General features: G+C 67.8%; 83 protein-coding genes and 1 pseudogene. 44 read left to right on the top strand and 40 right to left on the bottom strand.

Annotated features, from left to right (window positions below; all coding sequences use genetic code 11):
- A partial coding sequence (locus ASG40_RS21840; RefSeq protein WP_210168789.1) for a hypothetical protein occupies positions 1–241 on the top strand: 241 nt, incomplete at its 5' end.
- Positions 242–290: 49 nt separating this feature from the next.
- Here the strand turns inward: ASG40_RS21840 and ASG40_RS07240 are convergent.
- Positions 291–3,278, bottom strand: coding sequence for a TrlF family AAA-like ATPase (locus tag ASG40_RS07240; protein ID WP_055883007.1), 2,988 nt, complete (start codon positions 3,276–3,278; stop codon positions 291–293).
- A gap of 634 nt (positions 3,279–3,912) precedes the next feature.
- Between ASG40_RS07240 and ASG40_RS07235 the strand changes: the two genes are divergently transcribed.
- From ASG40_RS07235 to ASG40_RS07205, 6 genes are all read left to right on the top strand, one after another.
- Positions 3,913–5,058 carry a PGN_0703 family putative restriction endonuclease gene (locus ASG40_RS07235; protein ID WP_055883003.1) on the top strand — a complete coding sequence of 382 codons (1,146 nt, stop codon included), beginning with the start codon at positions 3,913–3,915 and terminating at the stop codon, positions 5,056–5,058.
- Between the two features lie 1,566 nt (positions 5,059–6,624).
- On the top strand, positions 6,625–7,008 hold the full coding sequence (locus ASG40_RS07225; RefSeq protein ID WP_055882999.1) for a COG4315 family predicted lipoprotein: 384 nt from the start codon (positions 6,625–6,627) through the stop codon (positions 7,006–7,008).
- A gap of 13 nt (positions 7,009–7,021) precedes the next feature.
- Entirely contained in the window at positions 7,022–7,531 is a 510-nt protein-coding gene (locus tag ASG40_RS07220; protein ID WP_055882997.1) for an RNA polymerase sigma factor, read from the top strand.
- A complete protein-coding gene (locus tag ASG40_RS07215) occupies positions 7,528–8,337 on the top strand; it encodes an anti-sigma factor family protein (protein ID WP_055882995.1) in 810 nt (269 codons plus the stop codon). Before ASG40_RS07220 ends, ASG40_RS07215 begins: the two co-directional genes overlap by 4 nt.
- A complete protein-coding gene (locus ASG40_RS07210; protein ID WP_055882992.1) occupies positions 8,334–9,224 on the top strand; it encodes a LysR family transcriptional regulator in 891 nt (296 codons plus the stop codon). The genes ASG40_RS07215 and ASG40_RS07210 overlap by 4 nt, the downstream gene beginning before the upstream one ends.
- A complete protein-coding gene (locus ASG40_RS07205) occupies positions 9,221–9,592 on the top strand; it encodes a YidH family protein (RefSeq protein ID WP_055882989.1) in 372 nt (123 codons plus the stop codon). Before ASG40_RS07210 ends, ASG40_RS07205 begins: the two co-directional genes overlap by 4 nt.
- Before the next feature lie 2 nt (positions 9,593–9,594).
- Here the strand turns inward: ASG40_RS07205 and ASG40_RS07200 are convergent, their stop codons facing one another.
- From ASG40_RS07200 to ASG40_RS07180, 6 genes are all read right to left on the bottom strand, one after another.
- Complete coding sequence (locus ASG40_RS07200) at positions 9,595–10,680, bottom strand: sulfite oxidase (RefSeq protein WP_055882987.1); 1,086 nt, start codon at positions 10,678–10,680, stop codon at positions 9,595–9,597.
- A gap of 79 nt (positions 10,681–10,759) precedes the next feature.
- Entirely contained in the window at positions 10,760–11,743 is a 984-nt protein-coding gene (locus tag ASG40_RS07195) for a beta-propeller fold lactonase family protein (protein ID WP_055882985.1), read from the bottom strand.
- A 184-nt stretch (positions 11,744–11,927) separates the two neighbouring features.
- The gene (locus ASG40_RS07190; protein ID WP_055882983.1) at positions 11,928–12,266 is read right to left on the bottom strand and encodes a c-type cytochrome; all 339 of its coding nucleotides are present in this window, start codon (positions 12,264–12,266) and stop codon (positions 11,928–11,930) included.
- A gap of 11 nt (positions 12,267–12,277) precedes the next feature.
- On the bottom strand, positions 12,278–13,501 hold the full coding sequence (locus tag ASG40_RS07185) for a molybdopterin-dependent oxidoreductase (protein ID WP_055882980.1): 1,224 nt from the start codon (positions 13,499–13,501) through the stop codon (positions 12,278–12,280).
- 278 nt (positions 13,502–13,779) lie between these two features.
- Entirely contained in the window at positions 13,780–13,914 is a 135-nt protein-coding gene (locus tag ASG40_RS22330) for a hypothetical protein (protein WP_274533822.1), read from the bottom strand.
- 78 nt (positions 13,915–13,992) lie between these two features.
- Positions 13,993–14,226: a hypothetical protein gene (locus ASG40_RS07180; RefSeq protein ID WP_055882978.1), complete on the bottom strand. Its 234-nt coding sequence runs from the start codon at positions 14,224–14,226 to the stop codon at positions 13,993–13,995.
- A 214-nt stretch (positions 14,227–14,440) separates the two neighbouring features.
- On the opposite strand from ASG40_RS07180, the gene ASG40_RS07175 reads away from it, so the two are divergent.
- Positions 14,441–15,592 (top strand): TDT family transporter, encoded by a 1,152-nt coding sequence (locus ASG40_RS07175; protein WP_055882976.1) that lies wholly within the window; start codon positions 14,441–14,443, stop codon positions 15,590–15,592.
- 26 nt (positions 15,593–15,618) lie between these two features.
- On the opposite strand, the gene ASG40_RS07170 is transcribed toward ASG40_RS07175, so the two are convergent.
- From ASG40_RS07170 to ASG40_RS07155, 4 genes are all read right to left on the bottom strand, one after another.
- Entirely contained in the window at positions 15,619–16,716 is a 1,098-nt protein-coding gene (locus ASG40_RS07170) for a YeiH family protein (RefSeq protein WP_055882974.1), read from the bottom strand.
- Between the two features lie 147 nt (positions 16,717–16,863).
- A complete protein-coding gene (locus ASG40_RS07165) occupies positions 16,864–17,502 on the bottom strand; it encodes a 2,3-bisphosphoglycerate-dependent phosphoglycerate mutase (protein WP_055882972.1) in 639 nt (212 codons plus the stop codon).
- Positions 17,503–17,764: 262 nt separating this feature from the next.
- Entirely contained in the window at positions 17,765–19,045 is a 1,281-nt protein-coding gene (gene tnpC / locus ASG40_RS07160) for an IS66 family transposase (protein ID WP_055882970.1), read from the bottom strand.
- A 208-nt stretch (positions 19,046–19,253) separates the two neighbouring features.
- Positions 19,254–19,952 carry a pentapeptide repeat-containing protein gene (locus ASG40_RS07155; protein WP_443136591.1) on the bottom strand — a complete coding sequence of 233 codons (699 nt, stop codon included), beginning with the start codon at positions 19,950–19,952 and terminating at the stop codon, positions 19,254–19,256.
- Positions 19,953–20,303: 351 nt separating this feature from the next.
- Here ASG40_RS07155 and ASG40_RS07150 point away from each other — a divergent pair, with 351 nt between their 5' ends.
- The 14 genes and pseudogenes from ASG40_RS07150 (at position 20,304) to ASG40_RS20350 (ending at position 34,194) form a co-directional block, all read left to right on the top strand.
- Positions 20,304–20,852: an RNA polymerase sigma factor gene (locus ASG40_RS07150; protein ID WP_082494692.1), complete on the top strand. Its 549-nt coding sequence runs from the start codon at positions 20,304–20,306 to the stop codon at positions 20,850–20,852.
- The gene (locus tag ASG40_RS07145; RefSeq protein ID WP_055882963.1) at positions 20,849–21,559 is read left to right on the top strand and encodes a hypothetical protein; all 711 of its coding nucleotides are present in this window, start codon (positions 20,849–20,851) and stop codon (positions 21,557–21,559) included. Before ASG40_RS07150 ends, ASG40_RS07145 begins: the two co-directional genes overlap by 4 nt.
- A 124-nt stretch (positions 21,560–21,683) precedes the next feature.
- Entirely contained in the window at positions 21,684–23,033 is a 1,350-nt protein-coding gene (locus ASG40_RS07140) for a sulfite oxidase (RefSeq protein WP_055882960.1), read from the top strand.
- Positions 23,030–23,413: a hypothetical protein gene (locus ASG40_RS07135; protein WP_055882958.1), complete on the top strand. Its 384-nt coding sequence runs from the start codon at positions 23,030–23,032 to the stop codon at positions 23,411–23,413. Before ASG40_RS07140 ends, ASG40_RS07135 begins: the two co-directional genes overlap by 4 nt.
- A gap of 86 nt (positions 23,414–23,499) precedes the next feature.
- A complete protein-coding gene (copM, locus tag ASG40_RS07130; RefSeq protein WP_443136590.1) occupies positions 23,500–23,961 on the top strand; it encodes a CopM family metallochaperone in 462 nt (153 codons plus the stop codon).
- Positions 23,958–25,397 (top strand): YncE family protein, encoded by a 1,440-nt coding sequence (locus tag ASG40_RS07125; RefSeq protein ID WP_055882954.1) that lies wholly within the window; start codon positions 23,958–23,960, stop codon positions 25,395–25,397. The genes copM (ASG40_RS07130) and ASG40_RS07125 overlap by 4 nt, the downstream gene beginning before the upstream one ends.
- 658 nt (positions 25,398–26,055) lie before the next feature.
- Positions 26,056–27,150 (top strand): annotated as a pseudogene (locus ASG40_RS07120) (acyltransferase family protein).
- A 127-nt stretch (positions 27,151–27,277) separates the two neighbouring features.
- On the top strand, positions 27,278–27,493 hold the full coding sequence (locus ASG40_RS07115; RefSeq protein WP_055882951.1) for a heavy-metal-associated domain-containing protein: 216 nt from the start codon (positions 27,278–27,280) through the stop codon (positions 27,491–27,493).
- A 93-nt stretch (positions 27,494–27,586) separates the two neighbouring features.
- The gene (locus ASG40_RS07110; RefSeq protein ID WP_055882949.1) at positions 27,587–28,069 is read left to right on the top strand and encodes a hypothetical protein; all 483 of its coding nucleotides are present in this window, start codon (positions 27,587–27,589) and stop codon (positions 28,067–28,069) included.
- A gap of 90 nt (positions 28,070–28,159) precedes the next feature.
- A complete protein-coding gene (locus ASG40_RS07105; protein ID WP_055882947.1) occupies positions 28,160–29,893 on the top strand; it encodes an HlyD family efflux transporter periplasmic adaptor subunit in 1,734 nt (577 codons plus the stop codon).
- Positions 29,894–29,896: 3 nt separating this feature from the next.
- On the top strand, positions 29,897–33,043 hold the full coding sequence (locus ASG40_RS07100) for an efflux RND transporter permease subunit (protein WP_055882945.1): 3,147 nt from the start codon (positions 29,897–29,899) through the stop codon (positions 33,041–33,043).
- 31 nt (positions 33,044–33,074) lie between these two features.
- On the top strand, positions 33,075–33,440 hold the full coding sequence (locus tag ASG40_RS07095) for a hypothetical protein (RefSeq protein WP_055883025.1): 366 nt from the start codon (positions 33,075–33,077) through the stop codon (positions 33,438–33,440).
- Positions 33,441–33,478: 38 nt separating this feature from the next.
- Positions 33,479–33,913 carry a CopM family metallochaperone gene (gene copM / locus ASG40_RS07090; RefSeq protein ID WP_082494691.1) on the top strand — a complete coding sequence of 145 codons (435 nt, stop codon included), beginning with the start codon at positions 33,479–33,481 and terminating at the stop codon, positions 33,911–33,913.
- 98 nt (positions 33,914–34,011) lie between these two features.
- On the top strand, positions 34,012–34,194 hold the full coding sequence (locus ASG40_RS20350) for a hypothetical protein (protein ID WP_082494690.1): 183 nt from the start codon (positions 34,012–34,014) through the stop codon (positions 34,192–34,194).
- Positions 34,195–34,237: 43 nt separating this feature from the next.
- On the opposite strand, the gene cueR is transcribed toward ASG40_RS20350, so the two are convergent.
- Positions 34,238–34,711, bottom strand: a complete 474-nt coding sequence (cueR, locus tag ASG40_RS07080; RefSeq protein WP_055882940.1) for a Cu(I)-responsive transcriptional regulator — start codon at positions 34,709–34,711, stop codon at positions 34,238–34,240.
- A 186-nt stretch (positions 34,712–34,897) separates the two neighbouring features.
- On the opposite strand from cueR, the gene ASG40_RS07075 reads away from it, so the two are divergent.
- On the top strand, positions 34,898–35,608 hold the full coding sequence (locus tag ASG40_RS07075) for a MauE/DoxX family redox-associated membrane protein (RefSeq protein WP_055883021.1): 711 nt from the start codon (positions 34,898–34,900) through the stop codon (positions 35,606–35,608).
- Between the two features lie 1,139 nt (positions 35,609–36,747).
- Positions 36,748–37,746: an ArdC family protein gene (locus ASG40_RS07070; RefSeq protein ID WP_055882937.1), complete on the top strand. Its 999-nt coding sequence runs from the start codon at positions 36,748–36,750 to the stop codon at positions 37,744–37,746.
- Between the two features lie 597 nt (positions 37,747–38,343).
- Here the strand turns inward: ASG40_RS07070 and ASG40_RS21095 are convergent.
- Positions 38,344–38,631: a hypothetical protein gene (locus ASG40_RS21095; RefSeq protein ID WP_156387611.1), complete on the bottom strand. Its 288-nt coding sequence runs from the start codon at positions 38,629–38,631 to the stop codon at positions 38,344–38,346.
- Between the two features lie 174 nt (positions 38,632–38,805).
- Between ASG40_RS21095 and ASG40_RS21090 the strand changes: the two genes are divergently transcribed.
- Positions 38,806–39,450 (top strand): hypothetical protein, encoded by a 645-nt coding sequence (locus ASG40_RS21090; RefSeq protein WP_156387610.1) that lies wholly within the window; start codon positions 38,806–38,808, stop codon positions 39,448–39,450.
- 673 nt (positions 39,451–40,123) lie between these two features.
- Here ASG40_RS21090 and ASG40_RS21085 read toward each other — a convergent pair.
- From ASG40_RS21085 to ASG40_RS07040, 7 genes are all read right to left on the bottom strand, one after another.
- Positions 40,124–40,927, bottom strand: coding sequence for a hypothetical protein (locus tag ASG40_RS21085; protein WP_156387609.1), 804 nt, complete (start codon positions 40,925–40,927; stop codon positions 40,124–40,126).
- Between the two features lie 131 nt (positions 40,928–41,058).
- Positions 41,059–42,231: a tyrosine-type recombinase/integrase gene (locus ASG40_RS07065; RefSeq protein WP_244472479.1), complete on the bottom strand. Its 1,173-nt coding sequence runs from the start codon at positions 42,229–42,231 to the stop codon at positions 41,059–41,061.
- A gap of 609 nt (positions 42,232–42,840) precedes the next feature.
- On the bottom strand, positions 42,841–45,003 hold the full coding sequence (locus ASG40_RS07060) for a sensor domain-containing diguanylate cyclase (RefSeq protein WP_244480551.1): 2,163 nt from the start codon (positions 45,001–45,003) through the stop codon (positions 42,841–42,843).
- Positions 45,004–45,237: 234 nt separating this feature from the next.
- Positions 45,238–45,438, bottom strand: coding sequence for a hypothetical protein (locus ASG40_RS07055; RefSeq protein ID WP_055882932.1), 201 nt, complete (start codon positions 45,436–45,438; stop codon positions 45,238–45,240).
- Positions 45,439–45,748: 310 nt separating this feature from the next.
- Positions 45,749–47,275: a tripartite tricarboxylate transporter permease gene (locus ASG40_RS07050; protein ID WP_055882929.1), complete on the bottom strand. Its 1,527-nt coding sequence runs from the start codon at positions 47,273–47,275 to the stop codon at positions 45,749–45,751.
- Positions 47,276–47,305: 30 nt separating this feature from the next.
- Positions 47,306–47,803, bottom strand: a complete 498-nt coding sequence (locus ASG40_RS07045; RefSeq protein ID WP_156387608.1) for a tripartite tricarboxylate transporter TctB family protein — start codon at positions 47,801–47,803, stop codon at positions 47,306–47,308.
- Positions 47,804–48,057: 254 nt separating this feature from the next.
- Positions 48,058–49,044: a Bug family tripartite tricarboxylate transporter substrate binding protein gene (locus ASG40_RS07040; RefSeq protein WP_055882924.1), complete on the bottom strand. Its 987-nt coding sequence runs from the start codon at positions 49,042–49,044 to the stop codon at positions 48,058–48,060.
- A 163-nt stretch (positions 49,045–49,207) separates the two neighbouring features.
- Here ASG40_RS07040 and ASG40_RS07035 point away from each other — a divergent pair, with 163 nt between their 5' ends.
- The 3 genes from ASG40_RS07035 to ASG40_RS20345 are packed head-to-tail and all read left to right on the top strand — an operon-like array spanning position 49,208 to position 51,247.
- Positions 49,208–50,434 (top strand): CaiB/BaiF CoA transferase family protein, encoded by a 1,227-nt coding sequence (locus ASG40_RS07035; RefSeq protein WP_055882922.1) that lies wholly within the window; start codon positions 49,208–49,210, stop codon positions 50,432–50,434.
- A 52-nt stretch (positions 50,435–50,486) separates the two neighbouring features.
- On the top strand, positions 50,487–50,786 hold the full coding sequence (locus ASG40_RS07030) for a hypothetical protein (RefSeq protein WP_055882919.1): 300 nt from the start codon (positions 50,487–50,489) through the stop codon (positions 50,784–50,786).
- Between the two features lie 26 nt (positions 50,787–50,812).
- Positions 50,813–51,247 carry a hypothetical protein gene (locus ASG40_RS20345; protein WP_156387607.1) on the top strand — a complete coding sequence of 145 codons (435 nt, stop codon included), beginning with the start codon at positions 50,813–50,815 and terminating at the stop codon, positions 51,245–51,247.
- A gap of 32 nt (positions 51,248–51,279) precedes the next feature.
- Here ASG40_RS20345 and ASG40_RS07025 read toward each other — a convergent pair whose 3' ends face one another.
- Entirely contained in the window at positions 51,280–54,267 is a 2,988-nt protein-coding gene (locus ASG40_RS07025) for an FAD-binding and (Fe-S)-binding domain-containing protein (RefSeq protein WP_055882917.1), read from the bottom strand.
- 160 nt (positions 54,268–54,427) lie between these two features.
- Entirely contained in the window at positions 54,428–54,682 is a 255-nt protein-coding gene (locus tag ASG40_RS07020; RefSeq protein WP_055882915.1) for a hypothetical protein, read from the bottom strand.
- A gap of 145 nt (positions 54,683–54,827) precedes the next feature.
- Between ASG40_RS07020 and ASG40_RS07015 the strand changes: the two genes are divergently transcribed.
- The 3 genes from ASG40_RS07015 (at position 54,828) to ASG40_RS07005 (ending at position 57,628) form a co-directional block, all read left to right on the top strand.
- The gene (locus tag ASG40_RS07015; protein WP_244480550.1) at positions 54,828–55,862 is read left to right on the top strand and encodes a diguanylate cyclase domain-containing protein; all 1,035 of its coding nucleotides are present in this window, start codon (positions 54,828–54,830) and stop codon (positions 55,860–55,862) included.
- Between the two features lie 84 nt (positions 55,863–55,946).
- Positions 55,947–56,768, top strand: a complete 822-nt coding sequence (locus ASG40_RS07010) for an ABC transporter ATP-binding protein (protein WP_055882911.1) — start codon at positions 55,947–55,949, stop codon at positions 56,766–56,768.
- The gene (locus ASG40_RS07005) at positions 56,768–57,628 is read left to right on the top strand and encodes an ABC transporter permease (protein ID WP_055882909.1); all 861 of its coding nucleotides are present in this window, start codon (positions 56,768–56,770) and stop codon (positions 57,626–57,628) included. The genes ASG40_RS07010 and ASG40_RS07005 overlap by 1 nt, the downstream gene beginning before the upstream one ends.
- Before the next feature lie 145 nt (positions 57,629–57,773).
- Here the strand turns inward: ASG40_RS07005 and ppx are convergent, their stop codons facing one another.
- From ppx to ASG40_RS06985, 4 genes are all read right to left on the bottom strand, one after another.
- Positions 57,774–59,288, bottom strand: a complete 1,515-nt coding sequence (gene ppx, locus ASG40_RS07000) for an exopolyphosphatase (protein WP_244475636.1) — start codon at positions 59,286–59,288, stop codon at positions 57,774–57,776.
- A 28-nt stretch (positions 59,289–59,316) separates the two neighbouring features.
- Positions 59,317–61,806, bottom strand: a complete 2,490-nt coding sequence (locus ASG40_RS06995; RefSeq protein WP_443136589.1) for an RNA degradosome polyphosphate kinase — start codon at positions 61,804–61,806, stop codon at positions 59,317–59,319.
- 93 nt (positions 61,807–61,899) lie between these two features.
- Positions 61,900–62,616, bottom strand: coding sequence for a DnaA ATPase domain-containing protein (locus ASG40_RS06990; RefSeq protein ID WP_055882903.1), 717 nt, complete (start codon positions 62,614–62,616; stop codon positions 61,900–61,902).
- Between the two features lie 7 nt (positions 62,617–62,623).
- The gene (locus ASG40_RS06985) at positions 62,624–63,718 is read right to left on the bottom strand and encodes an AI-2E family transporter (RefSeq protein ID WP_055882901.1); all 1,095 of its coding nucleotides are present in this window, start codon (positions 63,716–63,718) and stop codon (positions 62,624–62,626) included.
- Between the two features lie 196 nt (positions 63,719–63,914).
- Between ASG40_RS06985 and purM the strand changes: the two genes are divergently transcribed.
- The 3 genes from purM to ASG40_RS06970 all read left to right on the top strand — a co-directional run bounded on the left by purM (position 63,915) and on the right by ASG40_RS06970 (position 66,188).
- Positions 63,915–64,982, top strand: a complete 1,068-nt coding sequence (gene purM / locus ASG40_RS06980; RefSeq protein WP_055883016.1) for a phosphoribosylformylglycinamidine cyclo-ligase — start codon at positions 63,915–63,917, stop codon at positions 64,980–64,982.
- A 1-nt stretch (position 64,983) separates the two neighbouring features.
- Positions 64,984–65,640, top strand: a complete 657-nt coding sequence (gene purN / locus ASG40_RS06975; protein ID WP_055882899.1) for a phosphoribosylglycinamide formyltransferase — start codon at positions 64,984–64,986, stop codon at positions 65,638–65,640.
- A 296-nt stretch (positions 65,641–65,936) separates the two neighbouring features.
- The gene (locus ASG40_RS06970) at positions 65,937–66,188 is read left to right on the top strand and encodes a hypothetical protein (protein ID WP_055882897.1); all 252 of its coding nucleotides are present in this window, start codon (positions 65,937–65,939) and stop codon (positions 66,186–66,188) included.
- 630 nt (positions 66,189–66,818) lie between these two features.
- On the opposite strand, the gene ASG40_RS06965 is transcribed toward ASG40_RS06970, so the two are convergent.
- On the bottom strand, positions 66,819–67,454 hold the full coding sequence (locus tag ASG40_RS06965) for a glutathione S-transferase N-terminal domain-containing protein (RefSeq protein ID WP_055882895.1): 636 nt from the start codon (positions 67,452–67,454) through the stop codon (positions 66,819–66,821).
- Between the two features lie 239 nt (positions 67,455–67,693).
- On the opposite strand from ASG40_RS06965, the gene ASG40_RS06955 reads away from it, so the two are divergent.
- Positions 67,694–67,948, top strand: coding sequence for a hypothetical protein (locus tag ASG40_RS06955; protein WP_055882891.1), 255 nt, complete (start codon positions 67,694–67,696; stop codon positions 67,946–67,948).
- Positions 67,949–67,971: 23 nt separating this feature from the next.
- On the opposite strand, the gene ASG40_RS06950 is transcribed toward ASG40_RS06955, so the two are convergent.
- Positions 67,972–68,424, bottom strand: coding sequence for a GNAT family N-acetyltransferase (locus tag ASG40_RS06950; RefSeq protein WP_055882889.1), 453 nt, complete (start codon positions 68,422–68,424; stop codon positions 67,972–67,974).
- A gap of 172 nt (positions 68,425–68,596) precedes the next feature.
- Here ASG40_RS06950 and ASG40_RS06945 point away from each other — a divergent pair, with 172 nt between their 5' ends.
- From ASG40_RS06945 to ASG40_RS06930, 4 genes are read left to right on the top strand one after another with little or no spacing between them, the layout of a single operon-like run.
- Positions 68,597–69,004 carry a DUF4345 domain-containing protein gene (locus ASG40_RS06945; protein ID WP_055882887.1) on the top strand — a complete coding sequence of 136 codons (408 nt, stop codon included), beginning with the start codon at positions 68,597–68,599 and terminating at the stop codon, positions 69,002–69,004.
- Entirely contained in the window at positions 69,001–71,040 is a 2,040-nt protein-coding gene (locus tag ASG40_RS06940; RefSeq protein WP_055882885.1) for an FUSC family protein, read from the top strand. The genes ASG40_RS06945 and ASG40_RS06940 overlap by 4 nt, the downstream gene beginning before the upstream one ends.
- Positions 71,030–71,224: a DUF1656 domain-containing protein gene (locus ASG40_RS06935; RefSeq protein ID WP_055882883.1), complete on the top strand. Its 195-nt coding sequence runs from the start codon at positions 71,030–71,032 to the stop codon at positions 71,222–71,224. Before ASG40_RS06940 ends, ASG40_RS06935 begins: the two co-directional genes overlap by 11 nt.
- Complete coding sequence (locus ASG40_RS06930; protein WP_055882880.1) at positions 71,224–72,225, top strand: efflux RND transporter periplasmic adaptor subunit; 1,002 nt, start codon at positions 71,224–71,226, stop codon at positions 72,223–72,225. The genes ASG40_RS06935 and ASG40_RS06930 overlap by 1 nt, the downstream gene beginning before the upstream one ends.
- 1,008 nt (positions 72,226–73,233) lie before the next feature.
- Here the strand turns inward: ASG40_RS06930 and ASG40_RS06925 are convergent.
- The 6 genes from ASG40_RS06925 to ASG40_RS20340 form a co-directional block, all read right to left on the bottom strand.
- The gene (locus tag ASG40_RS06925) at positions 73,234–73,980 is read right to left on the bottom strand and encodes a YfdX family protein (protein ID WP_055882878.1); all 747 of its coding nucleotides are present in this window, start codon (positions 73,978–73,980) and stop codon (positions 73,234–73,236) included.
- A gap of 282 nt (positions 73,981–74,262) precedes the next feature.
- Positions 74,263–75,738, bottom strand: a complete 1,476-nt coding sequence (gene gatB / locus ASG40_RS06920; RefSeq protein WP_055882875.1) for an Asp-tRNA(Asn)/Glu-tRNA(Gln) amidotransferase subunit GatB — start codon at positions 75,736–75,738, stop codon at positions 74,263–74,265.
- Positions 75,739–75,961: 223 nt separating this feature from the next.
- Entirely contained in the window at positions 75,962–76,261 is a 300-nt protein-coding gene (locus ASG40_RS06915) for a hypothetical protein (protein ID WP_055882873.1), read from the bottom strand.
- Between the two features lie 24 nt (positions 76,262–76,285).
- Positions 76,286–77,767, bottom strand: a complete 1,482-nt coding sequence (gene gatA, locus ASG40_RS06910) for an Asp-tRNA(Asn)/Glu-tRNA(Gln) amidotransferase subunit GatA (RefSeq protein ID WP_055883013.1) — start codon at positions 77,765–77,767, stop codon at positions 76,286–76,288.
- Positions 77,768–77,861: 94 nt separating this feature from the next.
- Positions 77,862–78,149 carry an Asp-tRNA(Asn)/Glu-tRNA(Gln) amidotransferase subunit GatC gene (gene gatC, locus ASG40_RS06905; RefSeq protein ID WP_055882871.1) on the bottom strand — a complete coding sequence of 96 codons (288 nt, stop codon included), beginning with the start codon at positions 78,147–78,149 and terminating at the stop codon, positions 77,862–77,864.
- 149 nt (positions 78,150–78,298) lie between these two features.
- Positions 78,299–78,478: a hypothetical protein gene (locus ASG40_RS20340; RefSeq protein ID WP_082494686.1), complete on the bottom strand. Its 180-nt coding sequence runs from the start codon at positions 78,476–78,478 to the stop codon at positions 78,299–78,301.
- Between the two features lie 147 nt (positions 78,479–78,625).
- Here ASG40_RS20340 and ASG40_RS06900 point away from each other — a divergent pair, with 147 nt between their 5' ends.
- The gene (locus tag ASG40_RS06900) at positions 78,626–79,174 is read left to right on the top strand and encodes an SMI1/KNR4 family protein (protein WP_055882869.1); all 549 of its coding nucleotides are present in this window, start codon (positions 78,626–78,628) and stop codon (positions 79,172–79,174) included.
- Complete coding sequence (gene ruvX, locus ASG40_RS06895) at positions 79,171–79,686, top strand: Holliday junction resolvase RuvX (protein ID WP_055882867.1); 516 nt, start codon at positions 79,171–79,173, stop codon at positions 79,684–79,686. Before ASG40_RS06900 ends, ruvX begins: the two co-directional genes overlap by 4 nt.
- A gap of 195 nt (positions 79,687–79,881) precedes the next feature.
- Here ruvX and dprA read toward each other — a convergent pair whose 3' ends face one another.
- The 4 genes from dprA to ASG40_RS06875 are packed head-to-tail and all read right to left on the bottom strand — an operon-like array spanning position 79,882 to position 83,999.
- Positions 79,882–81,072, bottom strand: a complete 1,191-nt coding sequence (gene dprA / locus ASG40_RS06890) for a DNA-processing protein DprA (RefSeq protein ID WP_055882865.1) — start codon at positions 81,070–81,072, stop codon at positions 79,882–79,884.
- Between the two features lie 29 nt (positions 81,073–81,101).
- Complete coding sequence (gene plsY, locus ASG40_RS06885; protein ID WP_055882863.1) at positions 81,102–81,710, bottom strand: glycerol-3-phosphate 1-O-acyltransferase PlsY; 609 nt, start codon at positions 81,708–81,710, stop codon at positions 81,102–81,104.
- On the bottom strand, positions 81,707–83,050 hold the full coding sequence (locus ASG40_RS06880; protein ID WP_055882861.1) for a dihydroorotase: 1,344 nt from the start codon (positions 83,048–83,050) through the stop codon (positions 81,707–81,709). The genes plsY and ASG40_RS06880 overlap by 4 nt, the downstream gene beginning before the upstream one ends.
- A 4-nt stretch (positions 83,051–83,054) precedes the next feature.
- The gene (locus tag ASG40_RS06875) at positions 83,055–83,999 is read right to left on the bottom strand and encodes an aspartate carbamoyltransferase catalytic subunit (protein ID WP_055883010.1); all 945 of its coding nucleotides are present in this window, start codon (positions 83,997–83,999) and stop codon (positions 83,055–83,057) included.
- Positions 84,000–84,306: 307 nt separating this feature from the next.
- Here ASG40_RS06875 and topA point away from each other — a divergent pair, with 307 nt between their 5' ends.
- Positions 84,307–87,075, top strand: coding sequence for a type I DNA topoisomerase (gene topA, locus ASG40_RS06870; RefSeq protein WP_055882859.1), 2,769 nt, complete (start codon positions 84,307–84,309; stop codon positions 87,073–87,075).
- 194 nt (positions 87,076–87,269) lie between these two features.
- Here topA and ASG40_RS06865 read toward each other — a convergent pair whose 3' ends face one another.
- Positions 87,270–87,470 carry a hypothetical protein gene (locus ASG40_RS06865; protein WP_055882857.1) on the bottom strand — a complete coding sequence of 67 codons (201 nt, stop codon included), beginning with the start codon at positions 87,468–87,470 and terminating at the stop codon, positions 87,270–87,272.
- A 215-nt stretch (positions 87,471–87,685) separates the two neighbouring features.
- Between ASG40_RS06865 and ASG40_RS06860 the strand changes: the two genes are divergently transcribed.
- The gene (locus ASG40_RS06860; protein ID WP_082523946.1) at positions 87,686–89,674 is read left to right on the top strand and encodes a PhoX family protein; all 1,989 of its coding nucleotides are present in this window, start codon (positions 87,686–87,688) and stop codon (positions 89,672–89,674) included.
- A gap of 117 nt (positions 89,675–89,791) precedes the next feature.
- Positions 89,792–91,945, top strand: a complete 2,154-nt coding sequence (gene parE, locus ASG40_RS06855) for a DNA topoisomerase IV subunit B (protein ID WP_055882853.1) — start codon at positions 89,792–89,794, stop codon at positions 91,943–91,945.
- Between the two features lie 244 nt (positions 91,946–92,189).
- On the opposite strand, the gene ASG40_RS21450 is transcribed toward parE, so the two are convergent.
- A partial coding sequence (locus ASG40_RS21450; protein ID WP_055882851.1) for an outer membrane protein occupies positions 92,190–92,876 on the bottom strand: 687 nt, incomplete at its 5' end.

The following is a 92,876-nucleotide window of genomic DNA, read 5'->3' as shown; positions in this document are numbered from 1 at the left end:
GCGACGCCTGGAACAAGCTCATCGCCCAACCCTGGCGCATCATGTCCATCGGACTGCGCCGATGGGCCCATGGGTGCTGATCAATGAGAATTGGTATTACCTGCGGCAACTAAATAAGCTGGCACAAGGGGAATATAGAAACCGCTTTACGCCACAAGCCGACAGCAGATCATCGCCAAAATCCGAACGTTCAGCTTCACGCCAAAATCAAACGTCGGCAAAGTCATGGCGCTTCCTCTAATGCAGCCATTAGATGTTTGCTATCAATTGCTAATTCGCTCGACAAATCGCTACCTATCCAAAGCGACACGCAGCCGTCGCGCACGCTCCTTGAAGGCAATCTCGCCGCCTTCAAGAATACCGCACACAGCTGTGCGGATACCCAGTTCTTCGAGTCCGCCAGAGTTGTAGGTAATAGGCGGAAGATGACCACGCTTATGCGGTCCAGCTTTAGCAACTATGATTTGATCGGCGTCTGTATTTATCACAAGATTGGCGTTGTGAGTCACCATAATTACTTGACGCATATTCTTCGCTGTCATGAAAAGCTGAACCAACTCGTCGTAAATGCTTTTCGGATCAAGATTTTCTTCTGGTTGATCGATAATTAGCGGCCGCGTGTCGGTGTCGTCTAGAGCAAGGTACAGCAGCAGGAGAACGATACCGCGGGTCCCCGGCGACAAGTGCCGGATGTCGATGCCGTCATAATCGATGCTGTAGGTCAGTGTGATGTGCGAGGTCCCGTACAGCCATTTAGCGAACTGCTTGGCCCAGTGCCGGAAATTCGCCGCGTCGGCACGTGGGACGTTGGCTAGATCTAGCAGGGTCCGCTGATGTTGAGATAGGAAATCGGAGATCGCCCCGAACACGGCCTGCTCGTCGCCTTCTTCCCAAGCTGATCGCAGGGCTTTCTCGGCATACTCTCGGAGTGTGCCACGACCCTTAAAGTCTCCTCCCCTTAGATCGAAAAGTTTCTCGCCCTTAGCGGCCCAGCTATCAAGGTCAACGTTACGGTTCACGGAAAACGAGAGCTTTGCAACCGTTTTCGAGGCGGCTGAGAGACGCTCGGTCAGTGGGGCGTACAGCCCCCGGAGCGTCTCCTGTTCTTGAACGATTGACTTGAAAATCTCTCGATAGGTCTCGTTCCTGGTGTTTCGCAGTTCGCCGGCGCGGGTACTCGCCTGCAGAGCGTCCGTGATCCTGTCGTTGAGCTGGTTCAGAGCAGCTCGCTCCTCGTCAACTTTCTTTGAAACCGCCGCGTACCGCGCCGCAGTGGTCGAGTCCGTGTTGATCTGCGCTTGGATACGGCCGATCTCGGCGTCAAGGATTGCCAAACTTTCCCGCGAGAGGTCAGCGTTAGGCGCGATCAAGGCCGTCCGTAGGTCGACGACGGAGACGGCCTTACCCCGCCAACTATCCGAACTTTTCTGAGCGGCTGATGCCCGGTTGGTTAGTGTAGAATCAACATCGCCGGCGTACTCAAGCAGGAATGCAGACCAGTCGGTCTCTTCCAGAGCAGCAGCACGATGTCTCGCCTTGGATTGAGCCAGCGCCGTCAGAGCGCCAACGTTCTGAAAATGCCTGACCTCGTCCTGCAGAATTGCAACGGCACTCTTCCGAGCGTTCCACGCCCTGATCTGTCCTCGCGCGTAGTCGGCCGCTGCAGTCAGTTCGGCAAGACGCTGCACCCGATCCTCGCTGCCTGTTGTGACCAGTTTCTTGCGGTCAGCCTCCAAGGACTCGATTATTATCGCGCGCCGTTTGGCATGCCCCTGCAAGTCAGTAAGCTGCCGCTGCTTCTCCAGCTCGGTGTTAATCTCTTCGGATATATTGGCAACGGCATCCTCTGCGCGCCTCCGCGCCTGTGCAAACCGGGCCGTCGCTTCGTCTCGCATATCGTCGAAATTGATGGCGCCGTCTCGATCCACAAGCGAATGGGATGCGAAAATGACGCGTTCGATTTCTCCAACCAGCTCGTCCGTCATGCCGTCAGACGAACAAAGCTCCTCGACGAATTGCTGGGAGAGGTATCGCGCGCGGGGGAAATCGCTTGATGATGCTACCCAGGTTCCGTCAATCGGACGCTCAACAATGTCGTCGTCATCCCACTCGATCCGGACCGCAGCCCCTCCCAGTAGATTAGACCGCGCTCCGGTTCGGACATTGCGGTTCTGAGCGCGCGCCATGAAAGAGGCCGGGCTCAAGCGGTTTGGAAGCGCGTCGCAACCGGCAGCGATCATGTCAGCCAGCGCGGTCTTCCCAGACCCTCGCGCGCCGATGATTGTCACAAGTCCAGGGTTGAGTTCGATCACCGAAGTCTGCGCCCAATCTGTGTTCAGGATCTCAACCCGCCTGATGACTTCCGACCCTACACTGCCAACCGGCGCGGCCGATCCGACATAGGTGCGCCCCGCGGGATCGATGCAGGCCTGCCGCAAGGCATCAAACCGGACATCGCCCTTGATCCAGGAGTAGCGGTCCGCGTCAGGTAGGCCGACGGTTGCCAGAGCATGTGCATCGCAGCCGTGGAGACAGGGCTTCAGGCCGCGGTAACGCTGCTTCAGCTCGCCCTCACTCGCGGTCTTTCGGGCGAGCCAGAAGTCACGCTGGGCGCCGCTGCTAGCGAAGATGACATCGGCGAAGTGCTCCATCTCCTCGCGCAACGTCTGGTCGGCAGCGTTCCGCATGCCTGAAGTCCCGTCGGTCTCGGTCCCAGAAACCGCGATGAGGACATTCGTGTTCGCCCAATCGCTCTTCCCGTACGCGGTACGGAGCTGACTGAACTCAACCTTGAACTGTAGGGCGCCGTGCGACAGCGCAGCAAGCTCGGACACTTTTGATGGATCAGCAGCGCGGCCCAACCTTATTAGCTCGTCGCGCCGGCATCGATAGGTGTCACCGTGTGCCTCGAAGGTAAGCTGCTCTAAGAAACGCTTGGCCGAGGCAACGTGATCTGCGCCATCCGGCGAGATCAGCAAGTGTAGGTTGATGAACCGGCCCTTCACGGTCTGAAGGCCCAGTCGAAGCTCAACGTTTGGGAATATCAGAGCGCAGCGGGAGAGCTCGGCGCGCCGTGCGCAGATCTCTTCATAGGTGTCCAGGACGTAGTAGTCGGTAACGCCGATTGCATGGATCTCTGGCGACGCTTCGTTCAACAGGCGCACGTATTCCGAGGCGCGGTTCTCGCCCCGGAATTGGTCGTTCATGATGGTGCCGGGTGCGTGAATGTGGGGGTCCCATCGGTGCCAACGGGATCCAGAATTGAGCGTAGCGAGCAAGGGGACTTTCCGAACGTGTGCCGACAGGACGGCTCACCAATGTGCCGCATCTCATTTTCGGCGCAACTGGAGATCAAGGCAACCGGAGATTGGAATTTATGAATAAGCGAGAGGGATTTTGAGGCGTCGAGCCAAAAGCCCCTTCCTTCATTCTGAATTACGGAAGCGGTCGGTCCACTTCCGGCCAACTACCGCTGTTCGACCGAGCGTATAGAGGTGCCCGAAAGCGGACGATCCTAGCTTCTGCAAAGGGCCAACTTCGGAAATGGCTCAACCACGTAGGAATGAAAAGACACACCAGCGCATCCCTGCGAAGGCCCGCAAGGCAATCGCATGTCTCTCGGCTTTCTGAACCGCTAAATCTTCAGATAAAAAACACCCCCGGCGAGCAGGAAGAAGACGTACACACCACGACCGCCAGATGACGATGGCCACGATGCCTACGACCACCACCAACGCGTTGCACCACACGACGCCGACCACCACACTGACAGCCGGCTGGCATACCTCGCCGTTCCAAGTGCCCGGACAGGCATACGCTCAGACCCAATCCAGCCCGTGTTCATCCTGCCGGCCGACCCGGGAACCCTGACCTGACCGCAGCACCGCGGTCGCCGTCAGGACACCAACCACCATGGTCAACTACCTTCCTGTCCCCGCAGGGACCGGCGACGCTGTCCCCACACACCTTCATGACCTCATCGACCCAGGCGATCTGGGCCCGATCGAGCGCGTACCGCTCATCCCCGAGGCCGCCCGGCGCCACCACCACGTCTTCGTGCGCGCCGACCACCGGTTCAAGGCCGCCGCCCGGTTCCTCCAGGCCCTCTGGCGTGAGGACCGCGACCTGCCCATCGGCTACCACACCGATTCTTCGGGCAAGCGCCGCCGTCGCCTCGGCTCCCGCATCGGCACCGCGGCAGGCGAGCAGGGCACCAACTTCATCCACCCGGGCATCGTCCCGGTCGTGGCCCGGGCCCTGGCCTACCGTGAACCAGGCGCCGTTTATGACCTGGACCGCCTCGAGACCAACCTGCTTTCGTCGCAGCCCCTGACCTTCAACCTGTTCGGCCTGCTCGCCCGCGACCTCGTCCTGGCCACCCGCTTCATGGGGGAGTTCATCCCAGGGCTAATGAAGGAGGTCACGGACCTCGCCTTCGAGCACAGCCCGGGCCGCGGCGATGCCCGCTTCACCCAGGATGGCACCGCCTTCGACGTCGCCGTGCGTGGGCGCAGTGAGACAGGCGAGCGGCTCTTCGTCGGTATCGAAGTAAAGTACAGCGAGAGCAGCTTCGAGACGGTGCCGCGCTTCAGCCCCCGTTACGCCGCCATCGCCCCGACCACAAACCTCTTCGTGGACCCCGCCGCCGCCACGTTGCACGCCAACCCCTGCCAGCAGCTGTTCCGCCAGCACTGCCTCGCCGCCACCATCCTCGACCAGGGCTTTGCCGACCGAGCCGTGCTGGTACTCATTGCCCCCCAGCACAACACACTCACCGCGACTGCGGCCACCACCTACACCCGCCACCTTCGTGACCCGGCGAGTGGACCGATCCCATTCATCCCCCGCACGCTGGAGCAGGCGATCACGGCACTCGCGGCAACGGGCCTCACGGACCACGCCCGCGCACTGCACCGCCGCTACACCGACTGGTGGCTGGTCGATGGCGAACTGCAGCTCGATGCCGCCCCGAACGAGACCAACCTGTTCGTGCATCCCCGGAACGCCAACCGGAAACGATCCCGTCCCGAAGCACAACCGCACCGCAAGGCCGCCTGACAACCTCCGGGCGCCGCGGCCCGCACCATTACCACCCCAACATTGGGTCCCGGCAATACAGCACGCCGGGACTCACAACGCCTGAGGAATGTTTAGCCACAGTGACCACCCTCACGAGCGCTTGATGGCATCACCAGACCGCTGCAGAGCGAAGCTATATCCAGACACGCCTTCATCGATTAATTGGCCAAAGCCGGCCCAACGACCGGCGACGCCGCCCGCGATGTCAGGGCGGACGCAGCCACACTTCTCCTGCCCTACAGCCTCTACTTCATGGTAGCGGCACTTCTTATTCCCCACTACGGTTTGTCCGCCCAGCATGCGGTGCGGCGTCTTCTCTCGGACGTCACCACCGTGCTCACATCACCCAACCGCCAGACCTTTGACACCTACGTCACAAGCCAGCGCTTCCGAACGACGCCTGGCATGCTGAGCCGCGCACTCGTCGATCTGCAGGAATTCAAGCCAGCCCTCGATCTACAGNACACCTACGTCACAAGCCAGCGCTTCCGAACGACGCCTGGCATGCTGAGCCGCGCACTCGTCGATCTGCAGGAATTCAAGCCAGCCCTCGATCTACAGCAACCCAGCTTCGTCGCAGTCGAACTCGACCTACGCCCGCATGCCAACAGTGCCATGCGAGTGTGCAGCGCCGACGGCCACGTTGAAGAGCGTCGGCCGCTTCAGACAGCTCACAGATCACCCTATCACCTCACGGTCAGCACCGCGGACGAGCCGGAGCATGGAGGCCACGACAGCACGTTACTGCTAAGCTTCATCCTTGAACCCATCCACTGCAGCGGCCGGCGACTGGAGACACGGCTGACCATCGCAACCCGCCTCATTCCGGAGTTCTGGTGGTCGCCAACCATCCCCAACGAACTTGCCGCGCTCACGGAGTGGTGGCTGCATCAGCTCAACCTACACCTCGCGACTGCATAGCAAGGTACCGACAAGGACGGCCAACACGCGGTCGCCCGCCTACCTTCGTCGCCCTACCCAACTACCGATACGACCGACGACGGCCGGCCGTCCCAGGCCTGGTATCCGACAGCACCGGCACCACCCGCCGCACACCATCACCAAATGCTGGCCGCATGAGGCGAGGTCAAGTGTTTGAAACTTCAGCGGTCGCATCCGCCTACTGGTGTTCGGATGGCGCCTACACCTGCCCCCGCGACCTCCAGCACAGTCCTTGCCAGCGGCCCCATTACGTTGCGGACATCATTACCGCTTTGCGCCAACAACGGACCTCCGGCCCGCAGGGGCTGAATCGCCGCTTGCGACCCAACTACGCCGTAAGAGCAAGCCAACGTATCTCTTGAAAGCAGACGTTGCAGTCGATCTCGCCGTGCGAGGGCATGATCTCGGATCTCCGCCTTTCAGAGTGGTGACGCCGCCGCATCATTCCTCTGACTGCTCCTGGGTGACGGCCGTATGCCGTGGTTGAGGACGAGTCGGTGGTCACGCTGACGTCACCAATCTTTTTCGTGTGTCAGTGGAATAGACGCGCCCGTTCGGCATCTCTCCCGATGCGGTCATGGTCGACCGCCGGAGACCTCACTCATGCACACCATGCTGATCCGCGCTGCCTTTGCGGCCTTCGCCTTCTCCGCCGTCGCCGCCCAGGCCGCTGCGCCTGCGATGACGGCCGAGACTGCCAAGGGGCCGGCGCTCGTCGATTCCAAGAGCATGACCCTCTACACCTTCGACAAGGACATGGGCGGCAAGTCGATGTGCAACGGCCCCTGCGCCGCCAACTGGCCGGCACTGATGGCCGCCTCCGGCTCGGCTGCTAGTGGCGACTGGACGATGGTGACGCGGGACGACGGGACGATGCAGTGGGCCTACAAGGGCAAGCCGCTCTACACCTTCGCCAAGGATACGAAGCCCGGCGACATCACCGGCGACGGATTCCTCAACGGTGCATGGCACATCGCCAAGCCCTGATCGGTAAAGCCTCGTGGACGAGATCGCCGCCCTCATCGAACCGCAGATCCCAGCGTTGCGGCGCTACGCAGTCGCACTGTTGCGGGACCGCGAAGCGGCGGATGACCTCGTCCAGGACACGTTGGAGCGGGCGTTGTCCGGCTGGTCCGGACGTCGCCGCGACGGCGACCTGCGAGCCTGGCTGTTCACGATCGAGCGCAACCTGTTCCTCGGCACTGTTCGACGCCGGGGCCGGCGCGGCATCGATGTCGGCGCTGAGGCTTTGGAGCAGGTGCCCGATCCGGGTGCCGACCCTGAGGCCGTTATGGGGGCACGCGACGTGCTCACCGGACTCGACGCCCTGCCCGAGGAGCAGCGCTCAGTGCTACTGCTCGTCGCGGTCGAGGATCTGTCTTATGCGGAAGCGGCGCAGGTGCTCGGAGTACCACTGGGCACGGTGATGTCGCGGTTAAGCCGAGCCCGGGAGCGGATGCGAAGTTTTCTGGAAACGGGCCGAATCGGCTTGTTAAGGAGGGTGAAATGAGCGGGGATCCGCGCCCGGTCGGCGAGGACGACCTGCACGGCCTGATCGACGGTCATCTCGAACCGGAGCGGCAGGCGCTGGTCGAGGCATGGCTCAGGGGAAACCCCGCGCGGGCGGCCGAGGTCTCGGCGGATCGCGCCCTGCGCGAGCGCTTGCGTACCCGCCTCGCGCCGATTGCCGAGGAGGCGATCCCGGCGCGGCTCCGGGTGGCCAACATCCGCTCGCGACATCGCCCAATAACCGGGCGCTGGCTTCCGGTCGCGGCTACGGCCGTGTTCTGCCTCGCGGTCGGCGGTGCCGCCGGCTGGTTCGGCCATGCCGCGCGGCAGGTACCCACGGTCACGCTCGCGCGAACCGAGCCGGCGACCGACGACGCAGTGGCGGCCTTCCGCACCTACGTGGTCGAGGCGGTGCATCCGGTGGAGGTGCGCGCCGACGAGAAGCCGCACCTTGTGACGTGGCTCTCGAAGCGCCTCGGCCGGGCGGTGACCACCCCCGACCTCACGGCCTACGGCTTCCGCCTGATGGGCGGGCGGTTGTTGCCCGCTGGGTCCGAATCCGCAGCGATGCTGATGTACGACGACGACCACGGCACCCGGCTGACGCTCTACAGCCGCGTGGGCGATGCGGATGGCCGCACAGTGTTCCGCTTCGCCCGCGAGGGCGACGTCGCCGCTTTCTCCTGGGTCGATGGCGGCATGTCCTACGTCGTCACCGGTCGGACCGACGAGGCCCGGCTGCTCACCGTCGCGCAGGCGGTTGATGCGCAGGTCCGCGGCCTCGCGCCGGATCGGCAGCAGCCATGACCCTCGACCAGCTCCGCATCTTCGTGGCGGTGGCCGAGCGGCAGCACGTGACGCGGGCCGCCGAGGCACTGAACCTCGTCCAGTCGGCGGTCAGCGCGGCGATCGCCAATATCGAGGGGCGTCACGCCACCAAGTTGTTCCACCGGGTCGGCCGCGGGATCGAGCTGACCGAGGCGGGGCGCACGTTCCTTGTCGAGGCCCGTGCCGTGCTCGCCCGGGCGGAGGCCGCCGAACTGGTGCTCGCAGACCTCAGCGGCATGCGACGAGGGACGTTGGCGCTTTACGCCAGCCAGACCATCGCCAGCGACTGGCTGCCGCGCCATCTCGTTGCCTTCCGCCGGGCCTACCCCGAGATCGCTATCCGGCTGGCGGTGGGCAACACCACCGACGCCGCCGACGCGGTCCGCGCCGGGCAGGCCGAACTCGGCTTCGTTGAGGGAGCGCTGGACGACCCGACGCTCGCGAGCACGACCATCGCGCGAGACCAGCTTGTCCTCGTAGTCGCTCCTGGCCATCCCTTCGCCGGGGCTACTGCCCTCGAACTCAAGGAGCTCGCAACGGCCAATTGGGTGCTGCGCGAGGCGGGATCGGGAACCCGCTCGGCTTTCGAGGCGGCGCTCACGGAGGCCGGTCTGGCCGTGGCCCGGCTCCGGGTCACGCTCGAACTGCCTTCTAACGAGGCGGTCCGCGCCGCCGTCGAGGCCGGGGGCGGGGCCGCCGTGCTGTCCGAGACCGTGGTCGCCGCAGCGCTTCGAGCCGGGACCCTGGTACGGGCGGCGTTCGCCCTGCCGAGCCGGCCGTTCCGGGTACTGCGCCACAAGGAGCGCTACCGCAGCCGGGCCGCCGACGCGCTGCTCGATTTGATCGCAACGGCGGATGCCGAATGAGCGAGCCCGCGAAACCCGTGCCGCCAGACGACCCGCGGGTCAGGCTCGCTGAGGACCGGACCGTGCTGGCGGCCGAGCGCACCTTCGTCGCGTGGCTTCGCACCGGGCTCGCCTTCCTCGGCGTCGGCCTCGCCGCGCAGCGCTTCCTGCGAGAGGTGCTCGCGGTCTGGCCGCTGAAGGTGCTGTCGCTGACGCTGATCGCCTGCGCGCTCGCCTCGTTCGCCGGTGCCGTGTGGCGGGACCGGGCGATCCGGGCACGGCTCGCCCATGCCGAGATCCCGATGATGCCGCGCCTCCTCACCGTTGGGATCGCGGCCCTGCTCATCGCGATCTCGGGCCTCGCGGCTACCGCCCTGCTCTGGGCGTGAGGTCAGGCCACCGTGACCCGTACCCGGTGCCAGGCGGCGCTGAGGTAGCCCTTGTAGTTCCAGGTGTCGTCGGGCGCGGCCGGCTGGGTCTGGCCGGCGGAATCCCAGGCCCGCACCGCGAGTTCGTGCTCGCCGGTCGTCAGCTCGCGCTCGATCTCCCAGAACGTCCAGGCGTAGGGCGCGTCGGCATCGCGCTCGATCCGGGCCTGCGCCCAGCTGCGACCGCCATCCGTCGAGACATCGACGCGGGCGACCGCGCGGTCGCTGGCGATGGCGTAGCCGCGGATCGCTTGCCGGCCGGCCTTCAACGCTGCGCCGCGGGCGGGCTCGCAGATCGCGCTGTTGAGCGGCATCGCCTCGATGGTGATGCCGTGGACGGGGTCCGCGGTCTCGGCGGTCACGTCGGGCGGAAACAGCTTGTAGTCGTCGGCCTGCATCGGGTTGTCGGAGGGGTGATCCTGCACCGTGATGCGGGCGAGCCATTTCGGGCTGCGGATGCCGGCAAAGCCCGGCACCACCACTCGCAACGGATGGCCGTGCTCGGGGGCGAGAGGCTCGCCGTTCATCGCGAAGGCGAGCAGCGTCTCGGGGGCCAGCGCCTTGGCGAGCGGGATCGAGGCGCCGAAGCGCGTGTCCGTGTCCGCGATCCGGTCGTGGCTCTCGAAGGCGACGTGACGTGCGCCCCCCGCGTCGAGGCCGGCCGCGCGCAGCACGTCGGCGAGGCGCACGCCGGTCCATTCCGCGTTGCCGATGGCGCCGGCCGCCCACGGGTCACCGGAGACCGGCGCCACCGCCAACATGTCGGCCCGGCGGTTGCCGGCGCATTGCATCACCGCCGTGACGGTGACGTGCGCGAAGCGTGCCTTCAGATCGGCGACGGACAGTTCGAGCGGCGTCACGACCATCCCGTCGACGGTCAGGCGGTAGCTGTCGGCGTCGAGGTCCGGGATGTCACCGTGGCTGCGAACGTAGAAGTCGGCCTGATCGGTGAGGAAGGCCGCGCGCAGGCGATCGAGCGGCGGCTCGGCGTTGTAGGGCGCCTTGCCGTGGACGATGAGGCGGTCCTTGCGCTGGAACAGGCCGAGCATGGGGTCTTTGTCCTGCGTTCGTGAGGTGTCGACGACGAGAACGCGCCGGGAACCGACAAGGCCCCCGGCGCGCGTCGCCTCAGGGCTTCATCGTCGAGATGACCGCGTTCTTCGCCCGGTCCACCACGGCGACGCTGAGGTCGCGGTTGAGGACGTAGGCGTGGGCGTTGTCGGCCGAGAACGCGATCGCCTGGCGCGGCTCGTTCAGGCCGGTCACCGTGGCGACGACCTTGAGGGTGCCGGTGTCGATCACCGAGAGCGAGTTGTCCTTGAGGTTGCCCGAATAGACGAAGTGCCCGTCCGGGGTCAGCGCGGCGCCGTAGGGGTCCTTGCCCACTGCCACCTCGGAGGTGACCTTACGGGCGGCGACATCGATCACGCCGATGGTGTTGCGGCCGCTGTTGGCGGCAAACAGCGTCTTACCGTCCTTGGTGATCGAGATGGCGCGCAGCTTGTCGAACCCGGCGATCTCGCCGGTGATCTTGTTGGTGGCGGTATCGACCAACGTGATCTTGTCGCCGAGGAAGTTCGTCACGAACACGGTCTTGCCGTCAGGCGACAGCTTCACGCCCTGGCGCGGCTGCGAGAAGCCGGGGATCACGGCCTCGGCGAGCATGGTCCTGGTGTCGAACACGGTCAGCGTGCTCGCGGCCTCGTTGTTGACGTAGAGCTTGGCCCCATCGGCCGAGAGCACCGTGCCGAACGCGCCGGGGCCGGCGGCGAGAACGCCGGCTTCCTTGCCGGTGGCGGTCTCATAGACCGTGATCCGGCCCGTGCCGCTGTCGGAGACGTAGAAGCGGGCGCCGTCCGGCGCGAACACGATGTTGCGCGGCGTGACGAAGCCGTCGAGGCGGCGCAGCACCGTGCCCTTCGCGACGTCGTAGACGATGACGGCGCTCTCCTCGCTGTTCGACACAGCGGCCACGGTCCCAGCGGCGTTCAGCGCCAGGGCGTTGTTCTTGATCGCGCCGTCGAAGCCGGCGGCGAACCCGGGCTGGGCCTGGGCGAGGAGCAAGGCGGCTCCGGCGAGGAGGGTGCGGAGGCTGGTGCGGACGTGGGTCATGAAGCGTGTCTCTCTGGCATGCGCGCTCGTTCGGCGGCCGGGGCCTGCCGTGAGGGCTGGTTCGAAATCGGATTGCGTGATGCGAGACCGGTTTGGCCGTGCATCGCCCTGGGGAGATGCCGGAGGGCGCGGTCTATTCCCCGAGGCCGGCGAAAAAAACGCGGCGGCCTCGGGATTCGGGGGTTCAGGGCGTCGGCTTCAACGCCGTGAGGTAGTCGACGATGGTCTGCACGTCGGCCGGATCGACCGGTGCCTTGTAGACGTGAACCATCTTGTTCACGGTCTCGGTCCACTGCGCCTTCGTGAGCTTGGGCTGGGTCAGCACCATCCCGGCCGAGTGGCAGGCGAGGCAGTTGTTGTTGACGGCCTCCGCCCCCGGCCCGTCGGGGAAAATCCGGTCGGAGGTCGGAAATTCGATCGATTGCGAGGTGAAGCGCATCGGCTCGGGAGCTGGGGCGGCGAGCGCCACCAGAGGAGACAGGGCGAGCGCGGCGATCAGGGCCGCCGGATGGATCGGGTTCATGGCTGTTCTCCTCAAGCGGCCTGGAAGGACACGGTCTCGATGCCGTTCTGCATGAAGCCGGCCCCGTTCCAGACCCGGTCCAGGGGCTGCGCGACGCCGTTGGTGTTGGTGCAGCGGACCCTGACCGTGTGGCTGCCGACAGCCAATGCCGGCAAGCTGCCGTCGAAGCGGCGGAAGCTGTAGGGACCCTCGTCCGCGCCTAGCTGCGCCGGGAACCACGTCGCGCCGCCGTCGCCTGAGAAGTCCACCGCCTTCACCCCGCAATCGCCGCCGAAGGCGATGCCGCGCAACGCCACCGGCGTTCCGGCCGCCACCTTGGCGCCGTCCTGCAGGTTGGTGACGAACGAGCGCGGCACCATCCTGTTGATCGGCACCGTCTTGAAGCCGGTCTGGCCGGGCTTGATGTTAGCGCCCGGCACGTCAGGAATGCGGTAGGCGGTCTTCATCCAATACCCGTCGTCGGGTTTGTCCAGCACCTCGATGTCGGACAGCATCTTGACCCAGTAGGTCGAGTACCAGCCCGGCACTACGAGCCGGAGCGGGAAACCATTAAGCAGCGGCAATTGCTCGCCGTTCATCGCGTAGGCGATCATCACCTCACCATTGTTGGCGTGGTCGAGATCGAGCGACTTCTTGAAGTCGGGCGCGTCGTCGACCACCGGCTCGTCGAGGCCGTTGAAGCGGACCTGCACGGCACCGGCCTTCACCCCGGCCTTTTCGAGCACGTCCCTGAGGCGCACGCCGGTCCAGCGGGCGTTGCCCATCGAGCCGTTGGCCCATTGCGCGCCGGGCACCCGCGGCTCGAACAGCCCGCGCGAATTGCCCGAGCACTGGTTCACCGCGGCGATCTCGAAGCGCGGCAGGCCGGCGATGGCGTCGAGCGAGAGCGAGAGTTCCTTGTCGACGTGGCCGTGGACCTTAAGCTGGAAGGTGCCGGCGTCGACTTCGGTCGGGATCGAGGCCCAGTGCCAGCGCACGTAGAAGCGGTCGTTGGGCGTGAACACGCCCTCGTCGAACACCGAGAACGGCGTCTCCAGCAGCGGCGGATGGGTGCGTTGAAGGATCATCTCGGCCTTGCCCGGAAAGGCGGTGGTCAGCGCCCGCTCGTCCGGGCCGCCAGGCAGCGGAAGCTTCACCGAGCCCGCGGCCCAGGCCGGCATCGCGGCGGCGAGGCTGCCAACCCCTAGGCCACCCAGGACGAGGCGGCGGTTCAACGGTTCGTGCAGATGGCGCATGATGTCTCCCTGGAATCGTTTGTTGGGCCGCGTCGGCCGGTCGCTAGATCTCGGTGTCGCCGTCGGCGGACGGCATTGGCGTCGGTCGGGACGGTTCGGTCTCGCCGCCGGAAACTCGGGTCGTCGATCCATGTCATCCCGGCAAAGAGGCGTCTTCCCCGTGAAGGAGATGCTACGGCGAGACGATTATTCCATCCGATGATCGTTTGAGATTTCAACGATCTCCGATTGCGATCATCCGAAGATTTCCGATCTCCGATCAATGGCGGGCGGGCGGGTCAGATGATTGTCAGCCAGACGGTGCCGACGGCGGCGACGGTCAGGGCGACCGTCCAGAACAGGACCCAGCGCATGTGACCGCTGGTCTCGCCCTGCCGGGCCTCGTCGGTGGTCTCGAAGGTGGGTCGGGTCATGATGGATCTCCCTGCCATTCGGGTGGTCGAAGGCTTCACGCGCCGCCGGACGGATGCCCGGCGGCCAAGGGGGCGCTGTCAGCGTCCGATCAGTTCCCGCGCCGGGCCGCCGGTCTCCTGGCCGCGGCCACGGGCGTAGGCCGGGAGCGCCGGGTTCTTGGCGTTGGCGCCATCGGCATCGCCGTAGATCGGTGCGGATGGGCTGATGATGGAGTGGGCCTGCGGAGCGCGGAGGCCCTGGGCCTGCGAGAGGACCGTCATGCCGACGAGGGCGGAGGCGGCGAGGGCGACGGCGGCGATCGTACGTGTCATGGTCGATATCCTTCTGGTGGGGTCGTCACGTCGGTTCGTGATCACAAGAAGGTAGCGGCCGATAATCATTCGTTCCAATAGTTTGATTAGCTAGTTATAATCGATTGTTTTGATGATTAAGCGCCGCTTGCGAGCTGCTATCTATCGAGGCGGCGCGCGATGCGGGGTCGTGCTAGAGCCAGTGCGTTGACCCTCCGAAGCCCGAGAGCGCCCCGTGTCGGAATCCAGTCTGCTGGCGATCAGCACAGGCCTGAAGCCGCTCTCTCGCCTCCAGCATCCGCGGGACGTGATCCGGCAATTCACGCCGAACTGGTTCACCGTGGTGATGGGCACTGGCGTGGTCGCCTTGGCCCTCGACCGTCTGCCGGCGACGCATGCCCTGCTGGCCCCTGTCCCGCTCGGGCTCTGGCTCGCCTCCGTCGTGCTCTTCGCCACCTTCTGCCTAGTCTACGGCGCGCGTTGGATCTTCTACTTCGATGGCGCCCGACGGATCTTCGGACACTCGACGGTGTCGATGTTCTTCGGGGCGATCCCGATGGCACTTGCGACGCTGCTGAACGGGCTACTGATATTCGGTCCACCGTATCTCGGCGCCGAGACCGTCCGCATCGCCCTGCCTCTGTGGTGGTTCGACGTGGCGCTCGCTCTGATCTGTGCTGTCGCGATCCCCTACCTGATGTTCACCCGCCAGGAGCACCGCATCGACCAGATGACGGCCGTCTGGCTGCTGCCAGTGGTGACAGCCGAGGTCGTCGCCGTCTCCGGTGGCCTGCTCGCTCCAGCCTTGAATGGCGAGAGCCAACAACTCGCCGTCATCGTCACGAGCTTTGTGCTCTGGGGCGTCTCGGTCCCGCTGGCGCTGAGCATCCTGGCGATCCTGGTGCTGCGCATGGCGCTGCACAACTTGCCACCGCGGGAGATGGCCGCATCGAGCTGGCTCTCCCTCGGTCCGCTCGGAACCGGGGCGCTCGGCCTGCTCGTGCTGGGGCAGGCCGGTGGCCCGATCCTCGCGGCGGACGGTTTTGCCGGAGCTCCGGACATCCTCAGGATCGTGGGCCTCATCGGCGCACTGATTCTCTGGGGCTATGGGGCCTGGTGGTTCCTGCTCTCGCTCGCCGTCACCGTGCGCTACCTGCGCGCCGGCGTTCCGTTCAACCTCGGCTGGTGGGGCTACATCTTCCCGCTCGGCGTCTATGCCCTGGCAACCCTGCGGATCGGCGAAGTGACGGCACTCAGCGGGTTCGCCTGGCTCGGAGCGGGCCTCGTCGGCCTGCTGACCCTACTCTGGCTGATCGTGTCCGTGCGCACGTTGCGCGGGGCCTATCGCGGGGAGCTCTTCGTCTCGCCCTGCCTCGCCGGGGCCTGACCGGGCCTCGGGCGCATCCGATCGGTTCAAGCGAGGCCCAGCACGCGGATTAGACCGAGGCTGACGGCGCCGAGTGCGACGAGCGAGGCGACCACCGCCAGGGTCACCCGCGCCCCGGCCTTGGCGACGCTGCGCACATCGACCCCGAGGCCGAGCGCCGCCATCGAGACCACGGTGAGCAGATTGGCGGTCTCCGACATCGGCGCGAGCGCGACCTGCGGAACCAGCCCGGCCGAGCGAAGGCCCGCGAGCGCAAGAAAGGCGAGGATGAACCACGGCACCAGGCGGTGAATCGCGAGGCTGCCGCGGGCCGGGCGGTCGCCGGCGGTGACGCCGGGGGCGGCCTCGTCGGTTTCCTCGCGCAGCCGGCTCGCACCGAGCGAGAGCATCAGGACGACCGGGCCTAGCATCAGCACCCGGACGAGCTTCACCAGGGTTCCGACCTGGACGCTGAGCGCCGCGACCGGCGCGGTGGCGGCGAGGACCTGCGGAACAGCGTAGACGGTGAGGCCGGCGAGCACGCCGTACTGCATCGGCGACAGACCGAGCAGCGGCACCAGCAGCGGCAGGCCGAGCACCACCAGCACGCCCAGCACCGCGGTGAAGGCGATGGAGGCGGCGACGTCCTCGCCGTCGGCGCCGATCACCGGTGCCGTGGCCGCGATCGCCGAGTTGCCGCAGATCGAGTTTCCGCATGCGACGAGGATTGCCATGCGCGGATGCAGCCCGAGTGCCCGGCCGATGCCATAGCTCGACAGGATCGCGACCACGACGACGCCCGCGATGCCGAAAAGTAGACCCGGTCCGGCGGCGAGGATCGTCGCGAGGCTGAGCGACGCGCCGAGTAGTACGACCGCGATCTCCAGCACGGTCTTGGCCCCGAAGGCGATGCCGGGAAAGAAACGCTGCGACGGGGTCCAGGCGGTGCGGATCGCGCTCCCGAGCAGGATCGCCAGCACCAAGGCTTCAAGCCAGGCACGACCGAACAGTTGCGTCTCGACGGCCTCGAAGCCGATCGCTGCGGCGGTGACCGCCACGCAGAGGCCCAGTCCCGGAAGGATAGCTCTCGTGCCGGCCAAGGCACGCGTCGAACGAGAGTGGGAGAAAAGTCTGGGCGCGGACATGGATGGCTCCGATGTGATGCCGGAAAATCCCATGTCCCTTTCATTCAATCCAACGGAATGATTAGATGCTTCCCATCAACGGAATAGATGAAATGAGGACCCCTTCAGAGTTTGCCGAGACCCATTGTGGGGGGCCGACAGGCGGATTCACCCGTCGATCCAGCGGGCCTTGATCGTCGTGTCCGCAGCAAGCTCATAGATCCTGACGGAACCCGTCGCGAGTTCGAGGTGCTCGACCTCCGCGGGGCTCAGGTCTTCAAGCGCCATGACAAGCGCCCGCAGGCAATTGCCGTGGGCGACGACGAGCACGTCTCCGCCCATAACCGCCGGCAGGATGGTTCGGAGGTAGCATGGGACGATGCGGGCGACGGTATCGCGCAGGCTCTCACCGTTCGGCGGCGCCTCGGCGTAGGAGCGGCGCCAGGTCTCGATCCGCTCCGCCCCCCAGCGCGCATCGGCGGCGATCTTGTCGAGCCCGCTGAGGTCGCCGTAGTCTCGCTCGTCGAGCGCGGCGAAGCGTTGGGGGACCAATCCGGGTTGCCCGAGCGCATCGAGGATGAGCCGGCCGCTCACGACGGCCCGCGTCAGCGTCGAGGTGAAGGCTGCGGAAAAGCGCCAGCTGCGCTCGGCCAAACGCCGCCCGGCTGCCTCGGCTTCCATCCGGCCCTGCTCGGTCAAGGGCGAATCCAGCAATCCCGTGAACAGGCCGGATCGGTTGGCTACGCTCTGGCCATGCCGGACCAGCACGAGATGTCGCGTGACCGGGGCTTTGCAATCGTGAATCACGCTGTCTCCCGAAGCAGAGCACTTTCGCGCCGGTCGCATCGCCTCTGATGAAGTCGGCATCCGGCTTTAACGAACTTCGACCATGCGATGGGTTGGACCGTCCATCCGGAGACGGCGGGTCATCCTAGGTCCGCTTAAGAACGTCTTGCGACTGAAAGCAGCCAAGCTGCTTCCCACCCAACCCAGTCGTAAAGCGGAGGGTCAGGACACGATCCTTCCTCGCCGTAGAACCCGTAATTACCCACCCCCGCGATGATAGGGTTCAGGCGCCGACGGTCTTGAGGATGGTGCCGAACGGGCTGGCGCCGGTGAGGCGCGCGGTATCGACGACGGTGCGGATATCGGCCTCACCCTCGGCCGCCCACATCGCGCGGTAGCCGTTGGTCATCTTCCGCTGGATCACGGACGGGCGCAGCAGCCGCTCGCTGCCATTGTTTGTCGGCTCGACCGCGCCGGGATGGGCGAGGAAGACGAGCAGCTGATGGCGAGCCCGGCCGATCTTGGCTTGCAGGTCGCGGGTCAGGTCGCAGCTACTTCGTGTGCCCAGGATGGCGCCGAGTTGCCGATCCAAGGTCCGACGCTTGGCCGTCAGGGTCGAGATCGCGAAGTCGGTGACGTGCTCGGCCAGGGTGAATACGGATCGCAACCAGAGCTGCAGTCGCCAGGGTACGGGATCATCGCTGGTCTCGACGGCGTAGGCGACGTCGCGGGCGAGATGGGCAAGGCAGGTCTGGTGCGCGGCGGCATGGCCCTGCTGAGCCGTGTAGCGGTCCGAGATCCACACCGCCGGCCGATGCCCGTCCATCATCTCCCGCACCACGACGCCCCCCCGCGTTGGCGAGGTCGTGTGCACCACGGCTTGGGTCGAATGGAACACCCAGTGAAAGGCGTTGCTGCCCTCGATGCGCACGCCGGTCTCGTCCGAGGCGACCACCGTGGCTTGGCGCAGGGTCGAGACGGCCTCGTCGCGACCGGAGCGGAAGCACTTCTGCGCGCGCTGGAGCAGGTTCATCAGCCCACCCTGGCTGAGCGTGAGCCCGAACAGGTCGGAGAGCGCCGCCTGCAACCGCTCGTAGGAAAGCGCCTGGAAGGTCTTGAGATACGTCGCCACCGCATGCAGTCGCGGGCCGAAGGGCGTGCCGCGCGCCGCCGCCGGAACCGGTGCGATCACGCGCGCCCCGCAGGTCGGGCACTGCACCGCCAGCCGTTGATGCTGGGTGACGACCGGTGCGACTTCCGGCAGCTCGATCCGCTCGGACACGCTGACGACCTCGGCGGGAAGGTCCCCGTGCAGTCCGCCGCCGCAGCACGCGCAGCGATCAGGGCGATGCGCGACGACGCCATCGGGATCCTCGCTCATCACGCGGCTGTGGCCCTCGTGGCCAGGCTTCGCCCCGCCGGGTTTGGCCTGCTCGCGCCGCTCCTTGCGATCCGTCGCGGGCGGCTTCGAAGACGTGCGTGAGGTCTTCTCCGGGCGCTGCATCCGCAGCACCAGCTCGATCAGCTCCTCACGGCTCAGCCGTTCAAGATCGCTTCGGCCCATCCCACGAAGAAATCAGCGAAATCCAACCTGCGCAAGGGGGTGGGTAATTACTAGAACCCCGTTCGCACAGTCCTTAAAGGCGGATATTCGCCAGCTGGGCGTTATGGAACCGGACGAATGAGACTTTTGCCAGTTCGGCTACACCGCCAATGTTTCTTAAAGACTGATTTTCACCTACGGCCTGCATAGTGAGAGTGCTGGAACTTGATCAATTGGTCTTGTCGGTGATGGCGCGGTCGGCGTTGACCAGGGCGGACCAGCCCTTGGCGCTGTCCTGGCCCTTAAGGGACTGAAGCCGCGCACCGCTGACCTCGACGTTCTTGAAGTCAGCACCGGTCACGGTCGCGCCCGTCAGGTTCGCGCCGGAGAGGTCCGAGCCCATCAGCACCACGTCGGTCAGGTCGGCGTTTGTAAGGTTGGCGTATTCCAAGCGCGAGCGCCCGAGGTTGGCGCCCTTCAAATTAGCGCCCGACAGGTTCACGGAGACGAACACCGCCCGCATCAGGCCCATCGATTGGTTCTTGATGTCAGCGCCGCCCTTGAGGTCGACCAGCGAAGCGCCGCTCATATTGGCGCCCCTGAAATCGCCGATGGGCATGGACCGGCTGAGATCCGCCCCACTGAGGTTCGCCTCGCGGGCAGTGATGCCGAACATTTTTGCGCCGACGAGCTTGGCCCCCGAGAGGTCGGCCTTGATGAACCACGCCTGTTCGAGGTTCGTTCCGCTGAGGTCCGCTCCACGCAGGTTCGCCTTGATGAGGCGCGCTGTCCGTAGGTTTGCGCCCTTGAGGTTAAGGCCAGACAAGTCGAGGCCGGCGAGGGCCTTGTCGGAGAGGTCGATAGGTTTGCCGGCGGATTTTGCGATCAGAGCCTCGATGTCAGCCCGGGTCATTTCGGCCTGGGTCATCGCGGGCGTGTTAATGTTGGCCCCCAACAGCAGGTCCTGCTCGGCAGAGGCTGTTGCCGCCGCAACGCTCCATGCCAGCAGTGCCACAGGAAGGATGCGTATCAGTTCACTCCCGAATAGCTGGCTGAGCCTGTCAAAGATCGGGTCGTCGCCAGCCTATTTCTTGCTTCCGCCATGATAGCTGAAAGTGTGTGAAGCATGTCGGTATTTTAGGTTTCCAAAATCATTCGGTCGAGAAAACCAAGCATGCGTAGGCGGTTCTCCCTCCGACTGAGCCACATCGTGCAGACAGTGTTCCTTATATGCCTGCGGTTTGTTAGGCTGCTCGCCTGAAGGGATTATCGGGACGCAATGGCGAACAGGCGGGACACGAACGAGCCTACCGCCCCTGCTCAAGGTGCTACGGCTGGTTCGATCGCTGTTGGTGCACACGACCTTCTGCCAGCGCTTATGCCTGCACTTCGCTCTTTCGTGCGCCGCTTCATGCGCGATGCAGACGAGGCCGGCGACGTGGCTCAGGATGCAGCGGTGCGGGCGTTGACGGCAAGGCACGTCCCGACGAATAGCCAGGCTTACCGGGTATGGCTGTACAGGATCGCGCGCAACGCTGCCGTCGACGCGCATCGGCGCCGCGCTGCGACGCTTGTACCGGTCGAGGTGGAGGGGGTTGATCCCTGGCTCATTGACCACCGTCTCGTGACAGACTTATCGGTGCGCCAGAGCTTGATGCGGATCTCCCCTGACCATCGCCGCGTCCTTCTGCTCGTCGACGTTGAGGAACTCAGCTACTCCGAGGCAGGCCGTCGGCTCGGCGTTCCGACGGGGACCGTGATGAGTCGCGTCGCCCGAGCGCGGACCGCCTTGCTGCGCACCATCGAGCAAGACGAGGCCGCCCGATGATCGAGAGCGACGAGAAAGGCAGCGAGCGGGATCGAGAGGAACTCAGCGCCCTCATTGACGGGGAACTTGCGCCCGAGCGCCTCGCCGCGGTCGCGGCCTGGATCGCAGAGGACAATGAAGCGGCACGCGCCTTCGCGACGTTAGCCGCCCTCAAGGCCCGAACGACGGCGACACTGCGTACTAACGACCTCCCGTCTCCCCGCCGGTCGGGACGCGAAGTTCGAACGTTTGTGGCGCTCGCTCTGGTCGCGGTACTCGGCGCGTCTCTCGTGCTTGCGCTCTCGACCCGCGAGGCTCCGAAGGACGGCGGCTCCCGACTTCAGTCGATTGCACAGACCCAATCGGGCCTACACACGGCGGAGCTGCAGATCCCGAACCTGGATGCCGCTAACCTCAGACTGGAGCGCGTAAGCTTCGCCTCCGACACTCGACCGACCCGGGCCGACGCCTTCTACATCGGCGAACGCGGCTGCCGCGTCCGCCTTACGATTACCGAACGCGGCGCGCCGGAGGACGCCGTGCCGGCAACGTCCCAGGTCGCGCGATGGACGGTCGGGGACTTCGCCTACCGGCTCACCGGCGAGCAGCTGGACACAGAGCGGTTCGCCGCGACGGTAGCGCTTGCCGAGGCTGGCAGTCGCAGCCCCGGATCGGTGATGGTCGCCAGTGCGTCGGACCCGCTGATGGGCCGTCCTTGTCTCGGCTGAACCTTTGTTTCGCGCGGCAGGGAATAAAACGGCGGTCCCGACCTGTCTGAACATTCGACGCCACCAGAGCACGACGGCCGCCGGGCCGATCACGCCGGAGTCCTGTCGGAGAGGAACGCCAGCCATGAGCACGCAAGGCCGTATCGAACGCTCGCTCGACGAACTGTACCGGGACGATCCCGAGCGGGCGGACGCGCTAGTGCATGGCCGCCGCACCGGCGCGAGCCGCCGCGGCTTCCTGAACGGAGCGGGGCTCGCCGCCATGAGCGCTACGGTCGGCGCCGCCATCCCATTCGCGGGCAACCTGCCGGCTGGACTCGTTCCTGCGGCGCACGCGCAAGGCGCCGCACCCGCCCCTGCTGCGAAGGGTCCGCAGCCTCTGGATTTCCCCGGCAAGGACAAAGGCCTTGTTGTGCTCGGCGACCGCCCGCTGGTCGCCGAGACGCCTGAGCACTTGCTCGACGACGAAACAACGCCGACACCGAAGTTCTTCATCCGCACCAACGGCCAGATCCCGGAAGCGGCGGCCGATGCCGAGGGCTGGCGCTTCACCGTCGACGGTGAGGTGAACCAGCGACTCGATCTCTCGCTCGGCGAGCTGAAGAGCCGCTTTACGCCCAAGACCTACCGCATGGTGCTCGAATGCGGCGGCAACGGCCGCTCGTTCTTCCAGCCGCAGGCGCGTGGCAACCCCTGGACCAACGGCGGCGCCGGCTGCGCCGAGTGGACCGGCGTCCCCCTTGCTGACCTGCTGAAAGCCGCGGGCCTGAAGGACACGGCGAAATACACCGCCCATTACGGGGCGGACCCGCACCTTTCGGGCGATGCCACCAAGGAGTCGTTGTCGCGCGGCATGCCGATCGCCAAGGCGATGGAGCAGCACGGGCTCGTCGTTTTCGCCATGAACGGTGAGCCGTTGTCCAACATCCACGGCGGCCCCTTGCGACTCGTAGTGCCGGGCTGGCCGGCCTCGCTCTCGCACAAGTGGCTGAAGCGGATCACGATCCGCGACCGCGAGCACGATGGACAGGGCATGACCGGCACGGCCTACCGGGTGCCGAACAAGCCCATGGTGCCGGGCGGCAAGGCCGACGAGAAGGATTTTCGCATCCTCGAATCGATGCCGGTGCGATCGATCGTGACCGCCCCCGCCAACGGCGCCCGGCTGCCCTCCGGCAGCCGTGAGATCACCATGCGCGGTGCGGCCTGGGCCGGGGACCTCACCGTTTCACGCGTCGACGTGTCGACCGACTTTGGCGCGACCTGGATCCCGACCCAACTCGCGCCGACCCGCAACCGCTACGATTGGAGCCGGTGGAGCGTGAGTGTGCCGCTTCCGTCGGATGGCTATTACGAGCTTTGGGTGCGTGCGACCGACAGCGCGGGAAGGGCGCAGCCCCACGTAGCAGCGAACTGGAACCCGCAAGGGTACGGGGGCAATGCCCTGCACCGCGTCGCGGTGCTCGTCGGATGAGGCGCCTCGGCATCGTGCGTCTCATCTCCGGCTTTGGCGCCGTCCTGATCGGAACCACCTTTGCTCTGACAATAGGGAGCCGGGCGCAGGAACCGACCGTCCCCCTCAGGGATCAGGTGGTGGAGGACCTGCCTGCGCATCCGGGCCGCGAGGAAACCTTCGGGCTCTGCACGGCCTGCCACGCCTACCGGCTGGTCTCGAACCAGGGCATGAGCCGGGAGCGCTGGGACGAGACCCTGACTTGGATGACCGAGCGTCAGAACATGCCTGACATCCAGGGCACCGAACGGGCCTTGATCCTGGACTATCTGGCAACCGCCCATCCGCCCAAGGCGCCGTCGCGCACGGGCGGGTTCCAGAACCCGTTCGCCCCGCAATAACGACCCTCGGTTCGTGCGAATTGCGTTCCGTTGGCAGCGGGTCGCTCGCGTCGTCGTGGGCAGCATCACAAGAAACGAGAAACCATATGACTCGTCTGGCAGTGCCCTTGATAGTGGCTGGAATGTCGCTTGGCGGCATCGCTCTCGGATACGGAGCCGCACTCAGCCAAGCGGAACCGGCCCACCGTCACACCGCGCAGCCGCCCGATAGTGGCTTTGACGCTCTAATGGCGCGGTCCATGGAGCGGATGCACGCCGACATGGCGGTCCCGCCCTCGGGCGATCCAGACCGCGATTTCGCCGCGATGATGATCCCCCACCACCAGGGTGCGATCGACATGGCGAAGGCGCAGCTCATCCACGGACGCGATCCTGTCCTGCTACGCCTCGCACAAGGGATTATTGTCGAGCAGGGCCAGGAGATCGAGGTCATGCGCCGCGCGCTGGCGGATCGAGTCCCGGCCGCCGGCACCCTGCCGTCGGCACCTGTCCCTCACCCCCATCATCACGGCGCCGCGCCGATGCCGGCGCAAGGAACCATCCGATGAAGGCCGTCTTCCCGCTCGTCACCCTCGTCCTGCTCCTGTCTGGGCCAGCGCTTGCCGGCCAGGCCCCAGGGCCAGCCGCATCGCCAGACATCCCAGTCAGCGCCCGCGACCGGTTCTACAGCTCGGACCAGTTCTCCAACACCGTCTCGGTCGTGAACCCAGCCACCAACACGCTGCTCGGCGTTATCCGCCTGGGAGACATCACGCCAGCGAACCTCAGTCCACTTTATCGCGGCCAGCTGCTGGTCCACGGCATGGGCGTCTCGCCCGATTCCAAGACCTTGCTTGCTGTCTCAATCGGCTCGAACTCAGTCAGCTTCATCGACACGGCGACCAACGCGGTACGGCAGACGACCTATGTCGGCCGCTCGCCCCACGAGGCCTTCTTCACGCCTGACGGTCGAGAGGTTTGGGTCAGCATCCGCGGCGAGGATTACATCGCGGTCCTCGACGCAGCCACTGGCAAGGAGACGGCGCGGATCACAGTGCCGAACGGTCCTGGCATGACGATCTTCTCGCCTGACGGGCGTTACGGTTACGTCTGCTCCAGTTTCAGCCCCGAGACTGTCGTCATTGACGTGAAGTCCCGCACGATCGCCGGGCGGGTCAAGCAGGAGAGCCCGTTCTGTCCCGACATAGCCGCGACGCCGGATGGCGCCCAAGTCTGGCTGACCCTGAAGGACGTTGGCCGCACGATGGTTTTTGATGCCAAGCCGCCCTTCGCGTTGATCAGAACCATCGAGACCGGGCCGCTTACCAACCACGTCAACTTCGCGCGCACCAAAGCCGGCCAGTTCGCCTACGTCACTATCGGCGGGCTCAACCAAGTGAAGGTGTTCCGCACCGATGATTTCTCGCCTGTAGCCACGATCCCGACCGGCGCGTTACCGCATGGCCTCTGGCCCTCAGGTGATGGCTCGCGCATCTATGTCGGTCTGGAGAACGCCGATCAGGCGGCCGTGATCGACACTGCCTCGAACACAGTGATTGCCACCATTCCTATCGGACAAGGGCCGCAGGGCGTCGTCTACGTCCCGAATGCGGTGCCGGTTGGCGAAGGTATGCAGAACTTGCAGCCGCTAGGAGAAGCGGGCAAGTCGAACTCGCTCACGCTCAGCGGGGCTGATGGCAAACCAGAGACGCAAGTCACGCTGTTCGACCAGGGCGTGCTCCAGACGCTTCAGGCTGCCGTGACGGGACTGCCTCCGAAGAAGCCGTTCGTATTGGCGCTGTCGACCGATCCGAAAGGCTCCGGTGCCATCGAGCCTCTCGCAGCTTTCATGACGAACCCCGCTGGTGCGGCGGTCGTCAACGCGATCGGCCCGATCAGGCAAGTGACGCAAGGCGCGCCAGAGGCGGCACGGCGTTACCTCGTGATCGTCGAAGGTAGGCCGGGCGAGACCGGCTCGCCAGTTCAGCTGCAGAAAGCTCCATAATGGACGAGCGGCTTTATCAGCCGCAGTCGAGGCCTACGTCTCAACAGGGCTTGCCCTTGTGGAACGCTCCACGCCTCGCCGATAGACTACTTCGACGCGGGCGCCATCGGAGCATAAGAAAGGTATGCTGAACGTCTCAGAATTCATTGGAACGGCCGTAGCTTGCAAAAGCTGAGTAGCATCTGCTTTCCCTGCAACACGCTCATCCGCGTCTGTTCTATCAGGCTGCCTAGAAGCGGACGCTCTGAAGGTCCGACAGGGGTTGAAAGCTGTCGTACGAACTTCCCAAGTTGATGAGTTCGGACACTAAAGGCTTCCAAGGTGGCGTGAAAATGGGACGCGAAAATCCCGCAATGAGGCCTGAAAAGACCGAATCAGGCCACGTGAAACGGCCCCAAAACAGCTGCTCCCCCAGGGAAACTGACCTACCATGAAATCCGGGCGCGCCTCGGCGCAGGCCTCCTAGCTGATGGCCCATTCCCCGCGCGATGGAGGGTATTCGCGAAGCCGACGGGTTCGGCGAAAGCCGTTCCGGTTCAGGCTTCGTGCATCGCCTTTACCGGTCGTTCGGCATGTTCGGAATGGCGCAGCAGGGGCCAGGGCGGCATTAAGGACGACCAGCTACAGTTTCGCCCCACGTCAATGTGAAAGGGGGATCATGGCGGCGACCGTCACGACACGGCTCCTCGATGCCGAGGCCTCGGCGCACCTCGCCTGGGTCGACGTCGCCAAGGGCATCTGCATCCTGCTCGTCGTCATGATGCACTCGACGCTCGGCACCGGCGCGGCCATGGGGGGAGAGGGCTTCCTGCATGCGGTCGTGGCCTTCGCCACGCCCTTCCGCATCCCGGCTTTCTTCCTTCTTTCCGGGCTTTTCCTCGGTCGGGTGATCGACCGGGACTGGCGACGCTACGCCGACCTCCGCGTCGTGCACTTCGCGTACTTCTATTCGCTTTGGGTCGTCATCCAATCGGCCGCGAAATACGGCTAGGTTGTCGACGGCTCAGGACCCGGGGCGTTCCTTACCCACCTCGCCTCGGCGTTGGTCGAGCCCTATTCGACGCTCTGGTTCATCTACCTGCTGGCGGTGTTCTCGGTGGTCACGAAGCTGCTGCGTGAAGTGCCGAGGGCTCTCCTTCTTCTGGTGGCCGCCCTCATCCAGATCGTGCCGGTGGCGACCTCGTCCCTCCTCGTTGAGGAGTTCTGCGACCGCTATGTCTGGTTCGTGATCGGCTTCCTCTTCGCGGGCCAGATCCTCGCATTCGCCCATATCGCCCAGCGTCATCCCGTCCCTGCGCTCGCCGGCCTGGCGCTTTGGGCTGCCATCGACGGCGCCCTTGCCTTGATGCCATCAGGTTCCGCTTCATTCCCGACGCTCGCGGCATTGCCTGTCCTGAGGCTGGCGCTGGGCGGAGCGGGTGCCCTTGCGGTCGTCGCGACGGCCAGCCTGCTCACGCGTATCGGCGGTCCTCTCACCGATGCGCTGCGGCTATTCGGCGAGCGTTCGATGGTGATCTACCTGGCCTTCTTCTTGCCGATGGCTGCCACCCGCGCGGTTCTGGTGAAGACCGGCATCCTCCCGGATGTCGGCTGGGTCAGCCTCATGGTGACGGTCGTGGCGGCGACAACGCCCCTTGTCCTGGAACGCCTGATCCGCCCCACACCTTTCGCTTTCCTGTTCAGGCGTCCTCGCACCTTCCACATCGTGCGCCATAGCCCGACTTCATCGGGCTCGGTCCTGCGGGCCGCGTAGCGCCAAGGGCTTGGGCTCGCAGGAACCGGCTCGGAGCGAAGCTCAAACGTTTCCTACGGCGTCCCTTGACCTTCCCACGGTGGGAAGCCCCACATGCCTGTGACGCCACTCGAAACGGAGAGCCGTCATGATCCCGATCAACGTCACCAAGATGCATTGTGGAGGCTGCGCCAACGCGGTCACGCGCGCCGTCCAGGGGATTGATCCAGCGGCTCGCGTGGAGTTCGACTTGAAGTCCGGTTCGGTGTCGGTCACGCCGGGCGTGGCCATCGCGGCTGAACGCTTCGCGGATGCCATCCGCGCTGCCGGCTTCGGTGCGGAAACCGTATCCCGTGCGGTCTGATCGGTTCCGAAGGGGAAACCATATTGTCGCTCGATCATTCACGATGACGGAACGGCCGTTTCTCTCATCCCTGATCCGGTGTAAGCGAACCTCATGAGACCCGACCGGCAACTCTGGCGCCTGATGGCGGCGATGATCGTGATGATCGTCGTCTACGCCGCGCCGACTGCCGTTCAGGCCCATGAGGGCCATGCCCATCACGGTCCTCACCATGCCGTGGTGGAACAAAAGCAGGTCGCTCCGCCGGCCGTCGTAAAGGCAGCGGACGGCAAGACGTTCGCGTCCATGCCATCCACCCTTCATGAACCGACGCAGTGGGTCGCCGATCTCCAGGGTTTGACGACCGAGCGGGTTGCCTCGCTGCGAACGGCACAAGACGGCATGGGAAGCTGCCCGGGCGACGCCGGCGTTCCGTGTTGCGGGAAGAAGGCCTGCTGCTCACCGGGGATCTTGTCCGGGCCAGCCGAGCTGCCAATCATCCCTTTCCGGCAGTCCTCGGTCAGCCCTGGCGACATGAACGGTCGCCTCGGCGCGGGTCCCGGAGCCCTGCCCGAGCCCCCTCGAACCCTCGCGTAACGAACGGCGCGCCCTAGGCGCGCAACGGTCGGATTCCGTCCGCTAACCGCGGATGTGCGTCCGGTGTTCGAACGTGAGGATGCCCCTTCCATGTCAACCCGATTTGCGGCCGCCCTCGTGGCGATGCTGCTGGCTGCCGTCTCTCTGGCAGGTCCCGCTCGCGCCCATGAGGGTCACGACCACGGTGCGCCGCCCCCGCCTGTGTCGAAGTCCATCGCCCCACGCGGCGAGGCGCTCTCCGACGCCTTCGAACTGACCGCGGTCCCGCGCGACGGGAGGCTGACGTTCCATCTCGACCGTTTTCGGACGAACGAGCCGGTGCGCGGCGCGGTCATCGAGGTCGAGACGCCGGAGGGTGCACGCACCGCCTCCGTGACGGCGGAGGACGCCTACGTGCTGCCCGCGCCCTGGATGGCGAAGGCCGGGACCTACGATCTGCTCGTGACGGTGACGGCAGCGGACGTGGTGGACGTTCTCACCGTCCCGGTGAACGTGCCCGATGCGAAGGGTCCCACGCCAGGCGCCGCTCCGTCACAAGCAACGTCGACCCAGACTGCGCTGACCACCGCCTCCGCTGCCGTCACCGGCCTCAAGGACCGCCTCGTTGCGAAGGATCCCATCCTGGTGGCGACGGCGGCCGGGGCCTTCCTGTTGGGGATCCTCGTCTCCGTGGCGGCGCGCGGCCGACGCACCGTGCCGGCCGTCGCCCTCACCGCCATCGCCATCGCCCTGACCCTGGGCACGGCAGCCTTCGCCCATGGCGACGAGGACCATGGCGCGCCCGTCCAGGGCTCCGCCCTGATCGCACCCTCCCAGGCCGCGACCGATCTCGCGCAGCGGCTTCCCGATGGTTCGGTCTTCGTCCCGAAGCCGACCCAGCGCCTGCTCGTCTTGCGCACCACCATGACGGAAGCGGCCACCTTCCGGCGCACGGTCGAGCTGCCGGGTCGCGTCATTCCCGATCCGAACGCCAGCGGCGTCGTGCAGTCGTCGGTCGGCGGCCGCGTCTCGCCGCCCCCCTCGGGCCTATTCCCACGGCTCGGCACGACGGTGAAGAAGGGAGACGTGCTCGCGTACGTCACCCAGCCGGTGCAGGCCGTCGACGTCTCCGACATGCGCCAGCGCCAGGGTGAACTCGACCAGCAGATCGGCATCGTCGAGCGTCGGGTCGACCGCTTCAGGAAGCTCTCGGTCACGGGGGCGGTGGCCCAGACCCAACTTGACGACGCGCAGTCGGAGCTGACCGGCCTGCGCGACCGCAGGGCGGCCCTGGACAAGGTTCGACTCCAACCGGAAGCCCTGATCGCGCCGGTCGACGGCATCGTGGCTCAGGCCTCCGCGGTATCGGGGCAGATGGCGAGCCCCGGCGCCATGATCTTTCAGATCATCGATCCGGCCCGCCTGTGGGTCGAGGCGCTGAGCTTCGACGCCCTCACGGCCGCCCAGGACGCCACCGCCAGCCTCGCGGACGGCCGCAGCCTCAACCTCACCTATCAGGGCTCGGGCTTCGCCGACCGCAATCAGGCCATCCCCGTCCAGTTCGCGGTCCAGGGCGATACGTCCGGCCTGCGGGTCGGGCAGTTCGTGACCGTGCTTGCGGCCACCGACAGCGAGCTGACGGGACTGGCCCTGCCGCGCGCCAGCGTCGTGCGCTCCGGCAACGGGCAGGACATCGTCTACGAGCACACGACGGCGGAGCGCTTCGAGGCCCGGCCCGTCCGCATCGAGCCGCTCGACGGGACCCGGGTGCTGGTCGCCGAGGGCGTCGGGCCGGGTAAGCGCATCGTCACGCTCGGCGCCGAACTCCTCGATCAGGTGCGCTGAGCCATGTTCACCTTCCTCGTCACGCAGTCCCTGCGCAATCGCCTGCTTGTGCTCGCCATCGCGGCCGTGCTGATCCTCTACGGCGCCTTCACGGTCACGAAGCTGCCGGTCGACGTCTTCCCGGACCTGAACAAGCCGACGGTCACCATCATGACCGAGGCCGAGGGGCTGGCCCCGCCCGAGGTGGAGCAGCTCGTCACCTATCCCATCGAGACCCGCATGAACGGCCTGCCGGGCGTCTCGCGCGTGCGCTCGGTCTCGGGTGTCGGCCTGTCCATCGTCTACGTCGAGTTCGACTGGGGCACGGACATCTACCGCAACCGGCAGCAGGTCGGCGAACGCCTGTCCCTGGTCCGGGAGCAGCTCCCGCCCAACACGACCCCGCAGATGGGGCCGGTCTCCTCGATCATGGGGCAGATCCTGCTGGTGGCGATGACCAGCGACAAGGCCTCGCCGATGGAGGTGCGCGAGGCGGCGGACTTCATACTGCGACCCCGGTTGCTCACCATCCCGGGCGTCGCGCAGGTCATCCCGATGGGCGGCGAGGTCCGCCAGTTCCGGGTCAGCCCGAACCCGGCCGCGATGCGGGCGCTCGGGGTCACGAACGCCCAGTTGGAAGGGGCACTCGCGCAGTTCGGCACCAACGCCGGCGGCGGCTTCACCGACCAGTATTCCCGCGAGTACCTGATCCGGAACATCGGCCGGACCATGAGCCTCGACGACCTGCGCAGCGTCGTCGTCGCCACCGCGGGCGCGGCGCCGGTCCATCTGCGCCAGGTCGCGGAGGTGTCGTTCGCCGCAAAGGTGAAGCGAGGCGACAGCGGCTACATGGGCAAGCCGGCGGTCATCGTCTCGGTCGAGAAGCAGCCCGACGTCGACACGGTCAAACTCACCCGGGAGATCGAGCGGGCGCTGAAGGAGGTCACCGTCACCCTGCCCGGCGGCATCAAGGCCGACCAGATCCTGTTCCGCCAGGCGAACTTCATCGAATCGTCGATCCGGAACGTCCAGACGGTCTTGGTGGAAGCCATCGTCGTCGTGGCCATCGTGCTGTTCGCGTTCCTGCTGAACGTCCGCACGACGGCGATCTCGCTGACCGCGATCCCGGTCTCGATCCTGACCACGGCCGTGGTCTTCCACTTCCTCGGCCTATCCATCAACACGATGACGCTGGGCGGGCTGGCCATCGCCATCGGCGAGCTCGTCGACGACGCCGTGGTCGACGTCGAGAACATCTTCCGTCGCCTTCGGGAGAACCGGGCGGCCGGGTCCCCGCACTCGGTCTTCGATGTGGTCGTCGCCGCGTCGAACGAGGTCCGCTCCGGCATCGTCTACGCGACGCTGATCATCGTGCTGGTGTTCGTGCCGCTGTTCGCGCTGTCCGGCATCGAGGGGAGGCTCTTCGCGCCGCTCGGGCAAGCCTACATCATCTCGATTCTGGCGAGCCTCCTGGTCTCGGTCACCCTGACGCCGGTGATGGCCTACTACCTGCTGCCGGGCCTGAAGAGCCTCGACCATCGCGAAAGCTGGTTCATCCGGGGGCTCAAGCGCGGCAACGCGGCCCTGCTCGCCGTCGCCTTCCGCCATCAGCGCCTGTTGATGGGCAGTGTCGCCGTGGCGGTCATCGCCGCCGGTGTCACCGTCTGGCAGCTTCCGCGAGCCTTCCTGCCCCCGTTCAATGAGGGCTCCTTCACGGTCAACATGACCTTCAACCCGGGAATCTCGCTTTCCGAGAGCAACCGGGTCGGCCTGATCGCGGAACGCCTGCTCCTGCAGATCTCCGAGGTCTCGGCCGTCGGTCGACGTACCGGCCGGGCCGAGCTCGACGAGCATGCCGAGGGCGTCCACTCCTCCGACCTTGAGATCAACCTGAAGGATGGGGGACGTCCCAAGGAGGCGCTGGTCGCCGACATCCGGGCTCGCCTCGCCGTCCTGCCCGTTACCACCAACGTCGGTCAGCCGATCTCGCACCGCCTCGACCACATGCTCTCGGGCGTCCGCGCCGAGATCGCCCTCAAGATCTTCGGCGAGAACCTCGACGCCCTGCGCCGCATCGCCAACGATCTTCGGGACCGGATGGCCAAGATCCCAGGGCTGGCCGACCTGCAGGTCGAGAAGCAGGTTCGCATCCCCCACCTCGAGATCCGCGTCGATTACACCCGCGCCGCCCTCTACGGCGTCCAGCCGGCGGCGGTCGTCGAGCAGCTGAGCCGCCTGTCGAACGGGCGCGTCGTCTCGACGGTCGTCGACGGCTACCGCCGGTTCGACGTGGTCGTGCGCCTGTCCGAGAGGCAGCGCACCACGCAGGGCTTGGGCGACCTCCTGGTAGAGACCCCCTCGGGCTGGGTGCCGGCCCGCCAGATCGCCGACATCCGCGAGACGGACGGCCCGAACCAGATTCTGCGAGAGAACGCCCGCCGGCGCCTGGTGGTCCAGGCCAACACCAACGGCGAGAGCGACATGGCGTCCATCGTGGACGCCATCCGCGGGGTCGTGGCGGAGGCAAAGCTGCCGCCGGGCTTCTTCACGAGCCTGGAGGGCACATTCCAGGCCCAGGAGGAGGCAAGCCGCACCATCGGCGCGCTGTCGCTGCTGTCCCTCGCGATGGTCTTCGCCATCCTCTACAGCCGCTACCGCTCGGGCGTGCTGGCGCTCATCATCATGGGCAACGTGCCGCTCGCCCTCATCGGCAGCGTCGCCGCGCTCTGGTTGGTGGGGCAACCGCTGTCGGTCGCCTCCATGATCGGCTTCATCACGCTGACCGGCATCGCCGCGCGCAACGGCATCCTCAAGATCAGCCACTACCTCAACCTGTCGCTTCACGAGGGCGTACCCTTCGGGCGCGAGCTTGTCGTGCGCGGCAGCCTGGAGCGTCTGACGCCGGTGCTGACGACGGCGCTCTCGGCGGGCGTCGCGCTGGTGCCGCTGCTGATCGATGCCGACACCCCCGGCAAGGAGATCCTGCACCCGGTCGCGGTGACGATCTTCGGTGGGCTGATCAGCGCCACGCTGCTCGACACGTTCCTGACCCCCGTCCTGTTCCTTCGATACGGCGCCAAGCCGTTGGAGCACCTGCGCGCCGCGCAAGGCGAGACCCCCGACACGCCTCGTCCGGATGGCGCCAAGCCGCGTCCGGTCGAGTCGTTCTGAGCCATCCCACCCCCGAAAACGGAGAGACCCGATAATTTCCTGGAGAATGGCCCTGGTCGCGAGCGCGCTGGCCGCCCTGCCGGTCTGCGCGCACGAGGTGTCCGGCCAGCACGGTGGACGCGTGGCGGACGCGGGCAAGTTCCACGTCGAGCTCGTCGCCAAGGGCGAGACCGTCGACGTCTTCGTCTCGGACGGTAGTCAGAAGCCAGTGCCGGCGACCGGCTTCAAGGGCACGGCCATCCTGGTCGTCGGCGGCAAGCCCGCCCGGGTCCCGCTCCAACCCGCCGAGGGCAACCGCCTCTCCGGCAAGGCTTCCGTAGCGCTGGGCGAGAGCCCGAAGGGCGCCGTTCAGCTCACCGGCCCGGACGGCACGACCGCCAACGGCAAGTTCAACTGACCCCTCCGTAAACCTCCATTCGAAGAAGGACACGCACCATGACCTCCACGGCCACCAGGACCTTGTTCGCCGCCCTCGTTTCGCTCGGGCTCGCCGGATCGGCCGCCGCCCAGGGCACGCACTCCCATGGCGGACACGAGATGCCGGGCGACCCTAAGGCGTCGCATGACACCGACATGATGAAGATGATCACCGACATGAAGCCGGACCCGAAGGACCCTGCCTCGACCAAGGACTTCAAGGCCGCCGACATGGCGATGATGCACGACATGCACGTGCCCTACACAGGCAATCCCGACGTCGATTTCCGGACCCACATGATCCCGCACCACAAGGGCGCGGTCGAGATGTCCAAGGTGGCCCTGAAGCACGCCAAGGACCCGGCCACGAAGCAGATGGCCCAGAAGATCATTGACGATCAAGAGAAGGAAATCGCCGAGATGGAGGCCTGGCTGAAGAAGAACCGGAAGTAACCTTTGCTGGCTTGTTGCCGAACGCCTCCGCATTCCGCGCCCCCGAAGCCAAAGACCGGCCGCTACCTGGCCGGTCCGGCCCCCCTCAGGAGAACACCATGAAGCGCCTTGCACTCACCACCGCCACGCTCCTCGTCCTCTCCCTCACCCCGGCCCTGGCGGCTGGTTGCTGCGGCAAGGGCGGTAAGGGGATGTGCGCCAAGTCGACGTCGTCGATGTCGATGAAGAGCAACAAGAAGGGCTGCTGCTGCGATAAGATGGCCAAGAAGATGGAGATGTAGGGCTGCCCTCTCGCGCTGGGCACCGGGCTGATCCAGCCCCGTCTCAGTGCCCGGCGCGGGCTCTCCTGCGCGGTCCCGGAGGTTCCGGTGCCGCCAGGGCGGCGCCCGCATGGCTGGCCGGGACGTTCTCTCCTGTCTCCAGGCTGGCGATGATCGGGCAATCCGGTCGACCGTCCCCGTCGCAGGCATCCGCGAGGGAGCGCAGGGCCTCCGCCATCTCCTGTAGCTGGCGCGCCCGACCTTCGAGCTCCTGGATGTGGGCCTTGGCGATGGCCTTCACCTCGGCGTTGCTCCGCTCGGGGTCGCTCCAGAGCCCAAGCAGCACCTTGATGCGCTCCAGCGAGAAGCCGAGGTCGCGCGCGTGCCGGATGAACCTGAAGCGGTGCAGGTCGGCGGTCCCATAATCGCGGTAGCCGCTGTCCCGCCGGTCGGCCTGGGGGACGAGGCCGATAGCCTCGTAATGCCGGATCATCTTGGCCGAGACCCCGGAGGCCTGGGCCGCCTGACCGATGTTCATGACCGTGCGCTTTCACCTGTTGACCCTCCCATGATGGGAAGGTCCAGAACGGTTCGCAAGCTCATTTGAACGAGAGGTTCAACGATGTCTGGATACGCTCACGCCCACGGATCGGCCCAAGCCCGCGATGATGGCCAAGGCACGCCGGCCATCGCCGCCGCGGGCCGTAAGGCTGTCCTCTACCGCATGGTCATGCCGCAGCATGTCTGCCCCTATGGCACCAAGGCCAAGGACCTTCTCGAACGCCAGGGCTACTCCGTCGAGGACCGCTGGTTGCGCACGCGCGAGGAAACTGACGCCTTCAAGGCCGAGCATGGCGTGCGGACCACGCCGCAGACCTTCATCGCAGGCGAGCGCGTCGGAGGGTACGACGACCTGCGCCGCCATTTTGGCAAGCACGTCGCGGACGCGAACGCGGTGACCTACATGCCGGTCATCGCGCTCTTCGCCATGACCGCCTTGATGGCGCTGGCGGCGAGCTACGCCGTGTACGGAACGCCCCTGACGGTGCGCGCGGCCGAGTGGTTCATCGGCTTCAGCATGTGCGTGCTCGCGCTCCTGAAGCTGCAGGACGTGGAGAGCTTCTCCTCGATGTTCCTTGGCTATGACCTGCTGGCGCAGCGCTGGGTCCGGTACGCCTACGCCTACCCCTTCTGCGAGGCGTTGGCCGGAGTCCTGATGGTGGCGGGCGCGCTGAACTGGCTGTCCATTCCCGTGGCGCTCTTCATCGGCACGGTCGGCGCCGTCTCGGTGTTCAAGGCGGTCTACGTCGACGGGCGGGACATCAAGTGCGCCTGCGTCGGCGGATCGAGCAAGGTGCCGCTCGGCTTCGTCTCGTTGACCGAGAACGTGATGATGGTCGCCATGGCGCTGTGGATGCTCGTGGCGTCTCACTGATCTTTTCGCGAAACGGCTGCTTTGCTAGGTTTCCGCCCGAGAGCAGACGGGCTTAAATCCACCCACCTCGGTCGAACGGGACGGTTCTCCAAATCTCTCATAAGCGGACTCCCATAAGGGCCGCTGAAGGTCACAAGTTAGCTTTAAGACTTTCCGACTGCGTGCTGACTTGAAGCTCTGCCATCAGGCACGTAGAGGCTACCATGACTACCTTGGCGCATAACCTTTGGGCGAGCGATCAGCCCTCAACCGCTCCCTCTGATGCAACGGTATTACACAAAGCTTACCCGCCAAAGGTAAGAGTCAGCTCCCTATGAGCCCCGGACGTCACCGCTATCCAGGCGGCGGGGAGAACCCCGGGTAGAACGCCGAAGGGCATCGGCAAAAAGTGAACCTGCCGAACGGAAGGTTAACAGGACAGAGGGAATGGGTCGCCCCAAACCTCTGAAACGACCCCGACGTCCGCAGATCGAGCAGATGGGGTCCGTTTGCGTTGTCCGCCTCGCGGCGGGAAGCGGTACGTAAAGGCCGACAGCACAACCCCGGCCTCCCTCTTACCAGGTTGTACGTCGATCTGACGGTTGACCGAAGGCGTGGCTCCGAGATCCGGACCCGAGCTCTGCGGCTCAGCTAGGCTTCGCCGGTCGCCCGGCAAAGCTTTGCCTCCAGCAAGACGGCCTCCCTCCAACGTTCACCAAGATCCTGGGCAGAACAGGGCACAGGCCCGGCGCCCCCGCATAGCCGCGATCTGCAGCCCCCAGCGAGGTGGTGCGGACGCTGGCCCCGGCCCAGTGGCAGGAAGGCCGCCAAGCGCCCGCCCCATAGACCCGGAATGAAACGCCGGGAAACAGTGTGCATCGTCTCCCACTGCTCCTGCCAGCGCCTGCCACACCAGCCCAAAACCACCCACGACACCCCTTCCGCAACTGCTGGCCGGTTCGGACCAGGCTAAGTGTTTGAAACTAGAGCGGTCGGGTCGACCGAATGCTGGCCGGATGACCGCTACTCTGGCCGCCGCGAGCTGTCGCTCAGCCCCCCGCGCACCGCCGCCCACTTGCTGTGCGGTTCACCTCACCGATCCGGGAAACCTGCTCACGAGGCCGCCCCTTCGTCGCGGCCGCAACGGAGCTCACCCGGCCATGCCCGCCGATCTACACGAGCGCGTCACCGCCACCATCCTGCAGCAGCTCGACACCGCCGACCCCGCCACGTGGACCCCACCCTGGCACGGCGCCGACCCGCTCCCGCGCAACGCGCTCACGGGCAAGCGCTACCGCGGACTCAACATCCTGGCGCTTTGGTGCGCGGCGCAAGCCGACGGCTACACCGACGCCCGCTGGGCAACCTACCGCCAGTGGGCCGCCCTCGGCGCGCAGGTTCGTCGCGGCGAGCGCGGCACTCTGATCCTGTTCTACAAGGACCTGCCGACCGGCGCCCGAACAGACACAACGCACGGGACCAGCGCAGACAGCGACACGACCACAGCCCGCTTCGTCGCCCGCGCCTCGACCGTGTTCAACATCGCCCAAGTCGACGCCGCGCCCCAAGCGACCGCCCCGACAGGACTACCGCCCACCCCGCAACCCACCTACGACACCTTCGTCACGGCCACGGGCGCCATCATCCACACTGGCGGTACCCGCGCCTGTTACACCCCGGCCACCGACACGATCCGGATGCCGCCCCGTAATGCCTTCCGCACACCGGAAGGCTACGCCGGCACCCTCGCGCACGAACTCGTGCACTGGACGGGCGCTCCCCACCGCCTCGCCCGTGACCTGACGGGCCGCTTCAAACGCCGCGCCTACGCCGCCGAGGAGCTGATTGCCGAACTCGGCGCCGCCTTCGTGCTGGCCGACCTCGGGCTCGCGCGCACCCCCCACCCGGACCACGCCGCCTACCTCGCGTCCTGGCTCCCGCTGCTGACGGCCAACTCGCGCGCGCTGGCGACAGCCGCCGCGGCCGGCTCACGTGCCGCCGACTACCTCACCGCCTTGCAAACACAAGTCGAACCCATCTCGTCAACCGCTGCGAGCAGAGACGAACGCGGCCCCACCGAGTTCAAGTCCACTACCGCTGGACCACCTGGAAGCACTCCCTCCGGCGCCGGTGTCGACATGTACGTGAGCGTGGCATGAGCGCCGTGCCACCAGTCTCACGCCGCGTGCTCGCGGCACTGTGCCCGAACGCGAGCTGGGCTGGACGGGCCCGCGAGACCAGCACACCGGTGACACACGCTTTCGTGCGCCTCGACACCGCGCTCGATGCTCATCTCGCTGCACTTGCTGCCATCGATCGTATCGAGGAAGCCGTGGCAACAGCCTACGGCTATCCCCGCGTACCCCTACTAGGTGAGGATGCGCCACCCGACTACGCGGCCGACGTGACGACAATTCAGCGGCGCCTCGGCTCCAGTCCTGTCCCCCGTCACCTCATTACGGAGTTGCGCCGCCGGCAGGCGGCGTTCGCGCACGCGGCTAAATCGGCAGGTCTCGATGCGGCGCAGGCACAAGGAGCGAACACAGCGCACGACGACCTTGCACTTAAGCCCACGATATCAATCGCGTCTGGTGAGACGACTGCAGCCAACGAACGTGCTTTTTACTATCTAAGTCTCCGCAAAGTACGCATTAGACCAATGTATTGTAGAATGGAATTATTCCATGAGATAAGGCCTTCTTAATTCTAAAAAAATATTGACAATAGTCATGCCATAAAATCAGCGCACAGGCATATTAACGACGAGTAGCCAGCATCAAGCTGTCTCGATATTTCTTTTGCATGCCTCTGTGAATCTCGGTCCCAATATCGCCAACAACATCTTCGATTTCGCTTCGCGTAAAATTATCGCCAAAGTCATCTATAAGATCTTTGACTAATTCTATAATGCGCGAATCTTCTGGATTATATTCTTGATCTGGTTCAGTTAGTGGGTGAACTTTATCCAAGATCCATCCCGAAACCTTCGCTTCAATATCAATAGCCCGCGACATTTTTTGGTACACTCGATTGGTAAAAGCCAAAGCGGCTTCGGAAGCACTCTAGTTCCCATCCGTGCAGTTGAGCAACTCCAATCAGGAGTTCGCACCGTCTAATCTCTCCGTGAAGAGCTGCATCGCTCTCAAATCACGACCCCGCTCAATATCGGCAGAAGTGCGCCCCCGCGACCGGCTCACCGCACCGCAAGGAGTTCAATCATGCCGAACACGACCCACCTTAAAGGCCTTTCACCCTTCTACGGAGGCGTGGGTGGGCACTTTCGCGTTCCCCCGTACTTGCCACCCCTCCTCGACTCAGAGCTAGAACAAAGTAGAAATAGAGATATCCAGCGATCCTTCAAGTGCTCGATCGAAAAACGAAGCACTCGGCTGTTGCATAGCCTAGACCGCGATCTCGTCCAATTCGTCGAACGACTGACCTGTGACAGGGCGGCTGCTGGCGTTTTGTCTATTTCACTTCTTGCTTATCGCATCCTAGCTCGTTGCAAGCTACTCGCAGATGCGCATGTCGTATCCTCGGAACCCGATGATGACTTCGAAGCTCTTTTTCACACGATACGCTGCGGAGCAAATGAAAATCAAGACTGGATTAACTTAGAAACATGTATGGGAATTATTGTTATTGAGACTAATAACGCTATGCTGCAACAGCATTTTGCTGAAATCTGGAACGTGCTTCAGCCGTTCATGCGGGCGCAGACGCCGCAGCACTGGCTAGCACTTTTTTTCTGCGCTTGGCGGACGCCGTGCGATGACTGGCCGCCATTCAAATGCTGGAGCTACGTCAAATACGCACGCCGAATTCGCAACCAGGTAGCCGTATCGTATAAAATAGACAGATAGCAGAAGTAACATTCTAAATCGCCAATATGCGGGAAGTCCTAATATATCGTTGCCGACAAACACGAGGTGACGACAATGAGTAATGACCAGCGCGGCGCAATGTCTATCGAAGGCTTTTGTGCGTGGGCAGGGATTGGTCGATCATTAGCATACAAAGAGATCGAAGCCGGCCGCCTTCGTATTAAGAAGGTGGGCCGGCGCACTCTTGTCACTCTCGAAGCCGCCCAAAATTGGCTCGCCGCCCTCCCGGCCGGGGGCGGCGAAAACGCTGCATAGGCCGGCTGTATCAGCACCTGTTTCGACCCGCTAAATTTTCCATAACCCCCAGCCAGCCAGGATGTAGATAGCGATGCTAAATGCCGCGGTGGGCAAACGGCCGCCATCACGAGCGACGGCCAACTCATCTAGCCAGGACTAACCACGTATACCGGCGCGCAGCCTAAGGTGTGTACTTAGGTCTGCATTCACAACTCTGAGCCGAAGCAATATCAGACTCGCAAGCTGCACAACACAAGCTTGGCCGTTTCTCCGCGCGCTAGCCGGTTTCTGCTCAATAACACATTGTGATAGTGGAGGTTTTCGGGGGCGCTTTCCATTTCATGGCCCGAAACCCTCCGTTTACGAAATGGAAGACGGCACCGGCACGCATTTTTCGATAAGTTCTGACGAGGAGCTAGAAAGGTAGGACTTTATCCAGTTCCGACGTTAGCTCCGCGAGGTGACGATCCCTTACTCCCCGCAAGTACTCAAGATTGGAGTACCGCTCGTCAGTTGCGTTGTTATACAAATCGGTTTCTGGTTCGTAGCCCGCATTACACTGCGCCTTTCCCATCATCGACCGTGAGCGCCGTACCCGCTGGAAAGGGATGCAGCCACAATACTGAGATTTCTCGACGCCAAACAGGTCATGTGCGGTGAGGCCCGGCTCAAGGAAAATAGCCTCCTCCAGCTCGGTTAGGCGTGGGTCGAGACCCTTCATCAAGTACGCGAACCAATTCCACTGCGAGATGGTCGGATCTAAACGGTTCCAGGCCTGAACATTTAACGCTGTCGTTGCCGATTTGCGCGAGAGACTGCCAATATAGCCTTTGAGCCACTTGCGGAAATCTAACAGCTTGACGGCCGGCACATGCACACCAGAGTGTGAGTGGCACCCGTGAACCTGTCCGTATTCAAAAACTGTGTAAGAGAAGTAGAGCGCGCCGTAACTTAGTATCTTCTTACGCAGGTTTTCAGCAAACTTTTTGAAAACAGCATCAAGCTCTAGCCAAGTTTCATAGCCAATTATTTGCCAACTGACGGTAAAGTTGACGTTTAAGAAGCATCCTTGGTAATTCGCAAAGCAAATACCCCTATATATTTTTTCAAGGTCGATACGGCTGATGTAACAATCAGCCATGTTGCAGCTGGAAGTTAGCCGCGAGCGCAGCGCCGAGCTGCTATTAGTGAACTGGTATGGTGACGGCAGGTGGGTCAATGTGCGCTCCGCAAGGTGAGCGCTTGGATTTTCCAAGCTCCAGTATATAGCCGGCGCGAGCTCAATAACGCAGGTGAAAGCTTACAACTGTCTCGGTTTGTCAGGGATTGCTCACGCGCGATGTGCTCCCGCTAGATGCCGCTGCAATGTTCTGCCCACGCCTCCATCAGCAAACGCCGCTTCTCTAATGCGTCGCCGCGGCGGTAGGCACGCTCCACCGCATCACCTATCAAGTGAGCCAACGCCGCCTCGGCCACTTCACGCGAGAAAGGTGTCTCCTCCCCAACCCAGTCTCGGAACGTCGAACGAAAGCCGTGTGGCGTGTCGGTTAGCTTGGCCCGCCGCATCACCATCTCCAACGCCATCACCGATAACCCCTTGCCGGTCCGCTGTCCCGGGAACACAAACGGGTTGTCGGCTAGATCCAGCGACTTCATCTCTTCAAGGAGCGCGAGCGACCGCCCACTAAGCGGCACGCGATGATCTCGCCCTGCCTTCATCCGCGTGGCCGGCACTGTCCAAACACGCGCTTTCAAGTCTACTTCTGCCCACTGCGCCCCAAGCGTCTCGCCAGAGCGAGCTGCCGTGAGGATGGTGAACTCCAGTGCCCGTGCCGCGATGCCCAAAGTGCCGCGCAGGTGCCGAACGAAGGCAGGGACATCCTCATAGGCCATCGCCTTATGGTGACCACGACTGAGCTTCTGCCGTCTTGGCAGCAGTAGATCGAGATGCCCTCTCCAGCGGGCGGGGTTTTCGCCCACGCGTAATCCCTGCGCTTTCGCCGAGTCCAGAACCCGCTCGATCCGACCGCGCAAGCGTGAGGCTGTCTCGGGCTTCTCTAACCAGATCGGCTTCAGCACCCGCACAACGTCTTCGGTGCTGATCGCATCGACCGCGCGCTCGCGTAGGGGAGCCGCATATTCCCGCAAGGTCATCTGCCATTGCGCGACATGCTTTTCGTTGCGCCACTGCGTCTTCATCGCCTCCACGAAGGCGTCCGCCACCTGGCCAAAAGTCACCACGACAACCGGCGCGGCATCCCGCACGGCTAACGGGTCCGTTCCCTGTAAAACAAGATCACGGGCGCGAGCAGCGCCCTCACGTGCCTTTGCCAATGACACATCCCGCGGAATCCCAAGGCCCATCTCGCGCAGCTTGCCCTGCCACCGGAACAGGAAAACCCAACGCCGACGCTGCCCGTCCTTCGAGATCGACAGATACAATCCACCACCATCGGCATGGCGCCCCGGCACGTCCAACGTCGCAACCTTTCGGGTGCTGAGCCGATTCATCAGGCGCGTCACCGCATGCCCCTCGTCACTCACTGACAGGCCCCAACACGGGCCCCAATTCATGACGGGGATTCTAGCGGACGCCAGCGAACACAGCCAGCGAAACATGAGGCATAAGTCACTGTGAAGAATGAAAAATATTCTACATCGGCATCCGCCTACGAGCACCAGCGGACGTTAGTATGAGTGACACCCCTTCCGCCAAGTGGTTCGGCCGAATCCCCGCCGGTTCGTGATCTTTTCGATCTGGGCCGGTCGGGCGCCACTCGTCGACGCCCTTCATGTCCGATGTGGCCTTCGCGTGATGAAAGCGGTGGCGGTATCGGCAAGCCCTCGCGGCTCCCGGGCGAAGCCTATATCCGCATCACGACGTGATCGACCGGCGACTGTATTGCGGGTCAAGCCGCGACATCGCACCGGGCGGCGGCTCGGCTCTGGCCTTTGTCTGCCTGATCGGCAGCTCGGCCCGGTTCGGCCGTCGCTTCCTGGTGCCGGACGCAGGCGCTTTCCGTGCGTGCGACATGGATCCGCCCGGAACTCGCTCTGGAGACGGGGCGCCGAAAGCGATGGGACCGGCGCGCTGGGCGTCGACGGGCACGACCGCACGACGGTGCCCGGCTCCTACGCTGCCGCGCGCAGGCTGGGGAAGGTGGCCGCCTCGAACGAGCGGACGCAGTTCCGGCCGCTCGACTTGGCCTCGTAGAGCGCGCGATCCGCGCGTTCGATCGTGCGGTCGATGTCTTCGTCGGTCTGCTCGGCCTCGGCCATGCCGATGCTGATCGTCGCCCTGAGGCATTGCCCCTCCGGCTCGAACACGGTGTCCGCGACGGTCTGGCGGATCCGGTCCGCCAGGATCGTCGCGCCGCGCAGGTCGGTCTCGCGGAGCAGGACCACGAACTCCTCGCCCCCGAACCGGGCCACCTTGTCGGTGGTCCGGATGGCATCGCCGATGATCCGGCCGACCTGGCGGATCACTTCGTCGCCCGCCGCATGTCCGTACAGGTCGTTGACGCGCTTGAAGTGATCGATGTCGACCATCAGCACGCAGATCGCCCGGCGATAGCGCTTGAAGTAGCTCATCGCGTCGTTGGCCAGCGGCAGGAACGCACGCCGATTGAGGAGGCCGGTGAGTGCATCGGTGTCGGCGAGCACCTGCATGGCATGGAGATCCGCCCCGAGGCGCCTGACGCGATCCTCCGCGGCGTGGGCCGCGCTCGAGGCCACGGCCTCGATGTGGCGGGCATCCGCCTCGGCCGTGCCGATCCGCCTCAGCAGCGACCGCACCGAGGTCGACAGGCGAAGAACCTCGGGCGAGCCGTGCACGCGGTCGGTCATCCTGGCGTTCGGGTCCCGGCCGATGCGGTCGACGGCCTCGGTCAGCTGCGTCAACGGCCGGCTCAGGCGTGCCGCGACCAGCCGGATGCCGACCATCCCGATCAGCGCCGCGCCCAGGCCCAGCAGGATGATGAGGCCGGTCAACTGGGTGGCACCGGTGAGCGCGGTATCGATCGGCTGCAGGGCCACGACGATCCAGCCCAGGCCCGGATAGTCGCCCCGGCCGCGGGTCGCGGTCGCCGTCGCGAGGCGGGTTCCGTCGGCGCGCTCGTCGATGAAGTGGCCGGCCGCCAGTTGGGCCGCCGTGTAGGGCGCCGTGCCCAGGTCGGGTCCGAGCAGGACGCGACCGGCCCGGTCGAGGACGACGATGTCCTCCTTCAGGTCGGGGCGCCGGGACGCCAGAACCTCGCGCCGGACCACATCGGCCCAGCGCCAGCTGAGATGGACGCCGAGAACGCCCACCACCTGGCCCGAGGCATCGCCGATCGGAACGGCGAGGTCCACGAACCGAAACGGGGTCCCGTCGGCATTCGGCGTGAGCAAGGTCTGCAGCAGGGATGCGAAATGCACGTCCTCGACGGCGGCCTGCCGGATCCCGTTCTTGAACCAGGGCCGCTGGCCGACGTTCGCGCCCTCGAGAACGCCGCCCGTGGCGGCACGCACCCGGCCCTCGCGATCCGCGAACCCGATCCAGGCGTAGTCCGGAAGGGTCTCCTGCATCCTGTCGAGGACCTTGCGCAGGCTGCCGGTGCTCTCCATCCAATGGGGCTGAAGGGGTTCGAGGGCCGCCACGTTGCGGATCTCCCGCAGGCGCTCGGCCATGTCCTGATCGAGCCGGTCGGCCACGGATCGCGCGACCTGCAGCAGGTTGCCCTGGGCCATGTCGGTCGCCTGCCCGCGCGCCAGCAGGGCGGAACCGATCGTGGTCGCTCCGACGATGGCCAAGCTGATGGCGCCGGCCAGGAGGGCGATCTGGCGGCGCAGTAGAGTCCTGTCGGCGAGCTGAGTGAGCATGACGATCCAACCTCGATCGTAGCATTCATGCTGGGCGTTGGATGACGATGTGTGAAGCTTATGAGTCAATCTTTTCGTGACGTGGCTTTTCGTGAGATATCTCACGATGGCGTGTCCGCCGCAGTCACACGGGTCGATGCGCTGCGGGCGGAAAACGTCAAACGCAGGATGAAAGTCTGCGTCGACGCAACCGAGGCGGCGGATTCGTCTTTGGATGGGGATCCACGGGATGGGGATCCACGCGCGGTGACCGCGAACCGAGGATGGCTCGCCCATCCCCGGCAGGTGTTCGTCATGTCCTGCGCCGAAAACCTGTGACAGACCGAGGGCTTCGGCAGGAGTAAAGCGTTGGCGTTCCGACGCGAACCTGCTCAGGCCGTCCCCGCCGGGGTCTCGATTTCCACAGGAACCGGTCCCTCCCCTGGCGATCGGCATCGTCGCAGGCGCGCGTCGGGGTCCGGTCGAAGGCCGCGGGGCTTTCCCGACGCAGGCTCGCCGGGCGCGGGGCCCGAGCGTTTTTCCAGTGAGGTCCGACCGGACCAGGGACCCGGATCGCCGTCTCCGGCGACGAAGAACGCTCGGCCACGAAAAGGCTTGGACCACGAAAAGGCTTGGACCACGAAAAAGGGCCAGCCGCGAGGCTGGCCCTGGTCGTCGTGCCGAGATCGCTTATTCGGCGGCGCTCATCTCGGGCGTGAAATGACCGCACCAGTCGGAGGCGCTCACCACCGGCCACAGGCCGTGGTCCTTGGGACCCGGCTGGCTCACGGGCGGGTTGAAGCGGCACAGGCCTTCGTCGCCGTGCGCCATGGCGCCGTTGACCTTGTGCTCGTCGTAGAACTTGCAGGTGTCACACTTCACGTCGGCCATCGTCGGTCTCCTTCGAAGAACGGTCGCCTCGCGGCGCTACATTCTCATTAGACAAATTCCAATCTGGCTGTCAACGAGCGGATGCCGTGCGGGTTCCACGCGGCGCTTGAAAGGGGCGTTCAGAGGCGGCGTTCCCGGGCGTTCGCTCGGAGACGGTTTGGCCGGGATCGGTCCGATGGGGGGGCGGGGCCGTCGACCCGAGCCGTTCGTGCGTCGGCGACCGCAACGGTCAGGCGCGCACCACCTCGCCGTGCGCGATCGTGCGGCGAGGTGGTCGATCCGAGATCCCGGGCGCCAGAGGCCCGGCGCCTCAGCGGCCGAGGGGGGCCGAGCGGGCCGGCGCGAGCCTGCGCCTCAGGAAGCCGGTGCCGGCGCTCAGCGGACCCCAGAACAGCAGCGCCAGCCCCATCACCATCAGGGTCGAGACGAGGCCGTTGGAGAAGAACACCGACAGGTTGCCGCCCGAGCCGAGCAGGGCCTGGCGGAACGCGTCCTCGGCGCGGTCGCCGAGCACCAGGGCCAGGACCAGGGGGGCGAGGGGATAGTCGAGCTTCTTGAAGATGTAGCCGATCACCCCGAACACCAGCATCAGCCAGATGTCGAACCGCGAGGATTCCACCGTGTAAGCGCCGATGGCGCAGACGATCAGGATGATCGGCGCCACCAGCGCGAAGGGAATGCGCATGATCGCGGCGAAGACCGGCACGGTGGCGAGCACGATCAGGAGGCCGGCGACGTTGCCGAGGTACATCGAGGCGATGAGGCCCCAGACGAACTCCTTGTTCTCGATGAACAGGAGCGGGCCGGGTTGCAGGCCCCAGATCATCAGGCCGCCGAGCAGCACCGCGGCCGTGGCCGAACCCGGGATGCCCAGCGCCAGCATCGGCAGCAGCGCCGAAGTGCCGGCGGCATGCGCCGCGGTCTCGGGCGCCAGCACGCCCTCGATCTCGCCGCGCCCGAAGTTCTCGGGCGTGCGCGAGAACCTTTTGGCGAGGCCGTACCCCATGAAGGAGGCCGCGATGGCGCCGCCCGGCGTCACGCCCATCCACATGCCCACGATCGATGAGCGGATCAGCGTCGCCCAGTAGCGCGGCAGCGCGGCCCAGGTGCGCAGGACGACCTTGAGGTCGATCTGCGCCTTCTTGCCCTTGAAGTGCAGGCCCTCCTCGATGGTGAGCAGGATCTCGGAGACGCCGAACAGGCCGATCACCACCACGAGGAAGTCGAAGCCCTTGATGAGCTCGCTCACCCCGAAGGTCAGGCGCAGGTCGCCGGAGATGGTGTCGAGGCCCACCGCGGCGAGCAGGAAGCCGATGGCGAGGGAGGCCACGATCTTGGCCTTGTTCTCCTTGCCCATGCCGATGAACGAGCAGAACGTCAGGAAGAACACCCCGAAGAACTCGGCCGGGCCGAACCGCAGGGCGAATTTCGCCACCAGCGGCGCCACGAAGGTGATCAGGATGACACCGGCCAGCGCCCCGATGAAGGAGGCGGTGAAGGCGGCGGTGAGCGCCTCGCCGGCCTTGCCCTGCTGGGCCATCGGATAGCCGTCGAAGGTGGTGGCCACCGACCACGCCTCCCCGGGGATGTTGAACAGGATCGAGGTAATGGCGCCCCCGAACAGGGCCCCCCAGTAGATCGACGACAGGAGGATGATCGCGGAAGTCGGGTCCATGCCGAAGGTCAGCGGCAGCAGGATCGCGACGCCGTTGGGGCCGCCCAGGCCCGGCAGCACGCCGACCACGATGCCGAGCAGCACGCCGACGATCATGAACATGACGTTGGTCCAGGACAAGGCGACCTGGAAGCCCAACATGAGCTGGTGGAGATCGTCCATGGCGGTTCCTCGGACTTTTCTTGGTTGAGATCAGAAGCCGAGCATCGCCTCGACCGGACCCTTGGGCAGGGACAGCCGGAATTGAATCTCGAAGACCCAGAACGCCACGAGCGGCACGGCGACCACCGCCAGCAGCGTCTGCCACCAGCGGAACTCGCCGAGCATCACCATGAACACCGCCATGAACAGGGCCGAGGCGGTGTAGATGCCGACGAACTCGATGGCGAGCACGTAGAGGAACAGCGGCGCGAACACCGAGCCGACCATGCGCAGCTGGCCGTAGGTGACGAACACGCTGTCCTCGCGCCGCACCGCGCTCACCAGGGCGGCGGCCGCCGCGATCAGCAGGATCCAGCCGACGCGGGCGGGGAAGAACCCGTTCTGGGGCCCGGCGTCCCAGCCCGCGCCGCGCTCGTAGGAATCCCACAGCACAAGCCCCGCCAGCCCCATCAGGACGAGGGCGACGAGGATCTCCACCATCCGGCGCGACAGGCCGGGCTCGGTGGCCGTTTGGGACGTCTCGGTCATCCGTTCATCCTGATCGTTCGTTCGGCGCGCACCTCTCGTCCCCCGCATCTCTCGGGCCTGCCCGAGAGATGCACCCCGGGGGTCCGGGTCGGGCAGGCCCGACCCGGGTGCGGGGAGGAGTCGATAGTGGGGGCGGTTCCGCTTGTCCCCGGAGGAGGGTCGCCCGGCCACTCCCACCCTCGGTCCCTCCCCGCGAGGGAAAGGGACCGAGGGGTCAGCGCGAACGCGCCGGAGTGCTCACCCGGCGGCCGCCCTCAGTTGGTGCCGATGAACCCGGCCTTGCCCATCAGGTCCTTGTGCTTCTGCTCGTCGGTGGTGAGGAACGAGACGAACGCGTCGCCGGAGCGGAAGTCGGGCACCAGGGCGTTGCGCTCGACGTAGGCCTTCCAGTCGGCCGTCTCGGTGACCTTCTTGAAGAGGTTCACGTAGAAGGCCTGCTGCTCGGGCGTCACCTTGCCGGGCATGAACATACCGCGCAGCATCTGGTAGTTCACGTCGAGGCCCTGCGAGACGCAGGTGGGCACGTCGGCCCAGGACATGTCGGCGGTGATCTTCTGGGTGTAGCCCAGCGGCTTGTCGGAGAACACGCACAGCGGCTTGACCGCGCCCGAGCGCCAGTTGGCGATCTCCTCGGCCGGGTTGTTCATGTTGGCGTCGATGTGGCCGCCGGCGAGCTGCACGGAGGAAGGTCCCCCGCCCTGGTAGGGAATGTAGGTGATCTTGATGCCGGCCGCCTGCTCCATCGTCACGGAGATGAGGTGGTCCTCGCGCTTCGAGCCGTTGCCGCCGGTCTTCAGGGGCGGATTGGCGGCCTTGGCGGCGGCGACGAAGTCGCCCGCGGTCTTGTAGGGGGTGCTCGCGTTCACCCAGAGCAGGAAGGCGTCCTGCGCCATCATCGCGACCGGGGTGAAGTTCTTCCAGCTCACCGGCAGCTTGGTGGCCAGCGGCGTCATGTAGATGCCGCTCGAGGTGGTGATGAGCTTGTGGGGGTCGCCGGCCGACTTCTGGATGTCGAGCATCGCCTCGCCGCCCGCCGCGGCCGGCTTGTTGACGATGATGATCGGCTGGGAGACGAGGTTGTTCTTCTGGATCGCACCCTGGATCGTGCGCGCCATCTGGTCGGACGAGCCGCCGGGCGGGAAGGGCACGATGATCTCGATGGGCTTGGTCGGCTCCCAGGCCAGGGCCGGGCCGACGGGCAGCAGCGTGGCCGCCAGGGCGGCCTTCACGATGGATTGCATGGCGTTGTCCTCCGGCGGTGCTCTTGGCGGCCCCGCCTTGTATACCAGGGTATGAAGTTTCGGGGCCGTTTGGCAACAGTGGGTTTTCTCGATCACGACCGCTCCTGTGGCCTTCCCGCGCCGGCTCGCCGATGATGGGGGAAAAACGCCAGGGCGGGATTCCATGCACACCACCTCCGACCAGCCTCACGGCCCCTTGCGCGGCCTCACGGTGATCGAACTCGCCCACATCATGGCCGGCCCGGTCTGCGGCCTGATGCTCGCCGACATGGGCGCCACGGTGATCAAGGTCGAGAAGATCGAGGGCGGCGACGACACCCGCCGTTCGGTGCCGCCGTCCCTGGAGGGCGAGAGCGCCGCCTACATGATGATGAACCGGGGCAAGCGCGGCATCGCGCTCGACCTCAAGAGCCCGGAGGGCCGGGCGATCCTGCACCGGCTGCTGGCCGGGGCCGACGTACTGATCGAGAACTACCGCGCCGGCACCATGGAGCGCCTCGGCCTCGGCTGGGACACCCTCAAGGCCGCCTACCCCGCCCTGATCTACTGCGCCCTCTCGGGCTTCGGGCGCACCGGCCCCTATGCCGAGCGGCCCGGCTTCGACCTCGTGGCGCAGGGCATGAGCGGGCTCATGAGCATCACCGGCGCGGGACCCGGCGAGGCGCCGATGAAGTGCGGCCCGCCCGTCACCGACGTCACCGCCGGCATCCTGGCGGCGATGGGGGTGCTGGCCGCCTACACCCACCGCCTCAGGACCGGCGAGGGCCAGGCGGTGGACACCTCCCTGTTCGAGGCCGGCATCACCCTGACCTACTGGCAATCGGCCATCGCCATGGCCACCGGCATCGCGCCCGGCCCGATGGGCTCGGCCCATCCGCTCAACGCCCCCTACGAGGCGTTCCAGACCGCCGACGGCTGGATCACGGTCGGGGCGGCCAACCAGACCAACTGGCTGCGCCTCCTCGAGGTGCTGGGTGCCGCCGATCTCGGCCACGAGCCGCGCTTTGCCCGCAACGCCGAGCGGATGGAAAACCGCGAGGCACTGGCCGCGGTGCTGGCCCCGCGGTTTCGCCGGGAATCGTCCGCGACGTGGCTCGCTCGCCTTGAGGACGGCGGTGTCCCGGCCGGCCCGGTCCTCGACGTGCTCGCCATGCACCGCGACCCCCAGGCGCTCGCCCGCGAGATGGTGGTGGAGGTCGACCACACCCGCATCGGGCCGATGCGGACGCTGGGACTGCCGGTGAAGTTTTCGGGCACGCCCGGGCGGGTGCAGGGGGCCGCACCGCTGCTGGGGGAGCACAGCCGCGCGATCCTGCGGGGGGTCGGTTACGACGAAGCGGAGATCGAGGGGTTTTTGGCGCGGGGCGTGGTGCGCGAGACGGTGGGGTGAGGCGCCGGTTGCGACGATGGCTCGTCGTCAGCGCTCATGATAGGCTGGATTCATGGTCGACACCGAGATCACCCCCGCCCTGAAAGACGCGATCGAAACCGTCATTCGGCAAGAGCTCGGCCGCTTCGGTATCGCGCAGGTCGAGGCGATCGGCACCGAGGATCACGATGGCGACCCGGTCATCCGGGTGCTCGTCCACTACAGCCACGCCGACGCCGAGCCTGATCCGAAAGTGGCTTCCGAGACGATCACGAAGCTCAACGACAGGCTGTTCGAGCTCAAGGAGCCGCGTTTCGCTTACATCTCGCACGATGTGCCGGAGGTTGTCCGGCGGCGTCGCGGCCGGCCGTGAGCCAGGAGCTTCTGGAGACGGCTCGCTTGCTCGCCAAGGCGGGCAGCGGCAAGCCACGCCAGGCCAACCTCAAGCGCGCGATCAGTACAGCCTATTATGCCCTGTTTCATGAAGTCGCGAGACAATGCGCAGACCGGCTCGTGGGAGTGGGAATCAACCGACCGGATAAGGCGTGGCGCCAGACCTATCGCGCCCTGAATCACGGCGACGTCAAGAACGCCTGTCATCAGCTCCGCAAGCTCGGTTTTCCCGCTGGTCTGGTGCGGGTGGGCGACATTCTCCAAACTCTACAGGTCGAACGCCACAACGCCGATTATGACCCAATGTATCGCGTCAGCCGCGCCGACGCCCTCGCCGCCATCGCTTCTGCCGAGGGTGGGATCACGGCATTGAAATCGGTCTCTACGAAGGATGCCATAGCCTTCGCCGTGCAGCTTCTGCTCAAACACCGCACTTCATAACGTGTCGACCTGAACACGACGGGCGTGTGCCGCTACCGCGGCCGCCCACCCGTTACCAACGCCCCATCCAACACCCGCGCCACATGCTGCGCGCTGATCCCGAGCCCATCGTGGATCTGATGCCGGCAACTGGTGCCGTCGGCGACGACCCAATCGTCGGGACCGGCCTTGCGCAGCGCCGGGAACAGCGACAGCTCGGCCATGGCCAGCGAGACGTCGATGGTGTCGGCCCCGTAGCCGAAGGCGCCGGCCATGCCGCAGCAGCTCGACTCGATCACCTTGACCTCGAGCCCCGGCACCTGCCGCAGGACCGTTTCCACCGCCCCCATCGCGTCGAAGGCCTTCTGGTGGCAGTGGCCGTGGAGATGCGCGACGCGCCCGCCCTGGTCGGCCAGCGGCAGCGCGATCCGCCCGGCCGCGAGGTCGGCGGCCAGCAGTTCCTCGAACAGCAGGCTGGCGCCGGCCAGGGCCGTTGCCTCCTCGCCGGGCAGCAGGGCGGCGAACTCGTCGCGGAACGTCAGCAGGCAGGAGGGCTCCAGCCCGACGACGCGGGCGCCGGCCCGAACGTAGGGCAGCAGCGCGTCGAGGGTGCGGCGCGCCTCCTCCCGCGCCCGGTCGGTCTGGCCGGAGGCGAGATAGGTCCGCCCGCAGCACAAGGGTCGCCGGCCCGTGTGCGGAAAAACCCGGTGGAGGCGGTAGCCGGCGGCGACCAGGACGCGCTCGGCCGCCTCCAGGTTCTCGCGCTCGAAGGCGCGGTTGAAGGTGTCGCCGAACAGGACGATGTCGCGAAACGTGCCCGTGACGTCGGAGGGGTGGGCCGGCTCGCCCGTCTCCGCCCAGGGCCGGCGCCAGGCCGGCAGGGTCCGCCGGGCCGAGAGCCCCGCGACCCTTTCCGACAGCCGCGCCAGGGCGGGCACCCGGTCGCGCAGGTTGAGGAGCGGGGCGAGTTTCGCCGCCAGCCCGGCATAGCGCGGCAGTTCGGCCACCAGCCGCTCCTTCAGGGGCAGGCCGTGGCGGGCGTGGTAGTGGTGGAGGAACTCGACCTTCATCTTGGCCATGTCGACGCCGGTGGGGCATTCCCGGCGGCAGGCCTTGCACGAAACGCACAGGTCCATCGTGCGCTTCATCTCGGGGGATGTGAAGGCGTCGGCCCCGAGCTGTCCGGAGATCGCGAGCCGCAACGAGTTCGCCCGGCCGCGGGTGAGGTGCTGCTCCTCCCGCGTCGCCCGGTAGGACGGGCACATCGCCCCGCCCGCGAGCTTGCGGCAGGTGCCGTTGTTGTTGCACATCTCGACGGCCCCGCCGAGGCCGCCCCAGTCCGACCAGTCGAGTGCCGTCGCCGCCGGCGCGGTGACGGCGTAGCCCGGCGCGAAGCGCATCAGCGAGCGGTCGTCCATCCGCAGGGGCCGCACGATCTTGCCCGGGTTGAGCCGGTTGTCCGGGTCGAAGCCGTCCTTGACCGCCTCGAAGGCGCGGGTGAGGCGGGCGCCGAACAGCGGCTCCACGTATTCCGAGCGCGAGATGCCGTCGCCGTGCTCGCCCGAGTACGAGCCCTTGAAGCGGCGCACCAGGGCGGAGGCCTCCTCCGCGATGGAGCGCATCTTGGCGACGTCCCCGCCCTGCTTCATGTCGAGGATCGGGCGCACGTGCAGGCAGCCGACCGAGGCGTGGGCGTACCAGGTGCCGCGGGTGCCGTGCCGGGTGAACACGTCGGTGACGGCGTCGGTGTAGTCGGCCAGGTGCTCGAGCGGCACCGCACAATCCTCGATGAAGGACACCGGCTTGGCGTCGCCCTTGGTCGACATCATGATGTTGAGGCAGGCCTCGCGTACCTCCCAGACCGAGCGCTGGCGCGCAGGCTCGGGCACCTCGACGACGGCGTCGGTGAATCCGTGGTCGGCCATGCAGGCGTCGAGGCGCCTGAGGTCGGCCAGCAGCGCGTCGCGGTCCTCGCCGGCGAACTCCGTGAGGAGCAGGCAGTTCGGCCGGCCCCGCGTGATGTCGGCGAGCGTGGTGCGGAACAGCGGGATGTCGGCGCCCAGCACCAGGACGTTGTTGTCCACGAGTTCGACCGCGACCGGGTTCAGGTCGACGATCGCCTTCGTGGTCTCCATCGCGGAACGGAACGAGGGGAAGTGGCACACCCCCATCACCCGGTGGGTCGGCAGGCGCGAGAGCTTGAGCGTCACCGAGGTGGTGGCCGCCAGCGTCCCCTCCGAGCCGACCAGCAGATGGGCGAGGTTCGGGCGCGGCTCGATCAGGGCGTCGAGGTTGTAGCCGCCGACCCGCCGCTGCACGCGCGGGTACATCGCCAGGATTTCGTCCCGCTCCGATTCCGCCAGGGAAACCATGCGGCGCGCGAGATCCTTTGCCCGCGCCGAGCCCGACACGCCGGTGGCCTCGTTTCCCGTCAGCGAAAAGCCGAACGCCTCGCCGTCGTGGAACAGCGCCTCCATCGCCAGGACGTTGTCGCTCATCTTGCCGAAGCGCAGCGAGCGGGCGCCGCAGGAGTTGTTGCCGGCCATGCCGCCGATGGTGCAGCGGCTGGCCGTCGAGGGCTCGACGGGAAAGAACCAGCCGTCCGCCTTCACCCGGGTGTTGAGGCGCTCCAGCACCATGCCGGGCTCAACCGTGACGGTGCCGCCCTGCGGATCGTAGGCGAGGATGCCGTCGAGGTGGCGCGAGCAATCCACCACGAGGCCGCGCCCGATCGGCTGGCCGTTCTGCGAGGTGCCGCCGCCGCGCAGGATCACGGGCACGCCGTGCTCGGCGGCGATGGCGAGCGTCGCGGCGATGTCGGCGGCCGATTTCGGGAAGACCACGCCCGTCGGCACGATCTGGTAGATCGAGGCGTCGGTGGCGTAGCGACCGCGGGTGAAGGCGTCGAAGCGTGCCTCGCCCCGGAGCGCCTCGGCCAGGCGGCGGGCCAAGCCGGCACCCTGCCGCCGCGCCGCCCGCGGGCTCGTCGTCCCGGCGCCCATCGCTTCGGGACCCGTCGCCGGCTCGGCCGTTGTCGCCATGGTGTCCCGTCCCTGTCCCGCCCCGTCGCCGTCTTCGTCGCGGCCTATGACTGCATGCATAATACCACCGACCGGCGGGTCAACGTCGCCCGTTGTCCCGCGGCTCGGGATCTCATGCCATTTCCGGTTGATCACTTCGTGATGCGGACATGGGCTTCGCTCAGCCGCCCTGCAGGCTCTCGGCGAAATCCTCCGGGATCTCGCCGAAGCGGCCGAGGATGGTCACCCCTTCGAGTTCCCCGGTCTCGTCGTCGGCCACCACTTTGAGGGCGGCCGTGCCCGGCATCCGGCCGGCCATCGCCTCGGCCTTCTTCAACGCGCCGCTCTCGGTGGGCGCGACCTCGCGGTCTCCGGGCACCAGGCGCTTGCGCTTGATCACGAAGGTCTGGACCACGAACGTCGTCTTCATCGTCATCGGATCGGTTCCTGGTGGCGTCCCCGGCGGTAGCACAACACGCCCGGAGCGTCGGCATCGGGCCATCCCGTGAAGGTCTCTTAATCGACCTTGCTCCATGATAGGCGCCTTGATCGAACGGCGACGATGGCGGACGATGCTCTGCATGCGCGACGACCCGGCACCCGACGACGCGCAAGCGGTGATCGACCTGGGCGAAGACGACGACACGGCGGAACTGGAACGGCTGAAGGCCGCCTTCGCCCGGCAGTCGGCCGCCCTCGCCCATGCCCAAAAGATCTTCGCGCGGGCCTCGGAAGCGGCCCGGATCGGGGTGTGGGAATGCACCCTCGACGGCGAACACCTGACCTGGACCGACGTCGTCTACGACCTCTTCGACCTCCCCCGCGGCTCGGTCCTCGACCGGGCGGCGACCCTGGCCCTCTACGCGCCGGACTCGCGACGGGCCCTCGACACGATCCGCGCCCGCGCCATCGGCGAGGCCCGCGGGTTCACCCTCGATGCGGAGATCGTCACCGGCCTGGGCAACCGGCGCTGGATCAGGATCACCGCCACGGTGGAATGCGAGGACGGGGTCCCCACCCGCATCTTCGGGATGAAGCAGGACATCACCGAGGAGAAGGCCCTGTTCGACCGGACCCGCTACCTCGCCGCCTTCGACGACATGACCGGGCTCGCCAACCGCACCAGCTTCCAGGCGCGGCTCGCCGCGGTCGAGGAGGAGGGCTGCGGGGCCGCCCTCCTCCTCGTCGACCTCGACGGGTTCAAGGCGGTCAACGACACCCTCGGGCATCTGGCGGGCGACGCCTGCCTGCGCCGGGCGGCCGCCCGCCTGCGCACGGTCTGCGATCGCGCCGACCTCGTGGCGCGCATCGGCGGCGACGAGTTCGGCGTGCTCCTCGGTACGGATGACCCGACAATCGCCGAAGACCTCGCCGGCCGTATCGTCGCGGCCCTGCGCCGCCCGGCGGAGGGCGAGGACCACGGCCTGCCGCTTGGCGCGTCCCTCGGCGCGTCCCTCGGCGCATCCGTGGGCGTCGCCTGGCACGACGCCGCGGCCCCCGCCACCCTGTTCGCCAGGGCCGATGCCGCCCTCTACGCCGCCAAGGCGGCCGGCCGGAACACCTTCCGGACCGACGCATCCGCCGGCCATCCGGCCCGCCGCAGCCGCGTCGCCTGATCGGCGCTGCGAGGCCTCGCCTTCGGTTCTGCATGCACTTTGGCCCGAACATTGCTGGGCGATGCGCACGGCGATGGAGGCTTCATGACGGCGCAGACGGTGCAGCTCGGCCTGCGCGGAATCCGCAAGGCCTTTCCCAGTAAAACCGGCCCGGTCCCGGTCCTCGACGGCCTGAGCTTCGATATCTACGAGCGCGACTTCGTCAGCATCATCGGCCCGAGCGGCTGCGGCAAGACCACGGTGTTCAACATCATCGCCGGCCTCCTCGACCCCGACGGCGGCACCATCCGCTACCGGGGCGAGGTCGTGCCGGGCCTACGCGGCCGGGTCGGCTACATGATGCAGAAGGACCTGCTGTTTCCCTGGCGCACGGTCCTGCAGAACGTGATGCTCGGCCTCGAGATGAAGGGCGTCGACCCGGCCCAGGCGCTGGACACCGCCCGCGAGTACCTCTCCACCTTCGGCCTTTCGGGATTCGAGAACGCCTACCCCAAGACCCTGTCGGGGGGCATGCGCCAGCGAACGGCGCTGATCCGGACCCTGATCATGGACCCCGACATCCTGCTCCTCGACGAGCCGTTCTCGGCGCTCGACTACCAGACCCGGCTCTACCTCGAAGGCGTGCTGCTCGACGCGGTGGAGACCTACGACAAGACCGTGGTGCTCGTGACCCACGACATCGACGAGGCGGTGGCGCTGTCCAAGCGCGTGGTGGTGCTCGGCAACCGCCCGGCCACGGTCAAGGCCGTCCACGACATCGCCATCGCCGACCGCTCGCCGATCGGCGCCCGCTCCGATCCACGCTTCTCGGAATACTTCCACGCCCTGTGCGGGGAACTCGACATCCAGACCCGTCCCCGGGCCCAGACCCTTCCCCGGGCCCGCTCACACGCGAAGGTCGCCTGATGACGACGCGATCGATCGAGGCGGCCCCTCCTCCTTCCCCCGCCCGCTCCCGCCGGCCTGGCGCCCTCGCGCTGGCCGCCGACACGCAGGCCGGGCGCGCCCTCATCCAGTTCACGGCGGTGATGGCGTTCTTCGGCGCCTGGGAGCTGGGGGTGCGGGCGGGCTGGGTCAGCGACTTCCTGGTCGGCGCTCCCTCCGGCATCTGGCGGGTGTTCGTGCGTGCCGTCATGGACGGCAGCCTGTTCGTCGACACCTGGTACACGCTGATCGAGGCGATCCTCGGGTTCGTCATCGGCACCGTCCTCGGCTCCGCCGCCGGGCTCGGGCTGTGGTACTCGGCCTTCGTGGCGCGCCTCGTCGAGCCGTTCATCGTCGCCATCAACTCGGTGCCCAAGATCGCCCTCGCCCCGATCGTGATCCTGTGGTTCGGCACCGGCTTCGTCTCGAAGGTGGCGCTGGCGGTGTCGCTCACCGCCCTCGTCGCCCTCATCGCCGCCTACCAGGCGGCGCGGGACGCCGACCCGGACCTGCAGGCGCTCCTCGCGTCGATGGGCGCCTCGAAGCACCGCATCTTCAAGAGCGTGATCGTGCCCTCGACCCTGCCGGCGATGATCGGGATGTTCCGCATCAACATCGGCTTCGCGCTGGTGGGCGCCGTGGTCGGCGAGTTCATCTCGTCCCAGCGCGGGCTCGGGCACATGATCTACAACGCCTCCAGCCTCTACGACCTCAATTCGGTCTGGGTCGGGCTGTTTGTCCTGATGTTCGTGGGCTTCCTGCTCTACCACGTCATCGACTTCGCCGAGCGCCGCATCCTGCCCTGGAAGCAGGTCTCGACGGCCGGTCAGGTCCAGGTCTGATCGGGCGGCGGGACCGGCGCCGCCGGGGTGGGTCGGCCCCTCCTGCAAAATCCGTTCGATGGCTTCGCAATGCGGATGTCGGCTTCGCTCAGGCGCCGCGCGGACTCGGCGATACGGTTCCCGCTCGAATCGAGCGGGAACCGTATCACACCACCTCGACCCGGCCGTCGAGGCCGACCACCCGTCCCAGCCCGCGCACGCGGTTGAGGACGCGGTCCCCGGCGAGGGATCGCCAGTCGGAGGGCACGGTGAGCACGACGCGGCCCTCGGCGATGCCGACGGGCAGGCGCGGCAGGATCGCCGCCATGCCCGCCGAGGTCGGGAAGGCCACCCGCAGCAGGCCGCCGACGAGGCGGGCGCGCTCGAACAGGCGCGGGCCGGCGAGGTTGCGCAGGATCGGGCTCGCCTTCTCGGGGGCGACGCCCTCGTGCCGGAAGTAGACGGCGAGCGCCAGGTAGGCGCGGCCCGGGTGGTCGATGCCGACGAAGGGCGCCTGGGTGATCACGTCGATGCTGTGCCCGCCGCGATAGTCGGGATGCGCCCGCCAGCCGATGTCGGACAACAGGCAGGCGGCGTGGCGCAGGCGGCGCTCGTCCGCCGTCTCGGGGCCGTCGAGTTCGGCCACGAAGCGATCGGTCCAGGCGATGAGGTCGGTGGCGTGGCCCGGCGAGCGGGCGCGCAGGGCGTTCAGCTCGGCCGCCGCGGCCAGGAGCGGATCGGCGGCCCGGGTTTCGCGGTCGAGGAGTTCGTAGAGCAGGCCCTCGCGCACGCCGCTGGCCGAAATCGCCACTTCGCGCGGGCGGCCCAGGCGCAGGATCTCCTCCAGCACCACCGCGCCATAGGCCAGGAGCGGGCGGCGGGCCTCCGAGACGCTCTCGACGTCGGCGAGCAGGGCCGCGTCGACCCGCTCCACCACTTCGAGGAAGTTGAGTTCGTCCGAGGGCTCCACCGTGTAGCCGTGCATGACGTGGAGCGGATAGGCGCGGGCGGCCTGGTGCAGGCGGGCCAGGGCCCGCCAGGTGCCGCCCACCGCGTAGAAGCTGCGCCCGCGCAAGGTCTCGAGCTGGGGAGCGGCCTTCTTGAGGTGCTCGCGGACGATCTTCTGGGCCTTCTTGGGCGAGCCGCCGGTGAGGTCCTGCAGGGCGAGGCCGCCCAGCGGCATCGTCACCCCCTGCCCCACCTCCGCGCCGCGCACGTCGACGAGTTCCAGCGAGCCGCCGCCGAGATCCCCCACCACCCCGTCCGGGGCATGGAAGCCCGAGACGACCCCGAGCGCCGAGAGTTCCGCCTCGCGCCGCCCCGAGAGGAGCTCGATCGGGTGGCCGCAGGCGGCCTCGGCCGCCGCCAGGAAGTCCGGCCCGTTCTCGGCGTCGCGCGCCGCCGCGGTGGCCAGGACGAAGACCCGCTCGATCTCCATGACCGCGCACAGCATCCGGAACCGGGCCAGGGCCGCGAGCGCCCGCCTGACCGCCTCCTCGTTGAGCCGGCCGGTGGTGAGCACGTTGCGGCCCAGCCCGCACAGCACCTTCTCGTTGTAGAGCGGGGTCGGTGCCCGGCTCAGGCGGTCGTAGGCGACGAGCCGCACCGAGTTCGAGCCGATGTCGATGATCGCGAGGGGATCGCGGGGCGGGCCGACCGTCGTGCCGACTGCCTGTTTCATGCCCGGTGCCTGTCCCATGCCGGGTCCTTCAGGAACGCTGGGCTCGCCGGCTCAGCGCACGCGGACTCGATTTCTTCGACGACTTGCCGCGCCCGGACAGGCTCGGGTTCGTCATGAAGTACTTGTGCGCGTTGAACGGCTCCTCGCCGTCGGAGGGCTGGATCCGCTCGCTCGCACCCGACGCCAGTACACGCCAGCTCTGGCGGTTGTCGAGGAGGTTGGCGAGCATGATCTGGTCGAGCACCTGCTGGTGCACCGTCGGATTGGTGATCGGCAGCAGCGCCTCGACCCGGCGGTCGAGGTTGCGGCTCATGAGGTCGGCCGAGGAGATGGAGACGGTGGCCTTGGGGTGGGGCAGGCCGTAGCCGTTGCCGAAGGCGTAGACGCGGCCGTGCTCCAGGAAGCGCCCGACGATGGACTTGACGCGGATCGTCTCCGACAGGCCGGGCACGCCGGGCCTGAGGCAGCAGATGCCGCGAATGATGCAGTCGATCGGCACGCCGGCTTCCGAGGCGTCGTAGAGGGCGTCGATGATCTGCTGGTCGACCAGCGAGTTGCACTTCAGCCAGATCGCGGCCGGGCGCCCGGCCTTGGCGTGGCCGATCTCCTGCTCGATGCTGTCGAGGAGCTTCGCCTTGAGGGTGAGGGGCGAGACCGACATCTTCTCGAGTTCGGCGGGCTCGGCGTAGCCGGTGATGAAGTTGAACAGCCGCGCCACGTCGCGGCCCACCGCCGGGTCGGCCGTGAAGAACGACAGGTCGGTGTAAACCCGGGCCGTGATCGGATGGTAGTTGCCGGTGCCGACGTGGCAGTAGCTCACGAGCCTGTCGCCCTCGCGGCGCACCACCATCGAGAGCTTGGCGTGGGTCTTGAGCTCGATGAAGCCGAACACTACCTGCGCGCCGGCCTTCTCGAGGTCGCGCGCCCAGCGGATGTTGGCCTCCTCGTCGAAACGGGCCTTCAGCTCCACGAGCGCGGTGACCGACTTGCCGGCCTCGGCGGCCTCGGCGAGTGCTGCCACGATCGGCGAGTTCGAGGAGGTGCGGTAGAGGGTCTGCTTGATCGCCACCACATGCGGGTCGCGGGCGGCCTGGGCGAGGAACTGCACCACCGAATCGAACGATTCGTAGGGGTGGTGGACGATGAAGTCCTTCTGGCGGATCGCCGCGAAGACATCGCCGCCGCTCTCGCGGATGCGCTCGGGAAAGCGCGGGTTGTAGGGCTTGAACTTGAGGTCGGGCCGGTCGATGCCGACGATCTGCGACAGCTCGTTGAGGGCCAGCATCCCCTCCACGAGGAAGACCGCGTCGGGGCCGATCTCGAGTTCGTCGGCGACGAAGCCGCGCAGGTCCTCCGGCATCCCGGCCTCGATCTCGAGGCGGATGACGACGCCGCGGCGACGCTGCTTGAGGGCGGTCTCGAAATGCAGGACGAGGTCTTCGGCCTCCTCCTCGATCTCGAGGTCGGAGTCGCGGATCACCCGGAAGGCGCCCTGCCCCTTCACGAAGTAGCCGGGGAAGAGCCGCCCGGTGAACAGCACGATCACCTGCTCGATGGCGATGAACCGGGCCATGGCGTCCCCGCCCACGTCGGGCAGGCGCACGAACCGCTCGACCACCGAGGGCAGGCGGATCAGCGCGCGCAGGGTGCGCCCGTCGCGCGGGCGCACCAGCATCAGGGCGATGGTGGAGCCGAGGTTGGGGATGAACGGGAAGGGGTGGGCCGGGTCGATGGCCAGCGGCGTCAGCACCGGCAGGACGTGGTTGAGGAAGTAGTCCTGCAGCCAGGCGGCATGGTCCTGGCTGAGGTCGGCCGGCTCGACGAGGTCGACGCCGACCCCGTGCAGGTCCTTGCGCAATTCGCGCCAGCGCTGCTGCTGCTCGAGGGCGAGGCGCGAGACCTCGGTGCCGATGCGGGCGAGCTGCTCGGTCGGGGTCAGCCCGTCCTGCGAGGGCACCACGAGGCCGGCGCGGACCTGGTCGTGCAGGCCGGCGACCCGCACCATGAAGAATTCGTCGAGGTTGTTGGCCGAGATCGAGAGGAAGCGAAGCTGTTCGAGCAGGGGGTGGTTGGGGTTCGAGGCCTCCTCCAGCACCCGGTGGTTGAACTGCAGCCACGAGATCTCGCGGTTCACGAACCGCTCCGGCATCCGGCGCAGGGCGCGGCCGGCCTCGACCACGGCGGCGCGCAGCTCGCGCTCCTCCTCCGGATTCTTGCCCGCCGCGGCGACGATCGCCGCCGCCTCGGCGCGCGCCGGCATGGCGTCATCGGCGGAGGCGGGCTCCGGCGGGGCTGGCGCCTTCACGGGCAGGGACGACGCCGGTTTGGAGGTCGCGGCCCTGGGGGACGACGCGGGCCCGGATGCGGTGGATTTGGACGCGGTGGATCTGGATGCGGCGGGTTTGGCGGCCGCGGGCCTGGGAGCGGGCGGCTTGCCCGGGGTGGCGGGGGGCCGCGTCGTCTCGGCGTCGCCGACCTCGGCATCCGGGCTCATCCTGTCCGCTTCCCTCTCCGACAACGGCACATCTCCTTCTCGTCGACCACGAAGGGGTCCCTAGCATGCGGTCGGCCCGCGTTTGTGACGGTTCCATGACACCGCCCGGGCCGGCCTCTACTCGTCCCCCTCCGAACCGAGGCCGAGCCTGGCGAGGACGGCCAGCGCCAGCGGCCGGGTGATGCGCCGGCCGCGGCCGAGCGCGTCGCGGTCGAGTTCGGCCACGACCTCGCGGGCCAGGGCCAGGGAGCGGTCGATGCGCAGCACCAGCGCCTCGACCACGCTGAGGTCGACCACGAGCTGGCGGTCGACGAACAGTTTGACGATGACCGCCCGCAGCAGCGCCTCGTCCGGCGGCAGGATGGTGGCGCCGGGTGCCAGGCGCAGGCGCGAGCGCAGGTCGGCGGTCGCCAGGCCGATCGCCTCCACGGGCTTGGCCGCCGTGAGCAGGATCGCGGTCCGGTGCTCGCGGGCGAGGTTGAGGAGGTGGAATAGGGCGGCCTCGTCGCGCCCCTGGAGTCGGTCGACGTCCTCGACCACGAGGGCGCCGTTCGAGACGAGATGGGGCACCCCCTCCCCCGTCAGCGCGGCCGCCGCCACGGTCCAGGCATGGGCCCGCGTCGCCCAGATCGAGGCGAGGTGGCTCTTGCCGCTGCCGGGCGGCCCCGTGAGCAGGAACACCGTGTCGGGCCACTCGGGCCACGCCTCGATCAGGCCGTAGGCGGTCTCGTTGGCCGGCCCGACCAGGAAGTCCTCGCGCCCGTAGCGCGGGTCGAGGGGCAGGTCGAAGGCCAGCTGCCTCGGGGGGGCGGTGTCGCGGCGCGGGCGGTCCATGGCGGGCTCAGGGCCCCTTCGGGAAGGCCGGGGCCGCCGGATCCGGCGCCTGGTGGAGCGGGCTGGCGAGATAGCGTTCGAGCGCATAGCGCACCAGGACGCCGATCGAGGCGGCCACCGGCACCGCGATGAGCAGGCCGATGAACCCGAACAGCGATCCGAACGCCAGCAGCGCGAACATCAGCCAGACCGGGTGCAGGCCCACCGAATCCCCCACGAGCTTGGGCGAGATGACGTTGCCCTCGAGGAACTGCCCGACCGCGAACACCGCCACCGTCAGCCCGATGCGCAGCCAGTCGGAATCCGGCCAGAACTGCACCAGGGCGACGCCCACCGAGAGCAGGAAGCCGACGATGGTGCCGACGTAGGGGATGAAGGTGAGGAAGCCCGCGATGAGCCCGATCAGGATGCCGAAGTTCACGCCCACCATGAACAGGCCGACGGCGTAGAAGGTGCCGAGGATGAGGCAGACCAGCGTCTGCCCGCGCAGGAAGCCGGTGACGGCCCCGTCCATCTCGCGCCCGAGGCGGCGCACCACCGGGCGATGGCGCGGCGGCACCCAGGCGTCGACCTTGGCGACCATCCGGTCCCAGTCGAGCAGGATGTAGAAGGCCACCACCGGGGTGATGAACAGGAGCGAGACGATGGAGACCAGCGCCTGGCTCCCGGTCCAGAGCGAGCTCAGCACCGAGAGGCCCCAGCTTCCCCCCTGCCCCACCAAAGTCCCGGCCGAGGATTGCAGGTCGCTCAAGATGCCCGGGCCGCCGATCCGTTCCAGCAGCGGGCCGGCCCGCTCGACGATGAGGCCCTGCAGCTTCGAGGCCATGCCCGGCAGGGTCGCGACCAGGGCCGAGACCTGCTTGGCCACCAGCGGCCCGACGATGAGCACCACCAGGACCAGCGCCACCGCGAACAGCGCCAGGATGAGCAGCGAGGCGCTCAGGCGCCCGAGCCCGAGGCGCTCCAGGCGGTCGGCCAGGGGATCGAGGAGATAGGCGAGCGCCAGCCCGGCGGCGAAGGGCAGGATCACGTCCTTGAGGAGGTAGAAGAGCACGACGAAGACCACCAGGCCCGCCGTTGCGATCATCGTCCTGCCGCGCATCGGCCGTCCTTCTTGGGTTCGTCGTCGCTGTCGACAGTGGGAATCGGGTCCGGCCCGGTCAAGGCGGTCTCGCCAGGGGATTAGGCCGTCCCTTGCCTCGCGCGCAATGGTTGTCGGAACGCTTGGCTCCCGGACTCGCGAAGACGGGCAGGACTGGTTAGAGGTCGCTGACGATCGGATGAAGGGCTCGCTGCGGATGACGGCCGAGAAGCAGAACGGACTGACCTACGCGCAGGCCGGTGTCGACATCGACGCCGGGAACGCCATGGTCGACACCATCAGGCCGCTGGTGCGCGCCACCCGCCGGCCGGGTGCGGATGCCGAGATCGGCGGTTTCGGGGGGTTGTTCGACCTCAAGGCCGCCGGTTTTGCCGACCCGATCCTGGTGGCGGCCAACGACGGGGTCGGCACCAAGGTGAAGATCGCGATCCTCACCGGGCGCCACGACACCATCGGCATCGACCTCGTGGCGATGTGCGTCAACGACATCGTCGTCCAGGGGGCCGAGCCGCTGTTCTTCCTCGATTACTACGCCACCGCCAGGCTGGTGCCGGGGGTCGGCGTCGACATCGTGCGCGGGATCGCGGAGGGCTGCCGGCAGGCGGGCTGCGCGCTCATCGGCGGCGAGACCGCCGAGATGCCCGGCCTCTACGCGGGCGACGACTACGACCTGGCCGGCTTCAGCGTCGGCGCGGCCGAGCGCGGCACGCTGCTGCCGCGCGAAGGCATCGCCGAGGGCGACGTGGTGCTCGGCCTGCCCTCCTCGGGCGTGCATTCCAACGGGTTCTCGCTGGTGCGCCGGATCGTCGAGGCGAGCGGGCTCGGCTACGAGGCGCCCGCCCCCTTCGCCCCCGGCCAGACCCTCGGCGAGGCGCTGCTGACGCCGACGCGGATCTACGTGAAGCCGCTGCTGGCCGCCCTGAAGGCCACCGACGGCATCAAGGCGCTGGCGCACATCACCGGCGGCGGCTTTCCCGACAACCTGCCCCGGGTGCTGCCCGACGGCGTCGGCATCGCCATCGACCTCGATGCGGTGCCCGTGCCGCCCGTGTTCGGCTGGCTGGCCGCCACCGGCAACGTCGCGGTGCCGGAGATGCTGCGCACCTTCAACTGCGGCATCGGCATGGTGGCGGTGGTGCGGGCCGAGGCGGCCGAGGCGGTGACGGCGGCCCTGGCGGCGGCCGGCGAGGCCGCCGTCCGGATTGGCCGGATCACCCCGCGCGGGCCCGAGCCCGTGACCTTCACCGGCACCCTCGCGCTCTGACATGACGCACCCGAGGAAGACCCGCGTCGCGATCCTGATCTCGGGGCGCGGCTCCAACATGGTCTCGATCCTGGCGGCCGCCGCGGCCCCCGACTATCCCGCCGAGATCGCCCTCGTCCTGTCGAACCGGCCGGAGGCGGCCGGGCTCGCCCATGCGGCGGCGGCGGGCATCGAGACCCGTGCCGTCGATCACCGCGCCTTTCCGGACCGCGCCAGCTTCGATGCCGCCCTCCATGCCGAATTGACGGCGGTGGGCATCGAGCTCGTGTGCCTGGCCGGCTTCATGCGCATCTTCTCAGGGCCCTTCGTGGAGGCCTGGGCCGGGCGGATGATCAACATCCATCCCTCGCTGCTGCCGCTGTTTCGCGGCACCGACACCCACGCCCAGGCCCTGGCGGCCGGGGTGCGCCTGCACGGCTGCACCGTGCATTACGTGGTGCCCGAGCTCGATGCCGGGCCGATCGTGGCCCAGGCCGCCGTGCCGGTGCGGCCGGGCGACGACCCCGACCGCCTCGCCGCCCGCATCCTCGTCGAGGAGCACCGGCTCTACCCGCAGGCCCTCGCCCTGGTCGCCGGCGGCCGGGCCCGCCTCGACGGGGACCGGGTGGTCTTCGCCGACGACGTGGCCTTTCCCGAGGGTGCCCTGCGCAGCCTGTAGCGGCGGGCGGCGCCGTCGTTCGTGCCAAATCGGTCGTGCCAAATCGGTCGTGACGCCGCAAAAATCGGCGGTATCCGGTACGATACGCTGGCGACCGTTGTCTTTTCTCAGCGTCCGAGGCTGCAGCAAACCCGTTCGGCGGTCGTCGCGGAATGGTGGTCACGCGATTGTTGCACGGGACTCAGGCCTGGTCTGTCGTTTCACAGGGGCGTCATGTCCAAAAGGCGGGAACCCGGTACGCTGTCGCCGCTTTTGCCCGACACCCGATACCGCATGATTGCCCACGGACGATTGCCATGACCCATCGCCTTGCCGCCGCCGCGCTTGCCGCCGCGCTGAGCCTTTCGGCCGGTGCCGCCCTCGCCCAGAGCTACAACGCCCCGGCCGGCATCCCCGCCGCCACGGCCCCGGGCGGCCTCACCGGCCGTGCCGCCCCCTACAACCTCGCCGAGGAGCGGCACGCCCGCGGCCACGCGATGCGCCACGACGACATCGGCACCGGTTCGGTCCGCACCCGCCGCCATGTGCCGGACGGCTACGGCCGGTAGGGCGCTCCCATCCGTATCCGAGGGCGAAAGGGAAGCGTTCCGCGAGGAGGGCCGGCCCTTTTTCGTGATGCGGCGTCTCGGCGAGGGCTCGTCGCCTCCGTGGGCCGGACCGGGGCAGGATGCCCGCGCGTGCAGGCGCCGCACGATCACTGGGCGGGCGACGCGCCTCCCCCCTGCCGCCGAACCCCTGCCGCCGAACCCCTGCCGCCGAACCCCTGCCGCCGAACCCCTGCCGCCGAACCCCTGCCGCCGAACCCCTGCCGCACTGTCGCATTGTCTGCGCGGAGGTCTGGCCGACGGGTTCGTCGCCATGAGCGCCGACGGACCGGGGAGGTCCGAGGCCGCGCGCGAGCGGGCCGACGCCGTCGATGCCGAGACGACGACGGCGGGGTCTCGATCATCGAGGGCCCGCTTAAGGACCACAAGGGTAAGGAGATCGCCGGAGCCAGCACACGGCGCTGGCCGAGAACGCGCTCGCCCTGGAGGGCACCACCTCTCTCGTGGAGGGGGTGAAGGGCTTGGCGTGAGCCAAGCATCACTCTGCGAAGTGTTTGGCGGTTCGCAGGAAAAAATGTTGCACCATCAAGGAAATCTAAGCAGTCATTCGTGGGGCGACCCACGAAAGACTGCTTAGATCGCCGCCAGCCCGCGCTTCACCGCCGGGCGCGCGAGCACCTGGGTCAGCCAGCGCCGGACATGGGGCAGGCCCTCGAGGTCGACGCCCTGTTTCTCGTGGTACTTGGCCCAGGTCAGGATCGCGATGTCGGCGATGGAATAGTCGCCCGCCACGTGCTCGTGGGCGGCCAGGCGCCGGTCGAGGACGCCGTAGAGGCGGTGGGCCTCCTGCGTAAAGCGGTCGATGGCGTAGGCGATCTTTTCCTCGGCGTAGATCCGGAAATGGTGCGCTTGCCCGAGCATCGGCCCGAACCCGCCCACCTGCCAGGCCAGCCATTCGTCCACCAGGACGCGGGCGCGCTCGTCGACGGGGTAGAGGCATCCCGTCTTGCGCCCGAGGTACTGCAGGATCGCGCCCGATTCGAACACCGAGATCGGCGTGCCGCCCGGCCCGTCCGGATCGACGATGGCCGGGATCTTGTTGTTGGGCGAGATCGCGAGGAAGTCCGGCGCCATCTGCTCGCCCTTGCCGATGTTCACCGGCACCACCCGATAGGGCAGGCCGCACTCCTCCAGCATGATCGGGACCTTCCAGCCGTTGGGCGTGCTCCAGGTGTGGACGTCGATGGGGTGTCCCGGTGCGATGGCCATGCGGCTGGTCTCGATCGTGTCAGGGGCGGTCGCCACCCGGTTCAAGCCGGCGGGCGGGGGAAGGTTGCACGCGGGCTCAGCTAGACCGCTTGTGGCGCCGAGCTCAAGCATCCCTCGCGCCGATCCGACCGCGATCATCCACAGCGCAGGGTTGCAGGACGTGGACATCGCCCTTGCCCTGCGGCTGCGGTTGCGCTTGGGATGATCGCCCGTGTGCGGAGCCTAGTGGGGATCGTCCGATGCTGAATCGTCTCGTCTGTGCCGCGTTGATCGGCGTTGCCCTCGCGATCCCCCTCCCCGCCGTGGCCCAGGCTCCGGCCGCCAAGGACGCGCCCAAGGAGATGACGGTCGGCCAGAGCGCGGCCCGCCAGCGCCAGAAGACCTGCGGCGCCCAGTGGCGCACGCTCTCGGTGAGCGAAAAGGCGACGCAGGGCCCGAAGTGGCCGCAGTATTTCAGCAAATGCGTCAAGAAGCTGAAGGAGCAGAAGGCCTGAAGCCCCGTCCCGGGCCCTGCGCGTCACAGCCGCTTGCGAAACCCCTCGTGACCGCGTTCGTAGCCGAGGCGGTCATAGAAGCGGTGGGCGTCGTGGCGCAGTCGCGACGAGGACAATTCGATCAGGGCCACGCCCTGCCGGCGGGCGATGTCCTCGGCCTGTCCGATCATCCAGGCGCCGATCCCGCGCGAGCGGCGGTCGGCCCTGACCTGAACGCTGGCGAGCTTGGCCCGGCGGGCGCCGCGTCCGGCCAGGGTGACGAACGACACGAGCTGGAACACGCCGACGATGTCGCCATCCTCGACGGCGACGTGGAGGCTCGTGCCCGGCGCGGCGGTGATCGCCGCGAGGGCGGCCCGGTAGTGGGCCTTGTTCCCGTCGGTCCAGGCGTCGCCGTGGCCGCCCAGCGTATCCGCCGCATAGAGGGCGACGATCGCCGCCAGATCGTCGGCTTCGGCGTCGCGGATCGTGAGCATCGTCCCTCCCTATGATGGCGCCGGCCGGTTCCTCCGAGCCGATCGGCCCCGCGAACCATCCGAGGATCCCGTCGATATCCTGAGCTTCGTGCCGCAACGCACCGTCTTCCCGGAACGTCCGGCGGATCGCCGCGCTGATAACCGTGACGACCCTCTCCCCGCCGGACCGACCATGATCGCCGAACGACGCTTCCTGCAACGCACCGTGGCCCTGGCCGCCGTGATCCCGGTGGCGGCCGGTGCCTACGGCGTCCTGTTCGGCATCGACGGGATCGGCCGGGCCGGCGCCGCCGACGTCTCGGCCGACAGTCATTTCCGCTACCTCTCGGGCCTGCTGACGGGCATCGGCATCCTGTTCTGGACCTGCGTGCCGGGGATCGAGGGCAAGACCGGGCTGTTTCGCTTCCTCACCCTGGTGGTGGTCCTGGGCGGCCTCGCCCGCCTCCTCGGCCTCTACCTCACCGGCCTGCCCTCCCTGACCATGCTGGCCGCGCTCGCCGTCGAACTGTTCCTCACGCCGCTGCTGTGCCTGTGGCAGGCGCGTATCGCGCGTCTGGCGGCCGACGAGCCGGTCGCGTGAGCGACCGTGCCGCGGTCTCCCGCCTCGACCGGGCGCTCGACCGGATCGAGGCGCTGGTCCCGGCGCCGGCCGCCTGGGCCTTCGCCCTGCGGATCTGGCTCGCCATGGTGCTCGCGCTGGGCGTGGCGTTCTGGCTGCAACTCGCCAGCGCCTCCTCGGCGATGGTCTGCGTCGCCATCCTCGCGCAACCCAAGCGCGGTCAGGCGCGCGCCAAGGCGACCTATCGCTTCCTCGGCACGCTGGTCGGGGCCGTGGTCGGGCTCGCGCTGATCGGCCTGTTCGCGCAGGACCGGGTCCTGCTCCTGGTGTCCTTCACCGCCTGGCTAAGCCTGTGCGTCTACGTCGGCCAGTTCCTGCAGGATACGCGCTCCTACGGCGCGATGCTCTCGGGCTACACCGTGGCGATCGTCGCCATCGCCCATATCGATGCCCCCCAGGCCACTTTCGAGGCCGCGGTGGACCGGGTCGCTGCCATCGCCGTGGGGATCCTCGTCGTCACCCTCGTCAACGATGCCCTGGGGGCGCCCGGGATCTGGCGCGGCCTGCGCCGGAGCCTCGCCGACGCCCATGCCGAGGCCAGGGCCTTCGCCCGCGAGGCCCTGACCAGGGCCGATCCGGGGCCCGAGCGCACCGCCGCCCTGATCCGGCGGGTGGCGGCCCTGCGCGGCGATGCGGTGGCCGTGCGCGAGGAATTCCGCGACGGTGACCATCGCTCCGCCGGGGCGCGCAGCACCATCGCCGCCCTCTACGCCATGACGGCCGCGGCCCGGGCCCTCGCCGAGGCTGCGCGGCGTTGCCCCGACCAAGGTCCGCGGCCGCGAGAGGCGCTAGGGCTCTGCCGGGGCCTCCTCGCGCCGGATTCGCGTGAGGATTCCACCCTGGTGGCGGCCGATCTCCACGCCCTGGTCGAGGCGGGCGTAGCCGAGGGCGACGACCTCGGCACCATCCTCGTCCTGCAGCGGGCCCTGGACGTCGCCGAGGCGGTCGTTCACGCCGAGGACGGCCTGGCCAGCCTCGAGACCGGACGCCGCCCGTTGCGCACCGTGTCGCTGCCCACCCATCGCGACGGGCCGGTCGCCCTGCGCGGGGCCGCGCGGGTGGCGCTGGCCTTCGGCCTCACCGCCCTGTTCTTCGTCGCCACCGGCTGGCCCGGCACCACCTTCGCCCTCGTCCAGGTGGCGGCCATGGGCGCCCTGTCCACCACCGCACCGAATCCGAAGGCCTTCGCCCGCGGCGTCCTCATCGGCATGCCCCTGGCGTCCGCCTGTGCCGGCTTCGTCCTGTTCGGCATGCTGTCGGGCGTGCAGGGCTTCCCGCTCCTGGCCATCGCCATCGCGCCGGTGGTGGCCGTGGCCTGCTTCCTCTGCCTCAACCCGGCGACCTTCTCGGTCGGCTTCATCCTGCTCGTGTTCTTTCCGGTGCTGCTGTCGCCCTCGAATCCGCAGGGCTACGATCCGCAGGGTTTCCTCGGCAACGCCTTCCTCGTCGTGGTGGCTGCCGTGATCCTGTCGGTGGCGGTGCGGGTGATCCTGCCGCTGACCCCCGCCCGCCACCGCGCCTTCGCCCTCGACTCGGCCCGCCGCTCCCTCCTCGACGCGCTGGCCGGAGACGGGGGCGACGCCACCACCCGCACCAGCCTCAACAGCGACCGCCTGCTCCAGTTCGCGCAGTGGACCTCCGGCAGCGGCGCGGTGCGGGCGATGGCCATGGCCCACGCCTTCGCGCTCTCGCGCCTGGAGGCGGCCGCGGCCAGAGCGCACGGGCAGTTCCGCGTCCTCGACCGCGTCCCGGCCCTGGAGACGCCCGTCGCCTCCGGCCGGCGGGCGTTCGCCGCCCTCGACGGCCCCGCCATGGAGCGCGCCGGCCGCGCCCTCGTGGAGGCCGGTCGCGGGGGCGACGCGGCGACCCGCGGGTGCATCGCCCGGGCCGCCGGCGATCTCGCCACGGCCGCCGCCCTCGTCCACGACCACGGCCGCTTCCTGAGGCGGCTCGGGCTGCCGGCCCGGACGGATGCGAGGCGCGCCGATGTTCCATGACCTCGATATCGGCGGCGTCCTGGTCTCGCCGTTCCTCGCCTATGCCGCCGGCGCGCTGCTCCTGCTCGTGCTGCTGCGCCGGCTTTTCGCCGGCCTGCGCCTGTCGCGCTACGTCGCCAACCCGCCGTTGGCCGAGGCCGGGATCTACGTCTGCCTCCTCGCCCTCCTGATCGTGTTCCTGTGATGCCCGACCATGCTCCCCGCCGTTCCCGTCGCCTCGCCCGCCTGGGGCGGCTCCTCCTCACCGGTCTGATCCTGGGCGCCGCGCTCGTCGCGGCAATCGTGGTGTGGCGCTACTACGTGGTCGCCCCCTGGACCCGCGACGGCCGGGTGCGGGTGCAGGTGGCCAGCGTCGCGCCCCAGGTCTCGGGCCAGATCGTCGACCTGAGGGTCGTCGACAACCAGGCGGTGGCCAAGGGCGACGTGCTCTACGTGATCGACCCGGTCGATTTCGAGATCGCCATCCGCCAGGCCGAGGCCGAGGTCGAGAACCGCGAGGCCGACCTCCAGGTGAAGCGCACCCAGGCGGCCCGGCGCGAGGCGCTGACCACCCTCTCCACCTCGGTGGAGGAAAAGCAGCAGTACGCCGGCACCGCCCGAATCGCCGAGGCCGCGCTGGCCTCGGCCCGGGCCGGCCTCGCCAAGGCCAGGCTCAACCTGGAGCGGGCTCAGGTGCGCTCGCCCGTCAACGGCCGCGTCACCAATCTGCTGCTGCGCAGGGGCGACTACGCCACCACCGGCACCGTCAACATCGCGGTGATCGACACCGATTCGTTCTGGATCGACGGCTACTTCGAAGAGACCAAGATGGCCGGCATCCGTGTCGGCGACCGGGCCACCGCCGAACTCATGGGCTACGCCGCCCCGGTGGCCGGGACGGTGGAGAGCATCACCCTGGGCATCAGCAGCGGCAACGCCGCGCCGAGCACGCAGGGGCTGCCCAACGTCGATCCCGTCTACACCTGGGTGCGGCTGGCCCAGCGGGTCCCCGTGCGCATCCGGATCGACCGGGTGCCAGACGGCGTCACCCTGGTCGCCGGCATGACCGCCACCGTGTCGGTGGGTGAGCCCGGGGCGCATGGGCGAGACTGGCTCATGGCCCTGCGCGACCGGGTGCTGGGCACCGGCGAGGGGCGCGCGGAAAACCGCCGCTCCCCGCCGCCCCGGACGCATGCGGGCGGTTGATCTCCTCCGCCCCGTGATCCCGTCGGCCGGCCCTCCTCGCCTCTCCCCGGATCACCCTCCGCGTCGCTCCACCCGTCCGGGCAAGGTCCGGTCGAGAAGGCCCTCGCGAGCCGTATGTCGGCCGGTTCACGGGGGTAGCGATCGAACACAGAGCGTTTCTGCAGCGCCTGCAAATTCGCCGCAAGTGTTTGAATTGCAAGGGATGCGGCGCGTTCGGTATCGCTCCGTCAAGCGTCATCGACCGCAAGAACTCTCAAAGTGCTTGACGACGTCCCGATCCGGTCGCACTCTACCCCTGTGCTTCGCCCGTGAAGCACAGAAGGCCAAAGCCTTAAGTATTGGGCTGAGGGTCTTCGGTCGACGCTGAAGGAGACAGGAATGACTCCACCCCAGCAGGACGCTGCCAGGATCGCCTGAGGGACCGGTTCGGCCCGAAGCGTAGCAGCACTGACGGACATCGCGACGGAAGCGGTTTCAGGGGCGCAGAAGCGGCCGATACGGCACGACTTCGAACGCGCATCAGCCCCAACTCAAGCCGCTTCCGCCGCGATCGGTGGATCCGCGACGCTCACCGCCCGGCGCCCGTGGTCGAGGGCAGTCCTCTCATCCCCTCAGCTCAAATCGCGGCCTGTGCTCCCGCCGTTCGTGCCTCAGGCCAGCCGAGATGTCGGAGAGCGGGCTTTTTGCGGTCCAGGGTCGAGCGCTGCGGATATCGGGGTCCTACCCTGCGAACCTGTGCAAGGGCCTCTGCTCTTGGGAAACCCATGTCTCATCCCATTTCCGGTTCTCATCCCATTTCCGGTTGATCACTTCGTGATGCGGACATGGGCTTCGCTCAGGCGCCGCGCGGGCTCGGTGATACCGTTCCCGCTCGATCCAAGCGGAAACCGTATCACCGGTGAAAGGCAGGGGCGCAGGCTATGGCGTGTCGTCCCTCACTCTCATGCTCTGATTTCGGAGGACTATGCGTCGGATGCCGACGCATAGTCCGTTTCGGTGGCGCTGCGCTTACTTGACCGCCGGAGCCTGTGCCGGCTTGACACTCGGCGTCGCCGTCGTATCGGCCTTGGTGGCCGCCTTGGGCATCGCCGTCACGTCGATCACGTCGAAGCGGACGCCGTTCTCGGCGGTCTGGAGCGCCACGTTGGCCTCGTAGTACTGGCCCGCGGCGATGAACTTGGCCGCCTGATTCACCTCGTCGGTGGTCTTGACGAGCGGCACGACGGCCATCGTGAAATTCACGTCGACATCGGCGAGCTTCAGCCGTTCGATGGCCGCCTTCCGGTCACCCTTGGCGACGTGCTTGTTCGCATCCGCCACGGCCGCAGTCTTCTGGGGCGTCGCGACGAAGTCGTTGGCGAGGACGAGTTGGCCGTCCACCGGCAGCCAGGCCACGGGCTGGGTGTCGGGCTTCCCGTCGGTTGGGGGCTGCTGCCGGCCCATCGTCGTGGGCCCCGTCGTTTTGGAGGCCGTGTCCTTCATCGGCATGAGGTCGGCCTCCGCCTTGGTGAAGACCGCCTCGTCGGTCTTGGCCTGGTCGAGCGCGGTCTTGGCCTGGGCCACGTAGCGTCCCGCATCCTCCGGTTTCGCCTCGAAGATCGCCAGGCGCGCGAGCCGCAGGTCACGGTAGGCGCGGGCGCCGTCGGCCGACAGCTTTCCGGCGGCGCGCTCGACGGCGACATCCTTGGAAGCCGTGTTGTCGGCCATCGCGTAGCCGCCCGGCAGGGCGACCCCGGAAAGGAGGACGGTTGCCATGAAAGCCGCGACACCGGCTGTTCTCGTCTTCGTCATGATCGTCTCCGTTCGCTCCGAACGGTGTGGCGAGCCATCGAGGCCGTCTTCTTGCACCGCCGAACGCACGATCATGAAACGACTTTGCGGGGGCGATGTTGCGTGAATTCTTGGTAATGTCTCGGACGGATGGCCGCAATATCGTCTCTTAGCCTGTCTCCACAGACGACGGCCGGCCGATCTTCTGAATACGGAATACGCCGCCGACGGCCCCGATGGGCTGGGGCCGTCGTCTTGTCCGGTGCCCTATCCTTCGATTCCGAGTTTCGCCTTCAAGAGCGCGTTCACCGCCGCCGGGTTGGCCTTGCCGCCGGTGGCCTTCATGGTCTGGCCGACGAACCAGCCGAGCAGGGTCGGCTTCTCCTTGGCCTGTGCGACCTTGTCGGGATTCCTGGCGATAATCTCGTCCACCGCCGCCTCGATGGCGCCGGTGTCGGTGACCTGCCGCAAGCCGCGCGATTCGACGAGCGCCCGCGGGTCGCCGCCCTCCGACCACACGATCTCGAACAGGTCCTTGGCGATCTTGCCGGAAATCACGCCCTCGGCGATGAGATCGACGATGGCGCCGAGCCGGTCGGCCGAGACCGGGCTCGACTCGATGGTGAGGCTCTCCTTGTTGAGGCGCCCGAACAGCTCGTTGATGACCCAGTTGGCCGCCGCCTTGCCGTCGCGACCCTTGGCGACAGCCTCGAAGTAATCGGCGCTCGCCCGCTCGGCCACGAGCACGCCGGCGTCGTAGGCGGAGAGGCCGTAGTCGGCGATGAAGCGGGCCTTCTTGGCATCGGGCAGTTCGGGCAGGCCGGCGGCCAGGGCATCGACATAGGCCTGGTCGAATTCCAGCGGCAGCAGGTCGGGGTCGGGGAAGTAGCGGTAGTCGTGCGCCTCCTCCTTCGAGCGCATCGAGCGGGTCTCGCCCTTGGCCGGATCGAACAGGCGGGTCTCCTGGCTGATGGTGCCGCCGTCCTCGATGATCGCGATCTGGCGGCGCGCCTCGGTCTCGATGGCCTGGCCGATGAAGCGGATCGAATTGACGTTCTTGATTTCGCAGCGGGTGCCGAGCGGGTCGCCGGGCTTCCTCACGGACACGTTGACGTCGGCGCGCAAGGAGCCTTTCTCCATGTCGCCGTCGCAGGTGCCGAGATAGCGCAGGATGGTGCGCAGCTTCGTCACGTAGGCGCGCGCCTCCTCCGAGGAGCGCAGATCCGGCCGCGAGACGATCTCCATCAGGGCGACGCCCGAGCGGTTGAGGTCGACGAAGCTCTGCGTCGGGTTCTGGTCGTGCAGCGACTTGCCGGCGTCCTGCTCGAGATGCAGCCGCTCGACGCCCACCGTGATGCTGCTGCCGTCGGGCAGATCGACGATCACCTCGCCCTCGCCGACGATGGGGTCCTTGAACTGGCTGATCTGGTAGCCCTGCGGCAGGTCCGGATAGAAGTAGTTCTTCCGGTCGAACACCGAACGGTGGTTGATCCGCGCCTTCAGCCCGAGGCCGGTGCGCACCGCCTGGGCGACGCATTCCGCGTTGATCACCGGCAGCATGCCGGGCATGGCCGCGTCCACCAGCGAGACATGGTCGTTGGGCTCGCCGCCGAATTCCGTCGAGGCGCCGGAGAACAGCTTGGAGCGGCTGGTGACCTGGGCGTGGATCTCCATGCCGATCACGACCTCCCAGTCGTGCAGGCCGCCCTTGATGAGCTTTTTTGGGTTTACGGGTGCGGTCATGGCGGTCGGACTCGGGTTTGGGAGGCCACAGGCCTCTCGCATGTCTGCGCGGTTGCTGCCTGAGACGCGGCTTCCCTCTCCTGGAAGGAGAGGGATAGGGTGAGGAGTGAGACCTCGCCGGAGATCGCACTCCCCTCACACCTGCCTCTCTCCCCATGGGAGAGGGAGTCCGCGCTCGTCTCGACCGCCGGTCGGAGCATCTAGGGAGCGGCCGCGAAGGCGGTCAAGCGCGGCGGCGAAACACCATCCGCGCGCCGAAGGCGGCCAGCGCCCACAGGAACGCCCCGCCGGTGCGCACGGGAAAGAAGGTCGGCAGGTCGCGCCCGATCGGGGCCGGCCACGGGATGCCCGCCATGGTCAGGAGCCAGCTCGTGAGCACCGAGGCCGTGAAGGCCATCAGCGCCACCAGGATCAGCTTGACGACCTGGTCGGACTTCCACCCCATCACCACGGCGACGAGGATGAGCACCGGATCGAGCGCCGCCCAGATCCAGACGTCGAAGGGATAGACCGGGACGGTCATCGCGGATCCTTCATCGCAGATCCTTCATGCCCACCACGCCGGCGGCAGCACCGTGCGCCCGGCCGCCTCCTCGATCACCTGCGCGGTGGCGAACAGGGTCTCCTCGTCGAAGGGCCGGCCGATCAGCTGGAGGCCGAGCGGCAGCCCCTGCGCGTCGAGCCCGGCCGGGACCGCGATGCCGGGCAGGCCGGCCATGTTCACGGTGACCGTGAACACGTCGTTGAGGTACATCTCGACGGGATCGGCCGACGCCTTCTCGCCGATGCCGAAGGCGGCCGACGGCGTGGCGGGGGTGAGGATGGCGTCGACGCCGGCCGCATAGGCCTCCTCGAAGTCGCGCTTGATCAGGGTGCGGATCTTCTGGGCACGCACGTAGTAGGCGTCGTAATAGCCCGCCGAGAGCACGTAGGTGCCGATCATGATGCGGCGCTTGACCTCGCGGCCGAAGCCCGCCGCGCGGGTCTTCTCGTACATCTCGGCGATGTCACGCCCCGGCACGCGCAGGCCGTAGCGCACGCCGTCGTAGCGGGCGAGGTTGGAGGAGGCCTCCGCCGGCGCCACGATGTAGTAGGCCGGCAGCGCCAGCTTGGTGTGCGGCAGCGAGATCTCCCTGATCGTCGCGCCGGCCGCGCGCAGCCAGTCCGCGCCCTGGTCCCACAGCGCCTGGATCTCGGCGGGCATACCCTCGACCCGGTACTCCTTCGGGATGCCGATGGTCAGGCCCTTGACCCCGCGCGAGACGGCGGCCTCGAAATCCGGCACGGCCAAGTCGGCGCAGGTGGTGTCGCGGGCATCCGGCCCGGCCATGGAGGCGAGCAGGATCGCGCAATCGCGCACCGTGCGGGCGATCGGCCCGGCCTGGTCGAGGGACGAGGCGAAGGCCACCGTGCCCCAGCGCGAGCAGCGCCCGTAGGTCGGCTTGATGCCCACCGTGCCGGTGAAGGCGGCGGGCTGGCGGATGGACCCGCCCGTGTCGGTGGCGGTGGCGCCCAGGCACAGGCGCGCGGCCACCGCCGCCGCCGACCCGCCCGAGGAGCCGCCGGGCACCAGCGGCGCGTCGGAGCCGGTCCGGCGCCAGGGCGAGATCACGCTGCCGTAGGCGCTGGTCTCGTTGGACGAGCCCATGGCGAACTCGTCGAGGTTGAGCTTGCCCAGCATCACCGCGCCGTCGCGCCACAGGTTGTGGCTCACCGCCGATTCGTAGTGCGGCTGGAAGGTCTCGAGGATCTTCGAGCCTGCCGTGGTGGTGACGCCGTGGGTGCAGAACAGGTCCTTGATCCCCAGGGGCAGGCCCTCCAGCGGGCGCGCCTCGCCGGCCGCGATCTTGGTGTCGGCCACCGCCGCCATCTCGAGGGCGCGCTCGGGGGTCTCGAGGAGGTAGGCGTTGAGGCTGCGCGCCGCCGCGATGGCGCCGATATGCGCCTGCGCCAGTTCGACGGCGGAAAAGTCCTTGGCCTTGAGGCCGTCGCGGGCCTGCGCCAGGGTCAGGTCGTTCAACGTCGTCATGGTCACTCGCGTCCCGGCGCTCGGCCCCAGAAGTCCGGTGGCATCGCGTCGCCGTGCCGGCGCCGAACGATCCCCGGAGAGAAAATCCCGCCCGCTACTCGACCACCTTCGGAACCAGGAAGTAATGGTCCTCGGTCTCGGGGGCGTTGAACACGACGTCGCGGGCGCGGCCGCCCTCGGTGACCACGTCCTCGCGCTTCTTCATCGCCATCGGGGTGACGGAGGTCATCGGTTCGATGCCCGACACGTCGACGGCACCGAGCTGCTCGACGAAGGCAAGGATGGCGTTGAGCTCGTCCTGGAGCGGCGCGACCTCCTCCTCGCTCACCGCGATGCGGGCGAGATGCGCGATACGCCTCACCGTGTTGGCGTCCACCGACATGCTGATTTCAAACCCGATCCGCGAAGGGAGCCCGAAGGCGCCGCGCGGCTATAGCACCGGGCTTCGCGGGCTCGCAACGGCGGGCCCCGACGACCCCGGGCACCGACGACCCCGGGCACCGACGACCCCGGGCACCGACGACCCCGGGGTCAGACGATCTCGTGGTCCGGATTGCCGGGAAGCTCCACGGCCACCCCCGGCCGGTAGGGCTTCATGCCGGCCTGGGTGAAGCCGGCCACCAGGATCTCGAAGGCGACGAGCAGCATCAGCTTGTGCCGGAGCCGCAGGGGACGCCGGGGACGGGGCGCGACAGCGTGTGAGGGGCGCATGGGCGGCTCCGGCTCCGGGGCGTGACGTCGAGGGGGGCTTGGCGTCGTTAGTTAACAAACCGTTAACGCAATCGCCACGGGCTGGGCTACGCACGCGCCGGAACCACCTGTGAACAGGGTTAACGCTTGGCCGGGAGTGCGTGCGTGATGTGGGATGCGGTGTTTGCCACCCTGCGGCCCGGGGTGGTCTGCGACGACGAGGCCCTCACCCGGGCTGAGGCCGCCCTCGGCTTCCCCCTGCCCGAGAGCTACCGCAGCTTCTGTCGGACCTGCGGCGCGGGGCTGGCCGGCGGCCACATCCGGATCGCGGTGCCGGACCAGGCGGAGGGCGCCGACCTCGTCAGCGTGGCGGAGGTGATCGCCCACGGGGTCGCCGCGGCCCGCGCCGAGCACGAGATCGGCGTCTTCGACGTGGCCGGCGACGATGCCAGCGTCGTCGACCGGGCCTGCTTCTTCGGCCGCGGCGAGGCCGGCGAGCTGCTGTTCTGGGACGTGGTGCCGGGGCGGGGCGAGTACGAGATCTGGGTGCTGGCCGCCGACCTCGAATCGGTCCGGTTCGGGGGCGCCGACCTCGCCGACCTGCTGGCCCGGTTGCAGGGGCCGGCGGTGCGCGGCATCCTCGGGCTCGACGCCGTCCCCCTGCCCGCCACCTTCGTGGGCGACGACGCGGCCCCGGACGGGACGCTGCTGTCGTGAGCGAGGCCGAGATCCTCGCCTTCCTCGCCGCCGCCGCACCGCGCTCGCGCCTCATCGGCATCGATCTGGGCACCAAGACCATCGGCCTCGCCCTGTGCGACGGCGGCCGCCGCATCGCCTCGCCTCTGGAGACGATCCGCCGGGTCAAGTTCACCCCCGACGTCGCCCGCCTGCGCAGCCTGTGCGAGACCCATGCGGTCGGCGGGCTGGTGATCGGCCTGCCGCTGAACATGGACGGCAGCGAGGGGCCCCGGGTGCAATCCACCCGCTCCTTCGTGCGCAACCTGAAGCCGCTGCTGCCCCTGCCGGTGCTGTTCTGGGACGAGCGCCTGTCCACGGCGGCGGTGACCCGCGCGATGATCGCCGCCGATGCCTCGCGGGCCAGGCGCGGCCAGGTCGTGGACCAGCTCGCCGCCGCCTACATCCTGCAGGGCTGCCTCGACACGATGCGGGGGCTGGTGGAGGAGGAGACCGGAGAGGCGCTCGACCCCGATGCCCCCTCCGGAGCCTGACGCAACGATGGTCTGTTTGGCCTCCGCGAGGGCGATACACAGGCCCCGTGACCGATCTTCTGGAGCATGCCGTCGAGCGGGTGTGCGCGCTCATCCCATTTCCGGTTGATCACGTCGTGATGCGGACATGGGCTTCGCTCAGGCGCCGCGCGGGCTCGGTGATACGGTTCCCGCTTGATCCAAGCGGAAACCGTATCACCCCACCAGAGACACCGCCCCACTGCCGTGGCGCTCGATGCGGCCGTCGAGTTCGAGTTCCAGCAGCATCGTCTGGACGACGCGGACGCCCAGGCCCGAGGCACGGGCGAGTTCGTCGGTGCCGATCGGGGTCGGGCTGAGATAGGCGATGAGCCGGGTGCGCTCGTCCTGCGGCGGGCCGTCGTCGCGCGCGTAGACGTCGGCGGCCCTCGCCTCTCCCGCCGGCACGCCGCCCGGCCCGTCGCCGAAATCGAGCTCGTCCCAGAACAGAGGCGCCTCGCCGAGGTCGGGACCCGCCTCGCCCGCGATCTCGCCAAAGCCGCCGCGGTCGATCAGGGGGGCGATGGCGCAGGTGACGTGCTCCACCTCCGCCACCAGGGTCGCCCCCTGCCGGATCAGGTCGTTGGTGCCCTCCGCCCGCGGGTCGAGGGGGGAGCCCGGCACCGCGAAGACCTCGCGGCCCTGTTCGTTGGCGAAGCGTGCGGTGATGAGCGAGCCCGAGCGCCGGGCCGCCTCCACCACCACCGTGCCGAAGGCGAGCCCCGAGATGATGCGGTTGCGCCGGGGGAAGTCGCGCCCCCGCGGCTCCCAGCCCATGGGCATCTCGGCCACCACCGCCCCGCCCTGCGCCAGGATGGCCTCCACCAGCGGCGCGTGGGCGGCCGGATAGATCCGGTCGTGGCCGCCCGCCAGCACCGCCACGGTCCCGTCCCTCAGCGCCGCCCTGTGAGCGCGGACGTCGATGCCCCGGGCCAGGCCCGAGACCACCACCAGTCCGGCCTCGCCGAGCCCCCGCGACAGGCGTTCGGTGAAGGCGAGACCCGCCGCCGAGGCGTTGCGCGAGCCGACGATGGCCACCGCGGGCCGGTCGAGGATGGCCGCCTGCCCGCGCACGGCGAGGAGGGGCGGCGCGGAATCGGCGGCCTGGAGCAGCTTGGGATACGCCTCCTCCCCCATGGCGACGAGGCTGACGCCGAGGCGGGCGGCGGCCTCGATCTCGGCCTCGGCCTGCGCGATCGTCGGCGGCACCACACGCTTCAGGCCGCGCATGGTCAGGCCCGGCAGGGCGTCGAGGGCCTGACCCGCGCCGCCGAAGCGGTTGATCAGGGTGCGGAAGCTGCGCGGGCCGACGCCCTCGGTGCGGATGAGGCGCAGCCAGTCGCGCCGCTGCCGGTCGGTGAGTTGCATGGCCGCCCCCGAACGGGCCGGCCCGACGCTCAGCCCTTCTGCCCGATCCGCCCCTCAGACCCGTCGAGCAACCGTCGGATGTTGGGGGCGTGCTTCCACCATAGCAGCGCGCACAGGAGAAGGAACAGCAGCGCAACCGAAGGCTGTCCCAGTGCCCACAGGACGATCGGGGTGGCGGCGGAGGCGGCCAGCGCCGCAAGCGAAGAGTATTTCAGCGTGAAGGCCAGCCCGAGCCAGACGCCTGCGAAGGCGAGGAGCGCCGGCGGGCTGAAGGCGATCAACACGCCGATGAAGGTCGCGACCCCCTTGCCGCCCCTGAAGCGCAGCCACACCGGGAAGAGGTGGCCGAGGAAGGCGCCGAGCCCGGCCGCCAGCGCCGCGCCTTCCCCGAACCGGGCGGCGACCAGAACGGCGATCGTCCCCTTCAGCGCGTCGCCCAGAAGGGTGGCGGCGGCCAGGCCCTTGCGGCCGGTGCGCAGGACGTTGGTGGCGCCGATGTTGCCCGAGCCGATGGCGCGCACGTCGCCGAGCCCAGCGAACCGCGTCAGGATCAGCCCGAACGGGATCGAGCCCAGGACATAGCCGCCGGCGAGGCTCGCCAGCAGCAGCGGCCAGCCGGCCTGCGCGAGGAGGGTCATGCGGCGGCCTCGGCATGGTCGGCGGCCCGGAACACGAGGCGTCCGGCGACGAAGGTCATCACGGCCGCACCCTGCAGGCGGGCCTCGTCGAAGGGCGAATTCTTGGAGCGCGACTTCAGGCGCCGCTTGTCGAGGACGTAGGGCACGTCCGGGTCGATCAGCACGAGGTCGGCCGGCGCCCCGACCGCGAGGCGCCCGGCCTCGCGCCCCAGAAGGCCCGCGGGCGCGGTGGCGAGGGCGGCGAGCAGGCGCGGCAGGGCGACGTCGCCGGTATGGACGAGGCGCAATGCCGCCCCGAGCAGGGTCTCGATGCCGAGCGCCCCGTCGGCGGCTTCCGCGAAGGGCAGGCGCTTGGTCTCCACGTCCTGCGGGTTGTGGTCGGAGACGATCACGTCGACCACGCCCGCGTTGAGGGCCGCCACCAGGGCGAGGCGGTCGTGCTCGTGGCGCAAGGGCGGCGAGAGCCGGCAGAAGGTGCGGTAGTGGCCGATGTCGCCCTCGTTGAGGACGAGGTTGTTGATCGAGGCGCCGCAGGTGACGGGCAGGCCGTCCTCCTTGGCGCGGCGCACGATCTCGACCGAATCGGCACAGGAGATCATGGCGGCGTGGTAGCGCGCCCCGGTGAGGCGCACGAGGCGGATGTCGCGCTCCAGCATCACCGTCTCGGCCTCGCGCGGGATGCCGATGAGCCCGAGCCGCGAGGCCATCTCGCCCTCGTTCATCACGCCCTCGCCGACGAGGTCGGGCTCCTCCACGTGCTGCATGATCAGCGCCCCGAAATCCCGGGCGTAGGTGAGGGCGCGGCGCATCACCTGGGCGTTGCGCACCGCCTTCAACCCATCGGTGAAGGCCACCGCACCCGCCTCCTGCAGCAGGCCGAACTCGGTCATCTCCTGGCCCGCGAGGCCCTTGGTGATGGCGGCCGCCGGCAGCACGGTGACGCAGGCGGTGTCGCGCGCCCGGCGCAGCACGAAGTCGACGATGGCCGGCCCGTCGATCACCGGGTTGGTGTCGGGCATGCACACCAGCGTGGTGACGCCGCCCGCGGCGGCGGCCGCGCTGGCGCTGGCCAGCGTCTCGCGGTGCTCGGCGCCGGGCTCGCCGACGAAGGCGCGCAGGTCGATGAGGCCGGGGGCGAGGACGTGGCCGGCGCAGTCGATCTTTTGGAACCCCTCCGGTGCATCGGGAGCGGCGCCCCAGGTGATGTCCGCGATGCGTCCGTCGCGCACGAGGAGGTGGCCCGGCCCCTCTCGGCCGGTGGCCGGATCGACGAGGGTCGCGTCGGTGAGGAACAGGTCGCGACGCTCGTCGACCGGTGGGGTCTTGCTGAAAAGGGCCATGGCGTTATCCGTTCGGCAGATGCATCGCCAGCGCTTCCAGCACGGCCATGCGCACGGCCACGCCCATCTCGACCTGTTCGCGGATGAGCGATTGCGCCCCGTCGGCGATGTCGGAGGAAATCTCGACGCCCCGGTTCATGGGTCCGGGATGCATCACCAGGGCGTCGGGGGCGGCGAGCGCCAACTTCTCGGCGTCGAGGCCGAAATAGCGGAAGTACTCCTTCACGCTCGGCACGAACGAGCCGTTCATGCGCTCGCGCTGCAGGCGCAGCATCATCACGATGTCGCAGCCGGCCAAGCCCTTTCGCATGTCGGTGAAGACCTCGACGCCGAAGCGGTCGATGCCGGTGGGCAGCAGCGTCGAGGGGGCGATGACGCGCACCCGGGCGCCGAGCGCCTGCAGCAGGATGATGTTGGAGCGTGCGACCCGGCTGTGCAGCACGTCGCCGCAGATCGCGATCCTCAGCCCCTCGATCCGGCCCTTGTTGCGGCGGATGGTGAGCGCGTCGAGGAGGGCCTGGGTCGGGTGCTCGTGGGCGCCGTCGCCGGCGTTGACGACCGCGCAATCGACCTTGCGGGCCAGGAGATGCACGGCGCCCGCCGCATGGTGGCGCACCACGATGATGTCGGGGTGCATGGCGTTCAGGGTCGCGGCGGTGTCGATCAGTGTCTCGCCCTTCTTCACCGAGGACGAGGCCACCGACATGTTCATGACGTCGGCGCCCAGGCGCTTGCCGGCGAGTTCGAACGACGACTGCGTGCGCGTCGAGGGCTCGAAGAACAGGTTGATCTGGGTGCGCCCGCGCAAGGTGGTGCGCTTCTTCTCGACCTGGCGCGACAAGGCGACGGCGTCGTCGGCCCGCGCCAGCAGCGCCTCGATGTCGGGCCGGCTCAGGCCCTCGATGCCGAGGAGGTGGCGGTGGGGAAAGGCGGGTGCGGGGGCGGTCATGGCCCGCCGATGGCTACAGGCGGGGCCGGGCGCCCGCAAGCCGGTCACGTCCGGGATCGGTCCCGTGTCCGCTGCCGCGGAACCGTGGCGGGACGGGCCGTGGAACCGCCACGTCGCACCCCGGCCGGGGCGGCGCGCATTTGACATCGCGAAAGCCTTCACCCACTTCATCGCGGCGCAAGGTCCCGGGCGTCGAGGGTGCCGCGCCCTTCCGCATCATGTCTGACGACCTTCGATTCGCCGAAGTCTCGACTCGGCGGAGAAGAAGGCTCGGACCGGGACGACATGACGAGAGGCTGAATCCGACATGAAAGTCGTCGTCGTCGAGTCGCCGGCCAAAGCCAAGACGATCAACAAGTATCTCGGTCGCGACTACGAGGTGCTGGCCTCGTTCGGCCATATCCGCGACCTGCCGGCCAAGGACGGCTCGGTGGATCCGGAAGCCGACTTCCACATGCTGTGGGAGCTCGACGACCGCGGCTCCAAGCGCGTCTCCGAGATCGTGAAGGCCCTCAAGGGCGCCGACGGGCTGATCCTCGCCACCGATCCGGATCGCGAGGGTGAGGCGATCTCGTGGCACGTGGTCGAGGCGCTCAACCTGCGCAAGGCGCTCAAGGGCATGCCCGTCGAGCGGGTGACCTTCAACGCCATCACCAAGGCGGCGGTGGACACCGCCATGCGCAACCCGCGCCAGATCGACCAGGCGCTGGTGGACGCCTATCTCGCCCGCCGGGCGCTCGACTACCTCGTCGGCTTCAACCTCTCGCCGGTGCTGTGGCGTAAGCTGCCCGGCGCGAAATCCGCCGGCCGCGTCCAGTCGGTGGCCCTGCGCCTCGTCTGCGAGCGCGAGCGCGAGATCGAGAGCTTCAAGCCCCGCGAATACTGGTCCCTCGTCGCCACCCTGGTGACGCAGGAGGGCGCCGTGTTCGAGGCCCGCCTCGTGGGCGCCGACGGCAAGCGCATCCAGCGCCTCGACGTCGGCACCGGCGAGGAGGCGGCGGCGTTCAAGCGCGACCTCGAACTGGCGACGTTCCAGGTCGGCAGCGTCGAGGCCAAGCCGGCCAAGCGCCACCCCTCCCCGCCCTTCACCACGTCGACGTTGCAACAGGAGGCCTCTCGAAAGCTCGGGATGGCGCCGGCCCAGACCATGCGGGCGGCGCAGAAGCTCTACGAGGGCGTCGAGATCGGCGGCGAGACGGTCGGCCTCATCACCTACATGCGGACCGACGGCGTCGACATGGCGCCCGAGGCCATCGCCGACGCGCGCCGCGTCATCGGCCGGGAATACGGCGAGCGCTACCTGCCGAACGTTCCGCGCAAGTACAGCGCCAAGGCCAAGAACGCGCAGGAAGCCCACGAGGCCGTGCGCCCCACCGACATGGGCCGCCTGCCCAAGACCGTGGCGCGGTACGTCGATGCCGAACAGGCAAGACTCTACGACCTGATCTGGACCCGCACCGTGGCGAGCCAGATGGAATCGGCCGAATTGGAGCGTACCACCGTCGACATCGTGGGGTCGGTGGGCCTGCGAAAGATCGACCTGCGCGCTACCGGCCAGGTGGTGAAGTTCGACGGTTTCCTCACCCTCTACCAGGAGGGCAAGGACGATGAGGAGGACGAGGACGGCAAGCGCCTGCCGCCGATGAGGGCCGGCGACCCGCTCAAGCGCGAGCGCATCGTCTCGACCCAGCACTTCACCGAGCCGCCGCCGCGCTTCTCCGAGGCCAGCCTCGTCAAGCGGATGGAGGAGCTCGGCATCGGCCGTCCCTCCACCTACGCCGCCATCCTGCAGACCCTGCGCGATCGCGAGTACGTGCGCATCGACAAGAAGCGGCTGGTGGCCGAGGACAAGGGCCGCCTCGTCACGGGTTTCCTCGAGAGCTTCTTCAAGCGCTACGTCGAGTACGACTTCACCGCCGACCTCGAGGGCCAGCTCGACCGGGTCTCGAACGCCGAGATCGACTGGCGCGAGGTCCTGCGCGACTTCTGGCGCGACTTCTCCGCCGCCATCGGCGGCACCAAGGAACTGCGCGTCACCGAGGTGCTCGACGCCCTCAACGACCTGCTCGGCGCCCACATCTTCCCGCAGAAGGCGGACGGCTCGAACCCGCGCACCTGCCCGACCTGCGGCTCGGGGCAGCTCTCGCTCAAGCTCGGGAAGTTCGGCGCCTTCGTCGGCTGCTCGAACTACCCCGAGTGCAAATACACCCGCCAGCTCGCGGCGGCCTCCGTCGACGGCGAGGGCGAGGGGTCTTCCGAGAACGGGGCTCAGCCGGGCACGCGGGTGCTCGGCAACGATCCCGTCACCGGGCTGCCCGTCACTTTGCGCGACGGGCGTTTCGGCCCGTTCGTGCAGCTCGGCGAGGCCTCCACCGAGAAGGATGCGGCCAAGCCCAAGCGGTCGTCGCTGCCCAAGGGCCTGAGCCCGTCTGCGGTGGATCTGGCCAAGGCCCTGGCGCTCCTGTCTCTTCCACGGGAGGTGGCACGCCACCCGGTGAGCGGCGAGCCGATCCTGGCCAACCTCGGCCGGTTCGGCCCCTACGTGCAGCACGGGAAGATGTACGCCAACCTCGGGCGCGACGACGACGTGCTGGAGATCGGCGCCAACCGCGCCATCGACATCATCGTCGCCAAGGAGCAGGGCGGCGGCCGGCGCGGACCCGCCTCCGACCCCGGCCGGGCGCTCGGCGACCACCCCGAGACCGGTAAGGCGATCGTGGTGAAGTCGGGCAAGTACGGCCCCTACGTCACCGACGGCACCACCAACGCCACTCTGCCGAAGTCGCTCTCGTCCGACGAGATCGCCCTGCCCCAGGCGCTGGAACTGATCGCCGCCCGCGAGGCGGCGGGCGGCGGCAAGAAGAAGGCCCCGGCCCGCAAGACGGCGACCAAAAGTGCGGCCGGCAAGGCCCCCGCCAAGACCCCGGCCAAGAAGGCGCCTGCGAAGAAGCCGGCGGCCAAGGCTGCTACGGCCAAGGCTGCCAAGCCCGAGGCCGAGGCCGCCGAAGCGGCGCCCAAGGCCACCACCGCCCGCAAGCCTGCGGCGAAGAAGCCGGCGGTGCGTAAGAAGGCGTGAACGGACGGGGCGCTCGGCTTCACCGGGGTGCCGCGAGACGACCTACCGTCCCGATCGGTCTAGGAGCCTTCGCCAATGTCTGCGGAGGCTGACCCCTTTTGTCCCCGGAGATATCCGGCTCGCGATGGGACGCACCCTCGTCCGGGTTGGTGGTTGCCGGCCGGTCGAGCCGCTGCCTTCGACAGGAGTCTGGATCAGCCGAGGATGAGGAAGACGCCGTAGCTCGCGATGAAGCCGGAAACCGAGAGGGCCGACAGGGTCAGCAGGCGCCTCGGCGTTCCGACGGCGCCGTCGTCCTGGCCGTATTCCGGCGGGGCGAAGGCATGCCCGGCCGCGGCCGCCGTGCGCATGAGGTCGTCGTGACGGGCCGTGCTGAGTGCTGCCGACGGTGCCATGCCATCCCCCGCTCACGGTCCCGGACCACTGGGGGGATGACGCGAACGGTCGCGCTTTGTTCCCGGTGCTTCAGGTCATCGTGACGGTCTGCCTCGACACGGTCTTTCTCCAGGCCGTCATGCCGCCTATGGCCGCCGCGGCGTCATCGCACTGCCACGCAGGCAGGATACGCGGCAGGATCGCACCGGCCACCGCAGACCCCATGGAGCCGACCATGATCGACCCGTCCCGCACCCGTTCGCAGGCGGCCGAAGACGCCGAGGACATCGGCACCAACCTCAGCCCCAACCCGACCTTCGGCGACGTGGTGGCCGCCCGCTTCGATCGGCGCGACCTGCTGCGGGGGCTGCTCGGCGTCGGCGCCATCGCGGCCGTGGTGACGCCGCGCGCGCTCGCGGCCGGCAGCGCGCGGGCGGCGGACGGTGCGGCGGCCTCGCCGTTTCCGTTCAAGGAGATCGCCGCCGGCTCTGACGACCGCCATCACGTCGCCGAGGGGCACGATGCCGACGTGCTGATCCGCTGGGGCGATCCGGTCCTGCCCGGCGCGCCGGCCTTCGACCCGCGCAACCAATCGGCCGAGGCGCAGGGCCGACAGTTCGGCTACAACAACGACTTCGTCGGGTATTTCCCGATGCCGGGGGCGGCGGACCCGGCGGCGCACGGCCTGCTGGTCGTCAACCACGAGTACACCAACGAGGAGCTGATGTTCCCTGGCCTCGGCCGGCAGGACATCAAGAGCGTCGCCCTGGCCGGGATGACGGCCGACCTCGTCGGGATCGAGATGGCCGCCCACGGCGGCTCGGTCATCGAGGTCCGGAAGGTCGACGGGACATGGCGGGTCGTGCCGGATTCGGCCTACGCCCGCCGCATCACCGCCACGACGCCGATGACGATCGCCGGCCCGGCCGCGGGCGCGGACCGGATGAAGACAAGCGCCGACCCGGACGGCCGCACCGTGCTCGGCATGATCAACAATTGTGCCGGCGGCACAACGCCTTGGGGGACGTGGCTCACCTGCGAGGAGAACATCAACTACTACTTTTCCGGGACCCTCGCCGAGGGCTCGCCGGAGGCCGGGAACCACAAGCGCCTCGGCATCCCCGGCAACGCCTACGCCTGGGGCCGCTTCGACCCCCGCTTCGACGTGGGCGCCGAGCCCAACGAGGCCAACCGCTTCGGCTGGGTGGTGGAGATCGACCCCTTCGACCCCGCCAGCGTGCCCAAGAAGCGCACCGCCATGGGCCGGTTCAAGCACGAGGGGGCGGCCGGCATCGTCTCGAGCGGCGGCCGCTACGTGGTCTACCAGGGCGACGACCAGCGCTTCGACTACGTCTACAAGTTCGTCACCGCCGACGCGGTCGCCGCCGATGCATCGGCCAACCGCGACATCCTCGACCGCGGCACGCTGCATGTCGCTCGCTTCGACGCCGACGGACGCGGCACCTGGCTGCCTTTGGTGTTCGGCCAGGGCCCGCTGACCCCGCAGAACGGATTCGCCAGCCAGGCCGACGTGCTAATCCAGACCCGCCTCGCGGCGGATGCGCTCGGCGCCACCAAGATGGACCGGCCCGAGGACGTCGAGGCCAACGCCAGGACGGGCAAGGTCTACGTCATGCTCACCAACAATGCCTCGCGAAAGCCCGACGACGTGAACGCCGCCAACCCGCGCGGCGACAACCGCTTCGGCCACATCGTCGAACTCACCCCCGACGACGGCGACCATGCCGCCCCCGGGTTCGCCTGGGAGATCCTGGTGCGCTGCGGCGATCCTGCGATCGCGGCGGTGGGGGCGACCTTCTCCTCGGCCACCACCAAGGACGGCTGGTTCGGCATGCCCGACAATTGCGCGGTGGATTCACAAGGGCGGCTCTGGGTCGCCACCGACGGCAATTCCGCCTCCCGCACCGGGCGCAATGACGGCATCTGGGGACTCGAGACCGAAGGGGCGGGACGCGGCACCGCCAAGCACTTCTTCCGCGTGCCCAACGGCGCCGAGATGTGCGGCCCCTATTTCACCCCCGACGACACCACCTTCTTCGTGGCCGTGCAGCACCCCGGCGAGGCCGACGAGGACGATCCGAAGGCCAAGCCCGCCACCTTCGAGGCGCCCTCGACCCGCTGGCCCGACTTCGACGAGGGCATGCCGCCGCGCCCGGCGGTGGTGGCGATCACCCGGCGCGGGGGCGGCCGGGTCGGAAGCTGAAGCGCCGTCGGGAGGACGTTAACGGAAACGGCGCAAGCTGATCTAAACCGTGAAGCGGCCCGCCCTGCCCCGGGTGCGCCGCTTCACGTTTCCGTTTCGTTCCAGTATGGTCGCGCGATGACTCAACGTGAGACGCCCCGTCAGGCTCCCCAGGCCGAAGCCGTCGGCCGGCCGGTGGATCTCTTCGCTCCGGCACCCCCGCGCGCCCGGTCGCCGGCGGCCGCCCGCACGCCGTTGCCCAAAGCTCCGCAGGACGGCAAGGTTTCGCAGGACGGCAAGGCTCCGCAGGACGGCAAGGCTCTGTTGGACATAAAGGCTCCGCAGGACGCGGCGGAAGCGGGCTACGACGCCTCCTCCATCGAGGTGCTGGAGGGGCTGGAACCCGTCCGGCGCCGGCCGGGCATGTACATCGGCGGCACCGACGAGCGCGCCCTGCACCACCTCTTCGCCGAGGTGGTCGACAACGCGATGGACGAGGCGGTGGCGGGCCACGCCAGCTTCATCGAGGTCGAACTGGAGGAGAGCGGCCACCTCGTGGTCACCGACAACGGCCGCGGCATCCCCGTCGACCCGCACCCGAAGTTTCCGGGCAAGTCGGCGCTGGAGGTCATCATGACCACGCTGCATGCCGGCGGAAAGTTCGATTCCAAGGTCTACGAGACATCCGGCGGGCTGCACGGCGTCGGCATCTCGGTGGTCAATGCCCTGTCCGACCTCCTCGAGGTCGAGGTCGCCCGCGGCCAGACCCTCTACCGCCAGACCTTTTCGCGCGGGCACGCGCAGGGCGGCCTGGAGACGGTGGGCCGGGTGCAGAACCGGCGCGGCACGCGGGTGCGCTTCCACCCCGACGCACAGATCTTCGGCGCCCTCAGGTTCGACCCGCGCCGGCTGTTCAGGATGGCCCGCTCCAAGGCCTACCTGTTCGGCGGCGTCGAGATCCGCTGGCGCTGCGCGCCCGCCCTGCTGGAGGGGATCGACGACGTCCCGGCCGAGACCGTGCACCGTTTCCCCGGGGGCTTGCGCGACTATCTCGCCCGCGATCTCGAGGGCAAGGAACTCGTCACCGACGGGATCTTCTCGGGGAAGGTCGCCAAACCGGGAGGTCACGGCTCCCTCGAATGGGCGGTGGCCTGGATGGTCGTGGACGACGGCGTCTCGGCCTCCTACTGCAACACCATCCCCACCGCAGAGGGCGGCACCCACGAGAGCGGCCTGCGCGTCGCCCTGCTGCGGGCGCTGCGCGAGCACGCCGAGCGGGTCGGCCAGGCCAAGCGCATGGCCCATGTCACCACCGACGACGTGATGGCCACCTGCGCCTCGATGCTCTCCGTCTTCATCCGCGAGCCGGAGTTCCAGGGCCAGACCAAGGACAAGCTCGCCACGGTGGAGGCCTCGCGCATCGTCGAGACGGCGATCCGCGATGCCTTCGACCATTGGCTCGCCGCCTCCCCGGCCCAGGCCAACAAGCTGCTCGACTGGGTGATCGACCGGGCCGAGGAGCGCCTGCGCCGCCGCCAGGAGAAGGAGGTCGCGCGGAAATCCGCCACCCGCAAGCTGCGCCTGCCGGGCAAGCTCGCCGATTGCTCCAAGGCCGGCATGGCCGGCTCGGAGATCTTCATCGTCGAGGGCGATTCCGCCGGCGGTTCCGCCAAGCAGGCCCGGGATCGGGCGAGCCAGGCGATCCTGCCGCTGCGGGGCAAGATCCTCAACGTGGCGAGCGCCAGCCGGGACAAGATGGGCGCCAACCAGCTCATCTCCGACCTGACCCAGGCGCTCGGCTGCGGCACCGGCTCTGCCTATCGGGGCGAGGACCTGCGCTACGAGAAGGTCATCATCATGACCGACGCCGACGTCGACGGCGCCCACATCGCCTCGCTGCTGATCACCTTCTTCTACCGGCAGATGCCCAAGCTCATCGACAAGGGGCACCTCTACCTCGCGATCCCGCCGCTCTACCGGCTGACCCACGGCGCCAAGACGGCCTATGCCCGCGACGACGCCCACAAGGCGCAGGTGATCAAGACCGTGTTCAAGGGCGCCAAGGTCGAGATCGGCCGCTTCAAGGGCCTGGGCGAGATGATGCCGGCACAGCTGAAGGAGACCACCATGGACCCGGGGAAGCGCACGCTCCTGCGCGTCGCGGTCCTGGAAGACGCCCGCGCCTCCACCGGCGACGCCGTCGAGCGCCTGATGGGCAACAAACCCGAAGCGCGCTTCGCCTTCATCTCCGAACGCGCCGCCTTCGCGGACGGGGCGGAACTCGATATCTGAGGCGCGCCGGAACACCTCTCCCCAGTCGTGGGGAGGGTGTCCCGATGCGTTGTCGTCCGACAACGAAAAAGCCCGGCCGCGAGGCCGGGCTTTTTGACGTTCTGTCGTCGAGCCTCCCCCGCCGGGCGTGCCGGCGAGGGAGCGTTCGGATCCTAGTAGGAGCCGAACTTGTAGTTCAGGCCGGCGCGGACGGCGACGAACTCGGTGCCGTTGCTGCGGTTGGAGAAGCCGGGCTGGCGGTAGGCTAGTAGGAGCCGAACTTGTAGTTCAGGCCGGCGCGGACGGCGACGAACTCGGTGCCGTTGCTGCGGTTGGAGAAGCCGGGCTGGCGGTAGGTGACGCCGTTGGTGTCGAAGGCGTAGACGCCRGCGTTGCGGTTGTTGTTCTCGAGGTTCACGTACAGGCCTTCGACCTTGAGCGTGACRGCCGAGGACTTGAAGAAGTTCAGGAAGGAGTCGGTGGGRAGGGCGTACTCGATACCACCGCCGGCGGCGTAGCCGGTGCGGAAGTCGTCGTTGCCGCGGAAGCCGCCGAACGAACGCTCGTTGCTGCCGGCGCCGTAGGCGAAGCCGCCGGTGCCGTAGAACAGGACCTTGTCGAAGGCGTAACCGATGCGGCCGCGCACGGTGCCGAAGTAGTCGAGGTAGGCGAAGCCGCCGGTGCCGTAGAACAGGACCTTGTCGAAGGCGTAACCGATGCGGCCGCGCACGGTGCCGAAGTAGTCGAGGCTGGCGGTGCCGCGGGGATCGACGAAGGTGACGCCGGGGGTGGCGGTGAAGCCGGGGGTCAGGATGGAGTTGGTGCGGTTACGACCGAAGTCGACGTACTGGGCGTCGGCCTCGACGCCGACCACCAGGCCCGAGCCCGGGGTGAACTGGTAGTTGTAGCCGACCTGGCCGCCGCCGGTGAAGCCCTCGTTGGAGCTGTTGGA

It is taken from the genome of Methylobacterium sp. Leaf399, from assembly GCF_001424525.1.
Lineage (GTDB): Bacteria > Pseudomonadota > Alphaproteobacteria > Rhizobiales > Beijerinckiaceae > Methylobacterium.
Note: the sequence above shows the minus strand (reverse complement) of the source record. Positions and strands in the feature narration are given on the sequence as shown.

Excerpts from the sequence above, each read along its gene's own strand:
- ASG40_RS07235 (WP_055883003.1), top strand. The coding sequence starts at position 3,913 with ATGGTCAACTACCTTCCTGTCCCCGCAGGGACCGGCGACGCTGTCCCC.
- ASG40_RS07225 (WP_055882999.1), top strand. The coding sequence starts at position 6,625 with ATGCACACCATGCTGATCCGCGCTGCCTTTGCGGCCTTCGCCTTCTCC.
- ASG40_RS07215 (WP_055882995.1), top strand. The coding sequence starts at position 7,528 with ATGAGCGGGGATCCGCGCCCGGTCGGCGAGGACGACCTGCACGGCCTG.
- ASG40_RS07210 (WP_055882992.1), top strand. The coding sequence starts at position 8,334 with ATGACCCTCGACCAGCTCCGCATCTTCGTGGCGGTGGCCGAGCGGCAG.
- ASG40_RS07205 (WP_055882989.1), top strand. The coding sequence starts at position 9,221 with ATGAGCGAGCCCGCGAAACCCGTGCCGCCAGACGACCCGCGGGTCAGG.
- ASG40_RS07200 (WP_055882987.1), bottom strand. The coding sequence starts at position 10,680 with ATGCTCGGCCTGTTCCAGCGCAAGGACCGCCTCATCGTCCACGGCAAG.
- ASG40_RS07195 (WP_055882985.1), bottom strand. The coding sequence starts at position 11,743 with ATGACCCACGTCCGCACCAGCCTCCGCACCCTCCTCGCCGGAGCCGCC.
- ASG40_RS07190 (WP_055882983.1), bottom strand. The coding sequence starts at position 12,266 with ATGAACCCGATCCATCCGGCGGCCCTGATCGCCGCGCTCGCCCTGTCT.
- ASG40_RS07185 (WP_055882980.1), bottom strand. The coding sequence starts at position 13,501 with ATGCGCCATCTGCACGAACCGTTGAACCGCCGCCTCGTCCTGGGTGGC.
- ASG40_RS22330 (WP_274533822.1), bottom strand. The coding sequence starts at position 13,914 with ATGACCCGACCCACCTTCGAGACCACCGACGAGGCCCGGCAGGGCGAG.
- ASG40_RS07180 (WP_055882978.1), bottom strand. The coding sequence starts at position 14,226 with ATGACACGTACGATCGCCGCCGTCGCCCTCGCCGCCTCCGCCCTCGTC.
- ASG40_RS07170 (WP_055882974.1), bottom strand. The coding sequence starts at position 16,716 with ATGTCCGCGCCCAGACTTTTCTCCCACTCTCGTTCGACGCGTGCCTTG.
- tnpC (WP_055882970.1), bottom strand. The coding sequence starts at position 19,045 with ATGGGCCGAAGCGATCTTGAACGGCTGAGCCGTGAGGAGCTGATCGAG.
- ASG40_RS07155 (WP_443136591.1), bottom strand. The coding sequence starts at position 19,952 with ATGACCCAGGCCGAAATGACCCGGGCTGACATCGAGGCTCTGATCGCA.
- ASG40_RS07150 (WP_082494692.1), top strand. The coding sequence starts at position 20,304 with ATGGCGAACAGGCGGGACACGAACGAGCCTACCGCCCCTGCTCAAGGT.
- ASG40_RS07145 (WP_055882963.1), top strand. The coding sequence starts at position 20,849 with ATGATCGAGAGCGACGAGAAAGGCAGCGAGCGGGATCGAGAGGAACTC.
- ASG40_RS07140 (WP_055882960.1), top strand. The coding sequence starts at position 21,684 with ATGAGCACGCAAGGCCGTATCGAACGCTCGCTCGACGAACTGTACCGG.
- ASG40_RS07135 (WP_055882958.1), top strand. The coding sequence starts at position 23,030 with ATGAGGCGCCTCGGCATCGTGCGTCTCATCTCCGGCTTTGGCGCCGTC.
- copM (WP_443136590.1), top strand. The coding sequence starts at position 23,500 with ATGACTCGTCTGGCAGTGCCCTTGATAGTGGCTGGAATGTCGCTTGGC.
- ASG40_RS07125 (WP_055882954.1), top strand. The coding sequence starts at position 23,958 with ATGAAGGCCGTCTTCCCGCTCGTCACCCTCGTCCTGCTCCTGTCTGGG.
- ASG40_RS07115 (WP_055882951.1), top strand. The coding sequence starts at position 27,278 with ATGATCCCGATCAACGTCACCAAGATGCATTGTGGAGGCTGCGCCAAC.
- ASG40_RS07110 (WP_055882949.1), top strand. The coding sequence starts at position 27,587 with ATGAGACCCGACCGGCAACTCTGGCGCCTGATGGCGGCGATGATCGTG.
- ASG40_RS07105 (WP_055882947.1), top strand. The coding sequence starts at position 28,160 with ATGTCAACCCGATTTGCGGCCGCCCTCGTGGCGATGCTGCTGGCTGCC.
- ASG40_RS07100 (WP_055882945.1), top strand. The coding sequence starts at position 29,897 with ATGTTCACCTTCCTCGTCACGCAGTCCCTGCGCAATCGCCTGCTTGTG.
- copM (WP_082494691.1), top strand. The coding sequence starts at position 33,479 with ATGACCTCCACGGCCACCAGGACCTTGTTCGCCGCCCTCGTTTCGCTC.
- ASG40_RS20350 (WP_082494690.1), top strand. The coding sequence starts at position 34,012 with ATGAAGCGCCTTGCACTCACCACCGCCACGCTCCTCGTCCTCTCCCTC.
- cueR (WP_055882940.1), bottom strand. The coding sequence starts at position 34,711 with ATGAACATCGGTCAGGCGGCCCAGGCCTCCGGGGTCTCGGCCAAGATG.
- ASG40_RS07075 (WP_055883021.1), top strand. The coding sequence starts at position 34,898 with ATGGTCATGCCGCAGCATGTCTGCCCCTATGGCACCAAGGCCAAGGAC.
- ASG40_RS07070 (WP_055882937.1), top strand. The coding sequence starts at position 36,748 with ATGCCCGCCGATCTACACGAGCGCGTCACCGCCACCATCCTGCAGCAG.
- ASG40_RS21090 (WP_156387610.1), top strand. The coding sequence starts at position 38,806 with ATGCCGAACACGACCCACCTTAAAGGCCTTTCACCCTTCTACGGAGGC.
- ASG40_RS07060 (WP_244480551.1), bottom strand. The coding sequence starts at position 45,003 with ATGCCGATCGCCAGGGGAGGGACCGGTTCCTGTGGAAATCGAGACCCC.
- ASG40_RS07055 (WP_055882932.1), bottom strand. The coding sequence starts at position 45,438 with ATGGCCGACGTGAAGTGTGACACCTGCAAGTTCTACGACGAGCACAAG.
- ASG40_RS07050 (WP_055882929.1), bottom strand. The coding sequence starts at position 47,275 with ATGGACGATCTCCACCAGCTCATGTTGGGCTTCCAGGTCGCCTTGTCC.
- ASG40_RS07045 (WP_156387608.1), bottom strand. The coding sequence starts at position 47,803 with ATGACCGAGACGTCCCAAACGGCCACCGAGCCCGGCCTGTCGCGCCGG.
- ASG40_RS07040 (WP_055882924.1), bottom strand. The coding sequence starts at position 49,044 with ATGCAATCCATCGTGAAGGCCGCCCTGGCGGCCACGCTGCTGCCCGTC.
- ASG40_RS07035 (WP_055882922.1), top strand. The coding sequence starts at position 49,208 with ATGCACACCACCTCCGACCAGCCTCACGGCCCCTTGCGCGGCCTCACG.
- ASG40_RS07030 (WP_055882919.1), top strand. The coding sequence starts at position 50,487 with ATGGTCGACACCGAGATCACCCCCGCCCTGAAAGACGCGATCGAAACC.
- ASG40_RS07025 (WP_055882917.1), bottom strand. The coding sequence starts at position 54,267 with ATGGCGACAACGGCCGAGCCGGCGACGGGTCCCGAAGCGATGGGCGCC.
- ASG40_RS07020 (WP_055882915.1), bottom strand. The coding sequence starts at position 54,682 with ATGACGATGAAGACGACGTTCGTGGTCCAGACCTTCGTGATCAAGCGC.
- ASG40_RS07015 (WP_244480550.1), top strand. The coding sequence starts at position 54,828 with ATGCGCGACGACCCGGCACCCGACGACGCGCAAGCGGTGATCGACCTG.
- ASG40_RS07010 (WP_055882911.1), top strand. The coding sequence starts at position 55,947 with ATGACGGCGCAGACGGTGCAGCTCGGCCTGCGCGGAATCCGCAAGGCC.
- ASG40_RS07005 (WP_055882909.1), top strand. The coding sequence starts at position 56,768 with ATGACGACGCGATCGATCGAGGCGGCCCCTCCTCCTTCCCCCGCCCGC.
- ppx (WP_244475636.1), bottom strand. The coding sequence starts at position 59,288 with ATGAAACAGGCAGTCGGCACGACGGTCGGCCCGCCCCGCGATCCCCTC.
- ASG40_RS06990 (WP_055882903.1), bottom strand. The coding sequence starts at position 62,616 with ATGGACCGCCCGCGCCGCGACACCGCCCCCCCGAGGCAGCTGGCCTTC.
- ASG40_RS06985 (WP_055882901.1), bottom strand. The coding sequence starts at position 63,718 with ATGCGCGGCAGGACGATGATCGCAACGGCGGGCCTGGTGGTCTTCGTC.
- purM (WP_055883016.1), top strand. The coding sequence starts at position 63,915 with ATGACGGCCGAGAAGCAGAACGGACTGACCTACGCGCAGGCCGGTGTC.
- purN (WP_055882899.1), top strand. The coding sequence starts at position 64,984 with ATGACGCACCCGAGGAAGACCCGCGTCGCGATCCTGATCTCGGGGCGC.
- ASG40_RS06970 (WP_055882897.1), top strand. The coding sequence starts at position 65,937 with ATGACCCATCGCCTTGCCGCCGCCGCGCTTGCCGCCGCGCTGAGCCTT.
- ASG40_RS06965 (WP_055882895.1), bottom strand. The coding sequence starts at position 67,454 with ATGGCCATCGCACCGGGACACCCCATCGACGTCCACACCTGGAGCACG.
- ASG40_RS06955 (WP_055882891.1), top strand. The coding sequence starts at position 67,694 with ATGCTGAATCGTCTCGTCTGTGCCGCGTTGATCGGCGTTGCCCTCGCG.
- ASG40_RS06950 (WP_055882889.1), bottom strand. The coding sequence starts at position 68,424 with ATGCTCACGATCCGCGACGCCGAAGCCGACGATCTGGCGGCGATCGTC.
- ASG40_RS06945 (WP_055882887.1), top strand. The coding sequence starts at position 68,597 with ATGATCGCCGAACGACGCTTCCTGCAACGCACCGTGGCCCTGGCCGCC.
- ASG40_RS06935 (WP_055882883.1), top strand. The coding sequence starts at position 71,030 with ATGTTCCATGACCTCGATATCGGCGGCGTCCTGGTCTCGCCGTTCCTC.
- ASG40_RS06930 (WP_055882880.1), top strand. The coding sequence starts at position 71,224 with ATGCCCGACCATGCTCCCCGCCGTTCCCGTCGCCTCGCCCGCCTGGGG.
- ASG40_RS06925 (WP_055882878.1), bottom strand. The coding sequence starts at position 73,980 with ATGGCAACCGTCCTCCTTTCCGGGGTCGCCCTGCCGGGCGGCTACGCG.
- gatB (WP_055882875.1), bottom strand. The coding sequence starts at position 75,738 with ATGACCGCACCCGTAAACCCAAAAAAGCTCATCAAGGGCGGCCTGCAC.
- ASG40_RS06915 (WP_055882873.1), bottom strand. The coding sequence starts at position 76,261 with ATGACCGTCCCGGTCTATCCCTTCGACGTCTGGATCTGGGCGGCGCTC.
- gatA (WP_055883013.1), bottom strand. The coding sequence starts at position 77,767 with ATGACGACGTTGAACGACCTGACCCTGGCGCAGGCCCGCGACGGCCTC.
- gatC (WP_055882871.1), bottom strand. The coding sequence starts at position 78,149 with ATGTCGGTGGACGCCAACACGGTGAGGCGTATCGCGCATCTCGCCCGC.
- ASG40_RS20340 (WP_082494686.1), bottom strand. The coding sequence starts at position 78,478 with ATGCGCCCCTCACACGCTGTCGCGCCCCGTCCCCGGCGTCCCCTGCGG.
- ASG40_RS06900 (WP_055882869.1), top strand. The coding sequence starts at position 78,626 with ATGTGGGATGCGGTGTTTGCCACCCTGCGGCCCGGGGTGGTCTGCGAC.
- dprA (WP_055882865.1), bottom strand. The coding sequence starts at position 81,072 with ATGCAACTCACCGACCGGCAGCGGCGCGACTGGCTGCGCCTCATCCGC.
- plsY (WP_055882863.1), bottom strand. The coding sequence starts at position 81,710 with ATGACCCTCCTCGCGCAGGCCGGCTGGCCGCTGCTGCTGGCGAGCCTC.
- ASG40_RS06880 (WP_055882861.1), bottom strand. The coding sequence starts at position 83,050 with ATGGCCCTTTTCAGCAAGACCCCACCGGTCGACGAGCGTCGCGACCTG.
- ASG40_RS06875 (WP_055883010.1), bottom strand. The coding sequence starts at position 83,999 with ATGACCGCCCCCGCACCCGCCTTTCCCCACCGCCACCTCCTCGGCATC.
- topA (WP_055882859.1), top strand. The coding sequence starts at position 84,307 with ATGAAAGTCGTCGTCGTCGAGTCGCCGGCCAAAGCCAAGACGATCAAC.
- ASG40_RS06865 (WP_055882857.1), bottom strand. The coding sequence starts at position 87,470 with ATGGCACCGTCGGCAGCACTCAGCACGGCCCGTCACGACGACCTCATG.
- ASG40_RS06860 (WP_082523946.1), top strand. The coding sequence starts at position 87,686 with ATGATCGACCCGTCCCGCACCCGTTCGCAGGCGGCCGAAGACGCCGAG.
- parE (WP_055882853.1), top strand. The coding sequence starts at position 89,792 with ATGACTCAACGTGAGACGCCCCGTCAGGCTCCCCAGGCCGAAGCCGTC.